Source organism: Companilactobacillus bobalius (assembly GCF_002179915.1).
In the GTDB taxonomy this organism is placed as follows: Bacteria; Bacillota; Bacilli; order Lactobacillales; family Lactobacillaceae; genus Companilactobacillus; species Companilactobacillus bobalius.
Genome location: NZ_MYFM01000003.1, coordinates 115,344 through 230,686, shown reverse-complemented (window position 1 = coordinate 230,686; position 115,343 = coordinate 115,344). Strand labels below are relative to the sequence as shown.

At 35.3% G+C, this 115,343-nt stretch carries 102 protein-coding genes and 1 riboswitch (2 of these 103 cut by a window edge); of the genes, 33 read left to right on the top strand and 69 right to left on the bottom strand.

Annotated features, from left to right (window positions below):
- The 6 genes from LKACC16343_RS06165 to LKACC16343_RS06145 form a co-directional block, all read right to left on the bottom strand.
- On the bottom strand, positions 1-1,015 hold the 5' portion of the coding sequence (locus LKACC16343_RS06165) for an ArnT family glycosyltransferase (RefSeq protein ID WP_234032537.1). It extends 479 nt beyond the left edge of the window; the window shows 1,015 of its 1,494 coding nt (coding positions 1-1,015); its start codon is at positions 1,013-1,015; its stop codon lies beyond the left edge, outside the window.
- 54 nt (positions 1,016-1,069) lie between these two features.
- The gene (locus tag LKACC16343_RS14310; protein WP_156638770.1) at positions 1,070-1,219 is read right to left on the bottom strand and encodes a hypothetical protein; all 150 of its coding nucleotides are present in this window, start codon (positions 1,217-1,219) and stop codon (positions 1,070-1,072) included.
- A gap of 175 nt (positions 1,220-1,394) precedes the next feature.
- A complete protein-coding gene (locus tag LKACC16343_RS06160) occupies positions 1,395-1,733 on the bottom strand; it encodes a hypothetical protein (RefSeq protein WP_056953872.1) in 339 nt (112 codons plus the stop codon).
- Positions 1,734-1,787: 54 nt separating this feature from the next.
- Complete coding sequence (locus tag LKACC16343_RS06155) at positions 1,788-2,534, bottom strand: hypothetical protein (protein ID WP_056953870.1); 747 nt, start codon at positions 2,532-2,534, stop codon at positions 1,788-1,790.
- 110 nt (positions 2,535-2,644) lie between these two features.
- Positions 2,645-4,369 (bottom strand): phosphoenolpyruvate--protein phosphotransferase, encoded by a 1,725-nt coding sequence (gene ptsP, locus LKACC16343_RS06150; RefSeq protein WP_056953869.1) that lies wholly within the window; start codon positions 4,367-4,369, stop codon positions 2,645-2,647.
- Positions 4,369-4,635, bottom strand: a complete 267-nt coding sequence (locus LKACC16343_RS06145) for a phosphocarrier protein HPr (RefSeq protein ID WP_056953866.1) — start codon at positions 4,633-4,635, stop codon at positions 4,369-4,371. The genes ptsP and LKACC16343_RS06145 overlap by 1 nt, the downstream gene beginning before the upstream one ends.
- Before the next feature lie 326 nt (positions 4,636-4,961).
- Between LKACC16343_RS06145 and LKACC16343_RS06140 the strand changes: the two genes are divergently transcribed.
- Complete coding sequence (locus tag LKACC16343_RS06140) at positions 4,962-7,160, top strand: ATP-dependent Clp protease ATP-binding subunit (RefSeq protein ID WP_056953864.1); 2,199 nt, start codon at positions 4,962-4,964, stop codon at positions 7,158-7,160.
- Between the two features lie 239 nt (positions 7,161-7,399).
- Here the strand turns inward: LKACC16343_RS06140 and LKACC16343_RS06135 are convergent, their stop codons facing one another.
- From LKACC16343_RS06135 to LKACC16343_RS06075, 13 genes are all read right to left on the bottom strand, one after another.
- Entirely contained in the window at positions 7,400-7,963 is a 564-nt protein-coding gene (locus LKACC16343_RS06135) for a PepSY domain-containing protein (RefSeq protein ID WP_056953862.1), read from the bottom strand.
- Between the two features lie 124 nt (positions 7,964-8,087).
- On the bottom strand, positions 8,088-9,461 hold the full coding sequence (locus tag LKACC16343_RS06130) for a glycoside hydrolase family 1 protein (RefSeq protein WP_056953860.1): 1,374 nt from the start codon (positions 9,459-9,461) through the stop codon (positions 8,088-8,090).
- Between the two features lie 11 nt (positions 9,462-9,472).
- Positions 9,473-10,945 (bottom strand): response regulator transcription factor, encoded by a 1,473-nt coding sequence (locus tag LKACC16343_RS06125; RefSeq protein ID WP_056953858.1) that lies wholly within the window; start codon positions 10,943-10,945, stop codon positions 9,473-9,475.
- Positions 10,946-10,948: 3 nt separating this feature from the next.
- Positions 10,949-12,649 carry a sensor histidine kinase gene (locus LKACC16343_RS06120; protein ID WP_056953855.1) on the bottom strand — a complete coding sequence of 567 codons (1,701 nt, stop codon included), beginning with the start codon at positions 12,647-12,649 and terminating at the stop codon, positions 10,949-10,951.
- A gap of 15 nt (positions 12,650-12,664) precedes the next feature.
- Entirely contained in the window at positions 12,665-13,267 is a 603-nt protein-coding gene (locus tag LKACC16343_RS06115; RefSeq protein WP_056953853.1) for a DUF624 domain-containing protein, read from the bottom strand.
- A 148-nt stretch (positions 13,268-13,415) separates the two neighbouring features.
- On the bottom strand, positions 13,416-14,870 hold the full coding sequence (locus LKACC16343_RS06110; RefSeq protein ID WP_056953852.1) for an ABC transporter substrate-binding protein: 1,455 nt from the start codon (positions 14,868-14,870) through the stop codon (positions 13,416-13,418).
- A gap of 40 nt (positions 14,871-14,910) precedes the next feature.
- Positions 14,911-15,831, bottom strand: a complete 921-nt coding sequence (locus tag LKACC16343_RS06105) for a carbohydrate ABC transporter permease (protein ID WP_056953850.1) — start codon at positions 15,829-15,831, stop codon at positions 14,911-14,913.
- Between the two features lie 16 nt (positions 15,832-15,847).
- Positions 15,848-16,822: an ABC transporter permease gene (locus tag LKACC16343_RS06100; RefSeq protein WP_056953848.1), complete on the bottom strand. Its 975-nt coding sequence runs from the start codon at positions 16,820-16,822 to the stop codon at positions 15,848-15,850.
- Between the two features lie 194 nt (positions 16,823-17,016).
- Complete coding sequence (locus LKACC16343_RS06095; protein ID WP_056953846.1) at positions 17,017-18,789, bottom strand: beta-N-acetylglucosaminidase domain-containing protein; 1,773 nt, start codon at positions 18,787-18,789, stop codon at positions 17,017-17,019.
- A gap of 60 nt (positions 18,790-18,849) precedes the next feature.
- Positions 18,850-19,707, bottom strand: a complete 858-nt coding sequence (locus LKACC16343_RS06090) for a helix-turn-helix domain-containing protein (RefSeq protein WP_056953844.1) — start codon at positions 19,705-19,707, stop codon at positions 18,850-18,852.
- Between the two features lie 18 nt (positions 19,708-19,725).
- Complete coding sequence (locus LKACC16343_RS06085) at positions 19,726-20,835, bottom strand: ABC transporter ATP-binding protein (protein ID WP_056953842.1); 1,110 nt, start codon at positions 20,833-20,835, stop codon at positions 19,726-19,728.
- Positions 20,836-20,961: 126 nt separating this feature from the next.
- Positions 20,962-23,658, bottom strand: coding sequence for an alpha-mannosidase (locus tag LKACC16343_RS06080; RefSeq protein WP_056953840.1), 2,697 nt, complete (start codon positions 23,656-23,658; stop codon positions 20,962-20,964).
- Positions 23,659-23,672: 14 nt separating this feature from the next.
- On the bottom strand, positions 23,673-24,965 hold the full coding sequence (locus tag LKACC16343_RS06075) for a glycoside hydrolase family 125 protein (protein ID WP_411762959.1): 1,293 nt from the start codon (positions 24,963-24,965) through the stop codon (positions 23,673-23,675).
- A gap of 122 nt (positions 24,966-25,087) precedes the next feature.
- On the opposite strand from LKACC16343_RS06075, the gene LKACC16343_RS06070 reads away from it, so the two are divergent.
- Both LKACC16343_RS06070 and LKACC16343_RS06065 read left to right on the top strand, forming a co-directional pair.
- A complete protein-coding gene (locus LKACC16343_RS06070; protein WP_056953838.1) occupies positions 25,088-26,140 on the top strand; it encodes a GntR family transcriptional regulator in 1,053 nt (350 codons plus the stop codon).
- Positions 26,141-26,142: 2 nt separating this feature from the next.
- Positions 26,143-28,299 carry a GH92 family glycosyl hydrolase gene (locus LKACC16343_RS06065; RefSeq protein WP_056953836.1) on the top strand — a complete coding sequence of 719 codons (2,157 nt, stop codon included), beginning with the start codon at positions 26,143-26,145 and terminating at the stop codon, positions 28,297-28,299.
- 65 nt (positions 28,300-28,364) lie between these two features.
- Here the strand turns inward: LKACC16343_RS06065 and LKACC16343_RS06060 are convergent, their stop codons facing one another.
- Positions 28,365-30,341 (bottom strand): hypothetical protein, encoded by a 1,977-nt coding sequence (locus LKACC16343_RS06060; RefSeq protein ID WP_056953834.1) that lies wholly within the window; start codon positions 30,339-30,341, stop codon positions 28,365-28,367.
- A gap of 271 nt (positions 30,342-30,612) precedes the next feature.
- On the opposite strand from LKACC16343_RS06060, the gene LKACC16343_RS06055 reads away from it, so the two are divergent.
- Complete coding sequence (locus LKACC16343_RS06055) at positions 30,613-31,587, top strand: MucBP domain-containing protein (RefSeq protein ID WP_234032536.1); 975 nt, start codon at positions 30,613-30,615, stop codon at positions 31,585-31,587.
- 50 nt (positions 31,588-31,637) lie between these two features.
- Here LKACC16343_RS06055 and LKACC16343_RS06050 read toward each other — a convergent pair whose 3' ends face one another.
- Both LKACC16343_RS06050 and LKACC16343_RS06045 read right to left on the bottom strand, forming a co-directional pair.
- The gene (locus LKACC16343_RS06050; RefSeq protein ID WP_056953831.1) at positions 31,638-34,052 is read right to left on the bottom strand and encodes a flavocytochrome c; all 2,415 of its coding nucleotides are present in this window, start codon (positions 34,050-34,052) and stop codon (positions 31,638-31,640) included.
- A complete protein-coding gene (locus tag LKACC16343_RS06045; RefSeq protein WP_056953829.1) occupies positions 34,052-34,672 on the bottom strand; it encodes an NADPH-dependent FMN reductase in 621 nt (206 codons plus the stop codon). Before LKACC16343_RS06045 ends, LKACC16343_RS06050 begins: the two co-directional genes overlap by 1 nt.
- A 225-nt stretch (positions 34,673-34,897) precedes the next feature.
- On the opposite strand from LKACC16343_RS06045, the gene LKACC16343_RS06040 reads away from it, so the two are divergent.
- Positions 34,898-35,845: a LysR family transcriptional regulator gene (locus LKACC16343_RS06040; protein WP_056953827.1), complete on the top strand. Its 948-nt coding sequence runs from the start codon at positions 34,898-34,900 to the stop codon at positions 35,843-35,845.
- Between the two features lie 132 nt (positions 35,846-35,977).
- On the opposite strand, the gene LKACC16343_RS06035 is transcribed toward LKACC16343_RS06040, so the two are convergent.
- The 3 genes from LKACC16343_RS06035 to LKACC16343_RS06025 all read right to left on the bottom strand — a co-directional run bounded on the left by LKACC16343_RS06035 (position 35,978) and on the right by LKACC16343_RS06025 (position 39,005).
- Positions 35,978-36,910: an AEC family transporter gene (locus LKACC16343_RS06035; RefSeq protein ID WP_056953824.1), complete on the bottom strand. Its 933-nt coding sequence runs from the start codon at positions 36,908-36,910 to the stop codon at positions 35,978-35,980.
- A 101-nt stretch (positions 36,911-37,011) separates the two neighbouring features.
- Positions 37,012-38,295: an RNA polymerase factor sigma-54 gene (gene rpoN, locus LKACC16343_RS06030; RefSeq protein WP_056953823.1), complete on the bottom strand. Its 1,284-nt coding sequence runs from the start codon at positions 38,293-38,295 to the stop codon at positions 37,012-37,014.
- A gap of 119 nt (positions 38,296-38,414) precedes the next feature.
- Complete coding sequence (locus LKACC16343_RS06025; RefSeq protein WP_056953821.1) at positions 38,415-39,005, bottom strand: TetR/AcrR family transcriptional regulator; 591 nt, start codon at positions 39,003-39,005, stop codon at positions 38,415-38,417.
- A gap of 141 nt (positions 39,006-39,146) precedes the next feature.
- On the opposite strand from LKACC16343_RS06025, the gene LKACC16343_RS06020 reads away from it, so the two are divergent.
- Positions 39,147-41,699 carry a YhgE/Pip domain-containing protein gene (locus LKACC16343_RS06020; protein WP_056953819.1) on the top strand — a complete coding sequence of 851 codons (2,553 nt, stop codon included), beginning with the start codon at positions 39,147-39,149 and terminating at the stop codon, positions 41,697-41,699.
- 313 nt (positions 41,700-42,012) lie between these two features.
- Positions 42,013-44,187, top strand: a complete 2,175-nt coding sequence (locus LKACC16343_RS14660; RefSeq protein WP_056953817.1) for a SpaA isopeptide-forming pilin-related protein — start codon at positions 42,013-42,015, stop codon at positions 44,185-44,187.
- A 127-nt stretch (positions 44,188-44,314) separates the two neighbouring features.
- Here the strand turns inward: LKACC16343_RS14660 and citG are convergent, their stop codons facing one another.
- From citG to LKACC16343_RS05975, 8 genes are read right to left on the bottom strand one after another with little or no spacing between them, the layout of a single operon-like run.
- Positions 44,315-45,133, bottom strand: a complete 819-nt coding sequence (gene citG / locus LKACC16343_RS06010) for a triphosphoribosyl-dephospho-CoA synthase CitG (RefSeq protein ID WP_056953816.1) — start codon at positions 45,131-45,133, stop codon at positions 44,315-44,317.
- The gene (citX, locus tag LKACC16343_RS06005) at positions 45,130-45,669 is read right to left on the bottom strand and encodes a citrate lyase holo-[acyl-carrier protein] synthase (protein WP_056953814.1); all 540 of its coding nucleotides are present in this window, start codon (positions 45,667-45,669) and stop codon (positions 45,130-45,132) included. Before citX ends, citG begins: the two co-directional genes overlap by 4 nt.
- Before the next feature lie 11 nt (positions 45,670-45,680).
- On the bottom strand, positions 45,681-47,222 hold the full coding sequence (citF, locus tag LKACC16343_RS06000; protein ID WP_056953813.1) for a citrate lyase subunit alpha: 1,542 nt from the start codon (positions 47,220-47,222) through the stop codon (positions 45,681-45,683).
- Positions 47,212-48,114: a citrate (pro-3S)-lyase subunit beta gene (gene citE / locus LKACC16343_RS05995; RefSeq protein WP_056953811.1), complete on the bottom strand. Its 903-nt coding sequence runs from the start codon at positions 48,112-48,114 to the stop codon at positions 47,212-47,214. The genes citF and citE overlap by 11 nt, the downstream gene beginning before the upstream one ends.
- A complete protein-coding gene (citD, locus tag LKACC16343_RS05990; protein WP_056953809.1) occupies positions 48,114-48,407 on the bottom strand; it encodes a citrate lyase acyl carrier protein in 294 nt (97 codons plus the stop codon). Before citD ends, citE begins: the two co-directional genes overlap by 1 nt.
- Positions 48,397-49,410, bottom strand: coding sequence for a [citrate (pro-3S)-lyase] ligase (citC, locus tag LKACC16343_RS05985; RefSeq protein ID WP_056953807.1), 1,014 nt, complete (start codon positions 49,408-49,410; stop codon positions 48,397-48,399). Before citC ends, citD begins: the two co-directional genes overlap by 11 nt.
- Before the next feature lie 6 nt (positions 49,411-49,416).
- The gene (locus LKACC16343_RS05980) at positions 49,417-50,703 is read right to left on the bottom strand and encodes a 2-hydroxycarboxylate transporter family protein (protein ID WP_373887553.1); all 1,287 of its coding nucleotides are present in this window, start codon (positions 50,701-50,703) and stop codon (positions 49,417-49,419) included.
- Between the two features lie 43 nt (positions 50,704-50,746).
- Positions 50,747-51,895, bottom strand: a complete 1,149-nt coding sequence (locus LKACC16343_RS05975; RefSeq protein WP_056953805.1) for an NAD(P)-dependent malic enzyme — start codon at positions 51,893-51,895, stop codon at positions 50,747-50,749.
- 175 nt (positions 51,896-52,070) lie between these two features.
- Here LKACC16343_RS05975 and LKACC16343_RS05970 point away from each other — a divergent pair, with 175 nt between their 5' ends.
- On the top strand, positions 52,071-53,018 hold the full coding sequence (locus LKACC16343_RS05970) for a sugar-binding transcriptional regulator (RefSeq protein ID WP_056953802.1): 948 nt from the start codon (positions 52,071-52,073) through the stop codon (positions 53,016-53,018).
- Between the two features lie 501 nt (positions 53,019-53,519).
- On the opposite strand, the gene LKACC16343_RS05965 is transcribed toward LKACC16343_RS05970, so the two are convergent.
- The 7 genes from LKACC16343_RS05965 to LKACC16343_RS05935 all read right to left on the bottom strand — a co-directional run bounded on the left by LKACC16343_RS05965 (position 53,520) and on the right by LKACC16343_RS05935 (position 60,924).
- Positions 53,520-53,723 (bottom strand): helix-turn-helix domain-containing protein, encoded by a 204-nt coding sequence (locus LKACC16343_RS05965; protein ID WP_056953800.1) that lies wholly within the window; start codon positions 53,721-53,723, stop codon positions 53,520-53,522.
- Positions 53,720-54,193: a DUF2975 domain-containing protein gene (locus LKACC16343_RS05960; RefSeq protein WP_056953798.1), complete on the bottom strand. Its 474-nt coding sequence runs from the start codon at positions 54,191-54,193 to the stop codon at positions 53,720-53,722. The genes LKACC16343_RS05965 and LKACC16343_RS05960 overlap by 4 nt, the downstream gene beginning before the upstream one ends.
- A gap of 94 nt (positions 54,194-54,287) precedes the next feature.
- Positions 54,288-55,037 carry an HAD-IIB family hydrolase gene (locus tag LKACC16343_RS05955; RefSeq protein WP_056953796.1) on the bottom strand — a complete coding sequence of 250 codons (750 nt, stop codon included), beginning with the start codon at positions 55,035-55,037 and terminating at the stop codon, positions 54,288-54,290.
- Positions 55,037-56,374, bottom strand: a complete 1,338-nt coding sequence (brnQ, locus tag LKACC16343_RS05950; RefSeq protein WP_056953794.1) for a branched-chain amino acid transport system II carrier protein — start codon at positions 56,372-56,374, stop codon at positions 55,037-55,039. Before brnQ ends, LKACC16343_RS05955 begins: the two co-directional genes overlap by 1 nt.
- 128 nt (positions 56,375-56,502) lie before the next feature.
- Positions 56,503-57,510, bottom strand: coding sequence for a glycoside hydrolase family 73 protein (locus LKACC16343_RS14655; protein WP_056953792.1), 1,008 nt, complete (start codon positions 57,508-57,510; stop codon positions 56,503-56,505).
- Between the two features lie 392 nt (positions 57,511-57,902).
- Positions 57,903-59,480, bottom strand: a complete 1,578-nt coding sequence (locus LKACC16343_RS05940; RefSeq protein WP_056953790.1) for a peptide chain release factor 3 — start codon at positions 59,478-59,480, stop codon at positions 57,903-57,905.
- Between the two features lie 88 nt (positions 59,481-59,568).
- The gene (locus tag LKACC16343_RS05935; RefSeq protein ID WP_056953788.1) at positions 59,569-60,924 is read right to left on the bottom strand and encodes a hemolysin family protein; all 1,356 of its coding nucleotides are present in this window, start codon (positions 60,922-60,924) and stop codon (positions 59,569-59,571) included.
- Positions 60,925-61,053: 129 nt separating this feature from the next.
- On the opposite strand from LKACC16343_RS05935, the gene LKACC16343_RS05930 reads away from it, so the two are divergent.
- The 6 genes from LKACC16343_RS05930 (at position 61,054) to LKACC16343_RS05905 (ending at position 65,836) form a co-directional block, all read left to right on the top strand.
- Complete coding sequence (locus tag LKACC16343_RS05930) at positions 61,054-61,515, top strand: hypothetical protein (protein ID WP_056953787.1); 462 nt, start codon at positions 61,054-61,056, stop codon at positions 61,513-61,515.
- Between the two features lie 249 nt (positions 61,516-61,764).
- Positions 61,765-62,562, top strand: a complete 798-nt coding sequence (locus tag LKACC16343_RS05925) for a homoserine O-acetyltransferase/O-succinyltransferase family protein (protein WP_056953785.1) — start codon at positions 61,765-61,767, stop codon at positions 62,560-62,562.
- A gap of 13 nt (positions 62,563-62,575) precedes the next feature.
- Complete coding sequence (cysK, locus tag LKACC16343_RS05920; RefSeq protein ID WP_056953783.1) at positions 62,576-63,499, top strand: cysteine synthase A; 924 nt, start codon at positions 62,576-62,578, stop codon at positions 63,497-63,499.
- Between the two features lie 81 nt (positions 63,500-63,580).
- Positions 63,581-64,363, top strand: a complete 783-nt coding sequence (locus tag LKACC16343_RS05915; RefSeq protein ID WP_056953780.1) for a transporter substrate-binding domain-containing protein — start codon at positions 63,581-63,583, stop codon at positions 64,361-64,363.
- 31 nt (positions 64,364-64,394) lie between these two features.
- On the top strand, positions 64,395-65,090 hold the full coding sequence (locus tag LKACC16343_RS05910; protein WP_025084707.1) for an amino acid ABC transporter permease: 696 nt from the start codon (positions 64,395-64,397) through the stop codon (positions 65,088-65,090).
- Entirely contained in the window at positions 65,090-65,836 is a 747-nt protein-coding gene (locus tag LKACC16343_RS05905; RefSeq protein ID WP_056953778.1) for an amino acid ABC transporter ATP-binding protein, read from the top strand. The genes LKACC16343_RS05910 and LKACC16343_RS05905 overlap by 1 nt, the downstream gene beginning before the upstream one ends.
- A 53-nt stretch (positions 65,837-65,889) precedes the next feature.
- Here LKACC16343_RS05905 and LKACC16343_RS05900 read toward each other — a convergent pair whose 3' ends face one another.
- From LKACC16343_RS05900 to recX, 9 genes are all read right to left on the bottom strand, one after another.
- A complete protein-coding gene (locus tag LKACC16343_RS05900) occupies positions 65,890-66,465 on the bottom strand; it encodes a histidine phosphatase family protein (protein ID WP_056953776.1) in 576 nt (191 codons plus the stop codon).
- 85 nt (positions 66,466-66,550) lie between these two features.
- Positions 66,551-67,135 carry a histidine phosphatase family protein gene (locus LKACC16343_RS05895; RefSeq protein WP_056953774.1) on the bottom strand — a complete coding sequence of 195 codons (585 nt, stop codon included), beginning with the start codon at positions 67,133-67,135 and terminating at the stop codon, positions 66,551-66,553.
- 1 nt (position 67,136) lies between these two features.
- Complete coding sequence (locus LKACC16343_RS05890; RefSeq protein WP_056953772.1) at positions 67,137-67,709, bottom strand: histidine phosphatase family protein; 573 nt, start codon at positions 67,707-67,709, stop codon at positions 67,137-67,139.
- Position 67,710: 1 nt separating this feature from the next.
- Positions 67,711-68,622, bottom strand: coding sequence for an amidohydrolase family protein (locus tag LKACC16343_RS05885; RefSeq protein WP_056953770.1), 912 nt, complete (start codon positions 68,620-68,622; stop codon positions 67,711-67,713).
- A gap of 26 nt (positions 68,623-68,648) precedes the next feature.
- Positions 68,649-69,659, bottom strand: a complete 1,011-nt coding sequence (locus LKACC16343_RS05880) for an aldo/keto reductase (RefSeq protein ID WP_056953768.1) — start codon at positions 69,657-69,659, stop codon at positions 68,649-68,651.
- Between the two features lie 2 nt (positions 69,660-69,661).
- A complete protein-coding gene (locus LKACC16343_RS05875) occupies positions 69,662-70,012 on the bottom strand; it encodes a MerR family transcriptional regulator (RefSeq protein ID WP_056953766.1) in 351 nt (116 codons plus the stop codon).
- An 82-nt stretch (positions 70,013-70,094) separates the two neighbouring features.
- Positions 70,095-70,985: a LysR family transcriptional regulator gene (locus tag LKACC16343_RS05870; protein ID WP_056953764.1), complete on the bottom strand. Its 891-nt coding sequence runs from the start codon at positions 70,983-70,985 to the stop codon at positions 70,095-70,097.
- A gap of 64 nt (positions 70,986-71,049) precedes the next feature.
- A complete protein-coding gene (ntdP, locus tag LKACC16343_RS05865; protein ID WP_054643218.1) occupies positions 71,050-71,583 on the bottom strand; it encodes a nucleoside tri-diphosphate phosphatase in 534 nt (177 codons plus the stop codon).
- Positions 71,584-71,661: 78 nt separating this feature from the next.
- Complete coding sequence (gene recX, locus LKACC16343_RS05860; protein ID WP_056953762.1) at positions 71,662-72,432, bottom strand: recombination regulator RecX; 771 nt, start codon at positions 72,430-72,432, stop codon at positions 71,662-71,664.
- Positions 72,433-72,498: 66 nt separating this feature from the next.
- Between recX and rlmD the strand changes: the two genes are divergently transcribed.
- From rlmD to LKACC16343_RS05845, 3 genes are all read left to right on the top strand, one after another.
- Entirely contained in the window at positions 72,499-73,878 is a 1,380-nt protein-coding gene (gene rlmD, locus LKACC16343_RS05855; RefSeq protein ID WP_056953760.1) for a 23S rRNA (uracil(1939)-C(5))-methyltransferase RlmD, read from the top strand.
- Positions 73,879-74,018: 140 nt separating this feature from the next.
- Positions 74,019-74,753: a class I SAM-dependent methyltransferase gene (locus LKACC16343_RS05850; protein ID WP_056953758.1), complete on the top strand. Its 735-nt coding sequence runs from the start codon at positions 74,019-74,021 to the stop codon at positions 74,751-74,753.
- Between the two features lie 130 nt (positions 74,754-74,883).
- Complete coding sequence (locus tag LKACC16343_RS05845; protein ID WP_056953756.1) at positions 74,884-75,321, top strand: NUDIX hydrolase; 438 nt, start codon at positions 74,884-74,886, stop codon at positions 75,319-75,321.
- Positions 75,322-75,342: 21 nt separating this feature from the next.
- On the opposite strand, the gene LKACC16343_RS05840 is transcribed toward LKACC16343_RS05845, so the two are convergent.
- Positions 75,343-76,326: a LacI family DNA-binding transcriptional regulator gene (locus LKACC16343_RS05840; RefSeq protein WP_179207687.1), complete on the bottom strand. Its 984-nt coding sequence runs from the start codon at positions 76,324-76,326 to the stop codon at positions 75,343-75,345.
- A gap of 8 nt (positions 76,327-76,334) precedes the next feature.
- The gene (locus LKACC16343_RS05835) at positions 76,335-77,771 is read right to left on the bottom strand and encodes a sucrose-6-phosphate hydrolase (protein WP_056953752.1); all 1,437 of its coding nucleotides are present in this window, start codon (positions 77,769-77,771) and stop codon (positions 76,335-76,337) included.
- 218 nt (positions 77,772-77,989) lie between these two features.
- On the opposite strand from LKACC16343_RS05835, the gene LKACC16343_RS05830 reads away from it, so the two are divergent.
- On the top strand, positions 77,990-79,942 hold the full coding sequence (locus tag LKACC16343_RS05830; RefSeq protein ID WP_056953750.1) for a sucrose-specific PTS transporter subunit IIBC: 1,953 nt from the start codon (positions 77,990-77,992) through the stop codon (positions 79,940-79,942).
- A 35-nt stretch (positions 79,943-79,977) separates the two neighbouring features.
- Here LKACC16343_RS05830 and LKACC16343_RS05825 read toward each other — a convergent pair whose 3' ends face one another.
- The 3 genes from LKACC16343_RS05825 to LKACC16343_RS05815 all read right to left on the bottom strand — a co-directional run bounded on the left by LKACC16343_RS05825 (position 79,978) and on the right by LKACC16343_RS05815 (position 83,065).
- Positions 79,978-81,471 carry an MFS transporter gene (locus LKACC16343_RS05825; protein WP_256970558.1) on the bottom strand — a complete coding sequence of 498 codons (1,494 nt, stop codon included), beginning with the start codon at positions 81,469-81,471 and terminating at the stop codon, positions 79,978-79,980.
- A gap of 381 nt (positions 81,472-81,852) precedes the next feature.
- Positions 81,853-82,209: a VOC family protein gene (locus tag LKACC16343_RS05820; protein WP_056953746.1), complete on the bottom strand. Its 357-nt coding sequence runs from the start codon at positions 82,207-82,209 to the stop codon at positions 81,853-81,855.
- Positions 82,199-83,065, bottom strand: coding sequence for a DegV family protein (locus LKACC16343_RS05815; RefSeq protein WP_056953744.1), 867 nt, complete (start codon positions 83,063-83,065; stop codon positions 82,199-82,201). Before LKACC16343_RS05815 ends, LKACC16343_RS05820 begins: the two co-directional genes overlap by 11 nt.
- 145 nt (positions 83,066-83,210) lie before the next feature.
- Between LKACC16343_RS05815 and LKACC16343_RS05810 the strand changes: the two genes are divergently transcribed.
- From LKACC16343_RS05810 to LKACC16343_RS05790, 5 genes are all read left to right on the top strand, one after another.
- The gene (locus LKACC16343_RS05810; protein WP_056953742.1) at positions 83,211-84,395 is read left to right on the top strand and encodes a galactokinase; all 1,185 of its coding nucleotides are present in this window, start codon (positions 83,211-83,213) and stop codon (positions 84,393-84,395) included.
- On the top strand, positions 84,395-85,840 hold the full coding sequence (locus LKACC16343_RS05805; protein WP_056953740.1) for a UDP-glucose--hexose-1-phosphate uridylyltransferase: 1,446 nt from the start codon (positions 84,395-84,397) through the stop codon (positions 85,838-85,840). Before LKACC16343_RS05810 ends, LKACC16343_RS05805 begins: the two co-directional genes overlap by 1 nt.
- Positions 85,837-86,844 carry a LacI family DNA-binding transcriptional regulator gene (locus LKACC16343_RS05800; protein WP_056953738.1) on the top strand — a complete coding sequence of 336 codons (1,008 nt, stop codon included), beginning with the start codon at positions 85,837-85,839 and terminating at the stop codon, positions 86,842-86,844. The genes LKACC16343_RS05805 and LKACC16343_RS05800 overlap by 4 nt, the downstream gene beginning before the upstream one ends.
- 19 nt (positions 86,845-86,863) lie before the next feature.
- Positions 86,864-87,328 (top strand): NUDIX hydrolase, encoded by a 465-nt coding sequence (locus LKACC16343_RS05795; protein ID WP_087721272.1) that lies wholly within the window; start codon positions 86,864-86,866, stop codon positions 87,326-87,328.
- 74 nt (positions 87,329-87,402) lie between these two features.
- Complete coding sequence (locus tag LKACC16343_RS05790; RefSeq protein ID WP_056953735.1) at positions 87,403-87,636, top strand: SHOCT domain-containing protein; 234 nt, start codon at positions 87,403-87,405, stop codon at positions 87,634-87,636.
- A 318-nt stretch (positions 87,637-87,954) separates the two neighbouring features.
- On the opposite strand, the gene LKACC16343_RS05785 is transcribed toward LKACC16343_RS05790, so the two are convergent.
- On the bottom strand, positions 87,955-88,806 hold the full coding sequence (locus LKACC16343_RS05785; RefSeq protein WP_056953733.1) for an alpha/beta hydrolase: 852 nt from the start codon (positions 88,804-88,806) through the stop codon (positions 87,955-87,957).
- 154 nt (positions 88,807-88,960) lie between these two features.
- Here LKACC16343_RS05785 and LKACC16343_RS05780 point away from each other — a divergent pair, with 154 nt between their 5' ends.
- From LKACC16343_RS05780 to LKACC16343_RS05770, 3 genes are all read left to right on the top strand, one after another.
- Complete coding sequence (locus LKACC16343_RS05780; RefSeq protein ID WP_056953731.1) at positions 88,961-89,992, top strand: branched-chain amino acid aminotransferase; 1,032 nt, start codon at positions 88,961-88,963, stop codon at positions 89,990-89,992.
- Positions 89,993-90,426: 434 nt separating this feature from the next.
- Positions 90,427-90,900 (top strand): nucleoside 2-deoxyribosyltransferase, encoded by a 474-nt coding sequence (locus LKACC16343_RS05775; protein ID WP_056953729.1) that lies wholly within the window; start codon positions 90,427-90,429, stop codon positions 90,898-90,900.
- A gap of 192 nt (positions 90,901-91,092) precedes the next feature.
- Positions 91,093-91,881, top strand: a complete 789-nt coding sequence (locus tag LKACC16343_RS05770; RefSeq protein WP_056953727.1) for an RlpA-like double-psi beta-barrel domain-containing protein — start codon at positions 91,093-91,095, stop codon at positions 91,879-91,881.
- A 50-nt stretch (positions 91,882-91,931) separates the two neighbouring features.
- On the opposite strand, the gene LKACC16343_RS14305 is transcribed toward LKACC16343_RS05770, so the two are convergent.
- The 5 genes from LKACC16343_RS14305 to LKACC16343_RS05755 all read right to left on the bottom strand — a co-directional run bounded on the left by LKACC16343_RS14305 (position 91,932) and on the right by LKACC16343_RS05755 (position 96,805).
- Positions 91,932-92,105, bottom strand: a complete 174-nt coding sequence (locus LKACC16343_RS14305) for a hypothetical protein (protein ID WP_156638769.1) — start codon at positions 92,103-92,105, stop codon at positions 91,932-91,934.
- Between the two features lie 15 nt (positions 92,106-92,120).
- The gene (locus LKACC16343_RS14300; RefSeq protein ID WP_156638768.1) at positions 92,121-92,264 is read right to left on the bottom strand and encodes a hypothetical protein; all 144 of its coding nucleotides are present in this window, start codon (positions 92,262-92,264) and stop codon (positions 92,121-92,123) included.
- Between the two features lie 994 nt (positions 92,265-93,258).
- On the bottom strand, positions 93,259-94,413 hold the full coding sequence (locus LKACC16343_RS05765) for a hydroxymethylglutaryl-CoA synthase (RefSeq protein WP_056953725.1): 1,155 nt from the start codon (positions 94,411-94,413) through the stop codon (positions 93,259-93,261).
- On the bottom strand, positions 94,413-95,654 hold the full coding sequence (locus LKACC16343_RS05760; protein ID WP_056953723.1) for a hydroxymethylglutaryl-CoA reductase, degradative: 1,242 nt from the start codon (positions 95,652-95,654) through the stop codon (positions 94,413-94,415). The genes LKACC16343_RS05765 and LKACC16343_RS05760 overlap by 1 nt, the downstream gene beginning before the upstream one ends.
- Positions 95,651-96,805, bottom strand: coding sequence for a thiolase family protein (locus LKACC16343_RS05755; protein ID WP_056953721.1), 1,155 nt, complete (start codon positions 96,803-96,805; stop codon positions 95,651-95,653). Before LKACC16343_RS05755 ends, LKACC16343_RS05760 begins: the two co-directional genes overlap by 4 nt.
- Positions 96,806-97,417: 612 nt before the next feature.
- Here LKACC16343_RS05755 and LKACC16343_RS05750 point away from each other — a divergent pair.
- Positions 97,418-97,702 carry a hypothetical protein gene (locus LKACC16343_RS05750; protein WP_056953719.1) on the top strand — a complete coding sequence of 95 codons (285 nt, stop codon included), beginning with the start codon at positions 97,418-97,420 and terminating at the stop codon, positions 97,700-97,702.
- Here LKACC16343_RS05750 and galU read toward each other — a convergent pair whose 3' ends face one another.
- Genes galU through map form a run of 3 tightly spaced genes read right to left on the bottom strand, consistent with a single transcriptional unit; the run spans position 97,703 to position 100,388 of the window.
- Positions 97,703-98,617: a UTP--glucose-1-phosphate uridylyltransferase GalU gene (galU, locus tag LKACC16343_RS05745; RefSeq protein WP_056953717.1), complete on the bottom strand. Its 915-nt coding sequence runs from the start codon at positions 98,615-98,617 to the stop codon at positions 97,703-97,705.
- A complete protein-coding gene (locus LKACC16343_RS05740) occupies positions 98,617-99,576 on the bottom strand; it encodes a YihY/virulence factor BrkB family protein (protein ID WP_234032533.1) in 960 nt (319 codons plus the stop codon). Before LKACC16343_RS05740 ends, galU begins: the two co-directional genes overlap by 1 nt.
- Before the next feature lie 17 nt (positions 99,577-99,593).
- Positions 99,594-100,388: a type I methionyl aminopeptidase gene (map, locus tag LKACC16343_RS05735; protein WP_025084677.1), complete on the bottom strand. Its 795-nt coding sequence runs from the start codon at positions 100,386-100,388 to the stop codon at positions 99,594-99,596.
- A gap of 124 nt (positions 100,389-100,512) precedes the next feature.
- Here map and LKACC16343_RS05730 point away from each other — a divergent pair, with 124 nt between their 5' ends.
- Together LKACC16343_RS05730 and LKACC16343_RS05725 are read left to right on the top strand one after the other, a co-directional pair.
- Positions 100,513-100,968 (top strand): flavodoxin, encoded by a 456-nt coding sequence (locus LKACC16343_RS05730; RefSeq protein ID WP_056953713.1) that lies wholly within the window; start codon positions 100,513-100,515, stop codon positions 100,966-100,968.
- Between the two features lie 2 nt (positions 100,969-100,970).
- On the top strand, positions 100,971-101,432 hold the full coding sequence (locus LKACC16343_RS05725) for a GtrA family protein (RefSeq protein WP_056953711.1): 462 nt from the start codon (positions 100,971-100,973) through the stop codon (positions 101,430-101,432).
- A 482-nt stretch (positions 101,433-101,914) separates the two neighbouring features.
- Here the strand turns inward: LKACC16343_RS05725 and wecB are convergent, their stop codons facing one another.
- Positions 101,915-103,057 carry a non-hydrolyzing UDP-N-acetylglucosamine 2-epimerase gene (gene wecB, locus LKACC16343_RS05720; RefSeq protein ID WP_087721271.1) on the bottom strand — a complete coding sequence of 381 codons (1,143 nt, stop codon included), beginning with the start codon at positions 103,055-103,057 and terminating at the stop codon, positions 101,915-101,917.
- Between the two features lie 401 nt (positions 103,058-103,458).
- On the opposite strand from wecB, the gene fba reads away from it, so the two are divergent.
- Positions 103,459-104,328, top strand: a complete 870-nt coding sequence (fba, locus tag LKACC16343_RS05715) for a class II fructose-1,6-bisphosphate aldolase (protein ID WP_056953709.1) — start codon at positions 103,459-103,461, stop codon at positions 104,326-104,328.
- A 118-nt stretch (positions 104,329-104,446) separates the two neighbouring features.
- On the opposite strand, the gene LKACC16343_RS05710 is transcribed toward fba, so the two are convergent.
- The 4 genes from LKACC16343_RS05710 to LKACC16343_RS05695 form a co-directional block, all read right to left on the bottom strand.
- Positions 104,447-106,690: an HAD-IC family P-type ATPase gene (locus LKACC16343_RS05710; RefSeq protein WP_056953707.1), complete on the bottom strand. Its 2,244-nt coding sequence runs from the start codon at positions 106,688-106,690 to the stop codon at positions 104,447-104,449.
- 10 nt (positions 106,691-106,700) lie between these two features.
- Positions 106,701-107,984, bottom strand: coding sequence for a phosphopyruvate hydratase (eno, locus tag LKACC16343_RS05705; protein ID WP_056954048.1), 1,284 nt, complete (start codon positions 107,982-107,984; stop codon positions 106,701-106,703).
- Positions 107,985-108,076: 92 nt separating this feature from the next.
- A riboswitch (Fluoride riboswitch) is annotated at positions 108,077-108,143 on the bottom strand.
- A 526-nt stretch (positions 108,144-108,669) separates the two neighbouring features.
- Positions 108,670-109,878 carry a GGDEF domain-containing protein gene (locus LKACC16343_RS05700; protein WP_158106628.1) on the bottom strand — a complete coding sequence of 403 codons (1,209 nt, stop codon included), beginning with the start codon at positions 109,876-109,878 and terminating at the stop codon, positions 108,670-108,672.
- 144 nt (positions 109,879-110,022) lie between these two features.
- Positions 110,023-111,366 carry an FAD-dependent oxidoreductase gene (locus tag LKACC16343_RS05695; RefSeq protein WP_056953703.1) on the bottom strand — a complete coding sequence of 448 codons (1,344 nt, stop codon included), beginning with the start codon at positions 111,364-111,366 and terminating at the stop codon, positions 110,023-110,025.
- A gap of 204 nt (positions 111,367-111,570) precedes the next feature.
- On the opposite strand from LKACC16343_RS05695, the gene LKACC16343_RS05690 reads away from it, so the two are divergent.
- Complete coding sequence (locus LKACC16343_RS05690; protein ID WP_056953701.1) at positions 111,571-112,005, top strand: GNAT family N-acetyltransferase; 435 nt, start codon at positions 111,571-111,573, stop codon at positions 112,003-112,005.
- A 69-nt stretch (positions 112,006-112,074) separates the two neighbouring features.
- Positions 112,075-112,758 (top strand): EAL domain-containing protein, encoded by a 684-nt coding sequence (locus LKACC16343_RS05685; protein WP_056953700.1) that lies wholly within the window; start codon positions 112,075-112,077, stop codon positions 112,756-112,758.
- Positions 112,759-113,000: 242 nt separating this feature from the next.
- Here LKACC16343_RS05685 and LKACC16343_RS05680 read toward each other — a convergent pair whose 3' ends face one another.
- Positions 113,001-114,350: an FAD-dependent oxidoreductase gene (locus tag LKACC16343_RS05680; RefSeq protein WP_056953697.1), complete on the bottom strand. Its 1,350-nt coding sequence runs from the start codon at positions 114,348-114,350 to the stop codon at positions 113,001-113,003.
- 247 nt (positions 114,351-114,597) lie between these two features.
- On the opposite strand from LKACC16343_RS05680, the gene LKACC16343_RS05675 reads away from it, so the two are divergent.
- Positions 114,598-115,343 carry the 5' portion of a GGDEF domain-containing protein gene (locus LKACC16343_RS05675; RefSeq protein ID WP_056953695.1) on the top strand. 451 nt of this gene lie beyond the right edge of the window, so the window shows 746 of its 1,197 coding nt (coding positions 1-746); it begins with the start codon at positions 114,598-114,600; its stop codon lies off the right edge, out of view.

Sequence of the window (115,343 nt, the reverse complement as noted above, 5' to 3'; positions counted from 1 at the left end):
GATAGTTCAATCCGGTAACAAATTTCCATTCAGGATCATAGTTAGACAATCCATAAGCATTGAGTCCAGAAGCCCTAATTCCCCAACCTGCCAAAGAAAACAGTGCTAAATAAATCACTAGTGATAACAAAATTTTCAGAGGCTTTTGGTAATTGAATTTACCATTTTCAAACATTGTATACAGTATTGCAAAAACCACGATGCCAGCCACAACTACTGGTCCAATCGGTCTGATCAAACAACCGATGGTCAAAGCAACTCCTGATAAAATGTAAGCCCAGAGTTTATCTTGCATGATCAAATAAAATGTTAATAAGTAACATAGTGAGCCTAAATATTGATTGCTGGCTTGACTATTCAAGGCAAACCAATCTAAATCTATCATTAAGAGCAACACTGCTAAACGTGCCACTTTAATATTTTCAAAGATTTTCACAGTTAATAAATACGTGAAAAGTAAAATTAAAGCTTGGTAGATTACATTTAAAAATTGAATTGCAAAAATATGATAACCAAAGATTTTTACAACGCCTAATACATAAACCATGTATCCCGATTGATAAGCAAAACGTGAAAAATAGTCATTGTCAGTTTCATAAAGTTTGGCCCCATGCTGAAGACCAGGTACGCGTGTCCAAAAGTTACCAAAATCACTCAATTGAGTCTTTGGCACAACTAAAACCCAGGTAGTCGCTACTACCATGAAAACAAGCAACATTACTAGAAGAATCGCCCAATTAAGTTTTTTATTTTGGTCACTAATTTTAACTAGGAAATAACCGACTACCCCAACAAATACTAATGCCAACAATAAACTGCCCCAATTAAAAGCACGATTTACCGTAGCATAATTTTCATAATAAAACATCGACATCTTGAAAAGAACTAACGTCGTAAAAATTGCTAAAACACCTAAAATAAACTTACTAATGCCATTTTGAATTTTAAGAATAGAAATCCCCGTCCTTACTATATTGAAAATTTCAAAGTATCCAATATTCTTTAATTCTATCACGCCAAATTACACGTTGTGAAATTAGAGGGGATTCAAAAAAATTCAAATTCTACACTACTTATCTTCAGAGGCATCCTCTGACCCAATTGAATCATCACTAAAAATGCTCTTAGCATGTTCTTTGGTTCCATCACTATATTCAATCATCAAAGAAAAATCTGGTAACATCTCAACTGAAACAACTTTGGAAGTATCTTCATCCATTTCTATTCCTCTTTATGAAATTAAAATTCAATATATTGAAATCGATTACATTATAGTTTCTCAATCAAATTATCGCAATTAAAAAACAAAAAAATAACAAAACCAAATTTTGATTTTGTTATAGTCTTTATTCTTCTGATATTTCAATACTCTTCTTATTTAACAAATAATAAAATCATTTTTTAAGAACTTCGCCATATCTAAACTGAGTCCCAACAAAGTACGTAATGGCTGACATAAAAACAGCCATTAATGCAAAAACGATCAGTGATGTCCAATTGTAATATCCACCGGTTATTAACATGAAAACGAAATAAACTACGATATCTATTCCATAAACAGCCCGCCTACTCAAATCAGTTAGAACTTGAATCAAGGCTAAGAGGAAGATCAACAAGACTTCCCAGGGAAAATTAGTTAAAATTCCCCGATGATGGATAAGGTTATTAATACCGACGAAAACGATCCAGAATCCAATGAAAATCAAAAAATTTCTAATAACTTTATTTTTCATTAACTACCCCCAATAAAATTAAGCTCTTATTAGCGTAACATATTTAATGAATTCCTACTGCTGATTAAATTTATCAGTTAATTTATAGATATTTTTAAATTCATGTTTAGCCGCACTATTATTAAAGGCCGGATTATTAATTTGGTATTTTCCATTAGTTTTCACCCAGAAAGTAGTTTCTGGATTATTAATTGTATAAAAATTGTTTTTCGTTAAGCCAAATTTCCCATACATTTCTTCTTGTCGTTTATTGTCAGGATGATAATTACCAATTCCCATAATTAAATGACTGCCAATTTTAGGCATTGGAAAAGTGGCACTAGAATAATAAATTGTTTCTTGACTATTTTTTATTCCATAATCTTCATACAAATACTTTCCTTTGGTTAATCCCCCGGCAAAAACTGTTTTAATTGTCTTACCTTGAAGTTTTCTGTCACCACTGATGACTTTACTTACATAAACAATTGCTTCAGTCTCAGGAGCTATTGGACGATCTATCATACTTTTCAGATCAATTAGTTGTCCCTCTATTAAGTACTGATTTCCATTTTCTAAATTTTTCAATGAAGTACTTTCATCATTATACCCATTGGGAATTTTAATAAAGGCATTTTCGAATTCATTTTGATCTAGCACTTTAATGTTTTCTAGTTTCTTATTCCAATTTTTTTGATTAGCTTTTATCGTTTTATTACGCTGTTCTGTTTTAATTTGTTGTTCATGTGTTGATGGTTTATTTTGACACCCCGTTAACACAAGTAAGCTCAAAATTATTACAGTTAAAACCTTTAACTTCATTCTTTAAGACATCCATTTCTTCGATTATTAAAAAGTGTATCATGATGTCTCTTTTATTGCTCAAATTAAACAAAAAAAGAGCCCGCTTAGCGGACTCCAATAATTAATTTCTACTTATTTAAGTATTCTTCAACAAGCTTCTTGTTATCTTCGTTAGTGATTGATTCGTTAACAGCACGATCAGCTAATGTAGCAAGATCCTTTGTGCTCAACTTCTTCATCAAACTTCTTACACGAAGTACTGATGTAGCACTCATTGAGTACTCGTCAAGACCCATGCTCAATAGCAATGGAAGCATTGTGTTGTCACCAGCAGCTTCACCACACATACCAGCCCACTTGCCTTCTTTATGAGCTGATTCAATAACGTGCTTGATCAATCTCAAAATTGAAGGATTGTATGGTTGATATAGGTATGAAACATGTTCGTTACCACGATCAGCAGCCATTGTGTATTGAATCAAGTCGTTTGTTCCAATACTGAAGAAGTCAACTTCCTTAGCAAATTGATCTGCCAAAACAGCAGCAGCAGGAACTTCCATCATCATTCCTAATTGAATGTCATCAGAAACTTCTACACCATCTTTAACTAAGTTAGCCTTTTCTTCTTCAAAGACCTTCTTGGCATCTCTGAACTCTTGCAATGTACCGATCATTGGGAACATGATACGCAAGTTACCAAAGGCAGATGCACGAAGCAAAGCTCTTAGTTGAGTTCTAAAGATTTCTTGTCTATCCAAACTGATACGGATAGCACGGTAGCCTAGGAATGGGTTCATTTCTTCAGGAAGTGGTAAGTATGGCAAATGCTTGTCACCACCGATATCCATAGTACGGACAACGACTGGCTTACCTTTCATTCCTTCAAGAACCTTCTTATAAGCCTTGAATTGATCTTCTTCCGTTGGAAGACTATCTGATTGCATGTATAGGAATTCTGTACGATACAAACCAATACCCTCAGCACCGTTTTCAACAACGCCTTCTAGATCATCGGGTGTACCGATATTAGCAGCAATATCAAAGTGTTTGCCATCAGCCGTAACTGAAGCTTCATCCTTTAATTTTTCCCATTCTGCTTTTTCTTCAGCAAAGTCCTTAGCTTTTTGTTGATACTTCTTGATATCATCATCAGAAGGATCAATGATAGCAGCACCGCTTAAACCATCAACGATAACTGTATCTCCGGCCTTAACATCAGTAGTGATTGTGTCAGTACCAACAACAGCTGGCAATTCAAGTGAACGTGCCATAATAGCTGAATGGGCTGTACGACCACCAATATCAGTAACAAAGCCTTTTACATACTTTTTGTTTAATTGAGCTGTATCACTAGGTGTCAAATCATGAGCAACAATGACAACTTGATGGTCAATCAATGCTGGATTTGGTAATTCAACTCCTAATAAATGAGCCATAACACGTTTTGTAACGTCACGGACATCGGCTGCTCTTTCTTGCATGTATGGATTATCTGTCATACCCTCAAAAATTGAAATGAAGTTTTCTGAGACATCATGCAATGCTTGTTCAGCATTAACACTCTTATCTGAAACTTCTTTTTCAACTGCGCCTGTAAATTCTGGATCAGCCAAAATCATCTTGTGAGCATCAAAAACTTGAGCTTCTTCTTCACCTAGAGATTCCTTAGCGGTATCTCTGATTTTTGTAAGCTCATCATCTGATGTTGAAATAGCATCCTTAAGACGACTGATTTCTGCATCAGCATCTGAAATACTTTTCTTAGTGAAAGACAAATCTGGTTGAACTAAAAGGTATGCTTCTGCAGTAGCGATACCATCACTAGCTGCAATTCCCTTAATAGTTTTAACCATTATTCTGCCAATCCTTCCTTTGTCATTGTTTCTGTAATAGCAGCAACTGCATCAGCAGCATCGTCACCATCAGCAGTAATTGTAACGTCAGCACCTTGGCCAACACCAAGTGACATAACACCCATGATTGACTTCAAGTTAACTGATTTGCCTGAGAATTCAATATTGATATCTGAACTAAATTTACTTGCTGCTTGTACTAGCATTGTAGCTGGACGTGCGTGGATACCTGTTTCTGCAATAATGTGAAATTCTTTCTTTTCCATAATTAATACCTCACCATATAATATAAAATTCTGTAGTTACACTACAAATATTCACTAATTAATTTACCATTATCTCTTATTTTTCACAAGGGCTTTGCTTAAAAAATAGCAAGATAAGTCAGGTGTGATAAGCCGTTTAACGCTTACAACCCCTGACGCTGAAAGCGTTTATATTATTAAACTTTTTCAATTAAATTTGAAAAAAATATTTTTTTCTTCTACTAAAAAGATTATTTTCTAAAAATTCAAGACTTAGCACTTGCATTAGTCGAGTGCTAATTATATACTACCGTTGTATCCTGTTCAAAAGGAAAGGTGGGGTGCGTATGCTTTGTCAGAATTGTCATAAAAATGAAGCGACAATTCATTTATATACAAGTGTTAACGGTCAACGAACAGAAATCAATCTCTGTCAGGACTGTTATCAGAAATTAAGAAATCAAGCTAACGAAGGTATGAATAATATGGCACAAAATCCATCTGGTGGATTTTCTAGTTTCGAAGACTTGTTTAACGCACTAAATGGTGCTCAACAACCTAATGCTTTCGAGCAACAAGGTCCTCAAACTCAAACTGGTGGCGGCAATGGAAATGGTCGCAGACCTAGAGGTAATGGAGTCTTAGATCAATATGGTGTCGATTTAACTGATCTTGCTAAAAAAGGTCAAATCGATCCCATTATCGGTCGTGACAAGGAAATAAACCGTGTAATTGAAATCTTAAATAGAAGAACTAAGAACAACCCTGTTCTAATTGGTGAAGCAGGTGTAGGTAAAACCGCTGTTGTCGAAGGTCTTGCACAAAAGATTGTTGATGGCGATGTACCTGAAAAGTTACAAAATAAACATGTTGTACGTTTGGATGTAGTTTCATTAGTCCAAGGTACTGGTGTTCGTGGTCAATTTGAACAAAGAATGCAACAACTAATCAATGAATTACAAAAGAATAAGGAAATCATTTTATTCATCGATGAAATTCATGAAATTGTTGGTGCTGGTAACGCTGAAGGTGGTATGGATGCAGGTAACGTTTTGAAACCTGCCCTAGCCCGTGGTGATCTGCAATTAGTCGGTGCTACTACTTTAAATGAGTATCGTACAATTGAAAAAGATTCCGCTCTTGAACGTCGTCTCCAACCTGTTCAAGTAAATGAACCAAGTGTTGATGAAACCATTCAAATTTTGAAGGGTATTCAACCAAAATATGAGGATTATCATCATGTTAAATTCTCAAGCAAAGCTATCCAATCGGCTGCTGAATTATCAGCTCGTTATATCCAAGATCGTTTCTTGCCTGACAAAGCCATCGATTTGATTGATGAGGCCGGTTCTAAAAAGAATCTCCAAATCAATCATGTCGATATGGCTGACTTAGACAACAAGATCTCTGATGCTGAAGTCCAAAAACAAGCTGCCCTTCGTAATGAAGATTACGAAAAAGCTGCTTATTATCGTGACCAAGTTACAAAGTTCCAAGAAATGAAAGATGGAGCTAAGAACGAACCAGCCGATAATAATACTGTTACTGAAAAAGATATTCAAAAAGTTGTCGAAGAAAAAACTAATATTCCTGTTGGGGAACTTCAATCTAATGAACAAGCCCAATTGAAGAATTTGGAACCTGATTTGAAGTCACATATCATTGGTCAAGATAAGGCTGTTGGTGATGTAGCTAAAGCTATTCGTCGTAACAGAGTTGGTTTTAACAAATCTGGACGTCCAATTGGTTCCTTCCTATTCGTTGGTCCTACCGGTGTTGGTAAGACTGAACTTGCTAAGCAATTGGCTCGTGAACTATTCGGTTCTGAGGATTCAATGATCAGATTCGATATGTCTGAATATATGGAAAAACATTCAATTTCTAAGTTAATTGGTTCGCCTCCAGGGTATGTTGGTTACGAAGAAGCTGGTCAATTAACTGAAAAAGTTCGTCGTAATCCATACAGTTTGGTTCTACTTGATGAAATTGAAAAAGCCCATCCCGATGTTATGCATATGTTTTTGCAAATCCTCGATGATGGACGTCTAACAGATTCACAAGGCAGAACAGTCAGTTTCAAGGATACTATTATTATCATGACTTCTAATGCTGGTCAAGGCTTACAAGAAGCTAATGTTGGTTTTGGTGCCGAAGCAACTGGAACAACTAATTCAGTTATGAGTAGACTATCAGAATTCTTCAAGCCAGAATTTCTTAACAGATTTGATGGCATCGTTGAATTCAACTCATTAACTAAAGACAATCTACTTAAGATTGTTGATTTGATGCTTGATGATACCAACAAGATGATTGCTGACCAAGGTCTAACTATCCATGTAACAAAGGATGCTAAAGATAAATTAGTAGACTTAGGTTACAATCCTAAGATGGGTGCTCGTCCACTTCGTCGTGTCATTGAAGAACAAATTGAAGACAAAGTTGCCGACTACTTCCTTGATCATTCAAAGGACAAGGATTTACAAGCAAGCATTGTCAAAGGTGAAATTAAAATTTCTAAGTATAGTGCACCTGATACCGAAGAATAATAGTGGTGCTTTCTAAATACAGATCCCAACAGGATCTGTATTTTTTTATACACTCTTAATGGCTATGCCATTTAGAGTGTATTATGAATGAGACCCATTCGTTCCTTTACTTGGCTATGCCATTTAGAGTGCATTATGAATGAGACTTGTTCCTTTTACTTGGCTATGCCATCTAAAGTACATAATAAATTACGTAAATAAGGTCACCAATTCACATAAGAATTGATGACCTTATTTTTTTAATCATTTTCAACTTTTAAAACTTTACCACTCTGGGCATTGATTTTGACTTCTTTTTCTTGAGATCCATTTTTAACTTTAACTTCCCAATAAGTAGTCCCTAAATCTTTCTCCAAATTAAATTCAGTACTATCACCCTTAGCCGCGTTTTCAGCAATAGATGCAGCCCTCTTAACACTAATTAACTTATTCAAATCCAGACTCTCATTTTTACGAGTAGTTTCGTTCTGATCTTCTTCATCTAATTCTTCTTCAGAATTTTGAATTATTTTTTTATTTTTAGCATTAATTGTAACCTGGTATTCCCTCAGTTCATCAATTCCCTCTACTTTATAAACGGGACCTCTAAATGACTTTTCCAATTCCAGAGAAGTGATATCCGTCTTAGGATATTTCTTTTGATAAACTTTTATAGCATCGTTAGCACTGACTTTAATGGTATTTTTCAGTACCTTCTCAGATTTAGTTTTATTTGATGCACTACTAGTATCATTTGTGGAACAACCTACAAGTAAAACAAACATGAATATGGCGACAGTAATTGTTAAAAAACGTTTCTTCATTATCGTATCCTCACTTTTTGATTACTTTGTAAGTTAAGTATACTGAACTCTTTTCCCCGAGGACAACAAAAAGGAACAAAAAATTTTTTATAATTTTGTTTCTTTTCCTATCTATTAATACATTTTAAAAACCATTTTGTCCCGTCATTTGTTTGAACCATAAACCACTCTTTTTAACAGTTCTCTTAAAATCATTGTCCAAATCAACGCTGTAGAAACCATAGCGATTTCGGTAACCATTTAGCCATGACCAACAATCAACAAAGGTCCACATATGGTAACCAAAACAATTACTGCCTGCTTCCATCCCTTTATGCAATTGTTCCAAATGCTCTTTAATAAAATCAATCCGATAATTATCCTCAATCATACCCTGATTATTCTTAAATCTAGCTTCGTCGGCGACACCCATACCATTCTCACTAACATACCAAGGTATATTCTTATACTGATCACGCATCATGATGGCAATATCGTAAAGCGCTTGTGGATAAATTTCCCAACCACGATACGGATTTATTTTTTTATCGGGCCAATCATATGGTACATATAAATCATCTGGCATTTTGGCTGGATAATTTGGATTAACTGGCGCCTGAACTCGAGTCGGTTGATAATAATTAATACCAATAAAATCAACTGTGTTTTCATGAATTAATTTTTTATCACCAGATTCAACAACTGGTAACAATTGATTGTCTTTTAATAAAGTAACCAAATCGTCAGGAATCATTCCTAAAACTGCTGGATCTAAAAAGCTTCGAGTATTCAATAAGTCAGAATTCTTTTTAGCCTGCAAATCCTCAGGATTATCACTACGACTATAAGCTGGTAAAACATTCAAAATAATTCCAATCTTACCCTTAACCTGACTCTTTCTAAATTCTTGCACAGCCAAAACATGTGCCATCAACGTATGGTATCCCACCTGAATTGCTTTTTTCATATCAACTATGGCTGGATAATGAAAGCCTAATAAATATCCACACTCAATGTGAACAATTGGTTCATTGAAGGTCGTCCATTTATGAATCAAATCACCAAATTGTTCAAAAGCAATTTTGGCGTAATAAGCAAAGTCTGTGACTGATTCACGATTCTCCCAACCGCCTTTTTCCATTAACCACCAAGGCATATCAAAGTGAAATAAATTAATAATTGGCTCAATACCATGATTCAACATATCTTGAAAATAACTTCGATAAAATGTTACTGCTTCAGTATTCAACGTCTTACCATCTGGCAAGAGTCTGGCCCAAGAAATTGAAGTCCGATATGAATTCATTCCAATCTTTTTCATATTCTCAACATCTTCGGGATACATCTCATAAGTATTAGAAGTATCCTTAGGTCCCTGGTCTTGATTAAACTTTTCAGGATTCATTTCAAACCATTTATCCCATGTAGTTGCGGATTTACCATTTAGTAAACTGTGGCCTTCTGTTTGTGGTGCTGAAGCTGCCGCTCCCCACAAAAAATCATCTGGAAATTTTATCATCCTAATTTCTCCTAAACATATTTTTTTCGATACTCTTTTGGTGAAATTCCACAAATTGCTTTGAAATTGCGATAGAAGTAAGCCGTTGTAGTATAACCGACCCCTTCCGATATATCTGCAATACTTTGTTCCGTTCCTTTTAAAAGTGATTGAGCGCGTTTTATTCGATAATCATTCAAATACCTAGAGAAACTAATTTTTGTTTCTTTTTTAAATAGCTGTCCCAAATAATCAGAATTCAAATGAAGATAATCTGATACGTATCGCAAGTTCAAATCTTCCTGATAATTCCTTTTTACCAGACCCATGACTTGGCGAACATTTTCCGAATAATCACGTGATTCCTGCTTATTATCTGACAAATAGTTGGTGATTTCTTTCAGTAGCCTAACGATATCTTTCAAATTTTCAGAATTGTTGATTCTTGTTACATAATCTTGATAAGTCCTTTCATCAAAACCAACTTGAACATTAACTTCTGAATAGATCAGAAAAGCTATTTGGCGAACATAGGAAGGACTTACTCCCTGAGTAGATAATTCATTAAAAATATTAGAGAGTTCCTCTTTTAATTTTCCATGATCTCCTAAGGCAATTGCCTGTTTCACTTTAACTAAAGATAATTTAGGCAAAGTAGCCTGTTCAAGCCAATCAACACGTAATTTATTGTTGCTAAACTTATTACTTTTTTCATAAAACTTATAAATAACCGATAACCTGACCGCCTGCTCATAACTTTGATTCACATCAGACAAATCATAAACTGTTTCACCAACAGTTATAAAAGACTTTCCTGCAATTATCTGACGATCTTCCAATTCCCGTATGAATTTTAACAACTTACCACGACCACCAATAAATCCAATGTCAACAATACAGTTTTGACTGAACTTAAGACTCTGTCCATATTCTTCACATAGTTGATTGACTTTTTCTTTATCATTAACACGATTACAAGCAATAACCGTGATACCTTTGGCAATCTCAGTTGGACTGAGCCGTAGTTGTTGAATCAAATCCGTTACTTGATCTGAATCAAAATCATTTTCAAATAATTCTTTTACTTGTAAATTCAATGATGCTTTTGATGCTTGTTTCAATTCATTCTCAGATTCTAATTTTTGCTTTACTTTTTTCAAAGCCTCAATTAATGCATCGGGATCGACAGGTTTCAAAATGTAATCAATAGCACCCAACTTTAAACCGGTCCTAACATAATCAAATTCTTGATACCCCGATAGAATCATGAATTCAAATTTATGATCCCTTTCTTTAGCTATCTTTACAAAATCCAAGCCACTAATTTTGGGCATATTAACATCCGTTATAATCAAATCAACTTCATTAGTTTCTAAATATTCTAATGCTTGTCTGGAATTTCGAGCCGATTTGACTACTTGGAATCCATATTCATTCCAATCAATTATTTTTTCCAATCCTTTTAAAATCATATATTCATCGTCAATAACCATAACTGAGTACATATATTATTCCCCCAAAAAGATTTGCATTTTAACAGTTACACCTTTAAATTGATTATTCATGATAAACATCTTGAAATTACTTCCGAATGCCCCTGTCATTCGGGCCTTTACGTTCATTAAACCAATTGAACGATCTCCACTGATAGGCTTAACCTCTTGTGAAGCCAGCTTATCATTGATGGATTTTAATTGCTCCCCTGTCAAAGGAGTTCCGTTATCAGCCACCGATATTTCGACTTGTTCACCAACCTTATCAGCTCGAATATGTACGGCATTATCAAATCGTTCCAAATCTATTCCGTGTTTGAAGTAATTCTCAATTAATGGTTGAATAATAAATTTTGGAACCTTCATGATCTTTAGCTTTTCATCTAAATTAAGTTGATATCCAATTTGATCTGGAAAACGCATTTGATATAAATAGATGTATTTCTCAGCAAATTCGAACTCTTTAGCCAAGGTCACCGTTGACTCCTGGCTAATATTATTTCTTAAAAGGCTGGCAAAACTGAATACTACATTGGCTAATTCTTTTTCACCTTCATTCAGTGCATACATACGGATGTATTCCAAGGTGTTATACAAGAAATGTGGGTTAATTTGTGATTGCAGAGCCTTCATATTGGCGTCCTTTTGCTCCAGTTGCAATTGATATATTTGCAAAACATACTGATCAATAGCATTTAACATATCATTAATTCCTGTTGCTAAAGTATTTAACTCTCCTTCCTGTTCAGGAACTGGCACTCTAGTCTTCAAATCACCATTGGAAATAGCATCTAGAGCGTCCGTCATTGATTTCAAATGAATCGTATAGTTGTGGAAAATATATCTTAAACTCCACCATAGAAAAGCATCAATTAAAATGGCTCCCATCAAAAATAACAGAATATTAAAGGCAATTTTTTGATAAACAATTATTTTAGGTACTACTGAAATAATTAAGTCACCATTGCCATTTTTTTGACTCTTTACAAAATATTTCTTTTCTAAAACATTCAATAAAATATTATTTTGATTAGGATCTTGTGTCAAAGTTCTAAGTGCATCTTTTGATAGTTCAGAATTATAGGTATATCTGATTCTACCTACATCCGAAATAACAAAAACCTGCATATCTTGACTATTTGGTGAGTAATTCAATGAATTATCCAATACCTTAGAAGAATAATTAATGATTATTGATCCAAAGGATTGAAAAGTAGCGTCATTTATCAGAGGGATACCGTAATATAAACCTTTAGAAACCAATTTTTTTGAATCAATTCTCTTTCCACCAGGATTTCTCAATGTAACCTCAATTGCCTTATTCTCCTGATTCAAATTCAATGTAATTCTATTTGAATCATTATTCTGCATGAATTCCGACAATTGATTAGGCAAATAATAGAAATCGTCCTTATTAGAATGCTGTTGACTGTACGTCAAGTAATCAGCCGAATCTAATTGAAAAAATTTTTGTAAATTCTTCACTTTGGATGGCGTCTGAATAAGATTTCTCGCTAATTGATTAGCTTCTGCTTGTTCAACTCCAACTATATAAGATGTCCGATTTACACCCGATTCAATTGTTTGATTAGTATCTTGAAAAATATCTCTAATCTTAAAAATAGACATTATAACCGCAAATAAGGTAATGGTGATCACCATTACCTTAATGTAAAACGTCATTAATCTTTGTAAATTATAGCGATTGCTTAGCATTATGCATGACCCCAATTAATTCAATTCTTCAACGTGGCTCTGCCAATTTTTACCCACAAATTGAGTATAAACTACCGTTAAACTAAAAGTTGCAAATAAAATCAGCCCCGAGAATTTATAAGTCACGCCTATAATTACTGCTATTCCAAGAATCTCTTTCATGTTATCAAAGAAATTATAAAAGAAATGTGCACAAGCTAGTTTAAAACTATTAATAAGATTGATCTCAAAACTGACCTTAATATTGAGTACATAAGCATAGATACAAATCGTTGCTAACAAAACAATTGCGATTATAAAGTCGGTCACAATGAAAGTCAGACCGTGTAATTGAACTGAAAGAAACAGACTATAACCCAAAAGAAAAATCACAATTGCAAAACCATAGAATAACTTATTACCCTCAGTAAAGTTTTCTTTAAATAATTTCCACGCTATTCTCCAAGACATCTGGCCGTAGTGAAAATCATAATCGTAATATAATTCATTAATTACTAAGAGTGCTGGCCCTACTCCTAAAACTAATCCGCCACACAAGCTTAGCCCCCAGAAAAACAAATTCAATTTAATAATCGTATATGCTTTGATAAATATTTGTTGTACTGCACGGGAAATCATATCTCTACCTCTTTCTTTGTAAGAATTGATTAACCCTAGTACTCAAAAGCAGGGTCAAAAAATTGAAATTAGCGCAAAAGGAGGTCAGAGTTTACCTCTTCCTCCCTTATACTGTGGATAAATTGTAAAGGATAATTAAATCAACTTGTTAATTATTATTGTTCTTCAAGAATTCATCGTATTGTTTTTGCATTTCCTTTTGTACCTTGTCATATCCAGCTTTCTTAAGTTCCTTGTTCATCTTAGGAATTGTTGTATCTGGATCTGATGTACCTGTTTGCAAACCGGCAAGATACTTGTTCATAACATTAGAAATATTAGTCATTTCAGTCTTAACATTCTTTGTATTGAATTGGAAACCAAGAATAGGTGAATCAATTGATTTAGCAATGTTATCCTTACGTTCTTGAATCATTTGATCAGTAACGTCTGTTGTAGGTGTAATCTTGTTATTATCACCTGTTTGCCATGGTGCTGAATGGTAGTTTTCTTTGTAACCTTTAAGTAATTTGACACGTTTGTCATTATCAGCATACTTCCATGCCTTACCTTTTTCACCATAAACCAAACCATTCAATAGTTCTGGATCACTGTTGATTACGCCAAGAACTTTAACGGCCTTAACTTTGTTCTTTGAGTTATTACTTACGACATAGTTGTACATTCCAGCTTGAGCAGTAGTCTTAACAGCAGGACTCATTGGACGTGAAACAATTTCTTGACCAGCAGTTTGTGATAGTTGATGATCACCGTAATCGAAAGGTCCTTGTGTTTCTTGGCGTGCAAACCATGTATCACCACTCAATGGACGATCAGTATTATCTGTAGCTGCATCTCTTTGAATGTAACCTTTCTTATAATAATCATGCATTGTTCTTAATGTTTCTTTGTATTTAGCGTCATTGTAAGGATTGATGATCTTCTTACCCTTATTTACAGCATCAACTGCAAATGGATAATCTTGATCAATAACAAAGTCTAGATCCGAACCGATACGGAAACTAGGGCCTGTGGCAAATGTCAAAACCTTCTTATCTGCTGAATGGAATTTAGCAAATGTATCTTCCAAATCTTTATATGAATTTATCTTGCTAACATCGATATTATATTTATCCAAGTATTTCTTATTAAAGGAAACAACTTGTTGTGCATAGACGTTACCATTGATAGGCATCGTGTAAAGTTTTCCATCAACCTTATTCCCTTTAATATATGCTGAATCTAAATCCTTATATGCTGCTGGAGCATATTTAGGAAGCATCTTAGTTAAATCTGCATAAGCACCTTTTTGAGCATTAACTGCATAGTTATCAGCCTTGGCGATATCATATTTTTCACCTGATGAAACAATAACTGACATCTTTTGTGTATAATCACCCCAACCAATATACTGAATCTTGATCTTAGCTTTAGCCTTCTTTTCAAGAATCTTATTAGTTTTAGCAATCAAAGTATCGTAATTCTTTGGTTTATCACCAATTTGGTACATTAATAATGTTGGAACATCACTATTGCTTGCCGATTTTGATCCACAAGCTGTTAATCCAACGGCTGTTACAGCTAATAAAGCTGCACCGATTGAACGTTTAACCCACTTTTTCATAAATGGAACCCCCTATAATAAAATGATAATTCCTGGATTTTTATTCCTTTACACCACCGATAGTTAAACCACGTACAAAATACTTTTGGAAGAATGGATAGCTACATGCAATTGGTAATGTTGCAATGACAACCATGGCCATTCTCGTTGCTTCTTTGGGAATTGCCATCAAACTGCCACCAAATTGTGTACCAGCTGAAGCATTCTGTGATAGCATTTCAATATTAGATTGAATCTTCATTAATAAGTATTGCAATGGAACTAGATTATCACTTTGGATATATAGTAAAGCGTTGAACCAATCATTCCAGTAACCTAAAGCAGCAAACAAACTAATTGTTGCAATCCCGGGAACAGCTAATGGAATAACAATTTGTGTAAAGATTCTCATTTCACTAGCACCATCGATACGGGCCGATTCAATAATTGATTCAGAAACCTGACGTTTGAAGAACGTTCTCATGACAATGATATTGAAAGGGCTTACAGCCATAGGCAAAATTAAAGCCCATAAAGTGTCCTTCAAATGTAACATGTTAGTTACAACAATATAGTTAGCAACCATACCAGGTGAAAATAGCATTGTTACCAAACAGAAAACTGTAAAAAATCTTCTATATTTGAAACTGCTTCTGGAAATGGCATAAGCATAAGTTGAAGTAAAAGTTGAATTAATTACAGTACCAACAACCGTTACCAAGACTGAAATCCATAATGATCTTAAGAGTTCTCCTCCCATTGTTGCTAAATACTTATAACCGGCGAAACTCCAAACTTTGGGCCAAAGACGATAACCGTAAGTGGCTAGAGCATTTTCATCGGTCAAAGAAATAACGATGACGAAGAATAATGGCAGTAAGCAAGATAGTGCAAAGATCCCTACTATTATATTGAAGAACAAGTCCGTTCCTCTATTAAAGGAGTGAACCGTGACACTATCAATTTTTTTCTTCTTTTTCAAAGTTCAATTCTCCTCTCTAGAATAGTGCTGAATCACTGTCTAATCTTCTTACAATCGCATTTGTGATTAGAAGTAAGATACAACCAACAACTGATTGATAAAGACTGGCAGCACTTGACATACCAATATCACCAGTTGAAGTTAAACCATTGTAAATATATGTATCTAGAACTGATGTTACGTTATATAGAGCACCAGAATTTTGTGGCACTGTGTAGAACAATCCGAAATCTGCACGGAAAATATTACCAACGGCTAAAATTGACATCAAAGTCATCAATGGTACTAATTGTGGAATAGTAATATTTTTGATCTGTTGCCATTTGTTAGCACCATCAACAGTTGCAGCTTCGTAATACGTTGGGTCAATTCCCATTACAGTGGCGAAGTACAAGATACTGTTATATCCGATTCCCTTCCAAGTACCTATAAATAGCAAGATAAATGGCCAATACTTTGGCTCCGCATACCAGTTGATATTAGTATGCAACATTGTATTAAGAAGTCCTTTATCAGGATTTAAGAATGCCATTACGAAATATCCAATGATAACCCATGATAGAAAATAAGGTAAAAGCATTGATGTTTGATAAACTTTAACTAATCTCTTATGACGTAATTCGCTCATAACAACTGCAAAGAAAACAGAGATAATTAAGTTCAATGTGATAAACCCTAAGTTATATAGAAGTGTGTTCTTGGTAATCAACCAAGCGGCATCTGAAGTAAATAGGAATTTAAAATTTTGAAATCCGACCCATTTACTTTGTGCCAAACTGGCTAAAAATCCATCGGGTGAAAACTGAAATTCCTTAAAGGCTACGACGTTAGCAAATACAGGAATATAGAAGAAGAAGATCATCCAAATGGCACCTGGTAAAGCAAATAGAAGGAATGGACCATTGTGAACAATGTTATACCAAAAGCCCTCTTTTTTCTTAGCAGCAGCAGCGATTGCTTCAGGACTTTGAGCCACATTATTTTCTTCCATCATTTTCCTCCTCCCTTACATATATTATTTAATCAACTTACAAGAAGAATTATAGCGCTTACATTATTACTCAAATAAGTAACAAACTAGAGATTTTATATACAAATTCTAGTTTTTGTACAAAAAAGGTCTTCAAATGATATAACATTTGAAGACCTTTATCATACTAACTACATAAGAGCATTATTTTAAAATCATTTCATTACTGTTAACATTTCTTTTAAGAACGGTGCGATACTCTGTGATCCAAATTCAGCTCGCTTGATCTCCTGCAAATAATCAAAAGTATGAGTCTGGGATTCTTGATAAGTTTCTTTGGCGTTATTTAAAAATTCTTTTTTTCCCGTACTTAAATAGTCACAAATGAATTCTAGTGATTGCATCTGATCAATAGCATTATCCAGCCATGGCAACATCTCATCACGCAAATTCTTTTGACCATTAACTTTAAAATACAGTGCGTCTTGCTTGATCCTCGTAAATTCATGTTTCAAATTATCAATTTCTTTTTGAGACGTTGTCTTCTCGTCTATTTCTTCAATAAACTGAGATAATTTCGTACCTAAATTAGGTGATTCCAAATTAAGTTCAGGCATGGCCTCATTGAATTGCATATGTTGTGCTAAATTCTCCAAGGCTTTGGAACCCATAGATGATTTGAAAGTCTGATTTTCTACATAATTAAAGGCATTATGTTCAACTTGACGTTCAGTTTCATTATCAGTCCAAATATTCCAGGAATAGGCTGCATTGATAAAAATTGCTGGTTTAGAGGATTCTGACTGCATCATTGGATTCAACATAATTCCATATATCTTCTTGCTGTCAGCTTGAGCCTGTAAATAATGCTTAGCTCCACTCATAATCAAATTATTCCTAGATCCATCATTTACCGGCCAATTGATCCACAATTGTACTGGACGATACTCTGCTCCTTTGGCCGTCAAATTATCTTTCAAAATATTCAAAAATTCATTTGAAACAACTCCAAAGGTTTTTCCACCAGTAACAACCATATGAATATTCTTAGGTAAATCAGCATTCAAATCGCGTAAATCATAATGTCCGTTATCCTTAGCTCCATCTGAATAATAGTAATACGGCACAAAAATCATATCTGTTATTAAATCAGGATAATTCTTTTTACGCTTCTTCAAAAAATTTGAGATATCCTTCATCAACTTAATATAGTCATCATCCCCATGCTTAGGCCAAGGTGCATCATCGGCCAAAATACCAAACTCTCTGACACCAACTAACATCAACTGATCAAATTTCTTCTCAATGATTCTTAAATCACTAATATAATTCCTATCAAAACGTATTGGATTATACATAAATGGATGAATCGTCCAAACAAATTTGGTCTTTGTCTCATTACCAACTCTAGCTAACTTTTTTATTTCATCTAATCGTTTTTGAGGATAGAGTTCACGCCATTTTTCATTGTGATAAGGATCATCTTTCGGTGCAAAAATATATTGAGTTAATTTAAAATTACTACCAAAGCGCATCAGATTGATTCGATCAGCATCTGACCAGGGGTTGCCATAATAACCTTCAATAAATCCTCGATTTTTTACATCCGCATAATCTCGAATTGCTAACTGTTGTACCTTAAGTCCTTGGGATTGTTTCAAAATCTGTCTTAAAGTTGCCAATCCATAGAAAACGGCATCAGTATTATCACCAAATAATTGAATTTTTGATTCAGTAATCATTAATCTATAGCCGTCATAGTGATGAGATGGATGTTTCGAGATTCGGACAATTATATTACTCATCTCAGCACTGATCTGAGTATTGGATTCAGATCCAATTTGAAATTCCCTGAGTATTCCCAATACCCTATCTTTAGTATATTGATCCAAATTTTGATCCATCATCAGATTAACTTTAGGCGACAGTGAAATAGTTCCTTCGTCATAAACTAAATCTTGTGGAATTGGAAACAATTTATACTTCATATTATTTCTCCCTCAAAAAAAGGTTGACCAAAACATAATGTTTTGCCCAACCTTGCTTTTTTATTTCAGTAACAAAAAGCATAAAACTAAATCATCACGGTCCTTCAAATCAAAACCGGTCTGTTCATGAAATTTTTCCATTCGATACAATAATGTATTTCGATGTAAAAAGAGCATCTTCGAAGTTTTAGCTAAATTAGAGTCACACTTGTACAACGTATTGATCATCTGCGTAGTCTTAGAATCAATATCAATTTTGCCCTTTAAGGATTTGAACATATCTGTATTCTTCAGATTCTGTTCAATCAGAAAATCCAAAATAACAGTGGATAAGTTGTTAACTCTTTCTTTCATTTCTAACGATTTATGAAATAATTGACGTTCCATGTCAAAAATATTAGGGAGTTTGTCATTGACTGGCCAAAATTGACCAACATAAACATGACTTTTAGTATAAAAATCAGAATCTACTAACTCTATCATTCTTTGGACTTCGAGCTTGTCCATATTTGCATTAGTCTCTTTTTCAATCAATATACCTGTATATTTGTTGATCCAAAAACTATCTACAACATCATCGAACGTATCTTCAAATACGCTCAACCATTCATTGGCTCGATCATCAGATTCCAACTTTTGTACTTCAAATTGGAGTACTCGAACATTAATCTTTTCGGCAGGAATTTTATCACTCTCGTGAACTAAGAAGTTCCACCATTGGTTATTAATGGATTTATTATTATTATCTTGACTGACTAGCGATAAAAGGAACTTCTCTCTGTTGCTTAAATGATCTTTTTTAATTGTTACCCATTGTCCAGATATCAAAAAATTGTAATTATGGGGATCAGAACTAGGTTCTATAACTACTTTGGCATCTGGATACAATTCCAATAATTTAGCAATACTTCCTAGCATACATTTTAACCACCTATTTTAACGGATTGCGTCTGTGGTCTTTTCATCAAAGAAATGTGCTTTGTTCAAATCGAATGTCAAGCGAACTTTATCACCTGGTTTGTGATAATCACGGGCATCAACAATAGCAACAAATTCTGTACCATCAACTCTTGAGTAAAGCATTGATGTAGCACCAAGTAATTCAGAAACCACAACTTCACTTTCAACTGTAGCTTCTGGGAATGTCTCTTCCATGGCACCTTCAGCATGAATATCTTCTGGACGAATACCTAAAGTAACATCCTTATCATCATATCCAGCTTCATCAAGAACCTTTGAACGACCTTCTGGAAGCTTCAACTTCAAGCCTTCGCTATCTGTAACAATACCATCTTTGTAGTGAACATCAAAGAAGTTCATTGAAGGTGAACCGATAAATCCGGCAACAAACTTATTCTTAGGTGATTCATAAACTTCTTTAGGAGTACCAATTTGTTGAACTTCACCCATTGACATGACAACAATTCTGTCGGCCATTGTCATAGCTTCAGTTTGATCATGAGTAACATAAATTGTTGTTGTATGTAATTCTTGGTGCAATCTAGCAATTTCAGCACGCATGCTGACACGAAGTTTGGCATCCAAGTTTGATAGAGGTTCATCCATCAAGAAGATAGGGGCATCACGAACGATAGCTCTACCTAAAGCAACACGTTGTCTTTGACCACCTGACAAAGCAGCGGGTTTTCTGTCTAGATATTCTGTTAGACCAAGAACCTTAGCAGCATAGTCAACCTTCTCTTTGATCTTATCTTTATCATACTTACGTAGTTTCAAACCAAAAGCCATGTTATCAAATACAGTCATATGTGGGTACAAAGCATAGTTTTGGAAAACCATGGCGATATTACGATCCTTAGGAGCTGTATCATTCTCATATTTACCATCAATGATCAATTCACCTTTAGTAATATCCTCTAGTCCAGCAATCATACGTAAAGTTGTTGACTTACCACAACCTGAAGGTCCAACGAAAACGATGAATTCCTTATCCTTGATGTGTAAGTCGAAATCTGAAACAGCATAGTTATCTTCTTCAGCATTAGCATATCTTTTATAAATGTGATTTAAATCAATCTCTACCATAATTAAAAACCTCTCAACTATTTAGTTATTAGTTTATCTCTAATTGATATGTTTATTGTATTTTAAAAACGCTTTCATTGATATTACAAAACAACTAAAATCAATCAGTATTTTTGTATACTTTTACTAAAAACTAAATTTATATGTTCTTATTTCCGCTGGATTTAGGATATCAAGTTTATCTACTGGATAATCTTCTTCCAAAAAGTTAACCGTTTTAGCTTGTTTTAGAATATTGCTGTTAATTTGAGCTTCATCATTTGTTAAATTATATCCTCTCAAAATGTTTCCATCACTATTTTCAGCTTGTTTCAAACTGGTTACAGCAAAATTATCAGTTTGGAGAGTTAAGAAAGCATCTTCACTCTTCTTTTTTCCTTCATGAATGTCAGTTTGGACACTTTGCACAGAAACTTGATTTGTTTTAGCCTGTTGATAAGTATGAGTTTGACTCGCAACTGTACTGCTATGGAAAGCTAAACTGTATTCAAATGAGAATTGACCTAAGCATTGGGCATCCGGTGTCCCGAAGTAACCCCAATCTCCCATTTCACCTACACAACGAAGTAAAGTTACCGCAATCGTATTATCTTTTGGTAAAATTTCATATTCATTTAATCCAAAGTTACCAACTGTCACTCCGCCTTTATCATCACAAATATTAACAAAAGTTTGTTGATGTTGAGGATTAGTGGGATTCTTCCAAGTATCACTAACATGATTAGGACGTTTAACTGTTTCAAAAATAGAATCGGCCAAATTATAGTCACTCTTTAAATTTGTCTTAAACAATACTCTGACACGATGATCTTTCATTTGGTTATTGAAACTAGTCTTAAACTTCAACTGGTCAGCATTCTTAGACAAAGTAATCACAGTAGTTATTGTCAATGGCACCAATTTATCAGAACGGTTTGCTTTTCGGTTCGTTATATCAATTACAGCCTGACGTTCATATTCAAGACGTTCATCAGCCGACTTAGGAATCATCATCGTCTGTCTTAACTGCACCTTAGCACCCAAAAAGTTATTTTGTAGAACTTTGATTTCAGCAGTACTATCAGTTGAAAGAACAGTCTTTTTGTCCGCTGATTGACGATAAATATACTCATTACCAATATCGCCAGTATCTTCAAATACCAATTGATCATCGAATTTACGACCCGTCTTTTTATCAAAGATATTCAAACTTCCATTACTATTAATAGAAACTTGAAGCCAATTATTTTCTAACACTTGTGTATTTTCGTCATAAAATTTAGTAGTATCAGTTTTTTCTGATTCTTCAGAACTTGCTAATGCCAAAGACTTCCATGAGAAAGCTGGCATATCAGTTAGATCTAATTGGACAGTGACATATAAAGCCATATAAGGAATTCTAAATTTATTTTTAGGTAAATCGTAACCAAAACGAACATCCGAACTGACCATTTCAAATGGAATCTTATTGCCATTAGCATCAATGACTTTAAAATCAGGAAGTTCTCTTTGAGCTTTCTTCATCGCTTCATATTGCTCATCAGGTTTACCGTCAGCAAATAAAGCACGTTTCCATTCAATTTCAACTGTCTTCATTTCCGTTTTTTCGTGACCATTAGTATTTATCAAAATAAATGGTTTACTACCTTCTGGGAATGTTGATGTATTTATTTGACTAGCTAAAGTTTTGATAGCATCTTTCGCCACAAATTCACCAACTTCTCTAGACTTGGCGAATCGAGTCATCATTTCTCGATGCACATCATCAACTGAACAACCGCAAATACTATCATGAGGATTATTTTGTAATAACATTTTCCAAGCATATCTTAATTGGTCATGTGGGTAATCTTTTGTACCGTTATAAGCCATAGTTGCCAATGGTTCAGCAATATTCTCTAATTCTCTTTCAACTTTAGTATTGTCTTGCTTTAGATATACACGTGAAGAAGCAGTATTGGCCAAAGTATACCAACCATCAGTTTCTTGACTGGTCAACTCACCGTCTACTTTGCCAAGATCCTTAGGAATGCTTTTAGAAACAGCCTTAAGATAATCGTCAAAATTAGAATGAATAAATTCATAATCAGGATAAAGTTCCTGGGCAACTTTTAAAGCTTCAATCACATTCTTCTGAACAGGTTGATGATCAACTCCGTTCATCATTAAAAGATTATCAGTTGAAGCATACTTCTCAGCATCAGCTAACTTTTGATCCCAGAATTTCTTGGCTTCGGTCTTATCAACGGGGATTTCGTTACCATTACTATACCAATTAGCAAATAATACACTTAACACTTTGGAATTATCTGGCCCTTGCCACCACATTTCAGAATATTGTGAACTGTATTTTTCATTATCAAAGACTTGATTATTCAAACCAGTCGGCTTGACTCCACGACCAAAGGCCGCATATTTCAAATCTGCTAACTTCAACATTTGTGGAGTTTGTCCCATGTTACCAAAAGTATCTGGGAAATATCCTAAGTTAACTTGATTGCCCCACTTCTTTGAATCTTGATGACCAATTAACATATCACGTGTATTAGCTTCTGGACTAATTAGAAAGTCATCTTGCAGAATATAGAACGGTCCAACACGTAATTTCCCTTCGGCAACCCGCTTTTCTACTTCAGCACGTCTCTCTGGTCTGACTTTTAAATAATCATCAAGAATAATTGTTTGTCCATCTAGATGAAAACTATTGAACTCCGACTCTTTATTAAAGAGATCCAAAAGATCATCCATTAATTTAATCAAACGCATATGGTGCTGTTCATAGGCCATATACCATTCACGATCCCAGTGACTATGTGATATTACAAAAACCTTTTTTTTACTCATAATAAATTTCCCATCTATTCTTTAATTTTATAGTCAAAATAATCTAAGAATAATTCGCAATACATCATGTTTGCCCAAGAGAACCATTCACGTGTGAACTTACTTGGATCATTAACATTAAAGCCTTCATGCATCATATTGGTACCAGCCGTTGTGGCAACCATATTATCTAATAGGACTGCTTTTTCATTTTTATCTGATTGTGTTAAACCTTGAATTGCTAGAGCAATATGCCAAATATAGTGTGCAGGCGTATGCGGACTACCTAATCCTTTACCATATTTCCCTGCAAAGTAATAAGGATTTTCTGAACTCAAAACTGTCTTACGGGTATTCAAATATGTTGGATCATCCATAGCTGTGTAATGTAAATATGGTGTACTCAATAGATTAGGCACATTGCCATCATCCATAATTAGGTAATGACCTAAACCATCGGTCTCATAAGCATAAATACGCTCACCGGCTTCATTTGTCGTTGTTCCATATTCCTCAATTCCCGCTTTAACTTCAGTTTGGATCTTTTTAGCTTTAGCAACAATTTCTGAATCGTCCAAGATACCACTGAATAGTTCTTGAATATAATCAAGAATCAAAACTGCAAACATATTAGCCGGAATCAAATATCCATAGACACAGGCATCATCACTAGGTCTAAAACCAGACCAAATCATTCCTGTTTCTGCTACTGGCGAACCTAAACCATCATTAGTTAGAGTATCTTCAGGACGATCTTCATCCCTTTCAAAACGATACTTAGACTCTGCAGTATGATGTTGCTCAGTTTCAAATACTTGTAGTAATTTCTTAATACCACTAACAAAACTATCATCAAATTGATCAATACGACCGGTATTCTTATAAAGTAAGTAAGCCAATTGAACTGGGAAACAAAGGGAATCAATTTCAAATTTTCTTTCCCAAATCCAAGGTGTCATCTCTGTATGATCCTTATGATGTCCTGCATTATTAGGTTCACTATTAAAAGCATTAGCATACGGGTCATGATTCATATTAAAGAATTGACGCTTAACCACTCCACGAATAAAATCCGATACTTCAGGAATCTGCTGAGCCATAACTAGATATGGTCGAACTTGGCAAGTTGAATCTCGTTGCCACATCGCAGGAATATCTCCTGTCAAAATAAAAATGTCATCATCAGCAATTTTCTTAACGGTCGTCTCTAAAGTATTGGCATAAGTTACATTAAATACTTTGGACCAATCAGCATGATCAACCCCAGCTTTTCTAGTAACCTCATCCATAAAGTTCTTTATTTCAGGTGAAATTGTTTGCTTAGTCAAAATCGGATCCTCCAATTGATATATCATTTGCTCCATTAGTATAATGCAAACGTTTACAAAAAACTAGTATCTTTTGTTAAAAAAGTGCTATATTATTAGTCATAGAAAGGAATATTAATATTATGGAGCCAAAATACAAATTGATATACCAAACATTAAAAAACGATATTCTAACACAAAAAATAACTATTGGATCAAAACTACCCAGTGAGAATCAATTAGCTCAAGATTATAAGGTTAGTCGTATTACCTCCAAACGAGCTTTAACTGAATTAGAAAATGACGGTTTAGTAACCCGAAAGGCCGGCATTGGTACAATTGTTAAAAAAAATAATATTGAAAAAATTACTAAATCTGAAATTATTTTTGTAATTCCTTTTGCTAATAATAATGAATTTGGCGATTACACTAGCGGACTCTTACAAATATTGGACGATACAAGCGATTTTCAATTAACGACTATTAATAATAATATTTTTCGTAATTTACCCCTATCACGTATAAAGGCAGCTAAGGGAATTATTTATTATGTTGAATCTCTTAGCCTTGAGTTACCGATAATTACTAATCTCTACCTAAATGACATTCCTATTGTTTTATTAGATAAATCCTTTGAAGATTTGCCTATTCCTTCAGTCACTTCCGATAACTTTACAGGCGGTTATTTGGCCACAAATGAGCTTATTAAAAACGGTCATCACAATATTACTTTTCTAACTAATGAAGTTAATTTAAACGAGGCTTCTGTTCGTTCACGTTATTTTGGCTACCTATCAGCTTTAAAGAAACAGCAAATCACACCGGAAATTCTTCATGCTGACTTAGATCAAGATAAGACTATTGAATACTTAGTAAATAATATTAATAACAAAAAAATTACTGGTCTAGTGGCAGAGAATGATGTCATAGCTATTCGGATCATGAATGAATTACGGAATCACAATATCCAAATTCCACAGCAATTATCTATAATTGGTTTCGACAATATTCAAGCCTCTAAACTAAGCTATCCAGCTCTTTCTACAATTGACCAAAACTTTGTTGCTTTGGGTGAAAATGCAGCCAACCTACTTTTGAATTTAATCAACAATTCTGATAAATCAATCACTAAGCGAACAACTATTCCTGTAAAACTCATCGAGAGACAATCTATTAATACCTTAGGAGATAAATAAATATGTTAATCAGTCAAATTGACACCAGACAGGGAACTAATAGTACTTCTGAATTTTCACATGGTAATACTCTCCCCTATACCGGGATGCCCTTTGGAATGAACTATTTAATACCACAAACAACTTTTGATGATACTTCTTGGTCTTTCTCCCCTGTATCACATCAGTTTGCTGGTATCAAGATTACTCATCAACCGAGTCCCTGGATTGGAGATTTCTCTAGTTTTATCTTGTCAGCCCTTACTGGTGATATTGAAATTAACACTAAAACCTTTGATCAAATCGGATCATACCGACCTAACGAAGCCACTTTCAATCCACACTACTTATCAATTTACGACCAAAGATACGAAGTTCAAACTGAAGTCGTCCCAACAAATTATGGTGCTTTTTTCAAATATAATTTTGACCGTAAAATTCCTAAAATCATCGTACATATTCCTAAGAATGGTGAATTTGTACTCGACGACAGTCAAAATAAGCTAAAATTATTAGTCAGAAATTATGATTCCCATTTCAACAATGACTTTAAACTTTACGCCGCCTTGGAATTTGATGAACCTATTAAAACAACTTTAACCTTGCATCAAAATAATCCTGAATATGATTCTATGATTCTTTCGTTTGATGACACCGATGAAATTAATGTCAAATTAACAACCTCTTTCATCAACTTCAATCAAGCACAAATTGCTTTGAATCGCCTAAATAATTTAACTTTTGAGAATGTTAAAAAGATCGCCCAAGAAACATGGCAGTCCTATCTCGATTTAATAAATATTACTGATCGTAATAAAAAACGTCTTTCAACTTTCTATCATTGTATGTATCGTACATTCCTATTTCCACAAAGATGTTATGAACTGGACTCTAATGATCGACCGATTCACTATGACTTGTATCATGACACTGTTAAATCTGGCTACCTTTATATGAATAACGGTTTCTGGGACACCAGCAAGACAGTTTATCCTCTATTCGCTATTCTTACTCCTAAAACATATCATCAAATGCTGCTTGGCTTTTATAACAGTTACCTCGAAAGTGGATACTTGCCAAAATGGTTAGCTCCTGATGAACGTGGTATGATGCCTGGAACCTTGATTGATGCCGTTATTGCTGATGCAGCTGTCAAAGGCATCTTAAACGAAGACGAAATGAGGCAATTCCTTGATGCCATGTTGAAGAGTGCTACTCAAGAAAGTGACGATGAACGTTTAGGAAGATTAGGCATGGATGATTTCAACAAATATGGCTACCTTCCAGCTGATAAATATCCCGAATCTGTCAACCAAACTCTCGACTACACTTACAGCGATTTTTGTATTTCACAAGTTGCTAAATTACTACATGAAGATAAATTAGCTAAAAAGTATGCCAAATCTGCTTTAAATTATAAAAATATCTTTGACCCAGAAAACGGTCTGATGCGGCCAAAAGACAGCAATGGTCAGTTCAAAGATGGCTTTGATTCAATCCGTTGGGGTACTGATTACACTGAAGGTAGCTCTTGGCAAAATAGTTTTGCCGTTTACCATGATATTGCAGGTCTCAAGAAGCTCTACAGTAAGAAACTAAGTTTTTTACAAACGCTTTTAAACCTCAGCAATCAAAAACCAGCCTTTAAAGTTGGTGGCTATGGTTTTCAAATTCATGAAATGACAGAGATGGCAGCAATTGACTTCGGACAAATTGCTATCTCTAATCAACCAAGTTTTCATTTACCATACTTATTTGAGTATACCGACCATCCCGAATATACCGAACTTTTGGTTAAACAATTAGCCAACCAATTCAATGATTCAATTGATGGTTTTCCTGGTGATGAAGACAATGGTTCAATGGCAGCCTGGTTCATTTTTGCTTGTCTTGGTTTCTATCCACTTTGTCCAGGTAGTGACGAATATGTCTTTGGTATTTCTTTATTCGATAAAATTCAAATAAATCTGCCTAGTGGTGACAACTTCACCATTAGAACAAATCGTAATCAACCTCAAAATCAATTTGTACAAACCCGTTTACTTAATGGTCAAGAATTGAAACAAAGATTCTTAAAATACCATCAAATCATTAATGGAGGAAATCTTGAGACCAATCTTTGCTTACTGCCAGAAATTAAGCACGATGAACAATTACCTTTCTCATTAAGTAAAAAATAACTCAAAAAGACGTTCATATTACCTATTAATACTTGGTAAATATGAACGCCTTTTTATTTTCATGTCTATACACTATCACTGATTTCCCAGCTAAGAGTTGTCCTGTATGTTCCAGCTCTATTTATCTCAGAATTCATATATAACAGAATTCCTTCATCTCGACTCCAGCCTTGTGAATTCAAGACCTCATCGTTTTCAGTTTGATAAATCGAAGTTGGATTGTCTAACAGATCATAGGAATTTTTACCATTATAAAACCTTAAATGACCTGACAAAACGTCAGAATTTTCATTAGTAAATTCCCCTACTTGCTCGACACTCAAAGTTACGGGCTTCTTATTTCTTCTTGTATCTTCAATATCAACGACATTATTTGGTAAATTTAATTCATCTTGACGATTCAATGTGCCCTCTGACATAACAGAATTTAATGTCCCATAGTCGATATCATTTGCATTCTTAATTGCTACAGCATCCAAGGTATAGTTGATCACATTCTGATTACCTATCTTCTGATAGGAAACTCCATCATCATCTTTTCCACTAACATAAGGTATCGAACTAAAACTATCCTTTTTTTCTATTGCTGCTACTTCAGTTTCAATATCAATCGTATGACTTTCGTTAATGTCAAAATTCAGACTTGAAACAGTTAAGTCAGTTGCATTGGTTGTTGAATTTTTCGATAATTTATATTCGTCAGTTTCTGTGCCATCAACTTTAACTGACTTAACGGTCGTTCCATTTCTCAATGGCAAAGTATACGTAGCATCATTTAAACGTCCACCTGAAGTATTATTTTTCAACGTGTCATGATAAATTATTTGATCACCATTATTTACACCAAACAACATATTTTCTGTGTTTGTTCCATCATTAAATGTGCTGTTTTCCATGGTATTGGTAATAGAAAGATTCGGTCCACCTTCTGGTTTTACATACAAAAAGGCATCGTTCGTTGTGTACGAATAAGTTTTACCATTATATTTCACCTGTATAATGGCAAGGAACAAAGTCCCATCATCTTTCAATGTTGCTTTGGGAGTAGTGTATGAGAGTGCTTTGGGATCATCTTTTAAGATTTGTTCACGAGTATGTGTGATGGGATCTTCCTTATACCATTTGACCGTATAATCACTTCCAGCCTCCATGTCATCGCCTTCGTCCAGATCACCAATGTTTCCTCGTAAATCAAAGGTTGCTGTTTGACCAGCCTTCACTGTTTGGTCCTCCAAACCACCGCCAATTGTAATATCCTTATAGTTAGAAACAGTTGATCCATTCGGATTATGCAATGTTGCTGTAACTCTAACTACACCGGATAAACGAGAAGTATTAGCATCAATTTCTCCTGTCTCGCTGTCAATAGTGGCTAATTTATCATTATCAATACTCCAACTAACTGTACCTGTGAAATTAACGGGGTCAGGATGTGCATGTGCTATGGTATCAGTATTAACAATATCATTTGATGAATTGTACAAATAGTCATCATCTGTCGTCACTTCAACACTAGTTGCATCTACTGGTTCGGGGACAGCATTGACAGTCGCCAAATCAGAATATAAATGCGTCGTTGTACGTCCAAGTATTCCTGGCGCTTGCCAGTAGACCTCTAGTTGATAGTACGTTTTGCCCACTTTATCTGGAGTTATACTCAAAGTTTTCTTATTAGCTGAACTAGATGTATCCTTACTCCAATTCTTTCCATCAGTAGATTTATACCATTGATACTTCTTATTTGTATAGCCTAAAGCTAAAGTCAGGGTTAATGTTCCCAACGAACGTGATGCATTACCAGAAATCGTCTTAGTCTGTCCAACTTCCAAATAAGTTTCTTTTGCTGGTTGCAGACTATAACCATTTGTTAGTCTAATACCCAAGAATTTAGTAGAATTTCCACTCGGCTTCTTATAAGGAGATACCTCAGTAGGTTCCTCCTCTTGGGCATTAACATTCTTATAATGCCTATTAAACGACGAGGCTGATAATATGGAAATAAAAATTAGTACTAATAACCAACGTTTTTTTAATTTCCTCATTATGAAACCCCTTTCTATTAATTAACAATAATTATATTATCATATAGTTTTTATACATTAAATCATTTTTAACTATTTTATTTTTAAAAATATGGTTCAATTTTATGTCATTAAAAAAGCTTAAAAAAATCTTAAATATCCTTAAGATACCTATATAAAGGGAAGTTCCCTATTTTTTTAATGTTAGAATTACACTAATTCATGTTAGAAGGGAATTATTATGGGAAAAAAGTATACAAATCAACACTTTTCCCATAACGGGGAAAGAACTATGGAAAATGACGTACTCTCACCTAAAGTAAAAAAAATAGCTCGCGATGATGTTGAAATTAAGGTTCACTACGTTGATTCCTTAGGTAAAGAAATCTCTAAGCCAGTTACCATAAAAGGACATTATCTAGATAAGTTAGATATTCCTTGGCAAGAAATACCTGGGTATGTTTTGTCATCTGTTACTAACTTCCAACAGACATTTATTCCTAATTCCGATGGAATCTACTTAGTTTATGCCAGTCAACTATCAGCTCCTGTTATTGTTTATCACCGTAATACTGATGGTAATTTAATCGCTGATCCACAATATCTTGAAGGTGAATTGAACCGTCAATTCGATTCACATCCACTTCAAGAAGCTGATCACTTCTTGGTACATTCACCTAAAGAATCACATGGTCAATTCACTGACAAAGTTCAAGAACAAGAATATGTTTATAATGTTTTGCCAGTTAGAGAATTCAAAATCAAGAAGAATCTCTATATTCGAACAAAGGATAATGTTAATGTCTTCAGTGAACCAACTAGCAAGACACCTTTAGACAAACCTTTACCTTTTGGAACTGATTGGAAAGTTTATCGTGCCGTTCAAGAAACATATAATAGTACAATCTGGTACAACTTAGGCGGTAACACTTGGATCCCAAGTTCTGAAAGAATTATGACTAGAATTATTCAACGACCAAAATCTCAACAAGAAATGTTGAAAAGTCCTTTGAGTGAAACAGCTAATAATATTAGCTATACTTATTCAGTTATTGATAGTATGAATATTAATCGTTCAGTTAAAGTACTTTACTATTCTGAGCAATTCATTACAGCTTGGAAAACACCTTATGGTGACATGGACAACCAACGTTACCGTGGCAATCAATCTGTTTTTGTTAAAACACTAGTTCAATTAGACAACTATAGTGTTTGGGCCCAATTAGATGACGGCTACTACATTGAAAGCAAATATTTAAATCTATAAAGTCAAAGAGACAGTTAATTCAAAATTGAATTAACTGTCTCTTTTGTGTTCTATTCCATATCTTTCAAAGCATTATTTGCAGCAATACGTCCAAATGTAAAAATGTCACTCAATGAATTACCACCAAGACGGTTACCAGCATGAATTCCTCCGGCAACTTCACCAGCAGCATATAAGCCAGAAATAATCTTTTCATCTTGATTAATAACGTGAGCATCTGTATCAATCCTTAAACCACCCATTGTATGATGAACAGCTGGTTTTCTTGGTGTAGCATAGAATGGTGCTTTTTCAACTTTCAAATCAAAGGCACTCTTATGGAATTCTGGATCTTCCCCAGCGTCAACATAAGAATTATAGTCATTGACAGTCTTAACAAAAGTAGCTGGATCCATGCCCACTTGTTTAGCTAAACCTTCCAAAGTGTCATCACGATACAAAGTACCTTGTTCAACTTGTTTGTCAATTTGAGCTTGACTAGTGTTATAAGCTGTTTCTTTAATTGCGTCGTCGGCAATCAAATAGAACAAACTACCATTATCAATGGCGGCCTTAGTCAATTCATCACGACTACCATATTCGTTAACGAAACGTTTTCCCTTTTGATTAACCATCACAAAATTCTGTGGTGGTACTTGTAAACCACTGAAGAGTTCTCCAGTCTCCGGATCAGATACCGGCATCATTTGAGAAAAGCCCATACCGACCAATTCGGCACCAGCACTTTGACCTAAACGAATTCCGTCACCAGTAATAGCTGGTGAGTTAGTTGTCTTAATATTATCATCAATATTGGACCAGTAAGTGTTATACTTCTTCAACATTTTCGTATTAGCACCAAATCCACCTGAAGCTAGGACCACAGCCTTTGCATGTACGATAACTTTTTTACCATCAGAACTACGAGCAATGATACCTTTAACTTGACCACCTTCGATAATCAATTCTTTAGCTGCGGTATCTGTAATAATTTGTCCATCATTACTTTCAAGATATTTCTTCAAAGCTTCAATAAAGGCAAATCCTTGACTACCAAGTGGTTTATGTCCACGTCTCCATAAAGCCCCAACCGGCATAGTCACTTGAGTCTTATCAAATTTAACGCCAATATCTTCGAGCCATTTAACTGACTCTAAAGCATGATCTGTCAATTCCTTAACCAAATCATATTGACCATAAATCTTGTTACCATTGAGATCAGTTCTTTTTCCACCAAGATAAGTTTGAATACGATGTAAAAGTTTAGAATCAAACAGATAAGCTTTTTTATCTTCATTTTCCTTAAGATATTCATTAATTTGTTTCTTTAATGCTCGGAAATCAGCCAAATATTCATCATCAATCGTCTTTTCATCAATTTCTGAAATTTCTTTTAGAGTGTGACGTTCACCAGTAATCTCATCAAATTTATTTTGCCATTCTGGATCAGCGGCGTTCATTGGGCCACCAGCGCGAACAGTATTTCCCCCAATAGCTGGGAATTTTTCAAGCACAATCGCCTTTTTACCCTGTTGAATCGTTCTAGCTGCGGCTGTTAACCCAGCACCACCGGCACCAACAACAACGACATCAGTTTGATACTCAACAACATTTTGTTTATTAGGACCACTTGATTTTTTACGTTTCTTCAAAATATCGGGATTTGCTCCAGCCATTTTGACAGCCTTAGCAACACCATCAACCACACCACGACTAGTGATAGATGCACCAGAAACATTTAAAGTTTGACCGTCAATAATTTGTTGAGGAATACGTTTGAAAGCAACATCAGCAATACCTTGAGTTTCACTAGAAGTGTCGATATCAATTTTTTCAATACGATCATCTGACAAGGTAACTTCCATTGGTAAGTCTCCATTATGACCTACTGCAGTAACTTTGAAAGTTCCGGGCTCATAAGTAATATCTTCTGGAATATTCATTTGAGCAATGATGTCAGAAAATTTCATAAACTTAGCAAAACAACTGTCTAAGAAATCAATCGTACGCTGAGCTTTCAAATCACCATTCTTGTCAAAGGCTTCTTGAGCTTTACCTAATAAAAATTCTGAACCAGGCATGACACTGGCATTTACCCCAGGAGCATCCAAAATTTGACGTAAATGTAATTGTGCTCTGGATGAACCCTGGATATTGTATGAAGCACCAACAATCATCACTGCTTTACCATCTAAAGGATGTAAATTGAATGATAACCATTCGATAATACTCTTCAAAGCTGCGGGAATAGAGTGATTATGTTCAGGTGTAGCGACAATAACCCCATCACTAGCTTCAATTTTTTGATTGAATTCTTGAATAATTGGACTATCAGATTGATCTTTAGATTCATTGAACATAGGAACATCTTTTAATTCGAGAATTTCAATTTCTGCTTTATTAGCAAAGTGTTTCTGCATGAATTGCAAAAGCATACGGTTGTATGATTTTTTAGCATTAGTACCAACAATTCCAATAAACTTCATTACATGTCCTCCCCATTTGCGACTTGTTTCCAAGAAAATTGTTTACTGATTTCAAAGAATTTACTATTTGCTGTCAATTTTTCAGTTAATTTGACGAAAGAAAGGAATTCTGTAAAATCATTATCCAATTCCTTAGCCTTATCTTCATAAATCATGTTTCCATCGTCATCAAAAGCTTCCAAAGCTCTTCCTAATAAGTATTCAACATTAGGCATAATCAAGGCTTTAAGTTCTGGTGCTTCAAGAATTTGACGTAAATGAGCTTGGGCACGTGATGTACCAAGAGCACCTAATGAAGCTCCAATAATCATAACCGGCTTATTGATCAATGGACGAGTTGTGTAAGATAACCACTCGATAGCATTTTTCAAAACAGCTGGAATAGAATGATCATATTCAGGTGTAGCAAAGATTACGCCATCACTAGCCGCAATTTTATCTGATAACACTTGAACAGCTTGAGGTGCAGTTTTATCCTCTGGTTCATCAAAAACAGGAATTTCATCAATTTCACAAATTTCAATTTCTGCTTGTTCACTATAATGTTGTCTCATATACTGTAACAAACGACGGTTGGTCGACTCTGAAGAATTAGTTCCCACGATTCCAACTAATTTCATAACAAATCTCCTCACAATTGTGTAAGGGTACACAATTAACTTTTTTTAATTAAATTATTTAGTAAGTAGTCAAAATGGTACTATTTAATAGTAAAAACTACCCACTAACTTTAGAGTAAATATCTTTTACTATAAGATTAGTTTAGAGCTCACTTGTGAATTTGTGAAATATTTATTTAATTGTTGAGCTATAAGTAAATAGCTATAAGTTAGGAATGACAGTCTATGCCGAAAACTGATTCTCTAAATATGCTGCGCTTTTTGGACACTTTGTTAAAACATGGTAATTATACAAAGGCGGCCAAAGATCTCTATATCTCACAACCATATTTAACACAAACAATACAAAATGCCGAAAAAGAATTGGGAATTGAAATCATCAATCGTAAATCCTCTCCTTTACAATTAACTGACGCCGGAAGAATTTACTATCAATATTTGAATTCTCTTGAGACTGAAAAAAGTAATTTTCAGAGACAAATCCTTAAATATTCTTCACCAAATAAGACAGTCATTCATTTAGGGGTGCTGTCTAGTTTAGGAACCTATTTGTTACCCCTTTTTATGAAAAAATATTTATCCACTCATCCCGAAGTCAAAATTGAACTCCACGAAGATATACCTGAAACTAACGAAAAAAGTCTTTTAAACGGTGAGATTGATTTTCTTCTGGGACAAAACCCAGAAACTATTTCACCGAGATTAACAGTCTACAACCGTGGGACTCATGGGTATTTTGCCATTATTCCTAAGACTTCCCAATTCTTTCAAAAGGGAAAAAAATCTTTAGAACCAAATTCAATTTCAATCAAAAATTTACTAAAAGAGAAACTTGTTTTAACTACTCATGGTTCTGCCATCCGACGTCAAGTTGATTACTTATTGGAAAAGTACAAAGTAAATTCAAATATTGTTTTAGAAAGTAGCAATATCTTTACCACTGCTAAACTCGCTACCAGTGGTTTGGGTGTAACTCTATTGCCTGAAAGTGTTTATATCATTCCGAATAGTGATGAATACAATATCTATCCCTTGCCGCAAAGTATTATTTCACTCGATTACTTTATTGCCTATCAAGCGGATCGAACCTTGAACCAGGCTGAACAGGATCTAGTTGATTCTTTCCTCAATAGCATTCAAGAAAGAATCAATCAAGATCCTACATTGTTGTAAATAATAAAAGATACTATCTAATTCTTCATTTGCTGACAAATTTTATCAACAAATTCATCAGCCATCCCCTTTAGAAAAACACTATTATAACTTTCAAAATATTTTCCATATTAAACACATAAAAACCTTCATCTACAAAATATTACCCAAAGCAAAGATCAAAGGAATTGTAACTAAAGACAAAATTGTCGACAAACTCATAGCCGATATAGCTGGTGCAGTATCGTCGTGAACCTGCAAAGTAAACAGCACTACTAATCCAGCTACTGGACAAGCTGCCATTACGATTGTTGTATAGAAAGCAATTCCCGTGACGCCAATCATTCTTAAAATAATGATTCCAAAAATAGGAAATAATAGATTACGGAATAAGATTGTTAATCCAATTTCTTTATTCAACATATTTTTAGTAAATTTAATATTAGCCAAACTATTTCCAATTACAATCATCGATAATGGCGTATTCACCGAACCAATATCTTTGATAATTTGATTTGGAATACTTGGAATTCGTACTGAGAAGACAAAAAAGATTGCTCCAATGACAATCGCGATAATATTAGGATTCAATAAAACTTGTTTCCAATTAGTTTTTTCGGTTGTACCACTGTCATTATTTTTGAACAATGATACTCCTTGCGTCCAACTAAAAATGTTAAAGGCTGCCAATGAAACCACTGCAAAGAAGACGCCTTTGGAACCAAATAGAGAACTAATCAACGGAATTCCCATGAATCCGGCATTAGAATAAATACTACCGTACTGAGCAATTCTACTTAAATTACGATTCTTTAGACTTCCAAAAACCAATTTAGCGATAACAATTTCAACTACGTACAACAAGATTACTCCCCCGGCTGCCAGCAAAAATTGTTTGATTCGATCGTTCGAGTAAGGTTGTTCAAACGCATTAATAATTAAACATGGTGAAACAATATATAGTAAAACATTTGTTAAGTCATTCGACGTCTGCGCATGCATAAATTTTAATTTGTTAATTAAAACCCCCACTAGCATCAAGCAGAACATCAAAATGATTTGATTAATCAGTTGTCCAATATTCATTATTTTTCCCTCTAGTTATACTTTAACTAAAGTTTTATGCCAAAACAACACAGCAAAGAAGCATCCATTCAAGATACAAATGGATGCTTCTTTATTTTGAATTATTTTCTACGACGACCAGTAGCTGGATAACCTAATTCTTCACGGTATTTAGCTACAGTTCTACGAGCAATCTTCAAATTATCTTCTATTAATAAGTTAGAAATCTTTTGATCACTCAATGGTTTCTTCTTATCTTCATTATCTAAAATGTCTTTGATCTTGGCCTTAACTTGATCAACGGATTTATCATCCTCACCTACATTTACCTTACTTCTACGTGAGAAGAAGTTCTTCAACTCAAAGATTCCAAAGTCAGTTTGGATGTATTTTCCATTGATAGTTCTGCTTACAGTTGACTCACTCAATTGTAATTTTTGAGCAACATCCCTTATCAAAAGTGGTTCCAAAGCATTGGTTTCCTGCATAAAGAATTTATACTGTGCTTTAACGATACACTTACCGATAATAGAAATTGTTTCAATTCGACGTTGCAAATTATAGCTCAATGATTTGTATTGATTGTACTTTTCGTAAATATACTTTTTAACATCTTCATCAGTTGATTGTGCTAATCGGTCATAAGTTTCTTCAGCAAAAACAATTTGTGGCTGACCATATTTAGTTACTGACAAAGTTAATTTGTCTTTATTTTTTTTAATCCTCAATTCAGGAACAACATATTGTTCATTTTGAGAAGTATATCTTTGTCCCGGATTAGCCGTCAACGACTGAATAAAGTCGACATTCTTTTGTAATTCCTCATTTGATAACTTCAGCTTACGTTTTAATTGTTTCCATTCATGTTTAGCCAACATTTCAAAATTATCACTCAACATCGACATAACAACAGGGTCAGCATTATCCGCCTCAGCTTGCAAATACAGACATTCCTGCAAATTTCTGGCACCAATCCCAGGAGGATCAAGTTGATGCAAAAGTGTCTTGGCATCTAACAACATAATTGGTGTAATATCTTTAAGTTCCGCGAAGATCTCCTTATCAGACATTGTTAAATAACCATTAGGATCTAATTGTTCAATCAAATAAACGACCAAATCACGTAAAGGTGTTTTACGCATCGTTAATTGAACCTGATCTAAAAGGTACTCAAACAACGACTGTTGATCATCCTTAATTTGATATGAAGCTCGATCACTGTTTTCAACGAATGGCATATCCAAATCGACATGTACATCGAAAAGTGGATTCTCCAGACTCTGTTCATTTAAATATTCAGCTAAATCAATAGCATCTGATTGTAATACTAAAATTGATTGTCTCATTCCCTGGGTTAGAGACAATCCCTGAACCTGTTTCTGGTTCAAATTTTGCTTTAATTCCATTAATTTCACGCTCCTTCCGTTATTTTATTCAAAAATTATTAGAATACTTTTTTCGTCAAATATAATAACTAATATAATGATAGCGCTTTTTTAGATATTTGTATTTACTCTTGCCAACTTTATTTTTCGGATTGACGATTTAAATCAATAAATGAACTTAGACCACTGGTATTCAAACGAATCAGACGATTTCTAAACTCGCTTCTATCTAACTGTACCAACCCACTATTATATAAACGAAACATCATCATAGTATTACGAATAAAGAAGCTGGCACAAATATAAGAGTCTAATTGGGAAGTTCCATATTGCTCCTGAATTGCTTGGGCAAAACCTTCAGCCACCTTGGACTCAACTTTTCTAGACAAAAAACTATAATCCATTGAAGTCATCATGAATGTATAGAACTCACGTGATTTTTGAAAAAAATCAAATACTCGGTCAAAGATATAGCCTGGTTTGGCAAGACTCTCCTTTAAAGGCTGACCAGTGATCAAAGTTAATAATTTATCAGCAATTTCATCCACAACAGTATTAGAAAAATCATCGATAGAATCGTAATGTAGATAAAATGTCTTACGATTGATTCCTGCAGTTTCAGTTAATTTCTTAACTGTGATGTTGCGATAGCTAGTATTCCTAGCAATCTTCCTAAAAGCAGTCTGTAGAACTTGATTAGTTTTTTGTACTCTACGATCAATTTTTGTCATTTAATTTCACCTTTTTTAAGATAATACACACATTGTGTATTTATGTTGTGGAAATGATATATTTATATGTTTATCATTTAAGCCACAGTTGAGTATTAATTCACGCCAACTATAACATATTTTCTAAAAGGGGTAATACAAATGATTAAAGAGGAATGGAAATATCTGTTAAAACACAAGTTAATGATTATTGTTTTCGCAGTTATGATCTTTATTCCATCCATCTATTCTGTTACTTTTCTTAAATCCATGTGGGATCCATATGGACAATTAAAAAATTTACCAGTTGCTGTCGTCAACAATGATAAATCTGTAAATTATCAAGGTACAGACTTAAAGGTTGGAAAAGATCTTACTAAAAAACTTAAGCACTCTAAGGATATGGATTTCCGTATTCTCAATTCAAAACAACAAGCACAAAAAGGTTTAAGCGATGGCAAATACTATATGGTCATCACTATCCCAAAGAATTTTTCTCAAAATGCTACCACATTATTAAACAAGAATCCTAAAAAAATGGTACTACACTACGAAACTAGTGCTGGTCACAACTTCACAGCTTCCAAAATGACTGCTTCGGCTGCCCAACAAGCCGCTCAAGGCGTTTCTGAACAAGTCACTAAGACCTATTCGAAGACAATGTTCCAAGCTCTAAAACAGGTTTCTCAGGGTATGGGTAAAGCTGCCAAAGGAAGTCAGAAGTTAGCCACTGGCGGACAAAAGTTAGAAAATGCCAATTCAGAATTATCAACGGGACTCAACACCTTAGCTACCAGTTCTCTAACTTTTAGTAACGGAGCCAATACTCTTAATCAAGGTTTGAATCAATATATTTCTGGAGTTGATCAAGTCGCAGCCGGTAGTCAAACTTTAACTGATGGTATTCAACAGTTAAATGACAAATCCTCAACCTTAACTAGTGGCGTCAATCAATTAGCAGCTGGTAGCAGCGCTTTAACATCAGGCTTGCAAAACTACACTAACGGCGTAACTAGTTTGAATACCGCTAGCAATAGTTTGCATTCCGGCTCACAGGCCCTAAATAACGGAACTAATACTTTGGCTACCAGTTCTCAAACTCTGAATTCAGGATTAAGCCAATTACATTCGGCTAGCCAAGAGTTAACTGATAACTTGCAAAAAGTCAGTGACAGCTTGGATAATACCACCCAGGTTGAAAGTTCAATTAAGAACCTCAAGGACCAACTTGCTAACAACAATAGTCAACAAGCCAGTGCCATTAAGAGTGATCTAACTTCCTTGCAAGAAGCCATCAAAACTCAAGCTGATTCAAATAATCAAACAAGTCAAAAAGTTTCCCAAATAGCCGATCAACAAGGGCTATCCGCTACACAAAAAGCTGCAATTCTCGATGCAGTAAATTCTTCAGACAACAGTAACTTAAGTCAGATCACTGATACTTTATCAAAAGATTTAACTACACTCATGACTACCCAAGAAAGTGCTCTATCACAATTAGATAGTCTTTCAAATAGTAGCAATGATTTATCAACTATCATTGCTCAATTAGCAGCCGGTTCTCAACAACTTACAACTCAGTTGCAAAATGCCTCAACCGGTATGAATCAGTTAAGCAATGGCATCAGTGAATTAAATACCAATACTGCTCAATTAACACAAGGTAGTGCTCAATTGAATGCTGGCATCAATCAACTGGCAGACAATAGTTCCACTTTAAATACTGGTGCTTCCAGTCTTAACAACGGTATTGGTGAATTGAATAGTCAAATGCCAACTCTGAAATCAGGTGTTAGTCAATTGGCAACTGGAGCTGATTCTCTCAATTCCGGAATCAATCAATTGGTTGCTAATGGTACATCTCTAACTAGTGGTACTACTCAACTAACCTCAGGTGCGCAACAAATAAACAGTGGTTCTGAAAAACTAGCCGACGGTTCCAGTCAAATGGGTAGTGGCTTACAACAAGTAACTTCTGGTAATAATACTTTGAACAAAGAATTAGCCGCAGGAGCTAAGAAATCCAACATCAAAGCTACTAATTTAACTTATGACCAAATCGCCAAACCAACTACAACCAAACATAAAGAAAGAGATACCGCTCCAAATAACGGTACCGGAATGGCTCCTTATATGTTATCCGTTTCCTTATTCGTTGGTGCTCTAGCCTTCAATTTAATGTTCGATATCTATACACCTAGAAAATTCCCACGTACAGGTGTTAGTTGGTGGGCTAGCAAAGCTGCTATAACTGGTACTTTTGTTCTATTAGAAGCAGTTGCAGTCTTCCTACTACTTAGTGTCATTGATGGTTTAGCTCCAGTTCGTCCATTTACTACCCTAATAATGTTGATTCTAACTGGATTAACTTTCATGTCGATTGTTCATTGGCTCAATCTAGTTCTTGGTAAAGTTGGTTCATTCCTAAGTATGATTCTCTTAGTCTTTCAACTTGGTGGATCTGCCGGAACCTATCCAATTCAATTATCCAACAAATTCTTTGAGTCAATTCATCCATGGCTACCAATGTCTTACAGTGTCGATGGTTTAAGACAAACCTTGATGATTGGTGACTCGGCCATCCCTGACATGATGACGCTTTTAGCTATCACATTACTATTTTCACTTCTCAGCATTCTTTTCTTTGTCAGAAGAAAGACCCATATCTCTGAAATTGATTACACTAAAGAAGCAGCTGAACATTCAATCGTTTAAACTATTAATCAAAAAGTCTTCAAATCAATAGATAAAATGTCTAAAGATTTGAAGACTTTTTTCTTGTTTTATAAAAATTGGTATATATTAAAAATGCTGTTATGTAAATATCAAATAATAAATGGTCTTATTTTTTTACTATTTTAAAAGTACGATTTATACTCTAGGCGTAAAAAAAGAATGTATCTTAATAATTCAATTCAATAGGTTAAATAAAACCGAAAGGAAATTAACCTATTGCCTTTTTTACAATAGTTTAAACGAGTTGTACAGATCAAAAATCTGACATACTCTTTCACTGGAGATGTCTAAAATGAAAAAATCACTTCTTTATATAACTTTAGTTGGATTGGTTTTAACATTTTTGCTTATCTTTATGCCTAGTGGACAAACAGTAAAAGCTGCAACGTCCTCGCAAGTTGGTTCAACCTCTACTATAACAACTACGAACCCTTCTACCAGTCAAACCAGTGAAACTTCATCTGATCCATTAATCACACCTAGATTTATTGAAGGTATCAGCGGATTAAATGGCGAAGATGCCAAAGTAACTGATATGAATGGTAATCCTATTGGACCCGACGATGATTTATATACATGGTTGAACTTCAATGTACACTATAATTGGAGTATTCCTGATGGTGTTAAAATCAATGCTGGCGATACATCTGATTTTGAGCTACCCAATGGAATAGTAGCTTCTGGTGATCTATCATTCCCTATCTACGATTCCAATGGTGTAGAAATTGGTACTGGCTCCATTAAAAATGGTGAAAGTACTGGTACTATTACATTTAACGATGCATTGTCCAATACTACACTCAACCGTAAAGGTACATTAAATCTCATTGCTAAAGGTACACAAACCAATAACAACAATGAAGGCGAAAATTGGATGTTTAATAAAGTTGGTTGGGTTGCTGGTTATGATCAAAACAATGTCCCTAACGAATTAACTTGGAATATTGCTTTTAACCCTAACGAAAACAACTTAAAGAACGTTGTCATCAAAGATACCCTTGGTCCTAACCAAGAGTATATCCCTGGTTCATTAACTGCCATTGGTGGTTCTTACCAAAATGGTGGCTTTGTTGGCAATGGTCAGCAACTATATCCAAATGTAGTCGTTAACGGAAATGTCGTTGAGATTAGCTTCCCTGGTAATGTTACAACAGCTGTTGATATTTACTATAGAGTCAAAGTTACACCTAATGCCGATGGTACTAACACCTGGACTAACCACGCAACAATGGGGTCAAGCGAAGGCGATTACTCTATCGACTCCAACACATCTTGGGGTGGTAGTGGTACCGGCAACGGTGAAGAAGTTGGAACGATTAAGCTTACTAAGACAGATGCTATCTCTGGAAAAGTTTTGGCTGGCGCTGAATACGAATTAAAAGATAGTACTGGCAAAGTTCTTATGTCCAATGTCACAACTGACGAAAATGGTGTTATCAATATTAAAAATCTACCACTTGGTACATATACTTTAACCGAAGTAAAAGCTCCTGATGGTTATGAATTGAATCCAACTCCAATCACAATCACTTTACCTTCTGATGGTTCATTGGATTTAAATATTTCCGAAACAGACGAACCATTCACTGGTAATGTTACATTGACAAAAGTCGATTCAGTCGTTAACAAGCTTTTACCAGGCGCCGTATATAATCTACTAGACGCTGACAAGAACGTTATTAAGAGCGATTTGACAACTAATGAAAGTGGTCAAATCAATGTTACCGGCCTACCAGTCGGAACATACTACTTTGTTGAAACAAAAGCCCCTGAAGGCTATGAATTAAATGATGAACCAATCGAATTCACTATCACAAAAGATGAAACAACAGATCTTGAAGCTAAGGATGTCGAGACTCCGACAGAACCTGAAAATCCTGTTAAGCCTCCAATCATCGTTCCTCCCGTTAAACCCGAAGAACCTGAAAATCCTGAAGAACCTGTGAACCCTGAAGAGCCTGAAAACCCTGAAGAACCGGAGAATCCTGGTACTACAGTCCCTCCTGTTAAACCTGAAGAACCCGAAAATCCTGGTACTACAGTCCCTCCTGTTAAACCCGAAGAACCTGAAGAACCTGGTACTACAGTTCCTCCTGTTAAACCCGAAGAACCTGAAGAACCTGGTACTACAGTTCCTCCCGTTAAACCTGAAGAACCCGAAAATCCTGGTACTACAGTCCCTCCCGTTAAACCCGAAGAACCTGAAATCCCAGGTACCTCTGAACCCGAAAATCCTGGAGCCATCACTCCTGCACCAAATCCTGACGAAGTTCTTCCACCAACCAACACTGACAACAGTGACAATGTTAGTGGAAATACATCTAATGTAACTTCTAACGGATCAGGGTCAGCAAACAGTCAGAAGAAATTCCCTCAAACTGGTAATGCTAGTGGTTTGTTCATGGCAGTTATCGGATCATTCTTAGCTTTGTTCTTAATCTTTAAACATTTGATCAAGAATCTATAATATTTTACATTAAAAGGCATGATTCCAATTATCTATTGGCGTCATGCTTTTTTTGCACACAAAAACCCCTTAAATACACAGATTTTTCAACTAAACCTGCACATCTAAGGGGTCATTTATTCACACACTAAATTAAAAATAAAAATAAAAATATAGTAACTATCAGAAGATCCGCACTTCCACCAAGACTAAGATTGTTTTTATTACAATATTCATTCATATCATCCAAAATTTTCTTACCTTCAGAATTACCACAACCGCCAACATTTAAAATATCTTTAGCATATTTTTGAATTCTCTCTAATGAATTAAGATCGCCACGTTTTACTACATTAGAATCATACGAATGAGAAACAATAACCATTAAAGTATTCAAAAACATACTGTTAAGATCAACATCAGTTTGTGATTTTAGATATGGTAAAGAATTATCGAAAACAGTCGGATACCCTTTCTCAGCTTCACCGCGAATACCAGTAACTCCATACTTGAGAAACATTTTTTCTCCATTGCTCAAGTTTTTCTTACTGTCCAAAGCCTTAAAATCATTCTCAACTAAACCTTGAAGCATCGCTTTTATAGTCGCTTGGATATTATCACGATCATAACCACACGCTGCCAATATTATACCTAAGGAAAAAATTGCTCCTTTATGGGTATTAATATTGTTCGTGGACTCAAACATTGCTTCTTCAGCCTTAATTCCAATCGGACGAATTGATTTGAACAAGTCACGCAAATCATTACCCTCAAAATCAATTCCAGCTTGCGCAAATTCTTCCAAATATGGATGTAACGATACAGCACTATCAATGAAAGTAAATACATTCATATCCAAATGAGTTGAGTTATCAACTGGATCAACTAATCCCGGTTTAGGGTGAACATTTACCTCATATAATAAAGCTTTCACTGCAGCATCTGCTAAGTATTTACTTGATTTCATAAAAGCTCCACATTTTTATTTATTAATTCACTAATATAGTTCTGCATTTCTTTAACACTATGCTTTCGACTACGAGCACACACTTTAGCAGGTTGATCACACATTATGCATTTACGTCCTACTTGGTGAAAATCTTGTCTGCTCACTGGATGAGGAACACCGTCATCCTCCGTCAAAACATCAATATCAAATAGTCTGCCTAGATTATCATTGTCTTCAAATTCAATAGCAGCTTGCTTTGAATCTTTAGCTGACCCATCAAGAATCAAAAAGGCCTCTGGACCAGTTGCTACATCCCATATCAACCGATAATCAACCTTTGATTCTTGCAAAAATCTTTTTAAACCGCGATAGAAAACTTGTATCAAATAAGCATTATTTTTAATTGGACCAGGTATGTTTAATTTGGCATTAATTAATGATTGATTGTTATTTAATTTTTTTAAAAGAATGAGCTGCTCTCTTACACGCATATCTCTACTCTTCAATATTTGGGTAATATCTTGTGGTATTCCTTTAGAAAAAACATCAACCATCTTTTTTACTCCTAATCTTTAACTTGATAAACGGTATCGATCAAACTACCATCACGATATTCAATCAAAGCAACTGGGCGATCAGTGAATTGTAGTTTTTCTGGTTTACCAACAATAGCTTCTGCACGTTTTTGTAGTTCTTCAATTGTATAAACTGGAACACCAGGAACATCTTTCAAAGCTTCAATTAAATCTTTTCTTCTAGGATTAATAGCAATACCTACTTCAGTTACTAATACATCAATACTATCACCAGGTGTAACAACAGTAGTTACGTCTGGTACGACTGTCGCAATTCTACCACGAACTAGTGGGGCAGAAATGATAGTCAATTTAGCGTTAGCTGCATCTTGATGTCCACCAATAGCACCACGTAGTACGCCATCTGATCCAGTCATAACATTAACATTGAATTTTGTATCGATTTCTAAGGCCGATAGGATACAAACATCCAATTGATTTACTGCAGCGCCCTTATTATAAGGATCGGCATACCATGAAGAATCAATTTCTTGTTGATTTTCATTATTAGCCATACTTGCGGCAGCACCCTTATCAAAGTCTTGAACATCAAGAATCTTATTAACTAAACCTTCCTCTAGCAAATCAACTGTTGGTTTAGTAATACCACCTAATGCAAATGATGCCTTGATATTCCTGTCAATCATTGATTCTCTTAGATAACGGCTAACAGCAAGGGCTGCACCACCAGAACCAGTTTGGAAACTAAATCCATCTTTGAAATATGGAGAATGTGTGATTACTTGGTTAACAGTCTTAGCAATTTTTAATTCCTTAGGATCTTTAGTGAATCTTGTAGCACCGGAACCGATCTTTTCTGGATCTCCGACTTTTGATACCTTAACGACATAATCAACTTGAGTTTGTTTAACACTTGCAGGTGTATTTGGATAAGGCATGATTGTATCAGTTAACAATACTACCTTATCAGCATATTTGGCATCCATAAGTGAATAACCCATTGAACCAAAGACAGCGTCACCTTTGATAGCATTAGCATTTCCGACAGCATCAGAATTAGGAACACCCAAGAAAGCAACATCTATTTTAATATCACCATTTTCGATTGAACGAGCACGGTTACCATGTGAGCGAAGAACAACTGGATCTTTCAAACCACCATGTGAAATGAAATCTCCCAAGCTACCACGCATACCTGATGAAGTTATATGAGTAACTGTTCCGGCTTTAATGGCCTTAATTACCATATCATTCATAACATTGGTCAAAGAACTTGGTGCTAATGTCAAATCCTTAAAACCTTCGTCAATAATTTCTTGCATAACCATGTTAAAGACAAAATCACCTTCACGGAAATGATGGTGGAAAGAAATTGTCATTCCATCTTTCAAACCAACTTTAGCGATAACATCTTTAATTGAATCAACTAACTTATCATTTCCTTGTGAAACTTTTACCTCGTGTGCTACATAAGTAGTTTCGGGATTACCGATTTCAGTTGTTTCAAATGGTTTATAATTTTTATCTTTTAAAATTTCATCGGGAATTTCACGATTTACTTTATTCAACATAAATATTGCCTTCCTTATCAACTAAGTGTGAAGCCTTGGCTAAGGCCATAGTTCTTTCTGCACGAGCAACAACTGGTTTATCAACCATCTTACCATGTAAGGAAATTACTCCTGAACCCTTCTTGTGAGCTTCTTCAATAGCATTTAGAACAGCTTTAGCATTTCTAATTTCCTTTTCACTTGGAGCATAGATAGCATTTACTAATGGTATTTGTCTTGGGTTAATAACTGACTTACCATCAAATCCTAATTCATGAATAATTTCTACTTCATGATTGAATCCTTCAGTGTTATCAACATCAGAATAAACTGTATCAAAGGCTGCAATCCCTGCTGCACGAGCACCATGAAGAATCATATTACGAGCAAATGATAGTTCTGCGCCATCGGGATATCTGTGTGTCTTCATATTTGTAACGTAATCTTCAGCACCAAGAGCAATACCGATCAAACGATCAGAAGCTTTAGCAATTGCAGGTGCATTCAAAACACCTTCAGCACTTTCAATAGCAGCCATCATATGTGTACGACCGTTTTCAATACCAAAGAACTTCTCTGCTTCAGCAATAACTTTTTCAGTTTCAACTACATCATCAGGTGTTTCAGTCTTAGGTAAACGAATAACTTGAACTCCAGCCTTTACCATTGCATAAATATCGGCTTTTCCCATATCTGTGTCCAAACCATTAATTCTGACAACAAGTTCAGAGTTACCATAATCTACATTCTTTAAGGCTTCAAAGACCAACATTCTAGCAGCATCTTTTTCTGCCAAAGAAACTGAATCTTCCAAATCAAACATTATTGAATCTGCTCCGTAAATACCGGCATCTTTAATCATAGCTGGGTTATTACCAGGAACAAACATCATAGTTCTTCTCAAACGTTCCATTATTCGAGTACCCCCCAATTTTGTTCATTCTGAGTATCAGTTGCACGTTGAATTGCAGCGATTAAGCGAGCTTTAATTGTACAATCCAAAGCACCTTTGTCAACAACGTGTACCTTAACATTGTTAATCTCATATTTAGCTAATAAGTCTGTAACTACCTTTTTGATCTGTTTTCCAAATTGTTTTTCAACTTGTGAATCAAGGTCAATACTGATTCCCTTACCCTCAGAAAGAGTAATTTGAACATCACTAGATTCAAGTGTACCTGCTAGTGCCGTATGTTTAATTTCCATTATTAATCCTCCTTAATAAATCCTTTAAATTCGTTTTTATAAAATCAAAAGTTGTTTCTGGAACATACTTTCTAATCGCTTCTAGATTTTCTTTACTAATAGCTTGGCGAACTTTAGTAGCACTGATAATATCGCCGCCAATCTCTTTACGCTTCAACACTTCTAATACAACTTCAGGTATTAAAATTTTCTTCAACGATTGATTATATATTTCAGTTGTAGGTGAATATGGTTCCTCTCCTACAAAACGTTTAGTAATATTTAATGCCTCTGCAATTCTTTTAAAAACTTGGGCATCTAATTCTGTTTGATAAGTAACTACATCGCTACGACTCTTTATAAAATATGATGGGAAAGTTACAAAACTAACCATATAATCGCCGCCGGCTACAACCACAACATTGTTTAAATCTTTAGTACCTGCTTTAACTAATTCAATACGTTCTGAAGTTTTAAATAAAGAAGCATTCTGACTAACTACGAAGACATAAACTACATCGCTCTTTTTCGATGCTTCTTCTATTAAATAACGATGTCCTAACGTAAAAGGATTAGCGTTCATAACAATTGCAGAAATATTATTTCCTGATACCTTAGGTAGTTCAGAAATATATTGAGTGATCGAGTAATCCCCAGTTTCTAAAAGCGTTGAGAAGCTACTTTTAGCTACCAGTTTGAATCCTAAATATTCAAAACTACTTTGGTACTGCGTCTTGGTAAAAACAAAAACATGAAATATGTTCTGACTAGCCAAATCACTAATTAAATATGAAACTAATTTATTAAAAACATTACCACCTTGATATTCCGGATCAATTGCCAAATACTTCAGAACATTATTAAAATAAGATCCTGTTGCAATCAGCTTATCTTCATCATAAATACCAATTGTTTCTGTAATATCATCTAAATTCTCAATGTACAGTCCCTCATTTTCAATCAACTTTTGCCATTGTTGATAATAGTAAGGGTCGTTTAAATCTATTTTTATCGTATCCAACATAATCTCCTAAGCGAAAAATCTCATAAGGAAAATTGAAAGTGTAACAGTAATTGCACCACCCAAACGAACTGCAACTTGAGCAAACGGCATCAAGTTCATACGATCACCAGCGGCCAGGATTGCTAGAGCACCTGTACCACCTTGACCAGAACAACATGATACGGCAATTGCTGTATCGACTGGATACATGCCTAATAATTTGGCACTAAAGAATGCAGCAAGAATAATGGCCGTAACTGTAACAAAGATTGTAAGTAGCATTGGTACATTTGTGAATACAGTTACCAATGACTTCCAAGGAGTCATAGCAACACCGACTCCGAATAGTAATAATGGAGAAATACCTTTAACTGTCAAACTGTATAGTGACTTTCCACCTTCTTGTACAGAATCTGGAATCCAACCTAACATTTTGGCAACCATTACTACGATCAATAATACGATAGGTGCTGGTAAATGAATCACACTGTTAACCCATACACCAAGCATGTACAAAGTAATGGCCAAGATACCTGATATCAACATCTTAGTAATATTAGCTGTATCAGATTTTGAAGAAAGACTACCTAATTCATCAGCACTATCATCGCTTTCAACTAGACGACCATTTCCAGTCAAACTTGGTTTCTTAACACCAATTTGTCTCAAGATACCCGCTTCAATAACTGCGACAAGACTACCTAACATAACACAAGGTAAAATTTGAGCAAAAATGTCTTGTTGACCCATTGAAATAATAGCCGCATAACCTAATGACAATGGCAAGGCACCTTCACCAACACCACCAGCCATAATAGGAGCAACAATGAAGAAATATGATTTATATGCTGAAAGTCCTAATAGCATTCCAAATCCCATACCAACTAGTGGTCCTACAACTTCACAAATCAAAAGAACTACGATAATACGCATACTGGCTTGGATCAAAGTCTTTCGATTCATAGCCGAAATACTTCCGACAATTAATAATGCAATAAAGACTGCTAGAAAATTATTGTTATTCATAAAATCAGTTACAATCTTGGTCGTGCTATTTGGTAACCAATCCATGTAAACAAGATAAGAGGGTAAGAAAGTGACAACCAACACCTTACCACCCAATGAATTCAAAATTGGAATATGCTTTCCTATTTCCTCAAGAATAAAAGAAAATAACGTCATGATACCAATGGCACCAATCATATCATTAGGCATTTGCTTAGTAATTGTTAACAACAGATATGTGACTAATAACAACAGATATAAAGGCATTGGTACAATTCCAATATTTAATCCCATAAACTTCTGAAAGATATTTTTATGTTGTGCATCATTAGGAATAGAGTTTGTTTCCATCTTATTCACCTTTTTTCACAAAATTTGTTATCGCATCAGATACTGTTTTTACTACGCCGTCATCAAAGACACCAGGAATAATTTTTTCAGCCTTAGGTGACTCAATCATTGAAGCTAACCCTTCTGCCACACTAGTTTCTACGTCAGAACTGAAATGTTTGACATGATTTTCAAGTAATCCCTTAAATAAACCTGGGAAAGCTAAGATGTTATTAACTTGGTTAGGATATTGTGAACTACCTGTAGCCACTACAACAGCACCAGCTTCTTTAGCATCGGCTGGATCAATTTCAGGTTTTGGATTAGCTAATGCGAATACAATTCCTTCATTCATTGATGAAACCATTGCTTTAGTTACTACATTTCCTACTGACAAACCGATAAATGCATCCGCACCATTCATTGCTTCAGCTAAATCTTTTGCCTCAGTCTTATAGTTGACCTTTTTATATAAATCATATTGATAGTCATTCAATGTTGTATCTTTACTGTTGATGACACCTTTTTGGTCAACTAGAACAATATTCTTTACACCACTATCAAATAACAATTCAGCTGTAGCTAATCCTGAAGCCCCAACTCCATTGACAACTACTTTCATATCTTTCAAATCTTTATGAACAACTTTTGCTGCATTGATCAAACCGGCCAAAACTACAATAGCTGTTCCTTCTTGATCGTCATGATAAACTGGAATATCAATTTTTTCAGCAAGTTTTTTTTCAATTTCAAAACACTTTGGTGCAGCAATATCTTCCAAATGAATTCCTGCAAAACTCTTACTTATATTAGCAACCGTTTGAACGAATTCATCGACATCAACTTGATCCAAGGCTAAAGGTATTGCATCAACATTAGCCAGCTTCTTATATAACAAAGCCTTACCCTCAATAACAGGTAATCCACCTTGAGGTCCAATATTTCCTAATCCTAGTACCGCTGAACCATCAGTTATAATTGCTACCAATTTACCACTGACAGTATATTCAGAAGCAAGACTGTGATCATTAGCAATAAGTTTACTAATTTCAGCAACTCCTGGAGTATAGGCCTCACCTAATTCTTCCTTAGTTGATACTGGTAATTCCCCATCAATTTCCAGAACTCCGGTATGCGCACTATGTAATTTTTTTATTAATTCACTATTCATAAGCTGCACCTCTTTTAAATTTTTAAAAAAATAACTTATTTATTAACATTTTTCAATTATCATATTACTCTTCGTTTTAAAATATGTAAATGATTTCACAAGAATTAAATTTTTAAAAAATTGCTATTAATTTACAATTAAGGTAATTTATATATATATCAAAGGAGATTCGATTATGGATCAAGAAAAAGACACTTCACTACTTGTCGATTTAGCTCAGGATTATTATCTTAGACATCTTAATCTGGGTGAAATCGCTAAAAAATATAATATTAGCCGTTATAAAATTTCAAAATACTTAAATGAAGCTATTGAAAAGAACATCGTTACAATTAATATCAATTCACCATTTGCTCGAAGCCACGATTTGGAAAACAAATTTAAACATTTTTTCCCCAATCTAAATTTTTACATTTTAAAAAATACAGAAGATATCGCTCATGAAGACGACCGTTTCTATTCCTTTGCGGCAAAATATTTACAGAATTTGATAAATGGAAAAAAGATTATTGGTCTTACTTGGGGAGATACGATTTATCACGTAATTGATTCATTCCAGTCCGTTCCCAAAGAAAACATGGTCTTTACACAGTTTGTTGGCGAAAATGGTAAACATAACTCTTTAGCTGGATCAATGCGTATGGTTCAAAAAGTTGCGGTTCGTTATAACGGTACATATCTGACCATTGATGCTCCACTATATATAGCCAACAAAGAGGTAAGACGTTTACTTGCCTTGGAACCAGCTATCCAACCAACTCTAGCAACGGCCCAACAATTAGATTTGATTTTTACTAGTGTAGGAACAATTGATTCGATTAATAGTGTCAACTCTTGGTATAATTCTGAAGACATTCTTTTTCCAAAAATTAATCCTAATTCAATTGCGGCCTTAGTTTATGGCCGCCCAATTGATAAAGATGGGAACTTATTAATCGATAACGAGCATGATAAGGTATTCGGTATTAGTTTCAAAAAGACTATGGAAGTTCCAACTCGAGTAGCAATCGTAAATGATAAATTTAAGTTCTTAGCCTTAAAAGCTGCTTTAAACGGTAATTACTTCACGGATGTTATTCTCAATGAACCTACAGCTAACAAGGTTTTAGCTGAATTAGAATAGCTAAATAAAGTATGTTTGTGCTTAATTTTCGATTACTTTATTAAAAATAAATGTTTTTAATACATGATCTTTCATCCTCAAAGCAAAAAAGGTGTTCATATCAGCCAAATTTTAATTGGTTAATATAAACACCTTTTTACTATCTAAATGTAAAACAAAAAAGAAATCCATTTGTACTATATAGAGTTAAAGAATTCAAGATGCCGCAGTTTTACTCAGCAGTAATTAGAACCAACGAACTAGTCGGTAGTAAAAAATCTGTGAGCCCTCAGTGGTGAAGTTTTACTTAACTTGCGTAGCAAGGTTAGTAAAAGACCGAGCTTCGAGATCCATAATTTCGCACAAAGTGTGAAATTATTAGCTTGAAGTCGTGTCCACCACGTTCCAGCGGCTCACAGATTTTTTGCGGACGACGCATATTTCAATTACATTAGTTGGTATCCAGTTACAACCAGGTTTGAACATGAAATATGCCTTGAAAACTTAATAGAGGCTGTTCTTTTATTCTTCAGTATATTCTAAAATATCGCCTGGTTGACATTGTAAAATCTGACAAATCTTTTCTAACGTTGAAAAAAGAATTGCCTTAGCACGATTATTCTTCAAGATAGAGATATTGGCCTGAGTAATCCCAACTTTGTCTGCCAATTCCATGACTGTCATTTTTCGTTTTAATAACATAATATCCAAATTAACATTTATCATATCGTCAAATCATTTTCATCTTTCATTTTAATAGAATTATCCAAGATTTGTTCCATCGTATAAACAAAAGTAGCTATGGCTAAAGGTAAAAATACAACTGCACCAACAATAATAATTAGTCCCGGCGCATCTCCATGGTCAGCTGTATAGTAAACAAACGGCATAATGCCTAACAAAATCACAAATTCAGCGATGAATAAATAACGAATCATTTTGACCGCATGTAAGGCAATTTTACTGAAGAAATCTCGCCGATCAATTAAAAAGAAAATTCTAAACAAATAATAACTAATGCCAAAGATTACTAAACAACCTAAGAATAGAGAACTAGCTGTTAAAGTTTGTAATCCAAAAGTTGAGCCCTCTTTAATAGACGAAATAGTTCCCATCGTTAAAGTAAAACAAAAAAATAAGACAAACAAATCGATAATAGCTGTAACTAACTTTAAAAGTACTGTTTTAATCTTCATGCCCAATCTCCCATCAATTATTAGGGGTATTTTAGCATTTTGCATATTGAAAAACAATATATTTATATTGATAATCGATATATATATATATATATTAAATAAAGCTTTTAATAAGTTGTGCCACCTTTTCACTATTAGCCTCACAAATAACATCTGCTTTTTTACCAAAATTCAACAGTGACGGCTTACTATTGATCCAAATACTCTGCTGAGCTTCACTTAACATTTCCAAATCATTGCGATCATTACCAAAGGCTACAAACTTATCAACTTGTAGATATTCTAAAGTATAAGCCTTATTAATATTCTGCGATGTAATATCAACCGTTCCCTCACCAGCTAAACCAATAGCGTTTAAAGTCGTCTTCTCCTTAATGAGAGTCATTAACTTTCCCTGCAAAGAGTCATCTAAATTAACAAAGATTGTTTTAATCGGTTCAACAATTTCTTCCAGAGCAACCTGTTTAGCTAAATTTTTGGGATCAATCATTTTTTCAATAAAACTTTCTTGAGTAATTCTAGATGAATAATTCCAACTACCATCGACTATATAATCTAACTGAAATTCATTAATCAACTCTTTTAAGAAATCATAGTACTCAAGGTCTATTTTGGAAATCACTCTAACCTTTTGATCTATTGAAATCATGGCACCATTAGCACCAATTAGTTTTTGATTCGTAAAGGTAGGAATCATTGGTAAAAGATCCCTAATCGGACGTGCTGAAGCAAAAATAACTTCATTCCCTGCCGCAATCAAATCGTCAATAGCGGAATTGATCACTGGAGCAATTGTTTCACCATCAAAACTCAAAGTTCCATCAACGTCAAAGATATATTTCATTAATTTTTCTCCTGATATTTATTTATCATAAAACCAATTACTAATCCAATTAGAGCTGGAATTACCCACCCCAAGCCTAATGAAGCCAGTGGTAAATAACTATTCCAATGTAATACATTTTGAATAAAACTAGAACCTTTCAAAGTTTCTGGTAGAGCATCAACTCCCGCAAACAACGATGGGATGACTGTAAATAAGGTTGTCAAACCAAAGATCCATCTCGATTCACCAATTAACGGTGTTAAAACTGCCACAATAATCAAAACAATAGCCAGAGGATAAAGGAACATCAAAACAGGTGTCGAATAATTGATCAATTTTGTTAAACCAATATTGGCAATCAAAAACGAAATCACGCCAACTACAATTAAAGTAATTTGATATTTGAATTTAGGAAACATCTCCTCAGCAGTTTCACCAAAGGCTGTTGTCAAACCAATTGAGGTTTTCAAACAAGCTATAATAGCAATCAAAGCCAACAACAAACTTCCAAAAGAACCGAAATAATAATTGAAGACTTGTGCCAGAGTTACGCCTCCATTAGAAGCTAATGGCAATTTAGCTACACTCATTGTTCCTATTAGTGCTAAGAAACCATAGATCACTCCCATAATTACTACGCTGATAAGACCAGATTTAATGGTATCTTTAGCAATTTGACCAGGATGAGTGATTCCTAATGATTTAATAGTATCAATTACGACAACGCCAAAAGCTAATGAAGCCAAAGCATCCATCGTATTGTATCCTTCAGTAAATCCAGTCAGAACTGGACTTGTCGCATACTGATTTTGTGGAACAGCCTGCAAATTACCCATCGGCTTCACAAAAGCTGTTACTATCAAAATTCCTAATAAAACTAGAAAAATCGGTGTTAACCACTTACCAACATAAGTCATCAATTTACTTGGTTTTCTTGATAATAACCACGTTACAAAGAAGAAAATAGCTGAAAAAATCAACAATACTAAACTCTGATGCCCTTTATCGACAAAGGGTGCGATTCCTAATTGAAATGAAATCGTCGCTAATCTCGGAATTGCGAACAACGGACCCATTGTCATATAAAGTAAAATTGTAAAAATATAAGCGAACGGACGATTAACTTTTCCCGCTAAATCAAAGACACTATTACTAGCTGTAATTCCCATACTGGCAACTCCTAGAAGAGGTAATCCTACTCCAGTAATTAGAAGACCAATAATGGCTAAACCAACATTGCTACCGGCTTGTTGACCAAGGAAGACTGGAAAAATCAGATTTCCAGCTCCAAAAAATAATCCAAATAACATTGAACCAATGAAGAATAAATTTCTCCAAGTTAATTTTGTTTTCATTTATTTCACTCTCTTAACTAAACTCATCTAAATATCATAATCAAATCAACGTTTTGAAACAACTAATATTTGAATTTTAAGCAAAAAAAGACACCCCATTGGGATGTCTAAGTAAATTTATACATTTATTATTTAACAACGTATGTATCTTGTACCCATTCGTTAGTAGCAACACGATAGTATGTGTGACCATTAAGAACTCTAGTTTGATCAGTTTGCCATGGTGTGTCATTACCTAAAGCACGGTTAGTAATTACTGAATATGTACCATCACTTTGTAAAGCAAGTAATTTTACATAAGGACTAGCACTATTTCTAACTGTAATAACACCCTTTTGAGTATCTTGTGAACTACCGTTTGTTTGAGCGTTACCATCATATTGTGTCAAATTGTATGTGGAAATGATGTTGTTCAAAGAAGATGCATAGTTAGGAGCTGTTGCATATCTACCTTGTAGCCATGCTGTTGCATCCTTATATGAGCTTGCATTTTCTTTCCATGTACCCTTGTAATAGCTAGAATTCCATGAAACACCATTACGAAGCTTGTCACCATTGTCTAAGAATGATTCGTAGTAACTAGGATACTTTCTGAAGTTAGCATAAATTGTATACCAACCCTTTGATGAACTGTATTCAGATGTAGGCATTGTTACAAAAGCACCATTATAGTCACCCTTAATACCAAACAAGTTATGACCTTGAGTAGCTAATGTTGAAGCACCCCAACCACTTTCAAGAATGGCTTGTGCCAACATTACTGACGCATAAAGGTTATATTTTGAAGCAGCTTTTTGAGCCATAGGAACGGCTTCATTTAAGAAAGCTTGTTGTTGTGAAGATGATAACCCTGAAGCAGCTTGAACAATTGCTGTTGCATTTGAAGCTGCATATGGTGATTCACTTGCTGATTGTACAATTGATGAGTTAGCAACAGTGGTATCAGCCTTTTTTACGTCAGAGCCAGCAATGACGTTTTCGTCGTTATTTTGTGATTTGTTATTTACTTGTTCTGTATTTGTGTCAGATGCTGTAGAATCTGCATCGGTTGTAGCAGCTGATACTACTGAAGGCGTAGCAGTTGCAGCCAATGTTCCAAGTACCAAGGCACTTGTAATTAGATTTTTTTTAGACATAGAATGTTTCCCCTTAATAAATAATCTAGTTATAGACTACTATTTACAAAATTTAGTTTCAATAAAACCCGGATTTTGTAACAAGAATTAAACATTCGAAAATAAATTGTAATTTTTTGTTACTTGACATTAAGAAATTCTTAAGAAATTTAAGATTTTTTTACATCAAATAACCCAATCACATCTTTTCCAAAAGAAATTGGATAACAAATTCCATAAAAATGAAATGTTTAATTGAATAAACCCATTGGTAGCCAAATTATTTTTTTAAAATGAAGAGCGTAATCCCCTGTTTTCACGCCATCCGGGCTTTTTTTGCACCTCCTTTATATGTGATTTTTTACACTACCATGAAAATTTTACAATAAAAAAAACCGCCATTCAGCGATTTCCTATAATTTTGAAGTTAACTTAACATTTGGATATTTGTTAGCAAACCAGTTTTCAGCAAACTTATTCTCAAATAAGAACAATGGTTTGTCATCCAAATCTTTCACTAACATATTTCTAGTTGATGACATTGAAGCATCTAGTTGTTCTGGATCTACCCAACGGGCAATTCTAGAACCAATTGGTTTCATAACAACGTCACAATTATACTCGTTCTTCATTCTAAATTGGAAGACTTCAAATTGAAGTTGTCCAACTGCACCTAAAATATAGTCATTAGTTGTATATTTCTTATAAAGTTGAACCGCACCTTCTTGAACCAATTGTTGCATCCCTTTGTGGAATGACTTTTGCTTCATAACATTCTTAGCTTGAACTTCCATGAACATTTCTGGTGTAAATTGAGGTAAGTCTTCAAATTGAACAGATTTTTTACCTTCATAAATCGTATCACCAATTTGGAAATTACCAGTATCATACAAACCAACAATATCACCGGCAACAGCAGTCTTAACTGTCTCTCTTTGATCAGACATGAACTCAGTTGCATTGTTCAAGCGCATTACTTTACCTGTACGATCCAAAGTTACATCCATTCCACGAACAAATTCACCTGAACAAATACGTACGAAAGCAATTCTATCACGATGATTAGGATTCATATTAGCTTGAATCTTAAAGACGAAACCAGAGAATGTTGGGTCATCAGGTTTTACGACTTCTTCACTATCTTGTTCCTTATGTTCGGCTGGAGCTGGCGCCATGTCCAAGAATGTGTTCAAGAAAGTTTCTACACCAAAGTTAGTCAAAGCTGAACCAAAGAAGACTGGTGTTTGATTACCTGCTAAAACTTTATCCAAGTCGAACTTGTTACCAGCTTCCTTAATCAAATCAACTTCACCTAATGCTTGTTCGTAGACACCCTCTTCTTCAATTGGATTGGATTCAGCCAATTGTCCTTTGTCATTCAAAGGTAGGAAACGGTCATCGCCATCTTTACGGTAAAGTTCCAAGCGATTATTACTAATATCGTATAATCCTTTTAATTCCTTACCCATACCGATAGGCCAGTTCATAGCACAACCTTCGATATTCAAAAGATCTTCCAATTCAGCAATCAAATCAAGTGGATCACGACCATCACGATCCAACTTATTCATAAATGTGAAAATAGGAATACCACGTTTTTTAACAACTTTAAATAATTTCTTTGTTTGTGGTTCAATACCTTTGGCAGAATCAATTACCATGACTGCAGCATCAACCGCCATCAATGTACGATAAGTATCTTCAGAGAAGTCCTCATGTCCTGGAGTATCCAAGATATTGATATCCTTATCGTGGTAATGAAATTGCATAACAGAACTGGTAACAGAAATACCACGTTTCTTTTCAATTTCCATCCAATCACTAGTTGCAAATTGACCGGATTTCTTAGCTTTAACTGTACCAGCTGAACGAATAACTCCACCAAAGTAAAGCATCTGTTCAGTAATAGTTGTTTTACCAGCATCCGGGTGAGAAATGATGGCAAAGGTTCTACGTTTATTTACTTCTTGTTCTAATTGTTTTTGATCCATATTTTATTAACACACAAAAATTTTGTGTACTTTATTCCTCCATACATACTTTGTAACTTAATTCTTCATCGAAAAAAAAGAAATACAGTTAGTATTTCTTTTTGAACATGTTTGAGGTAACTGTCTTCAATTTATTATCTGGTACAGTCACAATAACATTTTCAATTCTTGATCCATTCAACTCACCAGATGTAATCACTGTTCCATCTTTTAACTCAAATGACTTGGGATGCTTAGGATCAGGTATCTCACCAATATTCATGATTAGATAACCCGCAATCGTATCAACATCTTCTACTTGAATCTCTTCTTCAAATAGTTCATCGAAATCCTCAATTGTCATTAAACCAACAACAGAAAACTTATTGGCACCCAATCGTTGGAAATTCTTTGTTACAGGGTCATATTCATCATCAATTTCACCAACAATTTCTTCCAAAATGTCTTCAATCGTAGCTAAACCGACGATTCCCCCATACTCATCAACAACCATGGCAATTTGAGTCTGTGTACTACGCATTTTTAAAAGCAAGGCATCAATATTAGTTGCTTCCGGAACAAACAGTGGTTCCTTCATAATCGATTTTAAATTGATATTTTCAAAACCAATTTCTCGAGACTTCTTCAATAGATCCTTAATATGAACAATTCCGATAACATTATCCTTATCACCGCCATATAAAGGAATTCTTGAATATGGTTGTTCTAAGATTGCATCGATATTCTCATCAACTGGATTGTTGATATCAATCATAAAAGTATCCATTCTTGGTGTCATAATCTCTCTTGCCGTCTTATCACCAAAACGAATGATTCCCTGTAGCATCTGATACTCGTCAGAATTGATTGTTCCACTATTACGTGATTTACGTAAGGTAGCAATCATTTCATTTCTAGAAATAGGATCATCCTTTTGACTAAAATCAATTGGCGTAATCTTCGTCAACATATTGATTGTCTTATCCAATAACCAGACAAACGGACGTAAAATTTTACCAACAAATCTTATAAAAGGTTCAGTAAAACTGGCCACCTCATAGGGTTTTTGTAACGCTATTCTCTTCGGATACAATTCACCGAAAACTAAGGTAATAAACGATAAAATTATCGTTATAATAATAATTGAAATCTCGTGACTGCCTGGAAATTGACCAATCAAAGATTCTACCCTCGTACTTAAGGTAGTTGCCGCACTAGCTGATGACAAGAAGCCTGCTAAAGTAATCGCTACTTGAATCGTAGATAGGAACTTATTGGGATTATTAATCGCCTGTAATATTTTCTGAGCCCGTTTATTCTCATTCTTTGCTCTTTCCTCAACGGACGTCTTATTAACAGAAACTATCGCCATCTCGCCTGCTGCAAAAAAAGCATTTAATAATGTTAAAACTATTATTAAAATCAGCTGCCCGGAAAGCGACGCTCCAGAAGAGTCACCACTCATTTAACTCGCACTCACTTTCATTTGTAAACTTAAACATAAACAAAACAATTATAACAGGTGTTTATGTATTCAACAATAAACCTTTTTCATGTTAAAATAAGAACATTAGTATATAGGGAGTAATCAAAAATGTCTAATAAAAAAATTTCCATCATCTACCTATTCTTCTTCATCATCCCTTATGTTCTCTGTCTATCGATCATTGGGGTGTCATATAACTCATTAGTTCTCCACGCCTTGACTTGGAGAATCGTTGTTGGTGGAATCGTAGGAGCTTTTGGTATGTTTGCTGTTAAGGTAATCGCTCAACGTCCTGTTTTGATTATGTACCGTAGCTCAACTAGAAAAATTCTCAAAGATCTTTTACATTTCTTCGTGCTTGAGCGTAATAAAGTTGTCATTGGTGCAAATCTTTTTGTTGATTTTTGGCTATCGATGTTAAGTATTTACTTAATTGCTCGCTTCCTACCACTGAGTTTAATCCTCGGTCGAACAATGGGTTGGTTAGTCTTCCTGTTGATGATTTCATTGACCTTGGCTTCATATTTGGAATTCGAATCACTTTCAATTTATACAGAAAAAAAGAAATAATCCTTGACTAATTAATTTTTTAATTGTAAATTTGAGTCATCTTAATTGCAGGAGGAATTTGACATGTTGAATTTTAATCAAGAAAACATTAAATCATGTTGTTGTGTAGTAATTGACAAAAATTACTATACTTTTTCGACATGTCTAATACCACTCAATTGATAAACAAGTAGTGCAAACTGTAAATCAAGAGGAGCTGACATTAGTCGGCTCCTCTTTTTGTTTGCCAAACTTAGAAAGGAGACACTTGTGGAACCTATTAGAATTGGAATTTTAAACTTAATGCAAAATAAAATTGAAACTATGCACAATTTTCAGAAGGCTTTAGACCTTGATAACGTTGAATTGACATTTTACTATTCAGCCACTCGGTACGTTGATCGTGTACTTGATTCCGAAATAACAGATAATATGAGACCTTTAGATTTAGAAGAAATTAAGAATCTTGATGGTTTTATCATTAGTGGTAGTCCAGTTGAAAAATTAGATTTTCCTCAAGTTTCCTACTTTGATGAAATCAATGATTTGATTGACCAATTAAATCAGACTGACATTCCACAATTGTATGTCTGTTGGGGCGCCATGGCTGCCCTTAATCGTATATATAACATTCAAAAAAAACTTTTACCTCACAAGGTATTCGGAATTTTCCAAAATCAAATTTTGAAAGATTCTAAATATCTTGAAAATATCAGTGACAACTTTCCTGCACCTCACGCTCGTTATGCCGAAATGGATCACGAAGAGATGCAGAATAACCCTCACTTATCAATCAAAGCTATCAGTGAAAATGGTCTATTAACTTTAGCTGAAGCCGTCGATAAGAATCAAACTTTTATCTTTTCACATTTAGAATATCAAAAAGATGGTTTAGATAAAGAATATCGCCGTGAATTGGCCAGTCCCAAAGCAAAACAACCACTTCCCGCTTTGAATTACTATTCGCCATTAGATAAAAAGCCAACTTTTGCTTGGAAACAAACACAACTTAACTTTTATCATAATTGGCTTCAATCAGTTTCAGAATATAAATTAACTACTTGTTAAGGAGATTATCATTATGACAAAAATTGCTCAAAATATTACAGAACTTATTGGAAATACACCTATCGTTAAACTAAACAACGTCGTTCCTGAAGATGCCGCTGACGTTTACGTAAAATTAGAATTCTTCAATCCTGGTAGCTCTATCAAAGATAGAATTGCTCTTTCAATGATTGAAGCTGCTGAAAAAGCTGGCAAAATCAAACCTGGCGATACATTAGTTGAACCTACTTCAGGTAACACTGGTATTGGCTTATCACTAGTCGCCGCCGCTAAAGGTTACCATTTAATCATTACAATGCCTGAAACAATGAGTATCGAACGTCGTAAGTTGATGCAGGGATACGGCACTGAATTGATTTTGACACCTGGTAAAGATGGTATGGGTGGTGCTATTAAGAAAGCCACAGACCTATCTAAGGAAAATGGTTACTTCATGCCTATGCAATTCCAAAATCCTGCTAACCCGGCTATTCATGAAGCTACTACTGGTAAGGAAATCGTTGAAGCATTTGGTGACACTCCAGTTGATGGCTTTGTAGCTGGTGTTGGTACTGGCGGTACTCTTTCTGGTGTTAGTCATGCTCTAACTAAGAAATATCCTAATGTAAAAGTTTGGGCTCTTGAAGCTGCTGAGTCTCCTTTATTAAAGGAAGGAAAAACTGGTGCCCACAAAATTCAAGGTATCAGTGCTGGCTTCATCCCGGACACACTCGATAAGAATGCTTATTCAGATATAATGGAAGTAACTAGTGATCAAGCCATTAAGATGGCGCAAGAAGTTAGCCACAAGGAAGGCTTTTTACCAGGTATTTCTGCTGGTGCCAATATCTACGGAGCCATTCAAATTGCTAAGAAACTTGGCAAAGGTAAAACTGTCGTAACTGTTGCACCTGATAATGGTGAAAGATACCTATCAACTGATTTATTTAAGTTTTAAAAGTCATATCTTTTTTAAGTATTTTTATTTTATGAGAGAATAGAAAATGGTAATTTTCTATTAGAGGGGGATTTTTTTATAATGAAAAAGCGTATTGCTTTAATTTTAACAATGATTGCAGCCTTTGTTTTGGTTCTAACTGGTTGCTCAAACAAGAGCGCCAACAGTGATACTAAGACTGATGGTACTTTAACAATCGGTTTGGAAGGTACTTATGCACCTTACTCATACCGTGATAATGGTAAACTTAAGGGATTTGAAGTCGATCTTGGTAAAGCCATTGCTAAGAAACTTGATTTAAAGGCTAAATTTGTTCCAACAAAGTGGGATTCATTAATTGCTGGTTTAAACTCAAATACTTTTGATGTTGTTTTGAATAACGTGGCTGAAAACCCATCACGTGAGAAACATTACATCTTCTCAACACCTTACATTTACTCAAAATCAGTTATCATTACTAAAGATGGTACAGGTATTAATTCTGTAGATGATATTAAGGGTAAGAAGATTTCTGCCGGTACTGGTACTGATAATTACAACCATGCCGAAAAATTTGGTGCTAAGGTAGTTCCTGCTGCTGATTTCCAAACTGACATGTCAATGATCGATCAAGGACGTGTTGCTGGTGCTTTCAATTCTAAGGAAGCCTTCCTATATTGGAAAGAAAGCCATAAGAACACTGATTTGAAATACATCACTATTCCTAATAGCAAACTTAAACCATCAAAGATTGCTCCAATTTACAACAAGAAATCAACTCATCTACGTAACCGTGTAAATAAAGCTATCAAAGAACTATATAAAGACGGTACAATGAAGAAGCTTTCTAATAAGTACTTCGGTGAAGATATCACCAAAAAATAAATTTTAAAATTATCGAGGGGGTTATAAGTTCATGTGGCACACTATCATTACTTCATTACCAGCAATGATTTCTGCAATGTTGCAGTATACCATTCCGTTGGCCATTATTTCTTTTATCTTTGGCCTAATCTTAGCCGTATTAACAGCTTTAATTAAATTCATCCAACCGAGTGAAAATAAATTGATCAAATATCCTTGGTTAGTACTTCGTGCAATTGCTAACTTCTATGTTTGGTTATTCCGTTCCACTCCACTATTGGTTCAATTATTCATTATCTTCTTTGGTCTTCCAAGTGCTGGCGTTCAACTATCACCATTCATTGCTGCCGTAATTGGTTTCTCATTGAATACTGGGGCTTATGCCTCAGAGACTATTCGTTCAGCCTTGTTATCAGTTCCGCAAGATCAATGGGATGCAGCTTTTACATTGAATTTTACGACTAAGCAAACATTAATGAAGATTGTGTTGCCACAGGCTGTTAGAATTGCTCTACCACCACTATCCAATTCATTTATTGGTTTAGTGAAGGATACATCTCTTGCCAGTTCTATTACAATTTTGGAAATGTTCCAAGTCAGTCAACAAATTACTGCTAAAAACTTTCAACCATTATTGATGTACTCATTGGCCGCTTTCTTGTATGCTGTTGTCTGCTCGTTACTTACTTTATTGCAACATTATCTCGAACGGAGAACTTCAAAATACGTTAAAGGAAGTGAAGCCTAATGATTTCATTGAAGAATATTGTTAAAACTTATGGTAATAAACAAGTTCTTAAGAATCTTAGTGTTGACTTCCCTGATGGTAAAACAACTGTTATTCTGGGACCTTCTGGTTCTGGTAAATCAACACTATTAAGATCACTAGACCTTTTAGTTCGACCTGAAAGTGGAACTTTGAACTTCTCTGATCTGCAACTTGATTATTCTAAACCTGTTTCCAAAAAGCTTAGTTTCGATGTTCGTAAAAAAACTAGTATGGTTTTTCAAAATTGGAATCTCTTTCCTAATCTAACCGTACTCAAGAACATCACTACTGCTCCTGAAACAGTACTTGGTAAATCTAAGAAAGAAACCGAAGAACGTGCCCATAAGTTGCTTGCTCAAGTCGGTTTATCAGAATACGCTGACCGTTATCCAAGCCAACTATCTGGTGGTCAACAACAACGTATTTCAATTTGTCGTGCTTTAGCAATGGATCCTGAATACATTCTTTTGGACGAACCAACTAGTGCACTTGATCCAGAGTTGGAAACACAGGTTCTTTTGATTTTGGAAGAGCTAAGCAAAATGGGACAAGCAATGATTATTGTGACACACAACATGGAATTTGCTCGTTCAGTTGCTGATAAAATTGTCTTTGTTGAAGATGGTGACATCCTCTTCGACGGTTCAACCGATGAGTTCTTTAATCATCCCACAACACGAATCAAAGACTTTTTATCAGGTATTACATTTAACGAAGAAAAATAGTAATAACCCCTAACAAAAAGCAGCCAATAAAATGGCTGCTTTTTTGTTATGAATTATTTTACTTGTTCAACAAATTCAAACTTATTATTATCAAAAGTTAATTTAAGCACGGCACAGTTATGAAAGCTAATTTCTTTGGCAATTTTCTCCATCGAAAATAGTGACTGCATAAACATCAACATCACCGCTCCATGACAGACTACTAATGTATTTTCACCATCAGATACTTGTGCCATCGTTTCCTTAAGAGTCCTAATAACACGAGCCTGAAATTTTGTAGCCGACTCACCATTAAATTCAACGAAGAAGTCGCCATAAGATCCATCAGTATAGTAAGTTTTAGGCAAAAGTGTCTCACTCTCACCTTCAAAAATACCGAAGTCCCATTCTTTGACCCCCTTCAAACGTTGATAAGGTTGATCAGTTACTAATTCCAAAGTATCGGAAGCACGCTCCTGTGTTGACGAAAAGCAGTGATCAAAGTGCATTTGATGTTCTTCAAAAAATTGCTTTGCAGTTTTGGCATCCTCAATTCCCTTAGCTGTTAAAGGTGAATCACAAGCTCCCTGTGTTTTTTCTAGCTTATTAAAAAGCGTTTGACCATGGCGCATCAAATATAGTGTTTTCATCTCAATTTTTCTCCCCAAATCTGATATACGCCTAGGATACGCGACTTTTACTTTTAGAACTACAAAACCAAGACGAAAGTTTAAATTAATCTACCACATTGATTGTCTTAAGATATTTAAATTTGTCATCCGCAAATTCGAACTTCAAAACGGAACAATTTTTCATTTCTACGTGCTTGACGATTTCCTCTAGTGGAATCCAATTTTTCAAGAACAAATAGATTGATGCGCCATGTCCCACAACCAAAACATTTTGATTATCTTTACGATCCATAATTTCGGTTAAAACTCTTACCATCCGTATCTGCACGTCATCGGCCGAGTCCCCACCGTATGGAACAAAGGCATCGCCGACTGAACCAATTTTAGGATCATATTTAGGATTGAGTCGTTGGTTCTCACCCTCGAATAATCCAAAGTTCCATTCCCTCAAACCTTTTAAACGCTGATAAGGTTGGTCAGTTACTAACTCCAAAGTATCAGAAGCCCGTTCTTGAGTTGAAGAATAAGCATGATCAAATTCTATTTGGTTATCTTTAAAATATTGGTCAACTTTTTTGGCATCAGCAATTCCCTTCGAAGTTAAAGGTGAATCGCATACTCCTTGAATCTTACCTAAAGCATTAAATTGTGTCTGTCCGTGACGCATTAAGTATAAAGTTTTAGTCATTTTAATTCACTTCAATCGTTTTCTGATATTTGAAAATACCTTGATCATATTCAAATTCAATTACTGAACAATTAGTAATATGTGGCAGTCTTTCTGTGATCCACTTCAAAGTAAACATATGAATTGCTCCACCATGACTGACAGCTAGGATATTTTGACCGTCATCGGCTTGTTCCATAATATCGGTTAATGTTTGATTAACTCTAGTTTGTACTTCACTAGCAGCTTCTCCTTGATAAGGTACAAAGAAATCGCCATACGAACCAACCTTAGGATCAGGTTTAGGATTAAGCTTTTCACTTTCACCCTCAAAGACGCCAAAATTCCATTCCTTTAATCCCTTGAGGCGTTGATATGGTTGATCAGTTACTAATTCCAAAGTGTCAGATGCTCGTTCCTGGGTTGATGAATAGGCATGATCAAAAGTTAATTGATGTTCTTTGAAATATTGGCCAACCTTTTTGGCATCGTTAATACCTTTCTGAGTTAGTGGCGAATCGCAGGCTCCTTGAATCTTATGTAACTCATTGAATTGAGTTTGCCCATGGCGCATCAAATAAAGTTTTTTTGTCATGCTATTTCTCCTTTAACAAATTAATAAAATTATCGCGATAAATTCCATTTCTTTGAATGTCAGAAATATTCATTTCATCAATTGCCTGCATAATCTCCTGGGTTGCTCCATTAGGCATCACTGCGAAAGGTGCATCCGTTCCAAAGACTAGGTGTTTTGGACCATAAAAATCCAGTGCCAATTCCAAGGCTTTGGAATTACCTAAAATTGCTGTATCAACATAAAACTTTTTAAAATCCTCATAATACTTAGGCAAAGTATATTTAATCCGACCGGCAAAAAACGGAACCATTGCTCCAGCATGATGAACAATTATCTTCAAATTGGGATACTTTTCAAAATAATCAGCTAAAACCAGTTGATACATTGCCTGTGTTAATTCGTATTCCCAACTGAAAGTCAAATTGTTATCTGGTTTTCTACCATCAAATACAGGATGCAACCAAATCGGCACATTTAACTCAGCAGCCGTTTTGAATACTATTTCAAATTCTGGATCAGCAATCGATTTTCCTAAAGCTCTTGTAAAAAGCTGAATTCCCACTAAAGACGGATTTTGTGAGACTTGTTGAATGATTTTAACAGCTTCGTCTAAATTGTTCATGGGTACCATTGCCACGACTGACTCAAAAATATCAGTATTAGCTTTTTGAATCTGTATCATTTCATCGTTAGCATCCCCGCACATTTGAGCAGACTTTTCTCCATCAAAATAATCTTCAGGATTCAAATTAACATTTGAAATAATTTGTTTAACATCCTGAGGAAAGTTTTGATGACGTAATTTTAAATCAGTCAAAGAGGAAATCTGCAAAAAAAGATTGTCCTCAATAATACTGGGGACATCTTTCTTAATACTTTTCAACAGATTGGTTGGCAAAACGTGTGCAAAAATATCTAATTTTTGATTCATAATTTTTCCACCTTTCCTATTAATTATTAACGTGTAAAATCATTTTCTTCTTTAGTAAAAGCACCAACCAACTTATGTGGCAAATATGGTGCTTTCATATATTTAACATCTTCATTATCCAATTTAACATTCAAAGCATCAACCGAACTAGCCAAATGATCCGGATTAGTTGCGCCTATAATTGGAGCCACAACCTGTTTCTTTTGCAATAGCCAAGCAATAGCAACTTGAGCCATCGTAACATGATGTTTAGCAGCCACTTCTGAAACTCGTTTAACGATTTCCATATCATTTTGTTCCGCATTATCATATTTACTTTCAGCTACTTTATCAGTTTGTGCTCGCTTAGTTCCACCATTCCAAGTTGGACGTGTTAAATGTCCGGAAGCTAAAGGACTATAGGGAGTTACTGCAATATTTTCATCCTCACAAAGTGGCAACATTTCTCGCTCTTCTTCACGGTACAAGAGATTTAGATGATCTTGCATCGATACAAATTCGGTCCAATTATGTTCTCTTGCAACAGCTTGGGCTCTTTCAAATTGCCAAGAATACATAGCTGAAGCTCCAATATATCTAGCTTTACCTGATTTAACTATGTCATGCAAAGCTTCCATTGTTTCTTCGATTGGAGTGTTGTAGTCCCAACGATGAATGATATACAAATCAACATAATCCATATCTAAACGTTTCAAACTTTTATCAATTTGAGTCATGATAGCCTTACGTGATAATCCATGTTGATTAGGTTTATCAGATTGACTGAAGAATACCTTCGTAGCAACTACAACCTCATCACGATTAGCATACTTTTTCAGTGCTTTTCCTAAAAATTCTTCACTGTCACCATAAGAATAAATGTTAGCTGTATCAAAGAAATTGATTCCCAAATCCAAGGCCTTTTTAACTACTTGTTCACTTTTATCATAATCGACAGCCCAAGGAAAAACGCCTGTTTCCGGACGTCCAAAGCCCATGGTTCCCAAACAAATTCGTGAAACGTCTAATCCAGTGTTACCTAGTTTGCGATAATCCAAAACTAAAACTTCCTCTCATTTATTTCATGACGCAAGTAATCGATTCGTTCCAACTGTTTTTCTTGCAAATGAATCTCGTCTAACTTCGACTTACGTTTCTTTGTTAAAAAATCAATTCGTGTTTGCTTAGAATTAGGTGTTTCTAATAGCAAACGCATATACTGCTCAACTTCTTTATTACTGAAGCCGACATCGTGCAAAGCCATGATTGTACTTAGACGCTCCAGATCCTGATTATCATATTGCCATTCACCCATCACGTATTTGACAACATTGCATAATCCCCAAGATTCATATTCATCAAGAACTTCAACCGGAATCCGATATTTTTGACTAACTTCTTTTTTGTTCATAATTAATCTTTCCTACAAAAAAATAGACATCCCTTAACGGAACATCTATATTATCAAACCACTTATATGAAATGTATAATGCTTATTTTTCATCATCTGAAATACCTTCTAGGTATTCCTTAGCAAAATCAATAAAAGCCGACACATTACGAGCCGTTATTTGATCAGCTTTCCAAGCCAAGACAGAATTATAAGTTAAAGCCGGTTTCAAAGGAATAAACTTCATTCCTTCATAATGAGCATCCAACTTCAGACACAAGACACTACCCAGACCAGCTCTAGCCATAATCACCGCATTGTAGAGCAAATTGTAATTAGCAGCAACGTGAATTTTCTTCAAATCACTCCCAAACCAATAATTCAATTCACTTTCCATCGGTCTGCTTTTAGATAAAATCAATGTCTGATTTCTCAAATCTTTTGACTCTATGTAATCAAATTTAGCCAACGATGAATCGACTGGTGTCATAACACCCCACTGTTCAACTGGATGCATTCTAGCAAAATCATATTTTTCAGTGCTGACAGGTTCAATCAATAGACCTAAATCCAGTAGTCCTTGTTCGATTCCCCATTTAGTATCCTTAGAGTTACCACTTTGAATTTTGAAAGTTACTAGTGGATATTGCTGACGAAATGCAGTCATAATCTGAGCCAATTCATTCATACTTCGAAGTTCACCACCGCCAATAGAAATTTCACCAGCAATCTCAGCTTTGTCTTCAGACATTTCTGTTTTGATTTTGTCGCTTAGTTGACGCATCTCTTCAGCCCGACGTCTCAACAATAAGCCATCTTCGGTTAAAGTTATTTTGTGACTTTGACGAACAAACAGTTTTGTTCCCAATTCTTCTTCCAAAGCTGCAATCTGCCGTGAAAGTGTTGGTTGGCTAACATGCAACAAATTAGCTGCTCTAGTAATATTCTCTTCACGCGCAATCATCAAAAAATAATTTAAAACACGTAGCTCCATTATCTTATCCTCCCGAATACTAAAAAAGACCACCTATAGGTGATCTTACTAGGATATAGCAATCCTAATGGTGTGACAGTTCCTCATATCTTTGCATCCAAAGATCAACATAGGCCTGTGAAAATGGGCCTTTCTTCTTATCGATCCAATCAATTAAAACGTCGACATTATAATGTAAAATTGTATCTATTTCTGGTGGATAATTCCACATTTTACTGTGTGCCGCATACTCGTCTACATCGAGTAGTCTTTTTTCTCCATCCGGAAAAACCTTAACATCTAAATCATAATCAATATATTTAATGGCTTCTTTATCTAAGGCAAACGGTGTTGCTAGATTGCAATAATAGGACACTCCACTATTCCGAATCATAGTAACGATGTTGAACCAGTACTTTCTATGAAAATAGACTAATGCTGGCTCTCTAGTTACCCAACGACGTCCGTCTGCTTCTGTGACAAGAGTATTCTCATTACAACCGATAATCTCATTCTCACTTGTCTTTAGCACCATTGTTTCACGCCAAGTACGATGTAAATGACCATCATGCTTATAACTCTGGATTGCTACGTAATCCCCTTCTCTAGGAACTTGCATAACTTACCCAGCTTTCTAAACCTAAATCTTATCCAAAAAAAGTATAACAGAGCTGTGAAACGATTGAAAGATAAACAGTTAATTGTTAGCGTCTAAAACACGCTTGATCTCATCGTAATGGTAGCCTTTAGTCATTAAATAATTAATCAATTTAGCTTGCGTATCATAACGATGCTGAACTTTTTCAATCATTTTCTTTAATTTATCAAGTTCCTCATCTTCATCGACTTCTAAATCTAATTTCTTAATAGCTTCGTTAGTAATCTCACTATTAAAACCCTTTTGATATAAACTCTGACGAATCTTTGTCAGCATTTGTTGGAATGAGGCTCGTTTTTGTTTTCGAGCTTGTTTCTTAGCAAATTCAATAGCATTCTCCAATAGAACATCCTGATCAATATCAAATAAACTATCCTGAATGATATTGTCCGGCACACCCTTTTGAAACAATTTTTGCTCAATTATCTTAGGTCCATTAGCGGTCATCCGTAATTGATCGGTGATAAAACTCTTAGCATAACTAGCATCATCCAAATAATGTAGATTACGCAACTTTTCAAGTGTGAATTCGACAGCATCTTTGTGATATTCCTTCTTATATAGATACTCTTTGATTTCTTTTTCTGTTCGCAATTGGTAACTCAAATAATTAACTGCATCACCATAAGCCTTATTTACATTCTCTCGATGTTCAATCTCCGCAACTTGTTGATCGGTCAATTCTACATCTTTCATCAGACGAAATTCGATCAAAGTAGTCTCCGCTACAGGAAAAGCATACTTGCCATCAAGATAGATATTGTAACGTCCCTTACGTTTCTGGGCCTGAATTTTCGTAACTTTTGCCAAAATATTATTACCTCACATGTTATACTCAAGTGTAAGTTTATCGCAAAAACATTCAAAGGAAAAATTATGGATACAAATATAACTCAAGAACTAAAAGTTGGTGACAAATTTCCACTAACTATCAAACGAATCGGTATAAATGGCGAAGGCATCGGTTTTTTCAAGCATGTCATCGTCTTTGTACCAAAAGCTGTTCCCGAAGATGTCATCGTCTGTGAAGTCACTGATGTGCACCCTCGTTTTCTAAATGGCCGTATTCACAAAATCAGACAAGCTAGTCGCTTCAGAAATCCTGAGACACCTGCCTTAGCTGACAAAGTTGGTGGTTTGGATTTTGCTCATATTAAATATGAAGACCAATTAAAATTTAAGGCCGATATTCTCCGTGAATCACTCGAAAAATACAAACCTTACGCTTATGAAAAATACAACATTCGTCCAACTGTAGCCTCAGTTCAACAAGAAAAATATCGTAACAAAGCTCAATTCCCTATTCAAGAGATAGATGGCGAAATCCGTTGTGGACTTTACAAAACAGGCACACAAGAATTAGTTGATTTAACTGAAATGCCAACACAAATGGATCTAACTATGTCGGCCATGCGCAAGATTGTTGAAATCATTAAAGACTTGGAAATCCCCGTTTTCAATCCTAAACAAAAATCAGGAATCCTCAGCATGATTGTCATTCGTGAATCAGTTGAATTTAACCAACTTCAAGTTACCTTCATTACTCGTTCACCAAAATTTATCAAAGAACGACAATTAATTGAACGTATTCAAGAAGAAATTCCTGAAGTTAGTTCAATTTCTCAAAATATTAATAAGGAAGATCAAGGTGCCGTTTGGGGTGATGAAACTAAATTACTCTGGGGTGACGAATATCTCCAAGAAGATATCAATGGCTATATTTTCAACTTTTCACCACGTGCCTTTCTACAATTAAATTCACTTCAAACTGATAAATTGTATGACCTTGTTAACCAAGCACTAGAACCAACTCAAAGAGATATCCTTCTAGATGCATATTGTGGAGTTGGAACAATCGGTATTACTATGTCAGAGACCGTTAAGCATATTTACGGAATTGAAATTATTCCCGAAGCTATCGAAGACGCCAAAGCAAATGCCAAATTAAATGAAGTAGAAAATGCTGACTACTACGTCGGATCAACTTACAAAATCTATCCAGAATTATTAAAAGATGGCATCAACGTCAACTCAATTGTCGTAGATCCACCAAGAACCGGACTAGAAGGCAGCATGATCACAACACTAAATCGCAACCCAGTTGATAAGTTAGTTTACGTTTCATGTAACCCATCAACCTTAGCTAAAGATTTAGTAAGATTAGCGGAACGCTATAAAGTCGTTTATTTACAACCAGTAGATATGTTCCCACAAACACCACACGTTGAAACAGTCGTTAAACTAGTAAAAAGATAGAGAGTGGAACAGAGGCGGTCAGCTCACGAGGATTTGCCTAAGTATCAGAATTGCACAGGAATCTGGCCTACATAGCTCGTTTCCACTATTTTACATAGAACCATGGTTATTTAAAACCTAACAAAAGAGATGAACTATTCATGGAAGAAAATGAATACGATGATAAAAGTTTCTTTGAAGCCTACAGTAAATTTCCACGTTCTGTTGAAGGCTTAAAAGCTGCTGGAGAATGGCCAACCTTTCAAAAAATGCTACCCGATTTTCACGACAAAAGAGTTCTAGATATCGGTTGTGGCTTTGGCTGGCATGATATTTATGCAGCACAAAATGGAGCAAAATCAGTTTTAGGAATCGATCTATCTGAGAACATGCTCAAAGTGGCTCAGGAAAAGAATCATTACGACAACGTTCATTACCAAAAAATGGCAATGGAAGATATCGACTTTCCCGAAAATAGTTTCGATATCGTTATCAGTTCCCTAGCCTTGCATTACACTCCAGATTTCAATCTTATTTGTCAAAAAGTTAGACACAGCTTATCCCCAAATGGAGCATTCGTCTTCTCTGTTGAACATCCCATCTTCACAGCCTATGGCAACCAGGAATGGTTTTATGATGAGAACGGAGAAATAGCCTGCTGGCCTGTCGATCACTACTTTGAAGAAGGCAAACGAGAAGCTGATTTCTTAAACCACAAAGTTGTTAAATATCACAAGACTTTAACGACTTATGTAAATACACTGTTACAAAATGGATTTACACTAAAAGGCTTAGAAGAACCCACGCCACCAAAACATTTGTTAGATATTCCTGGAATGAAGGATGAGTTTAGAAGACCAATGATGCTGATAATCTCAGCAAAGAGAGCGGAGTAGGTCCACTTTTCACTATTTCAGATAGAACTATGGTTATTAAATATCACTACAAACAAAAATACGTTAAACGGAGTAAAATCAAACTCGATTTAACGTATTTTTTTATAACAAATTTCAGGAGGATCCTATCATGCCAACAACAGGAGTTTTTAATATTATAACAATCGATAAACTAATCCTCTTAGTAAAAAGAAATGATGTACCCTTTTGGGATTTGCCTGGAGGAACTTTAGAAAAAGATGAAGACTACCTTACCTGTCTAAAAAGAGAAGCTTTTGAAGAAACCGGTTTGTTCGTTTCTCCCACTAAAAAAGTTGGAACCTTCTATAACAAGCAACAAAATGACCAACAAATAGTTTATTGTAGCCAAATTGTCGGAGGAGAATTAATCATAAGTGGGCCTGAAACAAATGAATTAAAATTCTTTTCAATCTACAAATTGCCACTCAACCTCATTCCACATCGTAGAATGCAGATCAAATTGGCACTCAAAAATTTACCTCCACTTCAACAAAACATCCGAGATAATTTTCTCGTTCAATTATTTAAACATCAAAAAAAGTCGTAGACCTCACATCTACGGCTTTTTCTATACAGTAGTTTCACCAGTAATCAACTTAACAGGCAAAACATAATTATCTTCTAATTCACAATCATGATCATCAATACGTTTTAACAACAAGTCGATCATCACCATCACAATATCTGAGATTGGCTGCATAACTGTTGTCAATTCAGGATGATAAGACTGAACAAAATTCGTCCCATCATATCCAACAAGCTTCACATCTTCAGGGACCCTCATCCCCAAAGCCTTAGCTTGTTGCATAACTAATAGGGCCGTCAAATCGTCAGTACAGAAGATTCCATCAACTTCTCGCTTAGACAATAATTCTTTGATCTTCAATCCTTTAATATTAGGCGTGGCAGAAAAACTGATTTCCATTATATCGAAATCCAAATCACTCTTCGCTAATTCATCTTTAAAGCCAGTCAATCTCGCATTGGTTGGACTATTAGGACGATTAGCACCCGTAATAATTTGTAATTTTTTACTACCTGACCTCATTAAAGTCTGGGCGGCAAGTTGACCACCATGATAATTATCGGAACTAACTATTGGAATTTCATCTGATAAATAACGATCAAACGAAATAATTGGTAATCCCACCTTTTGGTATTCCTCAATCCCCAAATTGTGCGATCCAGCAATAATTCCATCAACACGGTTAGCCATCAACATTCTTAAATAGTCTCGTTCTTTTTCGGCATCACTACCTGCATTGCAAAGAATGATTCGAAAACCCTTTTTGAACAATTGATCTTCAATTTCTTGCACCATTTGTCCAAAGAAAGGATTACTGACACCGGGTAAAATAACCCCAATCAATTGGGTCTTCTTCCCCTTCAATGATCTTGCCAAACTATTGGGTTGGTAATTGAGTTCTCTCATAGCTTCAAAAACCTTTGTTTTAGTCTTTTCCGACAGTGAGCCATAGTTATTAATAACTCGTGAAACTGTTGTCGCTGAAACACCCGCTAATTTTGCAATATCATCTAATGTCGCCATAATCTACCTCATTAATAAATCTTGTCTAAACTAACTTTTTTCACTTCAATATTTTCTGATTCCACCAAGAACTGTTTACCCTGTGGAAAAATCCGACCGGTGATAACTTTTTGTCCACCGTTAACGTATAATTCAAAAACTGTATTATCTAGATACAAATCGGCCTGAATTTCTTTACCAGCACTAACTTTAGTACTTCTTGTCGTACCAAAATCAGTCGCAAAAGGAACTCCAGCATTTGTGCGATCAACTAATATCTTACCATTAGTTGTATCAAGAATAATTTGTAATTCTTCATTAAGTTCCGTCTTAAGTGTTATCGATCCAACTAAGTTTGCTCCCAGTTTGAATGATAACTTGGCTTGAGGCGTAATTTCCTTTGAGTTAAGTGTTTCCTTAACTAACTGATTATTTTCGACTACTGGTATTTGGTACAAATGATTATCTTTGATCTTCAGTTCTTTGATCAAGCTGAAACAGTTAGCCCAGCCTTCTTTATCCGAAGGATAAGTAGTATCTGGAAGACCAATCCAACTGACTGTTAAAGCTCGTCCATCTGGAGCATTGAATCCATGTGTAGCGTAAACATCAAAACCCTCATCTAAGTTTTCGATTGCACTTGGATTAATAAAACTAAATGTCCCCCAGTCAAAGTCCTCACCGATGACTACAGCGTTGGGATAGACATTCGAGTATTGTAACACATCTTGTTCAATTCCTTGCGGACAAAACATCAAAACTGGACGATTATCAACAAATAGTAAATTAGGACATTCAATCATGTAACCACAATTCTCGTCAGTGAACTTCAATTCTGTTTTGTATGACCAAGGACCGGTGACTTCAGAGGCTTGATATACCAAGACATGCCCTGTGTCATCAGCTCGACGCCCACCAATTAAACAATAGTAAGTATTTTCATGTTTAATAATCTGAGGATCACGAAAATGATCTGTATAACCTGGTTTAGGATTTTCAATCAATGGTGTAGAAATTTTTTTGATTTGATTATCCTTACCCATCCAAGCACCATCTTGTTTAGGATGACGTACCCAATTTTTATCACGGACGTTACCGGTATACATCATAAATAACTTGTCATCTACAGGGATTGCCGAACCAGAGTAAGCACCGTGACTATCTTGAGCATCCCCTGGCAACAAAGCTGGTCCGTGATCTTGCCAATGAACTAAATCATTTGAAGTTAAATGAGCCCAACTCTTTAGTCCATGTACGGCACCATAAGGAAATGATTGATAAAACAAATGCCACTGATTATTAAAATAAGAGAATCCATTAGGGTCATTTAAAAGACCAGTTGACGGTTGAATATGATACCCCAAACGCCAATGTGATTGAGCAATCTTCTGTTCGATATCAATTAACTCCTGATCTGACCATTCTTGATATGGCTTATATCTCAATGCAGTTGTCCATTTTGTAATCATAATTTTGACCCATACTTTCTTTGATAATGGCTTCATTGTAACTTATTTTGTTTAAAATTGTCAATCGTATAACATTTACATTTATTTATGTATAGCAGTATATTAATCGCTTACAAAAATATAAAGCAATTATGAATTGCTAAACGTTTGACAATTTATAAAAACCATGTATTATTAAAGTATCGAAACGCTTACATATATTTTAGGAGGAAATTACTATGAATCATGAACAAGTTGCGGATCGAGTACTGAAATATGTGGGACGTGATAATTTAATTGCGGCGGCTCACTGTGCGACTCGATTAAGATTAGTTGTTAAAGATGAAAAGAAAATCGATCAAAAGGGATTAGATACCGATGACGATGTCAAAGGTACTTTCAGTATCAATGGTCAATATCAAATCATCATTGGGCCTGGTGATGTCGACAAAGTTTATGACTTCTTAATTCAAAAGACAGGTCTTAAAACAGTAACCCCTGATGACCTTAAGAATTTAGCCACTAATGGCAAAAAGGCCAATCCCATCATGGCCTTTGTTAAACTTCTTTCCGATATTTTTGTTCCATTAATTCCAGCCCTTGTTGCTGGTGGTTTGTTGATGGCTTTGAATAACGTCTTAACATCCCCTAACCTCTTTGGTGCTCAATCAGTTGTTCAAATGTATCCTGGAATGAAAGGTGTTGCTGAATTAATTAATCTTTTGGCTTCAGCTCCATTCACTTTCATGCCTGTATTAATTGGTTTCTCAGCTACTAAACGTTTTGGCGGTAATCCTTATCTTGGTGCAGCTATTGGTATGGCAATGGTTATGCCCGCTTTGGTCAACGGCTACGATGTTGCTAACGTTATGGCTGCTGGCAAGATGACTTATTGGAATGTCTTTGGTTTAAAAGTTGCTCAAGCCGGATATCAAGGTCAAGTTTTACCAGTTCTAGCAGTTGCTTGGATCTTAGCTACTATTGAAAAATGGCTACATAAGCATATGCCCGCAACTTTAGACTTTATCTTTACCCCACTACTTGCGGTAATCGTAACTGGTCTACTAACATTTATCGGTGTTGGACCTATCATGAGAATTGTCTCCGATGGTTTAACTAACGGTATCGTTTGGATGTATAACGCAACTGGATTCGTTGGTACTGCTATCTTTGGTACCTTTTACTCACCTATCGTTATTACCGGACTTCATCAAAGTTTCCCTGCTATCGAAACACAATTACTGACTAACATTGCTAAAACCGGTGGAGATTTCTTCTTCCCAATCGCTTCTATGGCCAATGCGGCTCAAGGTGCTGCCTGTCTAGCTGTCTTCTTCCTTTCTAAAGACAAGAAACAAAAAGGTTTGGCATCATCAGCTGGATTGTCAGCTCTATTAGGTATCACAGAACCAGCTATCTTCGGTGTTAACTTGAAATTACGTTACCCATTCATCTGTGCCATGATTGCTTCCGGAATTGCCTCTATCTTTATTGGTATCTTCCATGTTCTATCTAGTGCTTTAGGTGCCGCTGGTATCATCGGATTCATTTCTTTCCCACCTAAGTATTACCTACCATTCTTCATCAGTATCTTAATCAGTATTGCTTTAGGTTTTACTCTTACATATCTTTACGGAATCAAGTTCGACAAAGTAACAACTGCTAAACCAGTTGAAAAAGCCGATAATGATACTGTTGCTGTAGCTGATGAACTAATTGCCGCTCCCGTATCTGGTGAATTGATTCAATTAAAAGATGTTAATGATCAAGTCTTCTCCGCTGAAATTATGGGTAAAGGTGCTGCCATCAAACCCACTGATAACAATGTTTACGCTGTAGCCGATGGAACAGTTACCGTTGCTTATGCTACAAAACATGCTTACGGCATTAAGACCAATGATGGTGCCGAAGTTCTTATTCATTTAGGAATCGACACCGTTGATCTTAAAGGACAATACTTCACATCTAACGTTAAACAAGGCGATACTGTTAAAAAAGGTGATTTGCTTGGTACCTTTGATATTGAAAAAATCCAAACAGCTGGTTATGATCCCACAGTTATGATTGTCGTAACCAACACAATGTCCTACGGCGACGTGGATAAATTGAATAAAACAGACGTCAAATCTGGCGATGACATCGTAGCTTTGACAGAATTAGCTGCAAATTATTCCGCTGCCGCAAATGTTTAACCCTTCATGAATCATATAAAAAATGCCTAAATAAATTAGGCATTTTTTTGTGGATTTTTAAATTGCGTAAACAATAACGCTACCAAAACAGCCGCAATCAATCCATTGACCAAATATAGTACCCGATAATCAATAGCTGCAAAGGCTGCGCTATAAATCAAGACACCAATTGGATTTAGAATTTGAACCATAGTGTACATCAAAGTATTGACTCGTCCCAAGGCTTTTTCAGGAATAATCTCTTGTACATACGTAAAGACTGGTGGATCAGAAATTGCTCCTACAAAACCAGAGACAAATTCAATCACAACAAAGATTGCCAAGGTATACTGTGGAACAAGCTTAATTAAGAATCCTAGTAAAAGAAGTTCAACCACTGAGATCCAATAAGTTACCTTTTCAAATTTAAAGACATCTTTAATTTCAACAATCGTAATAATAATTCCGCCTAAGAAAACTCCAAATGACAAAATACCTTGAACATTACCACTGACGACAGTTGAATACTTGAGGATATGAATCAAAACATAAGGAATTCCAATTTGTAAGGAAATACCAGCTAAATTCAATACCATTGCGATTACAGTCAAAACAACTAATTGTGGTTGACCCTTTAAAACTTTAACCAAATCAATCTTTTCATCATCACCAGTAACCGTCTTTTCAACTGTTATTTGCTTAAAATGCGTACTCCAAGTGACTAGTAGCGTCAGACCCTCTGTAAAAATTTCTACCAGAATAATCCAAGTAAATGGTACGACTCCAAACAGAAAACCTGCTAAAGGTGCAGCTACAATACTAGCCATAGACACTCCCGTTGTCTGAATTGAGTTGAGACGTTGAATAGATTTTTTACTAACAATTTGTGGTGTTGAGGATAAATAAGTAATGGAGAATAATCGGCCAAAAATATTCATGGCACAAACAACTACGATGGCCGTATACAAAATATTAGTCCCCATTGAATAGGCCAATAGATATAGTAACAACGAAGCAATCAACAAAGCTTCAGAAATCAAAGCTAATCGTTTATGAGAATATTTATCAATTATTTTTCCAATGATAGGTGCCAAAGCTAGTCCAACAATTGGACCGATGAATAAGCTAGTACCATATCCTAAAGCTGAACCAGTTACCTTCAATAGCTTTAAAGACAATGAGAATGAAAAAATGGTTTCACCTAAGGCATTAATAACTGAAGTACTTCCGGCCTTGATCAATTGTAAATTATCTTGTTTCATAATAGTCATCCCTAACTTGATTGACCATGTTATAACACTTAACAAGATGAGAAAGTCCATTCTCCTTTCAAGCGGTCGTCTAACTTGCCTATCAGGTAAAAGTGCTTCATTGAAGGTTGGTTTTAGTGTTAAACTGCCGTCTTCCGCAAAAGTTGAAAATGCTGGTGGAACGCTGTGGGCGTGACTTGGAGCTAAAAATCTCACACTTCGTGCGAGATTTTGGATCTTCAAGATCAGCCTCATTGTAACCGGCAAAGCCGCTAACAATGATTTCACAGCTGACCGCATTTTCAACTTTTACTCCAGACTAATAAACAACTCTATTTATTATTTTCTAAATTTTCAGCAAAAAAAACAATAGTACCCATTTAGAAACGCAATTATACACGCCTGTTCTAAATGAATACTATTTTAAATTTCTAAATTATTCGAAGTAACCAGCAGATTATATTGTCTAACCAAAATCTATCCTAACCCCTAATTAAGAACAACACACTAGTCCGGAACAACAAGTCCGATTGGTCTCAGCCGTGAAATTTTTCTTGGTAGGTGCTTTTCCCACCTAGAAAAAGACCTGTATTTGAGACAATTGTGAACTTCAATTGGCTCAAATCAGCGTCCCAGACCAATCGAACTTGTTGTGGAGGACGGCAATCGAACATCTATCTATTAGTCCTCTTCTCTAGCAACAACAAAATAATTACCTTCAGGATCTTGGAAGTTAAAAGTCAACACACCATTAACTTCAGAGACTTCCCCTGCACTTAATAAATCATCATGTAGCTCATTGAATCGATTAGAGAAGAACATCAATGATGGTACTGTCTCATCTACTTCTGGTGAATAAATTCTGACGTAATCTTTAGGAAAAATCGATAGCTCGGTTTCCGCAGAAATCCCTACGATAACATTTTGGTAGCCACCATTTAAAGTTTGACGTGCTACTACTTTAGCTCCAAACTCTTCGACCCAAAATTCAACGTTCATATCAACGTCATCGACGTAAAGCATAATTCTAGTTTTCATCTAACAAATCCCTATCCCAAACGACACCCATAGTTTTTTCACCAGTATGTACACTGATAGCAGGTCCTAAATGACTTGTTGAAATTCGTGCGTCAGGGAAGTTATTTTGGAAATCATTGCTCCACTTCTCTAGCATTTCACGATTATTAGAATCAACTACTGTGATGTGCAACTTCCAGTCTGGATGTGCATCTGCATATTTTTGTATCTCTAATGCAATTACACGGAAAGCTCGATGCATGGTTCTTTCCTTACCAATTGCAAAAATTTTACCATCTTTAAAAGTTAACAATGGTTTAACGTCTAATAAACTACCAATAATAGCGGAACGATTACTTAAACGGCCAGTACGACTCAAATGTTTCAAGTCATTAACTGCAAAATAAATATCGGTTGAATCACGTAATTCTTCCATTTTAGCAACGATTTTTTCAGGATCTTCTCCCTTTTGTGCCATTGAACCAGCTAACATAACTAAATCAGCTTCGGCGGCACTGGCAGCCATTGAATCAAATGGGTAAACTTTAGCATTATCATAATCCTTCACGAACATACGTAAGTTGTCCATAAATGAAGTAATTCCTAATGATAAGTGAATTGAGATAATTGTGTCATAACCTTCTGATACCAAACGATCATAAGCTTCTTGGATCTGTCCCATCGAAACTTGAGCTGTTGTTGGTAATTCTGGTTCATTACGCAAATAATCATAAAACTCTTGATCCGTTAATTCTTCTGTTTCTTTGTATTGCTTATTCCCCAAAATAACCGTGATTGGCAAGACGGTGATGTTGTATTGCTTGATTTGCTCAGGTGTTAAGTACGATGCTGTATCAGTTACAACTGCCGTTTTCATATTTTTCCTCTTTTTCAAGTGACTTTGTATTCATGCATATAATAATAACATTTTATTATATTTTTTAAATCTATAGGGTTGTTTTAGTTATTGGAAAGCGCTATCATTTTTGTTAAGTAAACATTTACTAAATGGAGGATCAATCATGAATACTAACGAAATTTTACAAGGATTTGCAGATAAATTTAACCAAACAGCTGAAAAATTGTTTTTCTCACCTGGCCGTATCAACTTAATTGGTGAACACACTGACTACAATGGAGGAAATGTCTTCCCCTGCGCTATCAGTTTAGGAACATATGCAGCTTACGGTAAACGTGATGACAACACTGTTCAAATGTTTTCCGAGAATTTACCTGACAAAGGTATTATTTCATTCTCACTTGACGACCTCAAATTTAACAAAGACGACGATTGGGCTAATTATCCTAAAGGGATGATCTATTTTATTACTAAAACCGGTTACAAATTAGACCATGGTTTCAATCTTTATATCCACGGTAATTTACCTGATGGTGCTGGCTTATCATCTTCTGCTTCAATTGAATTATTGATGGGAACAATTCTCAAAGACGTCTTCTCACTTGATATTGATCAACTTGATTTAGTAAAAATGGGTCAAAAAGATGAGAACGACTTTATCGGTGTCAATTCAGGAATCATGGATCAATTTGCTGTGGGAATGGGTAAAGAAAATCAAGCTATCCTGCTCGACACTAATACTATGGAATATCACTATGCTCCAGTTGAATTAGGCAATAACGTTATTGTTATCATGAACACCAACAAGCATCGTACTTTGGCCGATTCTAAATACAATGAACGTCGTAGCCAATGTGAGGAAGCCTTGAAACTGCTTCAAACTAAATTGGATATCAACTCATTAGGTGAATTGTCAATTGACGATTTCGATCGTAACTCATATTTGATCAATGATGACATCTTGATTCGTCGTGCCCGTCATGCTGTTTTTGAAAACCAAAGAACCCTCAAGGCTATCAACTATCTTAAAGAGAACAATCTTGAAGAATTCGGTAAATTAGTCAATGCTTCACATATTTCACTTCATTATGACTATGAAGTAACTGGTAAAGAACTCGATACTTTAGTCGCTGCCGCTTGGAAACAAGACGGTGTTCTTGGTGCCCGTATGGTTGGCGCTGGCTTTGGTGGTTGTGCTATTGCCATTGTTGACAAAGATAAAATCGTTGCCTTCAAAGAAAATGTTGGTCAAATTTATCAAGAAGAGATTGGCTATGCTGCTGACTTTTACATTGCTGAAATTGCTGATGGACCTAGAGAAATTGCTATAACCGAGGTGGAAAAATAATGTCTTGTGTCGATAAATTTGTCGATCAAATAATTAATGCTGATAACGATTATCAAGAAATGGATCATGTTTACTTATACAATCGCATCTGTGCCCTAGTTGGTGACGATAATTATCTTGAAGCTGAAGATACTAAAGAAGCCTTAATCAAAACAGCTATTCAAAATAAAAAAATTGAAGATAGTCAAACTGCTAAGGAAATCCTTAACGACCAATTGATGGACTTCGTTACCCCACTACCTTCACGTGTTAATCATAAATTCTGGAATCTTTATCAAAAGAACCCAACTGATGCTATCAAATATTTCTATCAGATGAGTCAAGATAATGATTACATCAAAGTTAAAGCCATCGCCAAAAATATTTCCTACCAGGTAGCAACTGATTATGGCAACCTCGAAATCACTATTAACCTATCCAAACCTGAAAAGGACCCTAAAGCTATTGCGGCCGCTGGCAAAGCTAAACAAACTGGTTACCCTAAATGTCAACTTTGTCTAGAAAATGAAGGCTATTTAGGCCGTTTAGGTTATCCTGCTCGTAGCAATCATCGTGTTATTCGTTTTACCCTTGGTGGTGAAACTTGGGGTTTCCAATATTCCCCTTACGCCTATTTTAAAGAGCATGCTATTTTCTTAAATACGACTCACAAACCAATGATCATCAATCAACATACCTTCAATAACTTGATTGAAATCATTAAAATGTTCCCTAATTACTTCGTTGGTAGTAACGCTGACTTGCCAATTGTCGGTGGTTCTATGCTTAGTCACGATCACTATCAAGGTGGTCATCATACTTTCCCAATGATGAAAGCCCCTATTGACCGTCAAATTGAAATTGATGTTGATAATGTTTCCGCCGGAATCGTTAAATGGCCGCTTTCCACAATTCGTTTAACAAGCAAAGATCCTGAAGAATTAGTTAAGGCTGCTACTTTGATTCATGAACACTGGATGAATTATTCTGACGAATCAGTTGATATTAGATCTCATAGTGGTGAAATTCGTCATCATACTGTTACGCCGATTGCCTATCGCAAAGACGAAAACTACGTTATGGATATCGTCTTGCGTGACAACCAAACCTCTGATAAATATCCCGATGGAATTTTCCACCCCCACAAGGATGTTCAACATATCAAGAAGGAAAATATCGGTCTAATCGAAGTTATGGGACGTGCCATCTTACCTGCTAGACTAAAAACTGAGTTAAAAGAGGTTGAACGTTACCTATTAGACCAACCTAACCAAATGGCTCAATATCATAAGACTTGGGCAGATCAATTGAAACAAAAATATGAATTTACAACTGACAATGTGGAAAAGATTGTTGATAAAGAAACAGGTCTTGTCTTTAGTCGTGTTCTCGAAGATGCTGGTGTCTTCAAATGGAATACTCAAGGACAAGCTGCTTTTGACAAATTCATTCGGAGTCTTCAATAATGGCTACCTTACGCGATATTGCTAAAAAAGCCAGTGTCTCACCAGCCACTGTCTCTCGAGTTTTGAACAATGATTTAACTTTATCAGTCACTGATGAAACTAGAGCCAATATTTTAAAAATTGCGACTGACCTTAACTATAAAAAAGCTAATCATCCCAATAGCCACTATCAAAAACATTTAGCTCTAGTCCAGTGGTATTCCGAATCTAAAGAGCAAGATGACCTCTACTATATGACCGTACGTGAAGGAATCGAACAACAGGCACCCAAATACGGATTCCAAATCAGTCGTATTTTTCACAACGATATTGAGGAAATTCCTAATGACACTGACGGTATCATTGCCGTAGGTAAATTCAGTCAGGAACAAGTTCAAACTATGACCTTGATTTGCCCTAACATTGTTTTTATCGACGATGACCAATTCAGTAAAGGGTTCGATTCAGTGTTAACTGATTTCAAATATGGTATTCAAAAAGTTATTAATTATTTTGTTGACCAAGATATCGAAGACATCGGCTTGATATACGGCGAAGAGACTTCGACAGATAATCAGAGAACTATCCCTGATTTACGTTTTAATTCCTTCAAATCAGCTATGGAAGAACACAATCTATTTGATCCCCAAAATTGTTTTAAGGGTGACTTCACTAAAGACTCTGGTTATCTGCAAATGACAAAGGCCTTGGATAAAGAAAACTTTCCACATGCTTTCTTCATTACCAATGACTTGATGGCTGCCGGTGCATTAAAAGCCCTTCAAGAGAATAACATTGCTGTTCCTAAACAAGTTCAACTCTTTAGTTTCGACAACACTGCTCTTTCTCGCTATGTCAATCCCGAGTTAAGCTCAGTAGACGTTGCTACAAATCAAATGGGTGCCGCCTCAGTTGATTTAATGCAGGATCTCTTAACTAATCAGCAACACATTGCTAAAAGAATCGAATTAGCTACTAAACTCATCTTTAGACAATCCACCTATGCAACAATTGAAGATTTATAAATAATTTGTCATTGGGGAGATAAAAATGGATTACATTCAGGACATTCGACACAAAATTGGTCATGAACCAATTATCTTAAATTTTGCTGGAGGAATTCTAACCAACAATAAGAATGAAGTTCTTTTGCAAAAACGTTCTGATACGAATAAATGGGGACTTCCCGGTGGTGCCATGGAATATGGTGAAACAGTTGAAGGTACCTGTCGTCGTGAATTTCGCGAAGAAACTGGACTTGAAGTTACATTAAATTCATTTCTAGGACTCTCCTCTAACCACATTCAGCACTACCCCAACAACGACGTTGCCCAAACCATCGTAACCTTCTTTTTAGTCAACTATTGTAAAGGTGAACTCCATTCTAAGAATGAGGAAACCTTAGATTTAAAATATTTCTCTAAAGAAAATTTACCTGAAATATTCAATCCGCAACACGCTAGATGCTTGCAACATTACTTTGATCATGATTATCCATATTTCGAATAAGCAAGCAATATAATTGTTAGAACTTCAACTCCTACCTATAATTGAGACAATTCCATTTAAAGGAGATGCCAATTATGATGGGATTAACCGGTTGTCATATATTTAGTGGTATGGACTTCATGGGTGGAGGATTCCTCTTTTATGGAATCATTACCTTGTTGATCTTCATTGCGATTGTTTACCTATTTAATGATCATCAAAATAGCCATCGGCAAAATAGTGCGCTAGACATTTTGGATCGTGAGTACGCTCAAGGAAAAATCTCGGACGCTGACTATGCTAAACGAAAAGAAAATTTAAAAAAGTAAAATAATAAAAAATAAGAACAGCTTCTATTGAGAAATATTCGAGTACATAACATATGCCTTGAATACTTAATGGAAGCTGTTCTTTTGATTTAAAATTTTTATTTGGATTATATAGATACTGCATTTTTACTCGCTAATATTGGAACTAACGAACCAGTCGGTAGTAAAAAATCTGTGAGCCCTCAGTGGTGAAGTTTTTACTTAGCTTGAAGTCGTGTCCACCACGTTCCAGCGGCTCACAGATTTTTTGCGGACGACGGCATATTTCAACTACATTAGTTGGTATTAGTTACAATCAAATCAGCTTTTAATTTTTTCCTACTTCTTCCATAAGAAGTTAATTAAAATCCTATCAACTTGCTTATTTTCATGTAGCTTACTGTGGGCAGCCATCTTACCAACAATCTTCTTTTCCCGATAAGACTTGGCACGACCAGAAACTAAATATCTCAACGATTGAGAAGAAGCGTTGGTTACAGCTCCATCAGAATGTGTACCATCATTTTTATCACCAAAAATATTTAACACTCTAGTATTAGTAGGATAAATCTTTCTAAACTTCAATAACTCCTGATAATACTGATTCATAGGCGTAGGTTTACCATTTTTATCTAAACTAATACGTCCTGGTTCATCATCTTCATCAATGATACCGTCAAAATGACCGGCAATATCAACTACCTTATTAATTTTAGGCAACTTCTTATTACTATAATTATCCAAAATATAATAATTAATAGCCATATTCCCCATTGAATGACCTACTAAATTAACTTTTTTAAACTTATAATCCTTTTGCAAAACTTTGATAACATTCTTAGCCCAAAGACCGGCCGTATGATAGTTCAACATTTTATTATCATCATAATTAACTTCAACAATCGGGTTCTTGGCCTTTTTAGGTATAGAACCAATCATTTTAGCGTAACCATTAGGACTAACATTGATTCTCACGATTGTTCTTGTAACTCCCGCCTCTTTAGCAGCACCAGTCATTTGAGTTTCAGCTTGATAACTACTGCCATAACCATGAAAAAAGATAGTTGGAATTGATTCTTGAACGTATTTTTTAGAATTTACTGCTTGTGCATGACAACTATAGGTAAAGAAACCGAATACCACTAGTATCATTGCCATTGCGGTCGAAAAAATAAACTTTTTTTTATTCATAATTTCTCCTCTCACTTATAACCTATATTGTAGCCATTCTCGTACTAGTCGCGTAAAGAAAACACTTAAACTTGATTGACACTTCCAAAATGATTAATTATGATGAATTTAATCTATTTAATATTATTTTAATTTTAGTAAGGAGATTTTGATTATGGCAAAAGCAGATCCAACAACAATTGACTGGAATAACCTCGGATTTAATTACATGGACTTACCTTATCGATTTATCGCTCATTATAAGAACGGTTCATGGCAAGATGCTGGTTTAACTGAAGACAGTACACTCCATATTAGCGAGGCTTCTACTGTTTTACATTATGGTCAGGCAGCTTTCGAAGGAATGAAGGCCTATCGTACTCCTGATGGTCATATTCAATTATTCAGACCCGACCGCAATGCTAGCCGAATGAAGGAATCTTGTGAAAGACTATTGATGCCAGTTTTTCCAGAAGATAAATTCGTTGAAGCCGTCAAAGAAGTAGTCAAAGCCAATTCTGACTTTGTTCCCCCTTACGGAACTGGTGCCACACTTTATTTACGCCCTTTAATTATTGGTACTGGTGCCCAAATCGGTGTCCACGCTGCTCCTGAATACATCTTTACCATTTTCGCTATGCCCGTTGGTAACTACTTCAAAGGTGGACTCACTCCGGTTAATTTCACCACATCACAGTACGACCGTGCCGCCCACAAAGGTACCGGTCAAAGTAAAGTTGGTGGAAATTACGCCGCTAGTCTCTACCCTGGTGACGAAGCTCATAAAAACGGTTTTGCAGATTGTGTTTATCTAGATCCAATTAATCATGAAAAAATTGAAGAAGTCGGATCAGCTAATTTCTTCGGTATCACTAAGGATGATGTCTTCTTGACGCCAAAATCACCATCAATTTTACCAAGTATTACTAAATACTCCCTACTCTGGTTAGCTAAGAATCGTCTGGGACTTGGAGCAGAAGAAGGCGACGTCTACATCGACCAACTAGATAAGTTCAAAGAAGCTGGTGCTTGTGGTACCGCTGCCGTCATCTCTCCTATTGGTGGTTTGGAACACAATGGTAATCTACACGTCTTCTACAGTGAAACAGAAGTCGGACCAGTTACCAAAAAACTATATGAAACTTTAACAGGAATTCAATTTGGAACCGTTGAGGCTCCTGAAGGTTGGGTTCAAGTCGTAGAATAGCAAAAAAGCTGTGATTGATGAAGTCACAGCTTTTTTAATGGAATATTATATGTTTGAGATTCTCAATATTAAAGTGCAGTATCGAAGGGTGAACTGTAACATTAATATTAGAGCAAATTAGTACACTACTGGTAATTAGGGAAAACAGTGTTTTGATAGTACACATGTTACCTTCGACAGATTATCCGAGGGTGATAATAAGTCAGAAGTTAGAACAATTATTTTGCTCTCTCGCATGTACTTATATTGTATATTTAAGCCACCAGTAAGGAATCTACAAATTTATAAAATAATTTTTCTATTATTGAATTAAAATCCAAGCTAAATAATGGTATATTTCTTAGTTTACAGATAAATCAAACTTTTTACGGTGAAAAATTAACCGCATGATAGAATATTACAGAGCATATAATAATAGAAAGAAGGATTTTTTAATGAAAATATATTTTGCAAATGGTCTTTTTGCTTTAGCTGACCGTATGTTTAACGAAGTTGTAGTTGATAAGATCAGAAAGATGAATTCCAATATCGAAGTTTATCTCCCACAAGAAAATGGTGACATCAATGACAAGATGAATTACGCCGATTCTATCAAAATCGCCCAAGAAGATAACAAAGAATTATTATCTTCCGACTTAATTGTTGCAATTCTTGATGGTGACACGATGGACGACGGTGTGGCTTCTGAAATTGGTTTGGCATATGGAAAAGAAATTCCTATTATTGGTGTCTATACTGACCTACGTCAACACGGCGTCGAGAATCCTGAAAAGCTTAAGGCTGTAGGATCTATCGGTGAGAATCCTTTTGCCTATATCAACAATTACACTATTGGTTTAATCAAAATGAACGGTGTTGTTGTTAACAATATCGATAGTATGTTAGAAGAGATTCGCAAATACTTGTAATTTTTTTGTAAAAATTTGACATATAATTGTTTCAGTTTAGTTACATTAACTTTACAGTCAAATTATAACTAATTTACAGTTAAGTTATATTCAACATTTGTCGGTCTAGACGTTATATTATTAATTCCGTTGAGAAAATAGCACACATTAAATAAAAACAAACACAAGATTTACTCGGGGGAATTATTTTATATGAAGATCAAAAAATTCGTAGCATCAGTATTTACCGTAACTACACTTGCTTTAATCGGAATCAGTACTCAAACACAAACTGTTAGTGCTGCAACAACAACAGCTAGTGCTAGTGGTGTTGTTTATGTAACTAACGCTAATGGTGCCGGTATTTACACACAATCACAAAACGGTGTTACTAGAGCTAGTTCTATGCTTGGTAACAAAACAGCTTGGAGAATCGACAAGACTATGAACGTTGATGGAGCTGTTTATTACGAAGTAGGTGCAAACGAATGGATCTCTGCTAACGATATTTCTACAGAAGCTCCAGCTGTTTCTCTAAGCAAAGATATGTATATTAATGTTGCAGGTGGTGTTAACCTTTATGATGCCCCTAACGGCAATTTTACAGGTAATGTAGCTACTGGACATACTATGGTTCATGTTTACGCAAGTAAAACTGATTCAACTGGTAACACATGGTACGATGTTGGCCGTAGTCAATGGATCAACGGAAAGTACATGTCAACTGACAATGTTAAACAAACTCTAACAATGTCAGCTACAGCTTATGATCCCGTTGTTCTTGGTTCAAACATGGGTTACAGTGGCGTTGCTGCTAACTTATCAAAATTCCCTCGTGGAACACATTTAAGAATTACTGCTAATGGCAAGACTTACGATCGTGTAGTTAACGATACTGGCCTCTTCGCTTACAGCAATCCTAACCAACTTGATATTGCTATGCCTAACTCACAAGCATTACAATTTGGACGTCAAAACGTTACTGTTCAAGTTTTAGGTTAATCAGATAGATTTAATCGGGTATCTCCATTTTGGAGGTACCTTTTTTGTTTTCAATTTTTACTAAGCCGATGTGTTCTTTCATCGAATTTAAGAACTTTCCAAACGAGTAATACCATCCCCACCACAAAGGCTAAGATGGAATAGATTAATGGAGCTGTTACAACAATAATAGTAGCAATTCCCAAAAGAGCGCTGAAGAAAATATTAACTAATTTTTTTAACATAATGCCCTCTCCTTTTCAGTTGCTCAAGATTCTACTAAAGAGAATAATTATTCCAAAAACAAAGGCAATAATTGAACTGATCACGCCACCTGTAATCCAGATATAAAAGTCCAGTAGGATAAAAGCTAAAGTTAAACTTCTACGATATACTTGATCCATTTGTATCAAATCCTTTTTTTGGTTTAAGGATATTCTATTATTTTGAAGTTAATTGTCCAAGAAATTAGTCCACATAAAAAGGCTGAACCCTCATTGATTTAGCCTTCCTTATAACCATTTTTGCCAAGATGTCTAATTAGATAATAAAAAAAGAGCTCTCACTTGTGGAGAGCCCTCTAGTTAGATATAAGTGGTAAGATGAAATCTACTGCAGTTTTCATCAATATTCAATGAATCTTACTACTTTTAAAACATATCTTACTATCTAAATATGTAATTCTTTTGTTCAACTAATGGATCCTAGCGAACCATGTATTGAGCTTGCGCGACTAACTAATTAGGTCGATCTTATGTTAACTTTTGTCGCTAGTTCCAAGAATGTCCTTAAACTGCACTGACTCTAACTTTCTATTTGTTCTTTACTGATCCTATCTTGTAACAGATAAAACTTTCTAAATCAAAAACTTTTAGGGCTGCAGTTCCTGACACTTCATCTTTACCACGTCTATAATATAACTCATTTCGTAAGCGTTTACAATAAATAACTCTGGAAAATTTAGACACTACGTCATTAAATTCTGAACGCAAAAAAAGAGTTCTCACTTGTGGAGAACTCTTAAGTTAGATATGAGTGGTAAGACGAAATTTACTGCAGTTTCATCAACTTTTAAATTGAATCTATTTAAATAAATGAATCTTACTACCTGAAACATATCTTACTATAAATATATTTTGTTCAACTAATGGATCCTAGCGAACCACGTATTGAGCTTGCGCGACTACTTAAAAGGTCGATTTTATGTTAACTTTTGTCGCTAGTTCCAAAAATGCCGTTGAACTGTATTACTCTAATTTTCCTTTGTTTTTGACTAATCCTACCATCCCCTAGAAACGATAAAACTTTCTCATTCAAAATCTTTTAGGGCTACAGTTCCTGACATTTCATCTTTACCACGTCTTTAATATAGCATCTTAAGTAAGCGTTTGCAATACCTTACTTTAACTTTTTATAGAGTCGTTCATTCTCTTTAATTTCACTCAAATAGAACTTGCTATTAACTGCTTGGGGATCAACAATTGTTCCATCTTGATACTCAACTTGATACATCTTTTCGTAATCTGCAATGCTCATTTTTTGACGATTATCAAGCATTTCTAAAATGCCACTTTGATCAATAACCTTATCAAAACCAGCTTGAATTTCGCCACTATATAATTCACCAACAGCACCTGAACCGTAACTGAATAATAATAATTCTTCATTGGCTTGAGCAGCATTAATCAAATAAGACAACAGTCCTAAGTAAAGTGAACCAGTATAAAGATTCCCTACTTCACGGCTGAATTTGATACTAGCTTGATAGTGTTCTGTCAATTTTGCGTACTTGACATCTGAAATCTTGCCTTCCAAAGTTCTTAAAGCTTTTGTACCCATCTTCGTATAAGGAATATGGAATAATAAAGTTGAGAAGTCATCAATTGTGGCTGAATACTTATCTTGATATTTTTTCCATAAAGTATTGAAGAAATCGACATATACTTCATTAGAGAATTTACCACGGGCAAAAGCCGTCTTGGAGAATGTTGGACGCCAGAAATCACCCACATTACGAGTCATGTAAACTGATTTGCGAGTCAATTTCAAAACACGTGGATTTTGACTAACGATCATCGCCACTGATCCAGCACCCTGAGTTACTTCACCAGGAGTCTTGATACCATAACGAGCAATATCACTAGCAATAACTAGTGCTTTTTTATCAGGATTTTGACTGACAAAATCAACCGCTGTTTGTAGTCCAGCTGTGGCTCCATAACAAGCCTGCTTAATTTCAAAAGAACGGATATCTTCTGGTAAATCTAATAGATCCATCAAAAAAGCTGCCGATGATTTAGACTCATCGATACTGCTTTCTGTTCCGACAATTAGTAAACCTAAGGCCTTTTTATCTTCGGTGGTTAAAATACTATCAGCTGAATTAGCAGCCATAGTTACCACATCCTCGTAAGGTTGTGGAACAGCTTGTTTGTCTTGTCCAATACCAATTGTAAATTTATTAGGATCAACATCCCTAGCTTTAGCTAGTTCAACAATGTCGATATAATTTTTAGGAACGTAAACGCCTATTTTATCAATACCTATATCCATTATTTACCTCTTAATTCCATTAAAATATTCTTTGCATTTTCAATTGTATAATTTTTTGTTTGATTTAATTGTTTCGAAACTTCATCAATTTCAGAACCACTGGCACCAGCCGAAACCGCTAATGACTTACTCTGTAGTCCCATATGACCAGCCTGAATTCCAGTTGTCACTAAAGCTCTCAGAGCTGACAAATTATTAGCCAATCCAACTGCAGCCACTACTGACTGTAATTGTTTACTATTAGTGATCTTCATAATTGCCAAACTAAGTTGAGCCATCGGTAAAGCACTTATTGCCCCACCGACGCTACCGAGTTCAATTGGCATTTTTAAAGTGCCCAATAATTGCCCATCTTTGATCTGCCATTCACTGAACGGTTGATACTGTCCAGATTCAAAGGCAAAACTGTGAGCCGCAGCTTCTTGAGCACGGAAGTCGTTTCCTGTAGCTAGATAAACTGCATCAATTCCGTTCATAATACCTTTGTTGTGAGTCACAGCTCGTTTAACTGACTGTTTAGCAAAATCAGCTAGTTTCACGATTCTAGTTGCTACTTCAGAACCAGACATAGATTTCGTCTTGAGTTGTTCAAAATCAATCGCCGCTTCAGCAGTAATGACTTGTCCCTGACCACTATTAGACAAAATACTACATAAGATATCACCTGAAACCAAGCTAGAAATCTTATGAGCTGTCTTTTCCAAAATTGAATTAACCATATTGGCACCCATAGCATCAACCGTATCGATACCGAGTTCAATTTCAAAGAAATCATCGTAGCGATTAAATTTCAACGAAACGATACCGCCACCTCGTTTAATAAGACTGGGATGCGCTTGTTGAGCAAATTCAAATATCTCTGAATCTTTCTTTTCTAAGGTTTCAATATCGGTTTTTGTCAAATTTTCCAAAACGATTTGACCATAAACTACTCGAGAACTGGGGAATGTTCTAAAACCACCACTATTTTTGATACGTTTAGCAGCATTAGAAGCTGCAGCAATCACAGAAGGTTCCTCGATAACCATTGGCACAAGATAATCTTGTCCATCGACTACAAAGTCCGTGGCAAAACCATAGGGCAAACTAAAACTACCAATCTGATTTTCGCTCAAACTATTAGCCAAATCTAAAGAAATGGTTTGACGATTCTGCAACAATTCAGCTTGTTTGGTCGTCAGATAACCCGTTTGAACCAATAACTTAATTCTTTCTTCATTCGTCATTTCATAGATTTTCATAGCAGTTTAATACCCATAGCCATACCCATGCCGCCACCAATACATAATGAGGCTAAACCTGTTTGCTTCTTTTCTTGTTGTAACGAATTTATCAAGGTAGCAATCATACGAGCTCCTGTAGCTCCTAATGGATGTCCTAAGGCAATTGCTCCTCCATAAATATTCAAACGATCCATTGGTAGATTCAAATCACGACTAACGGCTACTGCTTGTGAAGCAAAAGCTTCATTAACTTCATATAGATCAAAATCATCTAAACCAGTCTTGTAACGATCAAAATACTTATTTACAGCATAGTATGGAGCATATCCCATATAATTAGGATCAATTCCTACTTCTGTATAACCCGTAATTTCAGCTACCGGTGTCAAACCTAATTCAGTTGCACGACTTTGTTTCATCAGAATAACCGCTGCGGCACCGTCATTGATTGGTGAAGAATTTCCGGCTGTAACAGTACCTTGTTTATCAAATACAGTTCTTAATTGACCCATTTGTTCCAAAGTTGTTGTCGGACGAATTGACTGATCAGTAGTTATCTCTTCGCCATTAACTTCAATCGGAATAATTTCCTTAGCCAATTTGGACTCTGCTTGATGAGCCTTTTGATGAGAATTGTAGGCAAACTCATCTTGTTGCTCACGACTGATATGGAATTTCTTAGCAACATTTTCAGCCGTTATACCCATAGGTAAATTGTTGAAGGCATCATTTAGACCATCATTGAATAATGTGTCAGAAAGTTTAGGACTGACTTCCATTTTTCCAGTTCTAGGAGCATAGAAAGGTGCATTAGACATACTTTCCACACCACCAGCAACAACGATATCTGCATTACCCATAGTAATAGCTGCGATACCTTCGTAAATGGCCTTCATTCCAGAACCACAAACTTGATTAACCGTCATGGCAGTCGAGTCTACTCGACCACCAACGTTTAAACCAATCTGTCTAGCAGTGTTCTGGCCCATTCCAGCTTGATATACATTTCCAAAAATGAATTGATCAATCTTTTTAGGGTCAATCTTATTCCTATCCAATAATTTTTGAACTAATTGTGTTCCTAATTGAACTGCCGTCAAATTAGCATATTGACCACGAAACTTACCAATAGCAGTTCTCTTTGCGTCTATAATTACAATTGGATCCATAATTTATTTCCCTTCAAACTTGATAAGATATCGGTTCTTATTGCATGACTGTATGATTCCGTCCTCCACAACAAGAAAATTTGGCTGGAACGCCATGGGCCGACTGGAAGCTAATAAATTTGCACTTTGTGCAAATTTATGGATCTTCAAGTTCGACCTTTACCTAAGCAATAAATTGCTAAGGTAAATTTCATGGCTGAGCCAATTTTCTTGTTGCTCTGAACTAGTGTGTTGTTCTATCTTTCTACACTTAAATAGAATTAAAAACTATCCAACCACCGTAATTCTAACTGATAACAATAGAAACAGAAACACAGTCGGTAGTAGAAAATCTGTGGGCCCTAAGTGGTGAAATTCTACTTAGCTTGCGAAGCAAGGTTAGTAGAAGACCGAGCTTAGAGATCCATGATTTTTCGCGAAATGAAAAATCATTAGCTTCAAGTCGTGTCCACCACGTTCCAGCGGCCCACAGATTTTCTATGGACGACGGCATCCTCAAGCCATATCAGTTGGTATCGGCTACAATATATTTCCAGCAAGAACCAAAATATCCTTAAGCTTACATAATAATTTAATTGGACAATAAAAACAATTATTTAGTGGAGAATTCTTATGCGTACTATTGATTTAATCTTATTATTAAATGACTTCAAAAAGAACAACCGCATTTTCGTTGAAGATGACGACCAAAGGTTGGCCGTTGTCGATATTGAAATAATTGACGATACGGTTGTTCTGAAGACATCAACCAAATTACACGGTCTTAAAAACTGGGAGTTTCTAGTTTTACTAAATCAAAAAGATTACTATGAATTTCCGATTTTTTATCATAATAAAAACAGCCACAAACAACTCTTCGGTTTCAGAGTCGCTAATGACTGTCTATTACTTGGTTAATTATTTACTTGATTTCTTGCTAGCAGGTTTGTCTTCTGCTTGAAGTTTCTTAGCAAGATCCAAAATGTATGGTTTTAACTCACTTTCAACTTCAGGATGAGTCAAACCATATTCAATATTTGTCTTAACATAGCCAAATTTGTTACCAACATCATATCTTTGACCCTTGAATTCATGAGCAAACACACGTTGTGTCTTATTCATACGATCAATTGCATCAGTCAATTGAATTTCGTTACCAGCACCTGGTTTTTGAGTTGCTAGTAAATCAAAGATTTCTGGTGTCAAAAGATAACGTCCAATAATAGCTAGATTACTTGGAGCATCTTCAGTCTTTGGCTTTTCAACAAATTTCTTAACATTATATAGTCCAGGGGCTGTTTCGCCTTCAGGATCAATAACACCATACTTAGAAACATCTCTTTCTGGTACTCGCATAACAGCTAGAGTTGAAGCATGTGTCTTGTCATAGTCGTTAATCAATTGCTTTGTCAAAGGAACCTTATCCTTCATTAAATCGTCACCCAACATAACAACGAATGGTTCGTCACCAATAAATGAACGTGCTTGAGCAACAGCATCTCCTAAACCATTTGGATGAGCTTGACGACTGTAGTACAAGTTAACACCCAAATTAGTTGTGTCTTGAACAACTTTCAATAATTCTGTCTTGTTCTTTGCTTGAAGATTTTGTTCCAATTCTGGTACGGCATCAAAGTGATCTTCAATAGAACGCTTATTCTTACCAGTAATAATCAAAATATCTTCGATACCTGAAGCCTTAGCTTCCTCAACGATAAATTGAATTGTTGGCTTATCAACAATTGGTAACATTTCCTTAGCTAAAGCCTTTGTTGCTGGTAAAAATCTTGTTCCTAATCCTGCTGCTGGTATAATTGCTTTTCTAACTTTCATCAATTATTCTCCTTTTCGTGCGATTTCAGATAACTAGTTAACTTACCAGTATTTCTTCTTAAAAATGGACCGCCGTATGCTTCGGCAAAACCGACGTTAACGGCATTTCCAAATAAAAAGATTGTTACTGACATATTCACCCACAGTAAAAACACAATAATGGCACCAATTGCACCGTAATTGTCCCAAGCCGATCCAAAATATTTTAGATAGTAAGAGAACAATTGCGATAATCCTAGTAAACCAACACTAGTAATAATTGATCCGGTTATTATGTAATAAAACTTAAGATGGATATTAGGTAAAAAATAATACAAAGCAAAAACGATCATCAATATTATAACAATAGCAAAGGGCCATTTCCAACGCATAAAGACATCTAAAAGTGTTGACTTTATACGTAGCAATGGAACTAGCCAATTTAAAAATATTTGTCCAAATGTAAACGTTACAATCGCCATCACACCAATCACTAATAACATTAGCGTCATTAAAAAGGCTAACGTCCGACGAATAACATAATTTACAAAAGTTTGTTCAGCAAATAGATTATTAATATCTAGTCCATAGGCCTCATTCATCGTCATTTGAGCAATATTCAATCCACGTGAAATTGCCCATAAGGATACGACAATACCAACTGACAAGACGCCTTTGTTGGAATTAGACAAGACTTTTACTATCGTGGGTAAAAAATAATGATGCAAATCATCAGGCAAAATAAACTCGATATAACTAATAACTGTCGGTTTATCCAAATGTAATAATGGGATTAAATTTCCCACAACAATTACCGCTGGAAACAACGACAACAAAATATAATATGTGATTGCTTTGGAAGCCATGGGGACATTAGAATCACTCATCGCTTGAGTAACATATTTAACAAAGCCAAATAACTTCTGCTTTTTAGTTATCGATTGCCTAAACAGTGGTATTTGTTGCTTTTCTTCTTCCATTATTTATCCTCACTATTTTAAAGTAAGTATTTAGCATCATATTCTGGATCTTGAGAAGTCAAGATCTTAGGACCATCTTTGGTAATGGCAATGGTATGTTCATATTGTGCTGAATCAGTTCCATCGGCAGAAACAAAATATTCCCAGCCATCAGCTTTAACAAACTTATCTTTAATTTCCCACGTTCCAAGGTTAACCATTGGTTCAATAGTAATTGTCATTCCTTCACGTAAACGCAAACCTTGTCCTGGTTCGCCATAATGAGGAACGTTTGGAGCTTCATGCATGGTTGGTTGAATACCATGACCAATCAAGTCACGGACATCGCCCATATGATTTTCATCTTCAACATAATGTTGGATAGCATAACCAATATCACCAAGACGATTGCCAACTACAGCTTGATCAATTCCCAAGTATAGAGCCTTGTGTGTTACATCCATTAATTTTTGATCTTCAGCTGACAAATCTCCAACTGCATATGTCCAGCAAGAATCACTTTCATAACCATTTAAGTTAACGGTCATATCTACTTTTAGAACGTCACCGCTCTTTAAAATAAGGTTCTTACGAGGAATACCGTGGGCAACTTCATCATTAACACAGACACAAGTTGCATACTTGTAGCCTTCAAAACCCTTTTCTGATGGACGACCACCGTGTGAAACGATATAGTCGTTAGCAAAATTTTCAATTTCCATTGAAGAAATTCCTGGTTTAATAATGTCACGTAAACCAATATGTGTATTAGCAAGCAATTCTCCAGACTTTCTCATTCCTTCGATTTCTCTTGCAGATTTTAATGTAATCACTTTATAACATGTCCCTTCAAAAATATGTTAGTTTCATTATAACATTAGAGGGTTTCGGAATTAGATAGCCCGTGATATTAATTTTTGCTATAATATCTAAAGATTAAATAATGAGGCGACAATTATGACAAAAGTAAAAATTGTTTTTGCTAGCATTACTGGTAATGATGAAGATATCGCCTATGTCCTAACTGAAAAGTTCGAGGATTTAGGTTGTGATGTTGATATGAGCGAAGTTTCTCAAACAGATGTAGCCGACTTTGAGGATTCTGATATCTGCATTATCGCTAGCTATACTTATGACCAAGGTGTCGTGCCAGATGAAGCATTGGACTTCTACGATGACATGCAAGACCTTGACTTAACTGGAAAAGTATACGGTGTCTGTGGTTCAGGTGACACTTTCTATGAGGATTTCTGCCGAGCCGTAGAAGAATTCGATAAAGTATTTCAAAAAACTGGTGCTACTCGTGGAGCTGACTCTGTCAAAGTCGAGTTAGGACCAGAACAAGAAGATATCGATAACCTCGACAATTTTGCTGAACAAATCTTTAAAAAGGCACAAGAAATGGATCTTTAAAAATGGACTTCTTAAAAAAATACCGTAATTTTGGAGTTTACTGTCTCTTTGGTTTTTTAGCATCACTATTAAATATCGGAATTTTCGATCTATCGCATAACTATTTCCATATTACCTTGTGGATTGCTAATACTATTGCTTGGTTTATCTCCAACTTCTTTTCATTCTTTGTAACGAAATTATATGTTTTCAAATCTGAAATGGAAAACCTGAAGAAACTATTTAAAGAAGGAATGTTCTTCCTTGTTTCACGTATCTTCTCACTGATCTTTGATGATATTTTCATGGTCGTAGCGGTTTTCATTTTTCCTTGGAATAACTTGATTATCAAAGCTATTGATCAATTGATTGTTGGGCTATTTAATTACTTCTCATCGAAGTTAATTTTCAATTATCAAAATCGTCATTTGATTGATCGTATTAAAAATTTAAAAGCACGTCGAAAGAGTCGAAATGAAATTTAATTCGATTCTTTTTTGTTTGACTAAATATTTCGTCTTCCGCAAAAGTTGAAAAGGCGGTGGAACGCCGTGGGCACAGCTTTTACTCCAGACTGGTAAACTTCTCTATTCATTATTACTTTCTAAATTTTTAAAACAAAAATAACAACATCAATTTAAATAAACGTTACCTCAATTCTATCCAAGCATAAAATTATCTAGCTCAACTTGGCCCACGGGAGTCCTATATTAACCATAATTGTAAAGAAATTTTTTATAATATTTTTAAAAGAAAAAAGAGTGTTCATCCAATTTTAACAAATTGATATGAACACTCTTTATTAATTATGTAGAATTAATGCCTTAAACCACCGATAACATTGGAATCAAAGAATTAGTCGGTAGTAAAAAATCTGTGGGCCCACAGATTTTTTGCGGACGACGGCATATTCATCCACATTAGTTGGCATCTAGTTACAATTGAACTTGAGAATATTTCTCACCGTTTATTTAAATTCGTCTGGTTTCTCTGTTGTTTGTTTGAAGTAATAGCTCATTGCATCCAAAATACGTTCGGAAGCTTTACCGTCACCGTATGGGTTTTTGGCATTTGCCATACGATCGTATTCAGCGTTGTCAGTGATTAAACGTGTCATTTCTCTCTCAACTACTTCAGCGTCTGTACCAACTAACTTCAAAGTTCCAGCTTTTACACCTTCAGGACGTTCTGTTGTGTCACGTAAAACTAGGACTGGTTTTCCTAATGATGGGGCTTCTTCTTGAACACCACCGGAATCTGTCATAATAAAGTAACTTCTTGATGCTAAATTATGGAAGTCGACTACATCTAATGGTTCGATCAAATGAATTCTATCTACCCCACCTAGAATTTCTTTAGCAGTTTGTTGAACGACTGGGTTCAAATGTACTGGGTAAACTAATTCAATGTCATCATGCTTAGCAACAACTTTACGCATTGCTCTGAAGACTTCTTTCATTGGTTCACCTTGGTTTTCACGACGATGCATTGTGATTAAAATCATTTTCTTGTCTGGATCAATTACATCTAAGATATCATGATGATAATCTTTGTGAACGGTGCTCTTCAAAGCATCGATAGCTGTGTTACCAGTTACAAAGATATTTTCGCCATGATGATTTTCCTTCAACAAGTTAGCTTTACTTTCATCAGTTGGAGCAAAGTATAGATCAGTTAAATCATCAGTCATTTGACGATTCATTTCTTCTGGCCATGGTGAATACTTATTCCAAGTTCTCAAACCGGCTTCAACATGTCCAATACGTGTTTGATGATAGAAGGCTGACAAAGCGGCACTGAATGTAGTTGTTGTATCACCATGAACTAGTACAATATCAGGTTTTTCTTTTTCAATGATACTATCTAGTTCCTTCAAAACTAAACCAGTGATACCACTAAGTGTTTGACGTTCCTTCATGATATTTAAGTCATAATCAGGCTTGATCTTAAAAATTTCAAGCACTGAGTCTAACATTTCACGATGTTGAGCTGTAACTACTGTCACAGTATCGAAACGATCACTATTTTGCTTTAATTTTAAAACTAAGGGTGCCATTTTAATTGCTTCGGGTCTGGTACCAAAGACCGTCATAACTTTAATTTTATCCAAAATTATCACCTCAATAAATTACCTACAGTATATCAAAGATAACTTTATTAATATAGGTAGACACGTTTGTTTCATAGGATATCGTTTTCTGAAAGTTTTTGCGTATAATATAGATATTATGATTAATATTCCAATACTAATAGTCCTCAGTATTTTAACAACCTTAATTGCCTTCTTCATCGTCATGGCAATTTATAACACCTTCATCAAATCCACCAGTAAAAAATATTGGTGGTTCATTTTAATTGGCCTGCTTATCCTTTATATGATAGCGTTTTACATCTATTTTCACATCCATTAATGGGTTTACAGAAATAGTTTGTTAAAAAAAGTATTAATTTCTACCATTTTGAGTTAGAATTATCAATGTATTCGAAAATGAATTTTATGGAGGTTTATCGATGGTTTTAACAAACGGTAACGAAATTTTCAATAACGCCCGTAAAGGCAAGTATGCTGTTGGTGCTTTTAACATCAACGACTTGGAATGGACACGCTCAATTTTGGCTGCTGCCCAAGAAACACAAACACCTATCTTGGTTCAAACATCAATGGGTGCTGCTAAGTACATGGGTGGTTATGAACTATGTCTACACCTTGTACAAGACACAATCAAGTCAATGGGTATCACAGTTCCAGTTGTAATGCACTTGGATCATGGTAACTACGAAGCTGCTAAGGAATGTATCGAAGTTGGATATAACTCAGTTATGTTCGATGGTCATGACCTTCCATTCGCAGAAAACCTTGAAAAGACTAAGGAAATTGTTAAATTAGCTCATGCTAAGAACATGTCTGTTGAAGCTGAAGTTGGTTCAATCGGTGGTACTGAAGATGGTATCGTTGGTTTAGGTGAATTAGCTGATGTTGAAGAAGCTAAGACTCTTGCTGCTACAGGTGTTGATTACCTTGCTGTCGGTATTGGTAACATTCATGGTGTTTACCCTGACAACTGGAAAGGTTTAAGCTTTGACCGTCTTAAGGAATTAGCTGATGTTATCAAGACACCACTTGTTCTTCATGGTGGTTCAGGTATTCCTAAGGAACAAATCATCAAGGCTGTTTCAATGGGTATCTCAAAGGTTAACGTTAATACTGAATTACAACTTTCATTCGCTAAAGCAACACGTGAATATATCGAAGCTAAGAAAGACTTGGATATTGATGAAAAGGGTTATGACCCACGTAAATTGCTTGCACCTGGTGCTAAAGCTATTACTGAAACAACTAAGGAACGTATCCAATGGTTCGGTACACCTTCAATCAAATAATTATTTGATAAATAAAAAACAGAGACTTCGGTCCCTGTTTTTTTTGTTCTAAAATACCCTATTAGAAATCCTATACATCAAGGACAATTCTAATAGGGTATTTTTATAATTACTAATCTTATTTGTAATAAGAAACCTTAATCAAATCCAATACTAAGAACATAACAAAGCAAATCAAGAAAACAGCCAATACATTTAAAGCCGCTGTATGCAACCATAAAATACTTATCAAACTGGATAGAACTAGATTAATAAATATAACGGTCCCCACTGATTTACTTGTTTTAATTGACCAAAAATGATCTCTCGTTCTTGTTGAAAGAATCATCCCCATTGCGGAGTAAATCAAGTAAACAAATAATATTCCGCTAATTTGGGCATGTGTGAAACTAGTAAATTTGACACTATACCACAACATTGCAAATCCTAATATTAACCAGCCAACTGTATAGATAGCCGAAATTTTCGATAGGTTCTTCAAATTCCAAGCTTCTGGCAAATGATTAATTTTTACTCGATCAGTTCCCAACGTCAAAGTAACACAATCGTTAAAAATAACGATAAAAACGATGATATTCAACGAAACTGGGAAGAAGTTAGTGAATAAATAACCAATAGTTAATAAAAGTGCTAATTGAGCTGTTCTTGCCAATTTAGTGATCAACCAGGTCATCATTCTCTGATAAACTCGATGACCAGCATCTACCAATTCCATGATTCCTTTTAAAGAAGGTTCTGTCAGAATAATTCTTGCAGCTAACTTAGAAATGTCAGTTGCGGTATCAATGGCAATCCCAACATCAGCTTTCTTCAATGCTGGCGCATCATTGACACCATCACCTGTCATACCAACAACGTAACCTTTATCTTGTAAGGATTTTACAATTTTGAATTTATCTTCTGGATAAACATCAGCAAATCCTCCAAATGACAAAGGAGCAGATAGTGCTTCATCAACTGTACCGATTCGATCATTTAGACCCACTTTTTGTGCAATGGCTTGAGCTGTTGGTACTGTATCACCAGTTAACATTAAAACAGTGATTCCCTGCTTCTTTAATGCAGCAATTGTTTCTGGCATGTCAGGTTTAATTTGATCCTTAAAAGTTATCAAACCAATGGCTTCCTGATTGATAGTCAAAACCATTACTTGCAATCCCTGCTGTGATAGTTCGTCAATTTTAGATTTTACTTGATTCTCTAAATTACCTTTTACAGGTGATCCCAAAAATATTTCATCACCATTGTTGAGAACGGCTTTTGCACCTTTCAATTTAGGATCAAATGAAATTTGTTGTTTCACTTCAATTGAAACTATATCATCCGACTTAGCTTTTTGTAGGATTGCTAAATCAAGCGGACTGACACTACTGGGTTTGACGGTTGCTAATGCATATTTGAATAACTGCATTTTATCCAACCCGTTCAAACTTATAATTTCATCGACTACCGGTTTATTCTTGGTAATTGTTCCGGTCTTATCCATTAACAAGACATTCATCGAACCAGCTTCCTGAATACCAGTAAGCCCGCTAACCAAAACACCCTTTTTCGACAAACTGCCTGCTTCTAAAGAGTTGGCAACCGCAAAACTCGATGGCATTGAGATAGGAATTGTAGCTACAAATAGAATAACTACGAATGGTAATAATGAAAGAAACGGTGTATGTCTAATCAATGCAGTAATAGTTAAAATGACTGCTAAAACAACATCCAAATAGGCCAAATACTTAACAACTGTAAAAAGTAAATTTTCCAATCTACCTGGAGCTTCGTTTGTCCTAACCAATTCTGTTGTTTTACCTAGACTACTGTGAACACCAGTTTTTTCAACTGTTACATCCGCTGTACCTTCGATAATCGTTGAGCCAGAATATAACTCATCATCTTCTACTTTAGTAACAGCTTTCGTTTCACCAGTGATAACTGATTGATTAACTAAAATGGCACCCTTAACTACTTTACAATCAGCTGGAACAACTGATCCGACTGACAAATGAATCAAATCACTAGGAACTAATTCCCGACTCGATAATTTTTGCCATTTACTATCACGAAGCACACTTGCGTAAGCAATCAATTTTGTATCCAATTCACCAATTGATTTTGAAGCTCGATTCTCCTGAATGGCTCCATCAATTGCTGAAAATAGTAATAGGGCAAAGATAAAGACAACTTGAATAAAGTTACCTAAAATCAACTCAATTACTAAAGCTAATTCGATTACATAAGGAATTGGACCAACCAAACGTTTTAAAATCAAACTGATAAATGATTTTTGAATCTTTGGCGTCTCATTATATCCGTATTCTTGTCTGAGTTTCTCAACCTCTGGTGTGGTAAGTCCATATTTTTCTTTCATGATTTATTGATTAGTCAAAGTCCACATCATTTGGGAAATGAGCTAGATTAGATTCTTTGCCTAATTCTTCCTCAATTCTTAATAATTGATTGTATTTAGCTAGACGTTCACCACGTGCTGGAGCACCTGACTTCAATTGTTCAGCATGCATTGCCACTGTAAAGTCAGCCAAGAATGAATCTTCAGTTTCACCAGAACGATGTGACATCATTGTTGTATAGCCATTCTTTCTAGCAACACGGATAGCTTCCATTGTTTCAGTCACAGTACCAATTTGATTCAACTTAATCAAGAAACTATTAGCCATACCCTTCTTGATAGCTTTTCTGAAGAGTGCAGGATTTGTACATACATTATCATCAGTAACAATTTGAACACGTTTGCCATTCTTTTGTGTGAATTTAGCAAAGTTTTCCCAATCATTTTCACCAAAGGGATCTTCCATTGAAACAATTGCTGGATACTTATCTAGCAAACCTTCATAGTATGTACCCATTTCTTCGGCACTACGTTTCTTACCTTCAAACAAATATGAACCATCATCTTGGGCAAAGCTAGAAGCAGCAGCATCAAAGGCAATACCAATTTCTTCACCGGGAACGTAACCAGCATCTTTAATCGCACGATTTAATTCATCAATGGCAGCTTCACTTGACGGAAGATCAGGAGCAAATCCACCTTCATCACCTAGGCCTGTTTGATAGCCTTCTTTTTCAAGATTCTTCTTCAATTGATGATAAACGTTAACAATCTTTTCAAATCCATCACGGAAACTTGTACGTTTGATAGGTGTAATTAAGAACTCTTGCATATCAATTCCGTTATCAGCGTGTTCACCACCATTAATAACATTGTGGAATGTTTGTGGCAATTCTAGATCAACACCACCGAGATAACGGTAAACAGGAATTCCTTCTGCATTAGCTGCAGCACGAACTGTGGCAATTGAAACACCTAAAATAGCATTAGCACCTAACTTAGCTTTATTTGGAGTGCCATCAAGGTCAATCATCATTTGGTCGATATGAGCTTGATTGAAAGGATCAGCACCTTTTAATTTATCATTGATCAAAGTATTAACATTGTTAACGGCCTTTAAAACACCCTTGCCATCTAGTCTGTCACCACCATCACGTAATTCAACCGCTTCATTATCACCAGTTGATTTACCTGAAGGAACACTAGCACGACCCAAAATGCCATTTGAAAGAATAACATCTGCTTCAACTGTTGGGTTACCACGTGAGTCAAATACTTCCCTAGCCTTAACATTCTCAATTGTTACTTTTGTCATAATAAATACTCCCTTCTTAATCATAAAAAAAAGACGACTACTCCACATTAAAAGACCCTCAATAATTTTCCTCAATTATTATTGGTATTTTAAATAGAGTAGACGTCATCAATTACGATTAAGTAATATTTTTCGGCGAACGTCATCGCCTCTTCGAACAAATTCATAGTATAATACTTTTTTTATTTAAACAAGTATATTCATTCACTTTTATGAGTATTTATTTGCTTGTGAAATCTTTTGTTTAAACAAAAAATAATTATATTTATCATTCAATCCATACTGTCACTAACACTTGGCACAATAATATTTTTTGAATCGTGAGCATAGAAATTGTGAAATTCACAAAAACTTGCTATACTTCATTTGTACCATAAAGAAAGCGCTAACATAGAAAGGAGGACCACATATAGCAACTTTGTTTACAACTAGAATAAGTAGTTTTCAAAGTCCTATCTCGTGCCTCCCATGTAGAAAATCTAATTCTATGCTTAAATACTTATTCTAGTAGTTGGTTTGTGAAGTAGGAGCTCACTCAATTCTTCGATTTGCCTAAAATTTAACTCCCAGACCAAATTTGATCTCCTGTTAGTTGAATACCCCATCATTCAATGACATATTAATTTTGCTCCTACTAAAAATCGACTTATATAAAAAACAGTCAGGTTCCCCGCCTGGCTGTTTTTTATATCTTGATCATTGGTACTTTTTCATATTGGAAAATTTTACCCTCGATAGTCATCTCATCACGCCCATTATTCTTTGATTGATAGAGATATTCATCGACTCTTTTAAATATTTCGTCAAAGGACTCATCAGTTTTACGAAGCATCGTTACGCCAAAGCATAGCGTTACATCTAATTGAGTTCCTTGAATAAATAGCGGCATTTCTATTAAGGTTTGGTTAATACGATTGACAATTTCTTGAGCTCTTTTCGTATCAACATTCTTCAATAAAATCACAAACTCTTCGCCACCATAACGGAATAATTGTCCCTGACTGCCATCGACATGTAGTTCACGTTCAACCGTATGTGAAACATGACGTAAAACCTCATCACCAATTTCATGTCCATAATGATCATTAAATTCTTTAAAGCGGTCAATATCAAACATCATCACTGTTAAGGGTACTGAACTTTGACTATATTTTTCAAAGAATTCTTTAGAAACCTTATTCAAATTTGCCCGATTACGGACCCCAGTTAAAGCATCGTAATTAACTTTATTCTCCAAATCGTTATACGCATGCATGTAAGTACTCATTTTTAATTCAATTATCCGTACGACAAACATATAAAACTCGAATAAAATCAACATTCCAATAATATCAACTAATGGAAATCTATAATCAATCCAAATAAAGATCCACCAACAGATTCCAAACAACATTTGTGATGATAAATATCGGTAATTAGAAATTGCTAAAACTTCTTTATGACTATATAAATAATCAATCACAATTATTAAAATAAGATAAGAAACAATAAACAACCATGCATATGGTCCTTGAATTCTCGAAATATCTGACGATGGATGATACAAAAATGGCAAAAAAACATTCAATAAAATAATTAAGCGATTATTGAAAATAAACAGGCCATAGAATAAAATCGTTAATTCAGCGTTGGCTAGCAATCCTCCCAACTCAACTTGCGAACCACCTGTCAAACTTTTGAAAACAATGGTAACCAACAACAACATTAAAAGTAATAGCAGCATTTCAGCTATATTTATCCCCACCTTCTTAAAGAAGGACGATGCTGTGCTGACTTTTCGTTCCAATATAAAAGATATATAAGTAATAATAGTAACTAAACCGATTGTGACTATTCCCGTTACTAAGGCATTTGCACTAAAACAGATTCTTAAAATCTCCATTAAATTACCCAAAAGGAACCCCTCGCACATTCATTTATAACATTAAGTCTAGCATGAATGAACTGTCTATTAAATTAAAAGTATCACATTATACATATTCATATATATTTTTCAAAAAAAGGACAAAACTAAAAAAAGTTTTGTCCTTAATATTTTCTAATTGTTATCTTCTTTAGCAATTGCTTGTTGTGCTACCAAATTGAGATAATTAAATGGATTATCATAATTGGGTTGGAACAGCATATCGACAAAGGCTAAATCATCAATTGTATTCTCATTCTGAATACAGATTGACAAAGCATTTGCTGATTGAGCAACTTCATGCTTACTGAATAATTGTGCCCCTAAGACCTTTCGCGTATCTTTATCATAAATCAAATAAATTGTTAGCATTTCTGTCGTTGGCATATAATCTGGACGATAATTGTCGTGGTATGTAACGCAATCAGCATTCAATCCATTTGCCAGAGCCTTTTTCAAAGTCAATCCGGTTTCGGCTAATGTATAACCAAATAATGCCATTGCTGTGGTAGCCTGTGTTCCCATATACTTGCGAACATTTCCAAAAATATTCAAACCTGCCAAAGTACCTTGACGTACTGCACTAGAAGCCAGTGGAATGTATTTCATTTCACCAGTTGGATTGAACTTAACTGCACAAGAATCACCGGCAGCAAAGATATCAGGATCTGAAGTTTGCATATAATCGTTAACCAAAATGGCTCCATAACCATCCATTTGTACTTGTCCACGCAATAAGTCAGTATTGGCAAAAAAGCCTGTACAAACAATTACTAAGTCGGCCTTATAACTATGACCAGCTTTAGTATTGATGGTTAATTGATCACCGTCTTCAATTTCAGCAACACGTTCACCTAATGCAACTTTAACATCATGCTCTTTAAGTTTTTCAATGATTGTTTGTGATAGGGGTTCGTCAACATAATTATTGAGAATTTGTTCTCTTGATTGAATTAAAGTTACCTCATGAACAGTGTTAGCATAACTTTCAGCTAATTCCACTCCGACATATCCTGCACCAACAATAGCGATACTAGGGTAGTTCAAAGCTGATTCATAAATCTTCTTAGCTTGATCGTAGCTTTTACACAACAAAACACGAGGATTATCCATACCACCAATTGGTGGCACACCAACCTCTGAACCAGTGGTCATGATCAACTTATCATAACTATCTTCAAAAATTTCTTGTGTATTAAGATCTTGAACAACAATCTTCTTATTTTTTGAGTCAATCTTAATAACATTATGTTTCATATGAACCTTAGCGCCATAACCTTCAAGCGTAGTTGGATCGGCATAAAACATGTCTTCTAGTCGATTGACGATTCTTCCTAAATACAATGCTATCCCACATGATAGGAACGCAATATTATCGTCACGTTCATATACGGTAACTTCCGTATCTGGATGTTTCTCTAATATTTTTTCCACTGCAGCTGTTCCAGCATGTGTACATCCGACAACGATTACTTTCAACAGTCGGTTCCTCCTCTAAAGTACCCAAATAAATAACTCTCTGCTTCTTAAGCTTATATAAACACTTAGTTACATTATATCAATCTATTTAATTTTTTATATATTATAAATGGACTTTTTAAATTTCAAATATCGATAATGCACGGCAGAGTATTTGTAATATAATAACAAGTGTATTGACTTTTTTAAAAGCGGTGGTAATCAATGAACAAAATTAAATCTTCTAATGATATAAATTCTGATATCTATCACGACAGTGTGGATATTCGTAAAAAAGTTTTCGTGGATGAACAAAACGTTCCCGCTGAAATTGAAATAGATAACGACGAAGACAAATGTACCTATTTTGTTCTTTACAGCAATCAGCAAGCTGCAGCCACCGCTAGATTCCAAACTACATCTGACAATGGAATCCATATTCAAAGAGTCGCTGTATTAAAACCATTTCGTCACCAACATTTAGGATCTGATCTTCTAAAATATATTTTCAATTATGCTAGAAAACATAATTTCAATTACATTGTTTTAGGAGCTCAGGATCATGCCCAAGCTTTCTATACACAGTTAGGATTCGAAGTTGTCGGCGAACAGTACCAAGAAGCCGGAATCCTTCATCATGACATGAAACTAAGCTTGTAGTATTATTTGTTCGGTACATTATTCACGTGATTAATCAAGAATCGATTAGGACTAACAAAGGAGTACATTATGTACAGATATTTTATTCAACCCCAGCTTGATAAGGTGAATAATTCATTGATCGGTTATGAATTATTAATGAAAGAAAAGAAGCCGGAAGGATGGCGTCCACCCGCAAACTTTTCCGACGTCCCTTCTCACCTTATGGCACAAGTTTTAGTTGCTACAACGAAATTATTATCCTTAAAGATTGGTTCCGTTTCAGTAAATATCAATCGTAATCAATTAATGGACGAAGAAGTTCGTGATGCTATTATTGAAGCACAAAGAATTCTGCGTCCACTAAGACTAGTAGTAGAACTAACCGAAGATACACCAAGCAAAAATTGGAGCAATGAAGAATACATTTCCTTGATTAAAGAATTCATTGATTATGGAATGGACTTCAGTCTTGATGACTGTGGAACCGGAACAAATCAAATAGATCAAATCAAAGATATGATACCTTTAGCAGCCGAAATTAAATTTGCCATTCAGAACTTTGGTGAAAAGTTACGCGACCCAGATATTGAAAGCAAAGTTATCTATTGGCGCGACATATGTAGAAAAGAAAATATTCGCTTTATTCTTGAAGGAATAGAAGACGAAAAAGATGATGCTCTAGCTGATAAGTTAGGAATAGATCTACGTCAGGGATATTATTATGGAAAACCTAGATTGTTGAAGTTAAAAGCAGACGACGACGAATTCTAGAGAGCGGAGCAGGCCTGGGAATTTCCGAGGATTTGCCTAAGTCATGGAATCGACCGTGTACCTTGCGGGCAATTTCATGACTGTAGCAAACCGGAAGAAATTGGCCTGCGCAGCTCGTTTCCACTATTCAGCATAGAACCATGGTTATAAAACAAAAAATAATGGTTATCAAACTCAGACGACCAAACCCAAAAAGGAGATACCAACAAAAGTCGGTATCTCCTCTTTATTATTTCAAAAGATTATTTTACTTTACGTTCCTTAGCCACAGCCATTTGAGCAACCAAGTTCAAATAATTAAATGGATTATCGTAATTAGGTTGGAACAACATATCCATGAAAGCTAAATCATCGATTGTGTTCTTGTTTTGAATACATACTGACAAAGTATCAGCTGATTGAGCAACTTCATGCTTACTGAATAACTGACCACCTAAAATCAAACGTGTATCCTTATCATAAACCAATCTAATTGTTAACATCTCCGTTGATGGCATGTAAGCAGGACGATAATTATCATGGTATTCAACTACATCTGCATTCAAACCATGTTCTAGAGCATGTCCTAATGTTAGACCTGTAGAAGCAATCGTGTAGCCAAACAATTCCATGGCTGAAGTTGCTTGAGTACCCATGTACTTTTGAATATTGCCAAATACATTAATACCGGCCAAAGCACCTTGCCTAATAGCATTAGTTGCTAAAGGCATATAAGCATGTTCATGTGTAGGGTTGAAGTAAACCGTACATGCATCTCCTGCAGCATAAATGTCAGGATTTGATGTTTGTGTATATTCATTAATAATAATGGCACCACGGCGATCCATATCTACTTGTCCACGTAGTAAACCAGTATTGGCAACAAAACCAGTGCAGACAATTACCAAATCAGCCTTGTGATCTTCTTTAGATGTTTCAATAACAACATTGTCATCATCATCACGATTGAATCCAGTAACATTTTCATTCAAATAAACATCGACATTATGTTCCTTTAACAAATCAACTACTTTTTCAGACATATCAGGATCAATATAGTGGTTCAAAACCTGATCTCTCGATTGAACTAAAGTAACTTTATGATTTGTATTAGCATAACTTTCAGCCAACTCTACTCCAATATAACCACCACCCACGATGGCAATATGCTTATAGTCTTTGGCCGTATCATGAATTGCTCTTGCTTGTGCATAACTCTTGCACATCAGAATTCTTGAATCGGAAATGCCCATAATAGGTGGCACTACTACGGTTGAGCCAGTGGTCATAATTAACTTATCATAAGTATCGTTAATTATTTCATGTGTCTCCATATTTTCACACATCAATGTTTTCTTTTCTGAATCAATTTTTAGAACATCATGCTTCATTTTTATTGTGGCACCAAGTTTTTCCAGATCCTTAGGACTAGCATAGAACATGTCCTCTAAACGTTTTACTTTACCACCTAAATATAATGCAATTCCACATGACAGAAATGAAATATTATCATCACGTTCATATACGGTAACTTCCGTATCTGGATGTTCTTGAAGAATTTGTTCTACCGCTGCTGTACCAGCATGTGTACACCCTACAACTACTACTTTCATCCGATCTTTCCCCTCTCAAAAATTGAGTAAATTTTACATTAAAAAGCGAACAATCAAGCATAACTTTAGAAATGTTTATTGCTTTACCCCCTATTATAAACTTATAAATTTATAAATAAATAAGTGTATACTGATACATAATATTCTTTAGGGGTAATTATTTACTAAATGTCTTATAATACTACATCACGGACTCATGAACACGCGTTTTGTGTATTTATTCAAATAAATTCTTACGGAGGTCATTTTGAATATCCTAAAAGAGATTATTAATAACTATTTTAATCTCACCTCAACTATTATCACCTTAGTTACAATCGGCTTAATTACTATTATTACAATTATTTCTTACGGATTAGAGCGCAGAATCACCGATAAATCACCTATCTATATTCGACTACCGATTCATCTTACCGAAGGTGCCATTTTAGCAGGTTCCATGATTATCTTGCAGCAAACCTTCCATGTGCTCAATAATAGTTCCGTTAATAATGGTTGGTTATATGCTAATGCACAACTAACCATCTTGCTTTATTCCATGTATCTCTTACGAAATAAAATTACCCTACTAATTAATCTGTTAATGCCCTTTGCCTATCATCAATCTAATAACTTACAACGATTAACTAATGTTAAATTGCCTTACTTCATCGTTTCCTATATCTTTTTAGTTGCTATTGTTATTTATATCTACTGGCAAACTGATCGTTTACAGGACAGTACCATTAAGTACTTAGCTCTACAAATCCTTTACGGAATTGCCTGGTGGATTCTCCTCTGGGTCGACCACAGTTTTTCATTTTCGAATATTTTTTATATGTTGATCGTTTTTGTCATTTATATGGCAATTATTAGGTTCTGCGAACATAAGATGCAACTAACGCTGGCTGGATACGATACCCTAAAAAAAGCTGTTAATTATGATGAACTGACTGGTATCAGAAACCGCTCTAATTTAGATAAAAGCTCTAAAGAAATCTATGATAAGTATTC

What these genes read in the sequence shown, in the direction of transcription:
- LKACC16343_RS14310 (WP_156638770.1), bottom strand. Translation starts at nt 1,219, where the DNA reads ATGGATGAAGATACTTCCAAAGTTGTTTCAGTTGAGATGTTACCAGAT.
- LKACC16343_RS06160 (WP_056953872.1), bottom strand. Translation starts at nt 1,733, where the DNA reads ATGAAAAATAAAGTTATTAGAAATTTTTTGATTTTCATTGGATTCTGG.
- LKACC16343_RS06155 (WP_056953870.1), bottom strand. Translation starts at nt 2,534, where the DNA reads ATGAAGTTAAAGGTTTTAACTGTAATAATTTTGAGCTTACTTGTGTTA.
- ptsP (WP_056953869.1), bottom strand. Translation starts at nt 4,369, where the DNA reads ATGGTTAAAACTATTAAGGGAATTGCAGCTAGTGATGGTATCGCTACT.
- LKACC16343_RS06145 (WP_056953866.1), bottom strand. Translation starts at nt 4,635, where the DNA reads ATGGAAAAGAAAGAATTTCACATTATTGCAGAAACAGGTATCCACGCA.
- LKACC16343_RS06140 (WP_056953864.1), top strand. Translation starts at nt 4,962, where the DNA reads ATGCTTTGTCAGAATTGTCATAAAAATGAAGCGACAATTCATTTATAT.
- LKACC16343_RS06135 (WP_056953862.1), bottom strand. Translation starts at nt 7,963, where the DNA reads ATGAAGAAACGTTTTTTAACAATTACTGTCGCCATATTCATGTTTGTT.
- LKACC16343_RS06130 (WP_056953860.1), bottom strand. Translation starts at nt 9,461, where the DNA reads ATGATAAAATTTCCAGATGATTTTTTGTGGGGAGCGGCAGCTTCAGCA.
- LKACC16343_RS06125 (WP_056953858.1), bottom strand. Translation starts at nt 10,945, where the DNA reads ATGTACTCAGTTATGGTTATTGACGATGAATATATGATTTTAAAAGGA.
- LKACC16343_RS06120 (WP_056953855.1), bottom strand. Translation starts at nt 12,649, where the DNA reads ATGCTAAGCAATCGCTATAATTTACAAAGATTAATGACGTTTTACATT.
- LKACC16343_RS06115 (WP_056953853.1), bottom strand. Translation starts at nt 13,267, where the DNA reads ATGATTTCCCGTGCAGTACAACAAATATTTATCAAAGCATATACGATT.
- LKACC16343_RS06110 (WP_056953852.1), bottom strand. Translation starts at nt 14,870, where the DNA reads ATGAAAAAGTGGGTTAAACGTTCAATCGGTGCAGCTTTATTAGCTGTA.
- LKACC16343_RS06100 (WP_056953848.1), bottom strand. Translation starts at nt 16,822, where the DNA reads ATGGAAGAAAATAATGTGGCTCAAAGTCCTGAAGCAATCGCTGCTGCT.
- LKACC16343_RS06095 (WP_056953846.1), bottom strand. Translation starts at nt 18,789, where the DNA reads ATGAAGTATAAATTGTTTCCAATTCCACAAGATTTAGTTTATGACGAA.
- LKACC16343_RS06090 (WP_056953844.1), bottom strand. Translation starts at nt 19,707, where the DNA reads ATGCTAGGAAGTATTGCTAAATTATTGGAATTGTATCCAGATGCCAAA.
- LKACC16343_RS06085 (WP_056953842.1), bottom strand. Translation starts at nt 20,835, where the DNA reads ATGGTAGAGATTGATTTAAATCACATTTATAAAAGATATGCTAATGCT.
- LKACC16343_RS06080 (WP_056953840.1), bottom strand. Translation starts at nt 23,658, where the DNA reads ATGAGTAAAAAAAAGGTTTTTGTAATATCACATAGTCACTGGGATCGT.
- LKACC16343_RS06070 (WP_056953838.1), top strand. Translation starts at nt 25,088, where the DNA reads ATGGAGCCAAAATACAAATTGATATACCAAACATTAAAAAACGATATT.
- LKACC16343_RS06065 (WP_056953836.1), top strand. Translation starts at nt 26,143, where the DNA reads ATGTTAATCAGTCAAATTGACACCAGACAGGGAACTAATAGTACTTCT.
- LKACC16343_RS06060 (WP_056953834.1), bottom strand. Translation starts at nt 30,341, where the DNA reads ATGAGGAAATTAAAAAAACGTTGGTTATTAGTACTAATTTTTATTTCC.
- LKACC16343_RS06055 (WP_234032536.1), top strand. Translation starts at nt 30,613, where the DNA reads ATGGAAAATGACGTACTCTCACCTAAAGTAAAAAAAATAGCTCGCGAT.
- LKACC16343_RS06050 (WP_056953831.1), bottom strand. Translation starts at nt 34,052, where the DNA reads ATGAAGTTTATTGGAATTGTTGGTACTAATGCTAAAAAATCATACAAC.
- LKACC16343_RS06045 (WP_056953829.1), bottom strand. Translation starts at nt 34,672, where the DNA reads ATGAAATTAGTTGGAATCGTGGGAACTAATTCTTCAGAGTCGACCAAC.
- LKACC16343_RS06040 (WP_056953827.1), top strand. Translation starts at nt 34,898, where the DNA reads ATGCCGAAAACTGATTCTCTAAATATGCTGCGCTTTTTGGACACTTTG.
- LKACC16343_RS06035 (WP_056953824.1), bottom strand. Translation starts at nt 36,910, where the DNA reads ATGAATATTGGACAACTGATTAATCAAATCATTTTGATGTTCTGCTTG.
- rpoN (WP_056953823.1), bottom strand. Translation starts at nt 38,295, where the DNA reads ATGGAATTAAAGCAAAATTTGAACCAGAAACAGGTTCAGGGATTGTCT.
- LKACC16343_RS06025 (WP_056953821.1), bottom strand. Translation starts at nt 39,005, where the DNA reads ATGACAAAAATTGATCGTAGAGTACAAAAAACTAATCAAGTTCTACAG.
- LKACC16343_RS06020 (WP_056953819.1), top strand. Translation starts at nt 39,147, where the DNA reads ATGATTAAAGAGGAATGGAAATATCTGTTAAAACACAAGTTAATGATT.
- LKACC16343_RS14660 (WP_056953817.1), top strand. Translation starts at nt 42,013, where the DNA reads ATGAAAAAATCACTTCTTTATATAACTTTAGTTGGATTGGTTTTAACA.
- citG (WP_056953816.1), bottom strand. Translation starts at nt 45,133, where the DNA reads ATGAAATCAAGTAAATACTTAGCAGATGCTGCAGTGAAAGCTTTATTA.
- citX (WP_056953814.1), bottom strand. Translation starts at nt 45,669, where the DNA reads ATGGTTGATGTTTTTTCTAAAGGAATACCACAAGATATTACCCAAATA.
- citF (WP_056953813.1), bottom strand. Translation starts at nt 47,222, where the DNA reads ATGTTGAATAAAGTAAATCGTGAAATTCCCGATGAAATTTTAAAAGAT.
- citE (WP_056953811.1), bottom strand. Translation starts at nt 48,114, where the DNA reads ATGGAACGTTTGAGAAGAACTATGATGTTTGTTCCTGGTAATAACCCA.
- citD (WP_056953809.1), bottom strand. Translation starts at nt 48,407, where the DNA reads ATGGAAATTAAACATACGGCACTAGCAGGTACACTTGAATCTAGTGAT.
- citC (WP_056953807.1), bottom strand. Translation starts at nt 49,410, where the DNA reads ATGTTGGATACGATAAAAATAGATTTAAACGACCCTTACTATTATCAA.
- LKACC16343_RS05975 (WP_056953805.1), bottom strand. Translation starts at nt 51,895, where the DNA reads ATGAATAGTGAATTAATAAAAAAATTACATAGTGCGCATACCGGAGTT.
- LKACC16343_RS05970 (WP_056953802.1), top strand. Translation starts at nt 52,071, where the DNA reads ATGGATCAAGAAAAAGACACTTCACTACTTGTCGATTTAGCTCAGGAT.
- LKACC16343_RS05965 (WP_056953800.1), bottom strand. Translation starts at nt 53,723, where the DNA reads ATGATAAATGTTAATTTGGATATTATGTTATTAAAACGAAAAATGACA.
- LKACC16343_RS05960 (WP_056953798.1), bottom strand. Translation starts at nt 54,193, where the DNA reads ATGAAGATTAAAACAGTACTTTTAAAGTTAGTTACAGCTATTATCGAT.
- LKACC16343_RS05955 (WP_056953796.1), bottom strand. Translation starts at nt 55,037, where the DNA reads ATGAAATATATCTTTGACGTTGATGGAACTTTGAGTTTTGATGGTGAA.
- brnQ (WP_056953794.1), bottom strand. Translation starts at nt 56,374, where the DNA reads ATGAAAACAAAATTAACTTGGAGAAATTTATTCTTCATTGGTTCAATG.
- LKACC16343_RS14655 (WP_056953792.1), bottom strand. Translation starts at nt 57,510, where the DNA reads ATGTCTAAAAAAAATCTAATTACAAGTGCCTTGGTACTTGGAACATTG.
- LKACC16343_RS05940 (WP_056953790.1), bottom strand. Translation starts at nt 59,480, where the DNA reads ATGGATCAAAAACAATTAGAACAAGAAGTAAATAAACGTAGAACCTTT.
- LKACC16343_RS05935 (WP_056953788.1), bottom strand. Translation starts at nt 60,924, where the DNA reads ATGAGTGGTGACTCTTCTGGAGCGTCGCTTTCCGGGCAGCTGATTTTA.
- LKACC16343_RS05930 (WP_056953787.1), top strand. Translation starts at nt 61,054, where the DNA reads ATGTCTAATAAAAAAATTTCCATCATCTACCTATTCTTCTTCATCATC.
- cysK (WP_056953783.1), top strand. Translation starts at nt 62,576, where the DNA reads ATGACAAAAATTGCTCAAAATATTACAGAACTTATTGGAAATACACCT.
- LKACC16343_RS05915 (WP_056953780.1), top strand. Translation starts at nt 63,581, where the DNA reads ATGAAAAAGCGTATTGCTTTAATTTTAACAATGATTGCAGCCTTTGTT.
- LKACC16343_RS05910 (WP_025084707.1), top strand. Translation starts at nt 64,395, where the DNA reads ATGTGGCACACTATCATTACTTCATTACCAGCAATGATTTCTGCAATG.
- LKACC16343_RS05905 (WP_056953778.1), top strand. Translation starts at nt 65,090, where the DNA reads ATGATTTCATTGAAGAATATTGTTAAAACTTATGGTAATAAACAAGTT.
- LKACC16343_RS05900 (WP_056953776.1), bottom strand. Translation starts at nt 66,465, where the DNA reads ATGAAAACACTATATTTGATGCGCCATGGTCAAACGCTTTTTAATAAG.
- LKACC16343_RS05895 (WP_056953774.1), bottom strand. Translation starts at nt 67,135, where the DNA reads ATGACTAAAACTTTATACTTAATGCGTCACGGACAGACACAATTTAAT.
- LKACC16343_RS05890 (WP_056953772.1), bottom strand. Translation starts at nt 67,709, where the DNA reads ATGACAAAAAAACTTTATTTGATGCGCCATGGGCAAACTCAATTCAAT.
- LKACC16343_RS05885 (WP_056953770.1), bottom strand. Translation starts at nt 68,622, where the DNA reads ATGAATCAAAAATTAGATATTTTTGCACACGTTTTGCCAACCAATCTG.
- LKACC16343_RS05875 (WP_056953766.1), bottom strand. Translation starts at nt 70,012, where the DNA reads ATGAACAAAAAAGAAGTTAGTCAAAAATATCGGATTCCGGTTGAAGTT.
- LKACC16343_RS05870 (WP_056953764.1), bottom strand. Translation starts at nt 70,985, where the DNA reads ATGGAGCTACGTGTTTTAAATTATTTTTTGATGATTGCGCGTGAAGAG.
- ntdP (WP_054643218.1), bottom strand. Translation starts at nt 71,583, where the DNA reads ATGCAAGTTCCTAGAGAAGGGGATTACGTAGCAATCCAGAGTTATAAG.
- rlmD (WP_056953760.1), top strand. Translation starts at nt 72,499, where the DNA reads ATGGATACAAATATAACTCAAGAACTAAAAGTTGGTGACAAATTTCCA.
- LKACC16343_RS05850 (WP_056953758.1), top strand. Translation starts at nt 74,019, where the DNA reads ATGGAAGAAAATGAATACGATGATAAAAGTTTCTTTGAAGCCTACAGT.
- LKACC16343_RS05845 (WP_056953756.1), top strand. Translation starts at nt 74,884, where the DNA reads ATGCCAACAACAGGAGTTTTTAATATTATAACAATCGATAAACTAATC.
- LKACC16343_RS05835 (WP_056953752.1), bottom strand. Translation starts at nt 77,771, where the DNA reads ATGATTACAAAATGGACAACTGCATTGAGATATAAGCCATATCAAGAA.
- LKACC16343_RS05830 (WP_056953750.1), top strand. Translation starts at nt 77,990, where the DNA reads ATGAATCATGAACAAGTTGCGGATCGAGTACTGAAATATGTGGGACGT.
- LKACC16343_RS05825 (WP_256970558.1), bottom strand. Translation starts at nt 81,471, where the DNA reads ATGCGGTCAGCTGTGAAATCATTGTTAGCGGCTTTGCCGGTTACAATG.
- LKACC16343_RS05820 (WP_056953746.1), bottom strand. Translation starts at nt 82,209, where the DNA reads ATGAAAACTAGAATTATGCTTTACGTCGATGACGTTGATATGAACGTT.
- LKACC16343_RS05815 (WP_056953744.1), bottom strand. Translation starts at nt 83,065, where the DNA reads ATGAAAACGGCAGTTGTAACTGATACAGCATCGTACTTAACACCTGAG.
- LKACC16343_RS05810 (WP_056953742.1), top strand. Translation starts at nt 83,211, where the DNA reads ATGAATACTAACGAAATTTTACAAGGATTTGCAGATAAATTTAACCAA.
- LKACC16343_RS05805 (WP_056953740.1), top strand. Translation starts at nt 84,395, where the DNA reads ATGTCTTGTGTCGATAAATTTGTCGATCAAATAATTAATGCTGATAAC.
- LKACC16343_RS05790 (WP_056953735.1), top strand. Translation starts at nt 87,403, where the DNA reads ATGATGGGATTAACCGGTTGTCATATATTTAGTGGTATGGACTTCATG.
- LKACC16343_RS05785 (WP_056953733.1), bottom strand. Translation starts at nt 88,806, where the DNA reads ATGAATAAAAAAAAGTTTATTTTTTCGACCGCAATGGCAATGATACTA.
- LKACC16343_RS05780 (WP_056953731.1), top strand. Translation starts at nt 88,961, where the DNA reads ATGGCAAAAGCAGATCCAACAACAATTGACTGGAATAACCTCGGATTT.
- LKACC16343_RS05775 (WP_056953729.1), top strand. Translation starts at nt 90,427, where the DNA reads ATGAAAATATATTTTGCAAATGGTCTTTTTGCTTTAGCTGACCGTATG.
- LKACC16343_RS05770 (WP_056953727.1), top strand. Translation starts at nt 91,093, where the DNA reads ATGAAGATCAAAAAATTCGTAGCATCAGTATTTACCGTAACTACACTT.
- LKACC16343_RS14305 (WP_156638769.1), bottom strand. Translation starts at nt 92,105, where the DNA reads ATGTTAAAAAAATTAGTTAATATTTTCTTCAGCGCTCTTTTGGGAATT.
- LKACC16343_RS14300 (WP_156638768.1), bottom strand. Translation starts at nt 92,264, where the DNA reads ATGGATCAAGTATATCGTAGAAGTTTAACTTTAGCTTTTATCCTACTG.
- LKACC16343_RS05765 (WP_056953725.1), bottom strand. Translation starts at nt 94,413, where the DNA reads ATGGATATAGGTATTGATAAAATAGGCGTTTACGTTCCTAAAAATTAT.
- LKACC16343_RS05760 (WP_056953723.1), bottom strand. Translation starts at nt 95,654, where the DNA reads ATGAAAATCTATGAAATGACGAATGAAGAAAGAATTAAGTTATTGGTT.
- LKACC16343_RS05755 (WP_056953721.1), bottom strand. Translation starts at nt 96,805, where the DNA reads ATGGATCCAATTGTAATTATAGACGCAAAGAGAACTGCTATTGGTAAG.
- LKACC16343_RS05750 (WP_056953719.1), top strand. Translation starts at nt 97,418, where the DNA reads ATGCGTACTATTGATTTAATCTTATTATTAAATGACTTCAAAAAGAAC.
- galU (WP_056953717.1), bottom strand. Translation starts at nt 98,617, where the DNA reads ATGAAAGTTAGAAAAGCAATTATACCAGCAGCAGGATTAGGAACAAGA.
- LKACC16343_RS05740 (WP_234032533.1), bottom strand. Translation starts at nt 99,576, where the DNA reads ATGGAAGAAGAAAAGCAACAAATACCACTGTTTAGGCAATCGATAACT.
- LKACC16343_RS05730 (WP_056953713.1), top strand. Translation starts at nt 100,513, where the DNA reads ATGACAAAAGTAAAAATTGTTTTTGCTAGCATTACTGGTAATGATGAA.
- LKACC16343_RS05725 (WP_056953711.1), top strand. Translation starts at nt 100,971, where the DNA reads ATGGACTTCTTAAAAAAATACCGTAATTTTGGAGTTTACTGTCTCTTT.
- fba (WP_056953709.1), top strand. Translation starts at nt 103,459, where the DNA reads ATGGTTTTAACAAACGGTAACGAAATTTTCAATAACGCCCGTAAAGGC.
- LKACC16343_RS05710 (WP_056953707.1), bottom strand. Translation starts at nt 106,690, where the DNA reads ATGAAAGAAAAATATGGACTTACCACACCAGAGGTTGAGAAACTCAGA.
- eno (WP_056954048.1), bottom strand. Translation starts at nt 107,984, where the DNA reads ATGACAAAAGTAACAATTGAGAATGTTAAGGCTAGGGAAGTATTTGAC.
- LKACC16343_RS05690 (WP_056953701.1), top strand. Translation starts at nt 111,571, where the DNA reads ATGAACAAAATTAAATCTTCTAATGATATAAATTCTGATATCTATCAC.
- LKACC16343_RS05685 (WP_056953700.1), top strand. Translation starts at nt 112,075, where the DNA reads ATGTACAGATATTTTATTCAACCCCAGCTTGATAAGGTGAATAATTCA.
- LKACC16343_RS05680 (WP_056953697.1), bottom strand. Translation starts at nt 114,350, where the DNA reads ATGAAAGTAGTAGTTGTAGGGTGTACACATGCTGGTACAGCAGCGGTA.